The 84,788-nt window shown below is 54.0% G+C and carries 73 protein-coding genes and 2 tRNA genes (1 of these 75 cut by a window edge); 29 read left to right on the forward strand and 46 right to left on the reverse strand.

Features of this window, described 5'->3' with window-relative positions; translation table 11 throughout:
- From KF752_19530 to KF752_19540, 3 genes are all read left to right on the forward strand, one after another.
- Window positions 1-94 carry the 3' portion of a protein kinase gene (locus tag KF752_19530; GenBank protein MBX3423754.1) on the forward strand. It extends 1,415 nt beyond the left edge of the window, so 94 of the gene's 1,509 nt are visible here — the last part of the coding sequence; its start codon lies off the left edge, out of view; the stop codon is at window positions 92-94.
- Between the two features lie 307 nt (window positions 95-401).
- Window positions 402-474, forward strand: a tRNA-Lys gene (locus tag KF752_19535).
- 28 nt (window positions 475-502) lie between these two features.
- Window positions 503-676, forward strand: a complete 174-nt coding sequence (locus KF752_19540) for a hypothetical protein (GenBank protein MBX3423755.1) — start codon at window positions 503-505, stop codon at window positions 674-676.
- A 21-nt stretch (window positions 677-697) separates the two neighbouring features.
- Here KF752_19540 and ruvB read toward each other — a convergent pair whose 3' ends face one another.
- From ruvB to serC, 3 genes are all read right to left on the reverse strand, one after another.
- Window positions 698-1,642 (reverse strand): Holliday junction branch migration DNA helicase RuvB, encoded by a 945-nt coding sequence (gene ruvB, locus KF752_19545; GenBank protein ID MBX3423756.1) that lies wholly within the window; start codon window positions 1,640-1,642, stop codon window positions 698-700.
- A 158-nt stretch (window positions 1,643-1,800) separates the two neighbouring features.
- The gene (serA, locus tag KF752_19550; GenBank protein MBX3423757.1) at window positions 1,801-3,429 is read right to left on the reverse strand and encodes a phosphoglycerate dehydrogenase; all 1,629 of its coding nucleotides are present in this window, start codon (window positions 3,427-3,429) and stop codon (window positions 1,801-1,803) included.
- A 102-nt stretch (window positions 3,430-3,531) separates the two neighbouring features.
- A complete protein-coding gene (gene serC / locus KF752_19555) occupies window positions 3,532-4,641 on the reverse strand; it encodes a 3-phosphoserine/phosphohydroxythreonine transaminase (protein MBX3423758.1) in 1,110 nt (369 codons plus the stop codon).
- Window positions 4,642-4,818: 177 nt separating this feature from the next.
- Between serC and gltX the strand changes: the two genes are divergently transcribed.
- Window positions 4,819-6,396, forward strand: coding sequence for a glutamate--tRNA ligase (gene gltX / locus KF752_19560; protein ID MBX3423759.1), 1,578 nt, complete (start codon window positions 4,819-4,821; stop codon window positions 6,394-6,396).
- A gap of 104 nt (window positions 6,397-6,500) precedes the next feature.
- Here gltX and clpX read toward each other — a convergent pair whose 3' ends face one another.
- The 3 genes from clpX to KF752_19575 form a co-directional block, all read right to left on the reverse strand.
- Window positions 6,501-7,790, reverse strand: a complete 1,290-nt coding sequence (gene clpX, locus KF752_19565) for an ATP-dependent Clp protease ATP-binding subunit ClpX (GenBank protein MBX3423760.1) — start codon at window positions 7,788-7,790, stop codon at window positions 6,501-6,503.
- A 23-nt stretch (window positions 7,791-7,813) separates the two neighbouring features.
- Window positions 7,814-8,020, reverse strand: coding sequence for a hypothetical protein (locus tag KF752_19570; GenBank protein ID MBX3423761.1), 207 nt, complete (start codon window positions 8,018-8,020; stop codon window positions 7,814-7,816).
- Window positions 8,021-8,205: 185 nt separating this feature from the next.
- On the reverse strand, window positions 8,206-8,445 hold the full coding sequence (locus KF752_19575) for a hypothetical protein (GenBank protein MBX3423762.1): 240 nt from the start codon (window positions 8,443-8,445) through the stop codon (window positions 8,206-8,208).
- A 557-nt stretch (window positions 8,446-9,002) separates the two neighbouring features.
- Here KF752_19575 and KF752_19580 point away from each other — a divergent pair.
- From KF752_19580 to KF752_19600, 5 genes are all read left to right on the forward strand, one after another.
- Entirely contained in the window at window positions 9,003-10,583 is a 1,581-nt protein-coding gene (locus KF752_19580; GenBank protein MBX3423763.1) for an MFS transporter, read from the forward strand.
- Between the two features lie 64 nt (window positions 10,584-10,647).
- A complete protein-coding gene (solA, locus tag KF752_19585; protein MBX3423764.1) occupies window positions 10,648-11,784 on the forward strand; it encodes an N-methyl-L-tryptophan oxidase in 1,137 nt (378 codons plus the stop codon).
- Between the two features lie 1,290 nt (window positions 11,785-13,074).
- Window positions 13,075-15,876: a PAS domain S-box protein gene (locus KF752_19590; protein MBX3423765.1), complete on the forward strand. Its 2,802-nt coding sequence runs from the start codon at window positions 13,075-13,077 to the stop codon at window positions 15,874-15,876.
- A gap of 11 nt (window positions 15,877-15,887) precedes the next feature.
- Complete coding sequence (locus KF752_19595; GenBank protein MBX3423766.1) at window positions 15,888-16,553, forward strand: response regulator transcription factor; 666 nt, start codon at window positions 15,888-15,890, stop codon at window positions 16,551-16,553.
- A 65-nt stretch (window positions 16,554-16,618) separates the two neighbouring features.
- Window positions 16,619-19,366 (forward strand): bifunctional acetate--CoA ligase family protein/GNAT family N-acetyltransferase, encoded by a 2,748-nt coding sequence (locus tag KF752_19600; protein ID MBX3423767.1) that lies wholly within the window; start codon window positions 16,619-16,621, stop codon window positions 19,364-19,366.
- 240 nt (window positions 19,367-19,606) lie between these two features.
- Here the strand turns inward: KF752_19600 and KF752_19605 are convergent, their stop codons facing one another.
- The 5 genes from KF752_19605 to KF752_19625 all read right to left on the reverse strand — a co-directional run bounded on the left by KF752_19605 (window position 19,607) and on the right by KF752_19625 (window position 23,941).
- Complete coding sequence (locus tag KF752_19605; protein ID MBX3423768.1) at window positions 19,607-19,936, reverse strand: hypothetical protein; 330 nt, start codon at window positions 19,934-19,936, stop codon at window positions 19,607-19,609.
- A gap of 105 nt (window positions 19,937-20,041) precedes the next feature.
- The gene (locus KF752_19610) at window positions 20,042-21,019 is read right to left on the reverse strand and encodes a PAC2 family protein (protein ID MBX3423769.1); all 978 of its coding nucleotides are present in this window, start codon (window positions 21,017-21,019) and stop codon (window positions 20,042-20,044) included.
- Between the two features lie 350 nt (window positions 21,020-21,369).
- Window positions 21,370-21,828 (reverse strand): Hsp20/alpha crystallin family protein, encoded by a 459-nt coding sequence (locus KF752_19615; GenBank protein ID MBX3423770.1) that lies wholly within the window; start codon window positions 21,826-21,828, stop codon window positions 21,370-21,372.
- A gap of 510 nt (window positions 21,829-22,338) precedes the next feature.
- Window positions 22,339-22,623: a hypothetical protein gene (locus KF752_19620; protein MBX3423771.1), complete on the reverse strand. Its 285-nt coding sequence runs from the start codon at window positions 22,621-22,623 to the stop codon at window positions 22,339-22,341.
- 181 nt (window positions 22,624-22,804) lie between these two features.
- The gene (locus KF752_19625) at window positions 22,805-23,941 is read right to left on the reverse strand and encodes a hypothetical protein (GenBank protein MBX3423772.1); all 1,137 of its coding nucleotides are present in this window, start codon (window positions 23,939-23,941) and stop codon (window positions 22,805-22,807) included.
- A gap of 468 nt (window positions 23,942-24,409) precedes the next feature.
- On the opposite strand from KF752_19625, the gene KF752_19630 reads away from it, so the two are divergent.
- Entirely contained in the window at window positions 24,410-24,733 is a 324-nt protein-coding gene (locus KF752_19630; protein ID MBX3423773.1) for a hypothetical protein, read from the forward strand.
- Between the two features lie 296 nt (window positions 24,734-25,029).
- Window positions 25,030-25,683 (forward strand): BON domain-containing protein, encoded by a 654-nt coding sequence (locus tag KF752_19635; protein ID MBX3423774.1) that lies wholly within the window; start codon window positions 25,030-25,032, stop codon window positions 25,681-25,683.
- Window positions 25,684-26,056: 373 nt separating this feature from the next.
- Here KF752_19635 and KF752_19640 read toward each other — a convergent pair whose 3' ends face one another.
- Window positions 26,057-26,755 carry a hypothetical protein gene (locus tag KF752_19640; GenBank protein ID MBX3423775.1) on the reverse strand — a complete coding sequence of 233 codons (699 nt, stop codon included), beginning with the start codon at window positions 26,753-26,755 and terminating at the stop codon, window positions 26,057-26,059.
- 666 nt (window positions 26,756-27,421) lie between these two features.
- On the opposite strand from KF752_19640, the gene groL reads away from it, so the two are divergent.
- The gene (groL, locus tag KF752_19645) at window positions 27,422-29,047 is read left to right on the forward strand and encodes a chaperonin GroEL (protein MBX3423776.1); all 1,626 of its coding nucleotides are present in this window, start codon (window positions 27,422-27,424) and stop codon (window positions 29,045-29,047) included.
- Between the two features lie 544 nt (window positions 29,048-29,591).
- Complete coding sequence (glgP, locus tag KF752_19650) at window positions 29,592-31,268, forward strand: alpha-glucan family phosphorylase (GenBank protein ID MBX3423777.1); 1,677 nt, start codon at window positions 29,592-29,594, stop codon at window positions 31,266-31,268.
- 129 nt (window positions 31,269-31,397) lie between these two features.
- Here glgP and KF752_19655 read toward each other — a convergent pair whose 3' ends face one another.
- A complete protein-coding gene (locus KF752_19655; GenBank protein MBX3423778.1) occupies window positions 31,398-32,030 on the reverse strand; it encodes a hypothetical protein in 633 nt (210 codons plus the stop codon).
- A 639-nt stretch (window positions 32,031-32,669) separates the two neighbouring features.
- Here KF752_19655 and KF752_19660 point away from each other — a divergent pair.
- The 9 genes from KF752_19660 to KF752_19700 all read left to right on the forward strand — a co-directional run bounded on the left by KF752_19660 (window position 32,670) and on the right by KF752_19700 (window position 39,635).
- Window positions 32,670-34,028, forward strand: coding sequence for an NAD(P)/FAD-dependent oxidoreductase (locus KF752_19660; GenBank protein MBX3423779.1), 1,359 nt, complete (start codon window positions 32,670-32,672; stop codon window positions 34,026-34,028).
- 137 nt (window positions 34,029-34,165) lie between these two features.
- On the forward strand, window positions 34,166-34,462 hold the full coding sequence (locus KF752_19665; protein MBX3423780.1) for a hypothetical protein: 297 nt from the start codon (window positions 34,166-34,168) through the stop codon (window positions 34,460-34,462).
- 467 nt (window positions 34,463-34,929) lie between these two features.
- Window positions 34,930-35,397 (forward strand): hypothetical protein, encoded by a 468-nt coding sequence (locus KF752_19670; GenBank protein MBX3423781.1) that lies wholly within the window; start codon window positions 34,930-34,932, stop codon window positions 35,395-35,397.
- Between the two features lie 11 nt (window positions 35,398-35,408).
- The gene (locus KF752_19675) at window positions 35,409-35,681 is read left to right on the forward strand and encodes a DUF2156 domain-containing protein (protein MBX3423782.1); all 273 of its coding nucleotides are present in this window, start codon (window positions 35,409-35,411) and stop codon (window positions 35,679-35,681) included.
- A gap of 30 nt (window positions 35,682-35,711) precedes the next feature.
- Window positions 35,712-35,909, forward strand: a complete 198-nt coding sequence (locus tag KF752_19680) for a DUF2156 domain-containing protein (protein MBX3423783.1) — start codon at window positions 35,712-35,714, stop codon at window positions 35,907-35,909.
- Window positions 35,909-36,187, forward strand: coding sequence for a DUF2156 domain-containing protein (locus tag KF752_19685; GenBank protein ID MBX3423784.1), 279 nt, complete (start codon window positions 35,909-35,911; stop codon window positions 36,185-36,187). Before KF752_19680 ends, KF752_19685 begins: the two co-directional genes overlap by 1 nt.
- 334 nt (window positions 36,188-36,521) lie before the next feature.
- A complete protein-coding gene (locus KF752_19690) occupies window positions 36,522-37,334 on the forward strand; it encodes a hypothetical protein (protein MBX3423785.1) in 813 nt (270 codons plus the stop codon).
- 114 nt (window positions 37,335-37,448) lie between these two features.
- The gene (pelA, locus tag KF752_19695) at window positions 37,449-38,708 is read left to right on the forward strand and encodes a pectate lyase (protein MBX3423786.1); all 1,260 of its coding nucleotides are present in this window, start codon (window positions 37,449-37,451) and stop codon (window positions 38,706-38,708) included.
- Window positions 38,709-38,981: 273 nt separating this feature from the next.
- Window positions 38,982-39,635, forward strand: coding sequence for a tetratricopeptide repeat protein (locus tag KF752_19700; protein MBX3423787.1), 654 nt, complete (start codon window positions 38,982-38,984; stop codon window positions 39,633-39,635).
- A 101-nt stretch (window positions 39,636-39,736) separates the two neighbouring features.
- On the opposite strand, the gene KF752_19705 is transcribed toward KF752_19700, so the two are convergent.
- From KF752_19705 to KF752_19750, 10 genes are all read right to left on the reverse strand, one after another.
- Window positions 39,737-42,223 carry a hypothetical protein gene (locus KF752_19705; GenBank protein ID MBX3423788.1) on the reverse strand — a complete coding sequence of 829 codons (2,487 nt, stop codon included), beginning with the start codon at window positions 42,221-42,223 and terminating at the stop codon, window positions 39,737-39,739.
- 132 nt (window positions 42,224-42,355) lie between these two features.
- Window positions 42,356-42,754 carry an ATP synthase F1 subunit epsilon gene (gene atpC, locus KF752_19710; protein ID MBX3423789.1) on the reverse strand — a complete coding sequence of 133 codons (399 nt, stop codon included), beginning with the start codon at window positions 42,752-42,754 and terminating at the stop codon, window positions 42,356-42,358.
- A gap of 65 nt (window positions 42,755-42,819) precedes the next feature.
- Window positions 42,820-44,265, reverse strand: coding sequence for a F0F1 ATP synthase subunit beta (gene atpD, locus KF752_19715; GenBank protein MBX3423790.1), 1,446 nt, complete (start codon window positions 44,263-44,265; stop codon window positions 42,820-42,822).
- Between the two features lie 78 nt (window positions 44,266-44,343).
- Entirely contained in the window at window positions 44,344-45,222 is an 879-nt protein-coding gene (gene atpG, locus KF752_19720; protein MBX3423791.1) for an ATP synthase F1 subunit gamma, read from the reverse strand.
- The gene (gene atpA, locus KF752_19725; protein ID MBX3423792.1) at window positions 45,215-46,729 is read right to left on the reverse strand and encodes a F0F1 ATP synthase subunit alpha; all 1,515 of its coding nucleotides are present in this window, start codon (window positions 46,727-46,729) and stop codon (window positions 45,215-45,217) included. Before atpA ends, atpG begins: the two co-directional genes overlap by 8 nt.
- Before the next feature lie 53 nt (window positions 46,730-46,782).
- Window positions 46,783-47,406 carry an ATP synthase F1 subunit delta gene (atpH, locus tag KF752_19730; protein MBX3423793.1) on the reverse strand — a complete coding sequence of 208 codons (624 nt, stop codon included), beginning with the start codon at window positions 47,404-47,406 and terminating at the stop codon, window positions 46,783-46,785.
- A gap of 84 nt (window positions 47,407-47,490) precedes the next feature.
- A complete protein-coding gene (gene atpF, locus KF752_19735) occupies window positions 47,491-48,198 on the reverse strand; it encodes a F0F1 ATP synthase subunit B (protein MBX3423794.1) in 708 nt (235 codons plus the stop codon).
- Window positions 48,199-48,365: 167 nt separating this feature from the next.
- Window positions 48,366-48,620, reverse strand: a complete 255-nt coding sequence (gene atpE / locus KF752_19740) for an ATP synthase F0 subunit C (GenBank protein MBX3423795.1) — start codon at window positions 48,618-48,620, stop codon at window positions 48,366-48,368.
- Window positions 48,621-48,771: 151 nt separating this feature from the next.
- Window positions 48,772-50,118, reverse strand: coding sequence for a F0F1 ATP synthase subunit A (gene atpB / locus KF752_19745; protein ID MBX3423796.1), 1,347 nt, complete (start codon window positions 50,116-50,118; stop codon window positions 48,772-48,774).
- 480 nt (window positions 50,119-50,598) lie between these two features.
- Window positions 50,599-50,820, reverse strand: coding sequence for a hypothetical protein (locus KF752_19750; GenBank protein MBX3423797.1), 222 nt, complete (start codon window positions 50,818-50,820; stop codon window positions 50,599-50,601).
- 743 nt (window positions 50,821-51,563) lie between these two features.
- On the opposite strand from KF752_19750, the gene KF752_19755 reads away from it, so the two are divergent.
- Window positions 51,564-52,817: a DUF4912 domain-containing protein gene (locus KF752_19755; GenBank protein MBX3423798.1), complete on the forward strand. Its 1,254-nt coding sequence runs from the start codon at window positions 51,564-51,566 to the stop codon at window positions 52,815-52,817.
- Between the two features lie 101 nt (window positions 52,818-52,918).
- The gene (gene larE, locus KF752_19760; protein MBX3423799.1) at window positions 52,919-53,767 is read left to right on the forward strand and encodes an ATP-dependent sacrificial sulfur transferase LarE; all 849 of its coding nucleotides are present in this window, start codon (window positions 52,919-52,921) and stop codon (window positions 53,765-53,767) included.
- Here the strand turns inward: larE and KF752_19765 are convergent.
- The 12 genes from KF752_19765 to KF752_19820 all read right to left on the reverse strand — a co-directional run bounded on the left by KF752_19765 (window position 53,764) and on the right by KF752_19820 (window position 69,884).
- Entirely contained in the window at window positions 53,764-55,113 is a 1,350-nt protein-coding gene (locus tag KF752_19765; protein ID MBX3423800.1) for a polysaccharide biosynthesis/export family protein, read from the reverse strand. The genes larE and KF752_19765 overlap by 4 nt on opposite strands.
- Window positions 55,114-55,182: 69 nt before the next feature.
- Window positions 55,183-56,349, reverse strand: a complete 1,167-nt coding sequence (locus KF752_19770; protein MBX3423801.1) for a hypothetical protein — start codon at window positions 56,347-56,349, stop codon at window positions 55,183-55,185.
- A 796-nt stretch (window positions 56,350-57,145) separates the two neighbouring features.
- Complete coding sequence (locus KF752_19775) at window positions 57,146-58,051, reverse strand: sugar phosphate isomerase/epimerase (protein MBX3423802.1); 906 nt, start codon at window positions 58,049-58,051, stop codon at window positions 57,146-57,148.
- 233 nt (window positions 58,052-58,284) lie between these two features.
- Window positions 58,285-58,845 (reverse strand): response regulator, encoded by a 561-nt coding sequence (locus KF752_19780; protein MBX3423803.1) that lies wholly within the window; start codon window positions 58,843-58,845, stop codon window positions 58,285-58,287.
- A gap of 214 nt (window positions 58,846-59,059) precedes the next feature.
- Window positions 59,060-60,403 carry a HAMP domain-containing histidine kinase gene (locus tag KF752_19785; GenBank protein ID MBX3423804.1) on the reverse strand — a complete coding sequence of 448 codons (1,344 nt, stop codon included), beginning with the start codon at window positions 60,401-60,403 and terminating at the stop codon, window positions 59,060-59,062.
- A gap of 10 nt (window positions 60,404-60,413) precedes the next feature.
- On the reverse strand, window positions 60,414-61,145 hold the full coding sequence (locus tag KF752_19790) for a PIG-L family deacetylase (protein MBX3423805.1): 732 nt from the start codon (window positions 61,143-61,145) through the stop codon (window positions 60,414-60,416).
- Window positions 61,142-62,395 carry a precorrin-6y C5,15-methyltransferase (decarboxylating) subunit CbiE gene (cbiE, locus tag KF752_19795; GenBank protein ID MBX3423806.1) on the reverse strand — a complete coding sequence of 418 codons (1,254 nt, stop codon included), beginning with the start codon at window positions 62,393-62,395 and terminating at the stop codon, window positions 61,142-61,144. The genes KF752_19790 and cbiE overlap by 4 nt, the downstream gene beginning before the upstream one ends.
- A 231-nt stretch (window positions 62,396-62,626) precedes the next feature.
- The gene (locus KF752_19800) at window positions 62,627-62,959 is read right to left on the reverse strand and encodes an iron-sulfur cluster assembly accessory protein (GenBank protein ID MBX3423807.1); all 333 of its coding nucleotides are present in this window, start codon (window positions 62,957-62,959) and stop codon (window positions 62,627-62,629) included.
- 209 nt (window positions 62,960-63,168) lie between these two features.
- On the reverse strand, window positions 63,169-65,316 hold the full coding sequence (locus KF752_19805) for an HlyD family efflux transporter periplasmic adaptor subunit (GenBank protein MBX3423808.1): 2,148 nt from the start codon (window positions 65,314-65,316) through the stop codon (window positions 63,169-63,171).
- Between the two features lie 15 nt (window positions 65,317-65,331).
- Window positions 65,332-66,846, reverse strand: a complete 1,515-nt coding sequence (locus KF752_19810; GenBank protein MBX3423809.1) for an HlyD family efflux transporter periplasmic adaptor subunit — start codon at window positions 66,844-66,846, stop codon at window positions 65,332-65,334.
- A 46-nt stretch (window positions 66,847-66,892) separates the two neighbouring features.
- Window positions 66,893-67,738, reverse strand: coding sequence for an efflux RND transporter periplasmic adaptor subunit (locus KF752_19815; GenBank protein MBX3423810.1), 846 nt, complete (start codon window positions 67,736-67,738; stop codon window positions 66,893-66,895).
- A 172-nt stretch (window positions 67,739-67,910) separates the two neighbouring features.
- Entirely contained in the window at window positions 67,911-69,884 is a 1,974-nt protein-coding gene (locus KF752_19820; protein MBX3423811.1) for a TolC family protein, read from the reverse strand.
- Between the two features lie 428 nt (window positions 69,885-70,312).
- Between KF752_19820 and KF752_19825 the strand changes: the two genes are divergently transcribed.
- Entirely contained in the window at window positions 70,313-72,814 is a 2,502-nt protein-coding gene (locus KF752_19825) for a diguanylate cyclase (GenBank protein ID MBX3423812.1), read from the forward strand.
- On the opposite strand, the gene KF752_19830 is transcribed toward KF752_19825, so the two are convergent.
- The 7 genes from KF752_19830 to KF752_19860 all read right to left on the reverse strand — a co-directional run bounded on the left by KF752_19830 (window position 72,804) and on the right by KF752_19860 (window position 77,080).
- Complete coding sequence (locus KF752_19830; protein MBX3423813.1) at window positions 72,804-73,808, reverse strand: SMP-30/gluconolactonase/LRE family protein; 1,005 nt, start codon at window positions 73,806-73,808, stop codon at window positions 72,804-72,806. The two genes, KF752_19825 and KF752_19830, sit on opposite strands and share 11 nt — an antisense overlap.
- Before the next feature lie 121 nt (window positions 73,809-73,929).
- Window positions 73,930-74,011: transfer RNA gene (locus KF752_19835), tRNA-Leu, on the reverse strand.
- Window positions 74,012-74,146: 135 nt separating this feature from the next.
- Complete coding sequence (rplI, locus tag KF752_19840; GenBank protein MBX3423814.1) at window positions 74,147-74,665, reverse strand: 50S ribosomal protein L9; 519 nt, start codon at window positions 74,663-74,665, stop codon at window positions 74,147-74,149.
- Between the two features lie 121 nt (window positions 74,666-74,786).
- Window positions 74,787-75,230, reverse strand: a complete 444-nt coding sequence (locus tag KF752_19845; GenBank protein ID MBX3423815.1) for a single-stranded DNA-binding protein — start codon at window positions 75,228-75,230, stop codon at window positions 74,787-74,789.
- A gap of 36 nt (window positions 75,231-75,266) precedes the next feature.
- Window positions 75,267-75,677 (reverse strand): 30S ribosomal protein S6, encoded by a 411-nt coding sequence (gene rpsF, locus KF752_19850; GenBank protein MBX3423816.1) that lies wholly within the window; start codon window positions 75,675-75,677, stop codon window positions 75,267-75,269.
- A gap of 91 nt (window positions 75,678-75,768) precedes the next feature.
- A complete protein-coding gene (pth, locus tag KF752_19855) occupies window positions 75,769-76,344 on the reverse strand; it encodes an aminoacyl-tRNA hydrolase (GenBank protein ID MBX3423817.1) in 576 nt (191 codons plus the stop codon).
- A 100-nt stretch (window positions 76,345-76,444) separates the two neighbouring features.
- A complete protein-coding gene (locus tag KF752_19860; GenBank protein ID MBX3423818.1) occupies window positions 76,445-77,080 on the reverse strand; it encodes a 50S ribosomal protein L25 in 636 nt (211 codons plus the stop codon).
- A 270-nt stretch (window positions 77,081-77,350) separates the two neighbouring features.
- Here KF752_19860 and KF752_19865 point away from each other — a divergent pair, with 270 nt between their 5' ends.
- Together KF752_19865 and KF752_19870 are read left to right on the forward strand one after the other, a co-directional pair.
- Window positions 77,351-77,680: a co-chaperone GroES gene (locus KF752_19865; GenBank protein ID MBX3423819.1), complete on the forward strand. Its 330-nt coding sequence runs from the start codon at window positions 77,351-77,353 to the stop codon at window positions 77,678-77,680.
- Between the two features lie 149 nt (window positions 77,681-77,829).
- A complete protein-coding gene (locus KF752_19870; GenBank protein ID MBX3423820.1) occupies window positions 77,830-78,942 on the forward strand; it encodes a hypothetical protein in 1,113 nt (370 codons plus the stop codon).
- Window positions 78,943-79,195: 253 nt separating this feature from the next.
- Here the strand turns inward: KF752_19870 and KF752_19875 are convergent, their stop codons facing one another.
- The 4 genes from KF752_19875 to KF752_19890 all read right to left on the reverse strand — a co-directional run bounded on the left by KF752_19875 (window position 79,196) and on the right by KF752_19890 (window position 82,628).
- Window positions 79,196-80,164, reverse strand: coding sequence for a ribose-phosphate pyrophosphokinase (locus KF752_19875; GenBank protein ID MBX3423821.1), 969 nt, complete (start codon window positions 80,162-80,164; stop codon window positions 79,196-79,198).
- Window positions 80,157-80,861 (reverse strand): NTP transferase domain-containing protein, encoded by a 705-nt coding sequence (locus KF752_19880; GenBank protein MBX3423822.1) that lies wholly within the window; start codon window positions 80,859-80,861, stop codon window positions 80,157-80,159. Before KF752_19880 ends, KF752_19875 begins: the two co-directional genes overlap by 8 nt.
- Before the next feature lie 363 nt (window positions 80,862-81,224).
- Window positions 81,225-82,139: an SMP-30/gluconolactonase/LRE family protein gene (locus KF752_19885; protein ID MBX3423823.1), complete on the reverse strand. Its 915-nt coding sequence runs from the start codon at window positions 82,137-82,139 to the stop codon at window positions 81,225-81,227.
- A 237-nt stretch (window positions 82,140-82,376) separates the two neighbouring features.
- Window positions 82,377-82,628 carry a hypothetical protein gene (locus tag KF752_19890; protein MBX3423824.1) on the reverse strand — a complete coding sequence of 84 codons (252 nt, stop codon included), beginning with the start codon at window positions 82,626-82,628 and terminating at the stop codon, window positions 82,377-82,379.
- A 176-nt stretch (window positions 82,629-82,804) separates the two neighbouring features.
- On the opposite strand from KF752_19890, the gene KF752_19895 reads away from it, so the two are divergent.
- Together KF752_19895 and KF752_19900 are read left to right on the forward strand one after the other, a co-directional pair.
- Entirely contained in the window at window positions 82,805-83,593 is a 789-nt protein-coding gene (locus tag KF752_19895) for a hypothetical protein (protein MBX3423825.1), read from the forward strand.
- A gap of 828 nt (window positions 83,594-84,421) precedes the next feature.
- Window positions 84,422-84,739 (forward strand): hypothetical protein, encoded by a 318-nt coding sequence (locus tag KF752_19900; protein MBX3423826.1) that lies wholly within the window; start codon window positions 84,422-84,424, stop codon window positions 84,737-84,739.
- The last annotated feature ends 49 nt before the right edge of the window (window positions 84,740-84,788 follow it).

Consider the following 84,788-nt stretch of genomic DNA (forward strand, 5'->3'; position numbering starts at 1 on the left):
GTTGGCGGTGCCTTTGAAAGTTCGCGAACTGCGCACCGCACTGCTGCGGTTACTCCGCCAATCTGCAACCGACAGCCCGGCTGCCGAAGCTTAATCCTGTTGCAGCGGGTTGCCATTTGAACCAGCCTGGCACTTTGAACAACTGGCTTGCGGACGGACCGGGGAACCCTTTTCCAATCCGGTTGCGTCTGGTAAATTGTTGCCTCAATGAGGACAGATATGCCCTAGGCAATCCATGGCGATTGGGCTCAGGTGGTCTGTCTCTCGGTACTTATGATCCCGTATCCGCTATGCTGCAGTTGGGCAGATACTGCAAGTCCAGTAAGCTTTGGGCGGTGCAAGATTTGATTGGGCCTGCGGAGTCCATGGTACTAGCAAGTGCAGAACGTTCAGGCACGTGAGAGGGTGTAGCTCAGTCGGTAGAGCATCGGACTTTTAATCCGTGGGTCCGGGGTTCGAGTCCCCGCACCCTCACTGCCTTGCTTCGGCGATCGTTTACGGCATGTTGATCCTACTGAATGTCGAACTACAGCGCGGGATCATCGGCCCCAAACAGTTTTCGCTCCTGGTGGTCATGGCCATCATCACCACGGTGGCGGCAAGTCCAATCATCGCCTGGATTCGCCCCCGTTCCGATCAAGCGGAATTCTACTATTTAGCGGTTGCCTGGGCCTGAAGACAATACGGCTAAGCAGTGTTAGCGAAACAGCGGCAAGTGATCGGAACTCTCGTTGGGCGGGGCGATCTTTAGATGCTCGAAAGCGTTGGCTGTTGCATAACGGCCGCGCGATGAACGTATAATCAATTCGCTGCGCAGCAAGAAGGGTTCGACTTCATCAACCAACGTGTCGGACGAGACATTCATCGTATGCGCGATGGCTTCGATGCCAGCGGGACCACCTGAGAACACTCGGATCAGCGTCTCTAAGTAACGTCGATCCTGGCGATCGAGGCCCAACACGTCAATACCGGTCATTTCCAGGGCTCGCTGAGCGATATCCAACGTGGCGCGACCGTCGGCTTTGGACATGGCATAGTCGCGCACCCACAACAGGCGATTATTGGCAATACGTGGCGTACCGCGACTGCGGCGAGCGATCTCAACGGCTGCCGCTTGGTCTAGTTCAACCACCAGCTTTTCTGCACTTCGCAACAGAATCTGCTCCAATTCGGCACACGAATAAAACCCCAAGTGCTGGCGAATTTGAAAGCGATCGCGCAGTGGTCCGCTGAGCATCCCAGCACGCGTGGTGGCGCCAATGAGTGTGAATGGTTTGAGCTGCAAGTTCAAAGTGCGAGCGCTGACACCTTCGCCTAATACGATGTCGATGCGAAAGTCTTCCATGGCCGTATACAAATATTCCTCGACGGCCTTGGGTAGTCGATGAATTTCGTCCACAAACAGGACGGAGCGATCTTCCAGGTTTGTTAAGTAAGGAATGATGTCCTTGGGAGCCTTGAGCGCGGGTCCGCTGGCCATCTGCACGCTGACGCCCATCTCGCGGGGAATGCAGGTAGCGAAGGTGGTCTTGCCCAATCCCGGTGGCCCGTCAAACAGAATGTGCCCTAACGGTTGATCGCGTTTGCGAGCCGCATCGATGGCGATGTGCAATACCTCGATAACCTCGCGCTGGCCAATCATGTCGGCGATGCGCTTGGGGCGCAGCGCGAAATCCTGCTCATGTTCAGGACCGCTAGGGCTGATAATCGACTCTCGTGTCACTTGAGACAACGCTCCTTCCAGGCCGCCCTGCTGACTGCCTCTACCCCCGACGGCCTCAGACTAGCCTGCAATGACTGCTATTGCAACCAGCTGGGCAACGAACCGGCTGGCGGCAGGGTCAGGCTGTGCACCGTTTCCACGCCATCAACCTGCAGCATCTCAGCCACAGCGGCTGACGACGGCTGGCTATCCAGATTCAATACGCCAATTGCGCTTCCGCCGGCGAGGTCGCTGTCGCGCCCGACCGACATTTGCGCGATGTTGATCGAATGTTTGCCGAAGATGTTGCCTACCTTGCCAATGATACCCGGTACGTCGCGATGCGTAAAAATCAACATCTGGCCGTCGATATAGGCCTCCAATCGGTACTCGCCCAGCATGACGAGACGCGGCATGTCATGGCCAAATACAGTTCCCGCAGCACTGACACTGCGCTGGCCACCGCTTACTACGGCACTGATCGACGAACTGAAGGCGCTCGTCTCGCGGCTCAGTTGAATGCTCAGTTCGATGCCACGCTCTCTGAGCAACATTTCAGCGTTGATGATGTTGACATCCTCAAGCGCTCGCTCCAGCAATCCAACGCAAAACGCGTTCGTAAGTAATTTGGTGTCGCGATCGGCTACTTCGCCGCGATAGGTTAGTTGGCATGCAGAAACATTGCCGCCGTGCCATTGTCCGAGCAAGATGCCCAGGCGATAGGCGACATTCAAGTGGCTGCGGAGCGCTGCCAACGTCTGGGGGTCCAACGCGGAAACGTTGACCGAATGACGAATCTCACCGGACTTGAAAAAGTTGATGAGCAGATGAATGCCTTCAACGGCGACTTGTGTCTGAGCTTCTTCGGTACTGGCGCCCAAGTGGGGAGTGCATACCACGTTGGGCAGACCAAACAGCGGACTGTTCGTGCAGGGCTCCTCTTCAAACACATCCAAGGCCACCCCAGCGATCTGACCGCTCTTCAAACCTTCAACCAGTGCCGCTTCTTCATAGATACCACCGCGAGCGCAGTTGATCAGTCGGACGCCGGGCTTAAGCTGAGCAAGGTTACCGGAGTTGACTAAGTGTTTGGTCTCCGGTGTCAGCGGCGTGTGCACCGTGATGTAGTCGCACATGGGCAACATTTCCGCGACCGTTGCAACTCGATGAATCCCCAGCTTGCTGGCCATTTCCTCGGTTAGAAAGGGGTCAAAGGCCAGCACGCGCATATCGAACGCTCGGGCACGCAGCGCGACTTCGCGTCCAATTCTTCCAAAACCGATAACACCCAGTGTCTTATCGGCAAGTTGTGCGCCCATAAAGCTCTTGCGATCCCACACGCCGTCGCACAGTTTTTGATGGGCTTGCGGAATGCTCCGCGACAGCGCCATCATCAGCGCAAACGCGTGTTCAGCGGTGGACAATGTATTTCCGGCAGGCGTGTTCATGACTACGATGCCATGTCGGGTTGCCGCGTTTTTGTCGATATTGTCGGTGCCAACCCCCGCCCGTACGATGGCCTTGAGGCGCTTATTGCCCTCCAGCGACTCGGCAGTGATTTTGACTCCCGAGCGGATGATCACGCCATCGAATTCATTCAAGGCCGAGCGCAGCGCGTCCCCCTTGAGCCCGGTACGCACCTCGAATTCGCAATGCGGCTCGGCTTGCAGCAGCTCGATACCCTCCTGTGCGATAGAATCTAGAACGCCGATGCGGAATTTTCCCATTTCGATTGAACGCTTTCTTGGAGTAAATCAAAAACTTGTGCGACCCAACCGGGCGGCAACTGCTAACGCACTTGGCCTGCGGCAAGGTCGGTAGATGCGAATTTAAGAATTCTTATTGGCAAAGTCGATCATGAAATCAGCCAGCGTTTGCACGCCTTCCTGGGGCATTGCATTGTAGATGCTGGCTCGGATTCCACCCACGCTACGATGTCCGGCCAGTCCGTCCATGCCTTGCTGTCGAGCCTGCGAGAGGAACTGCTTTTCGAGGTCGGGCCTGCCAAACCGGAAGGTCACGTTCATCAGCGAGCGATCCTGGCGACGTGCATGGCCTTGATAGAAATCGGAGTACTTGTCCAGTACATCGTACAGGATGGCTGCCTTGGTTCGATTCAGTTGCAGCATGTTGTCCAAGCCACCGATCGTCTCTTGCAGCCACTGGGCGACAAGTCCCAATACGTAGATCGCAAAGGTGGGCGGGGTGTTCCACATCGAATCGTTCTTGGCCTGTAACTTGTAATTCAGATACCCAGGTAGCTGATCTGAGGAACGCTCCAACAAATCCTTGCGAATGACCACCACGGTGACTCCAGCCGGTCCAGCATTCTTTTGGGCACAGGCGTACAGCACACCGTAACGACTGATGTCGTAAGGACGGTACATGAAGTCACTGGAGGAATCGCACACCAAAGGAACGCGGCCGGTATTCAAATCGTCCGGGAACTGAACGCCCTGAATCGTCTCGTTGCTGGTGATATGCAAATAGGCCGCAGCGGGATTGACAGCCAGCTCCGCTGCGCTGGGCAAGCGATCATAGTTGGACGACTTGGCGTCGTAGATAACCTCCGTCGGACCTTCTTTGCGCGCCTCATCTAGCGCGCTGGAGCCCCATGTGCCGGTCAGAACGTACTGGGCCGGGCCGGGCTGACCGCGCAGCAGGTTCATCGGTATCATCGAGAACTGAAGTCGGGCACCACCCTGCAGAAACAGAATGTCGTGTTGGTCGCCAATGCCCAACAATTGAGCCAACCGAGTCTTGGCCTGCTCGTGAACGGCGATAAACTCCTTGCTGCGATGGGAAATCTCCATCACCGACGCGCCAGCACCGGGCAAGCACAGCATCTCGTCGCGAATCCTCTCCAGGACCGGGACGGGCAGGACCGCTGGTCCGGCAGAAAAGTTCCATAAGCGCTCTTGTGCAACCTGTGTAGCCATTGAAAATTTCCCTTGTAAAACGCTGGTTCGGGCTCACAGCTCAGTATGCCGAACGGAGCCAGCCCTGCCAGAGAAGCTCGCCATTTTACGGCCAGCCCCGAAATCGGAAAAGAACCGCCAGCCACCTCCCGGCTTGTATCGCCCCAACTCCTCCTCCCCTTACCCAGAGCCGCAACGATGGCCATTAGAACGCGATTTGCCCCTAGTCCGACCGGTTATTTGCACATTGGCGGTGTTCGTACAGCGCTTTTTAACTGGTTGTTAGCTCGTCAGGCGGGAGGGCAATTTCTTTTAAGAATTGACGATACCGATGCGCAACGAAATGTCGCACAGGCGCTCAAGCCGATTTTGGATGGCTTCCGCTGGTTGGGCCTGGATTGGGACGAGGGGCCGACCGCCGACGGGACTGCATCGGACGGGCCGTACGCGCCCTATTTTCAGTCGCAACGCGGCCAGCAGCATCAGGCAGCCGTCAGCCGGTTGCTCGCGTCGGGCCATGCTTACCGTGACTTTGCTCGCCCTGAAGAATTGTCGCAGCAGCGCGAGGCGGCTCAGCAGGCGGGTGGAGCATTTGTCTACGATCGGCGTTGGATGGCCACCGACGAACGTCAGGCGGCAGCCTTTGAAGCCGAGGGACGCACCGCCGTGGTCAGGCTGAAAATGCCGCGCTCAGGTACCTGCGCGTTCAACGATTTGATTCGTGGTCCAGTTGAATTCCAGTGGTCTGAAGAGCAGGACCATGTCATCCAGCGCAATGACGGTACCTGTCTTTACCACTTAGCCAGCGTGGTGGACGACTATGACATGCAGATCAGTCACGTTGTGCGCGCGGTCGAGCATTTGAGCAACACGCCCCGACAGATTTTCATCGCTCAATCGCTCGGCTATCCGCTGCCGCAGTACGCACATCTGCCCTTCGTGGCTGAGCCAGGTGGCACGGCCAAGCTGAGCAAGCGCAAGCTGGCGTCCTACCTGAAGAACCAAGACTTTGCCGCCCTGTGCCATCAAGGTCAACGGATTGCGCAGCGAATCGGTTTGCCTGCCAACTTGGAAACATTCAATCCTGTCATCATCGACTTCTATCAAGCTACCGGTTTCTTGCCGGACGCGGTCATCAATTATTTGCTGCTGTTAGGCTGGTCGCTGGACGATAGTCGAGAAGATTTTACGCGAGATGCGATGATCCAGTTGTTCGACCTTAATCGAGTCAATCGGGCACCGGCCAGTTTTGACCCGCAAAAACTGGTTGCCTTCCAGTCGCGGTGGATGAATGCGCTATCGGTGGAAAGTAAAGTCCAGCGCTGCGTGCCCTTCTTGCAGGCCGCTGGACTTGTCAGTCAACCCATCACAGCCGATCAACAACTGCGCGTCACACAGGTCGTTGCAGCGGCTGGTGATCGAATCAAGATCGCCGGAGACGTTTTGGAATTTTCAGAATTCTTCGCGCCAGACGAACAATTGACTTTCAATCCCATAGATTTCGACAAACGTCTCCGCAAGGACGCCGCCGCCGTCGAGTACCTGCGAAGATTCCGACCGATACTGGAGCAAGTACATCCGTTTGATGCGGCGCATGCAGAGCAGAGCCTCAAAGACTTCATGGCTGCAGAAGGCCTTCAGTTCAAGCAGATCATTCACGCGCTGCGAGTTGCCACGACCGGCAAGGCCACCGGCTTTGGGCTATTTGAATCGCTGGAAATTCTCGGTCGTGCCAGTACCCTTGCCCGAATTGATAGGGCCTTAGCCGAGTTGTGAGCGGGTACTTGCTCCCGCCGTCCCCCAGAGGCTGCCCTGCCGAGCAGCGCTCGGAACGGGGCTGGGCAAGCCTCATCGTAGCAAATAGGTACGCGCCTAGCTGGCTAGGCGCTCTTCTTCTCGGTGGATGTTTCGGAAAAGACCTTGATCGACTCATCCAGCGGATCAATATCCACGACGAAACGTGTACCTTTAGCTTGATCGGGTAGATCAAACATCAGGTCGAGCATGATGCTCTCAACGATGCCGCGTAGGCCGCGAGCGCCAACGGACTTTTGCATAGCGCGCCTGGCGATGGCTCGCTGAGCGGCTTCGGTGAAGTGTAGATCACAATTCTCCATCTGGAACAGAGCTTGATACTGCTTGATCAGCGCATTCTTGGGTTCGCTGAGCACTTGGATCAAACCAGCTTCGTCTAGCGGACACAGAGAAGCTACCACGGGCAACCGTCCGACAAACTCGGGGATCATCCCGTACTCTAGAATATCATCGGAGGTGACTTGTGGCATGAGTTCGGCCGCCGTCAAATCGCTGCGATGCGTTTGACCACCGACACCAAAACCCAGCGTCTTTTTACCCAGCCGCTTGCGAACGATCTCTTCGACACCCACGAACGTTCCCCCGCAGATGAACAAGATGTTGGTCGTGTCCATTTGGATGTACTGCTGTTCGGGGTGCTTGCGACCGCCCTGAGGAGGCACATTGGCTACCGTGCCTTCCAGCATCTTCAGCAGCGATTGCTGCACGCCTTCGCCCGAGACGTCGCGAGTGATCGAGACGTTGTTGCTGGTCTTGCCAATCTTGTCCACCTCGTCGATATACAGAATTCCGCGTTGAGCAGCCTCGACATCGAAGTCGGCGGCATGCAGCAGCTTAAGAAGCAGATTCTCAACATCTTCTCCCACATACCCGGCCTCAGTCAGCGTCGTCGCATCGCCGATAGCGAAGGGTACGTTGAGCATCTTGGCCAGCGTGCGAGCCAACAACGTCTTGCCGCTGCCGGTTGGTCCGACTAGCAAGATGTTGGATTTTTCGATTTCGACGTTGCTGTCGTTCCAACCGCTCGACAAGCGCTTGTAGTGATTGTGAACGGCAACGGCCAGAACGCGTTTGGCCAGCGATTGGCCGATCACATACTGGTCAAGCTGTTCGACGATTTCTCGCGGCGATGGAATTTCACTAAAGAGTTTGCTGCTTGGACCGCGACGCTTGGTCTCCTGGTCCAGAATGGATTGACACAGCTCAATACATTCGCCGCAAATGTAAACGTCTCCGGGACCCTCAACCAACGGTCCTACTTCGCGATAGCTCTTGCGACAGAAAGAACAGAAAGCGTTCTTCTTGTTAGCGCTGCCACCACGACGACCGGCAACGACATCCTTACCCGAAGGCATACACGACTCCTTTGCTCGAATTTCTACACAATCCATTGCTCGGCGGCCGGCACGTACTGCTCCGGCAACCTGTGCACCGATTGCGATTGGGAAAATTGTTTAAGCCGCAAATTGCTTTGCAGCCACCGAAACACGTAATGTCGCTCGATGGCCCCATGCCTCAGTCGTTGATCGTTGGCGATCATCGATTGCTGCCGGGTCCGGGCATCCGTGTCCTCGGGTTCGAGCAAAAGTTCTAAACCTGCGCTGGGCGGGTGTTGGCAACCGTCAGGGACGGGTTGCTGATACCTTGCCAGCCAAGGTTCCTTGCGGTGCTAAGGAAGCTCAGTCTCCCAGACCAACCTTAGCTTCGCCGTAGGCGAGCCAACGCCGTCACAACTCTCGTGATCCGTCTAAACATTATAGTCCAGTCAGATTACGAGCTGTCACGCTTTCTTCCAAGCACCGCCTGTATATTTCGGAGTTCTTCAGCGCTGATGTCACCTGTCCCTCGCATTTCTTGAAACTCAGCAGCCAAGTCGGTTTGGCTCGTGTCACCTGTAGTGATCGAACGGCGTACCAGCACAATGAGGCGAATTCCGAAATACGCGAGGACGAAAACCAAACCGAACCCGAGTGCGGCGCGTACCGACAGTGCGTTCAGAAAATCCCTCATGTTCTACCGCCACTACGCTCTCCAGTAGCTACCGTCGCCAGACGGTGGTAAGCACTCGCACTTGCAGCAATCGTCGCCAGGGGGCGGTCGCCAGCTCCAGCCACTTGGTAATGACTGGTAATTGCTGTCAGTACCCTCTCGCAACTGGCCGATGGTTGGATTCAGTCCAGCATGTTCGTCATCATGATATGCCTGTGGGGAAGTCTAAGTCCAGTAACGGCAAGGCTATTTTTTCAATTTGGCGGTTGGCACAGTCCCATGAACGCTAGAACGTCCGCTATTCGTGCCCGAGAGTGGAATTCAGCCCAGGTCCATTGTCTGCTGAGCCGAACGTCAATAGATGCCAAACGCTGGCGGGCGTGGCTTCGCGCAGGACCGCGAAGCTGGGCGAACTTTAGCGGCCGCCAGCTAGTTTGTCTGAAATGTAAGCTAAGGTGGCCAGCGGACTGTTTTGGGCTGTTGGCTTCCTGGTTATACTGTGCCAGCTATTGAGGTCGGCTAAAGGCCACCCCGCTTCCAAAATCGTGACTCTAAGGCTCTCTCAAGGAACATTAAACATGGTTACAGGTAACAGGAACGATACCGCCATCTTCTGGGGATGCTTCATCGCGCTGGTGACGACGGCATTTGGCTTTATCGCCCGGATGTTCTTGATCAACACTTGGGCCACTGAGTTCAATCTCGATCCGGCTGAATCTGGCCGGCTGGCGGGTATCGGCGTCTGGCCGTTCGCGGTCTCCATCATTGGCTTCTCGCTGGTCATCGATCGCATCGGTTACAAGACATCGATGATCATCGCTTTCCTGGGGCATGTTACTTGGGCCGCGATGGGGGTCAGCGCTTACTTTATCTCTCAAGATGGTAATAAGGAGCTTGCCTATCAACTTCTGTACTGGGGATCGCTGATACTTGGGTTGGCCAACGGGACGGTCGAATCCTTTATCAACCCGGTAGTGGCCACGCTATTTAGTCGCGAGAAAACGAAGTGGCTCAACATCCTTCACGCTGGATGGCCAGGCGGGTTGGTCGTGGCCGGTATGGTGACTATTTTTATCGATACCTTGCCGTGGGGGATCAAAGTTGGCATCTTGGCGATACCCGCCTTGGTCTACTTCCTAATGCTAATCCGCTTAGATTTCCCCATTCAAGAACGCGAGGCGGCTGGGGTCAGCTACCGAGAGATGCTGTCCGAGTTCGGCGTGCTGGGTGCCGCCGTCGTCGGATTCCTGGTGACTTTGCAATTGATGGACTTTTTTGCACCGATCGACGACACCAAAAGGCTGGTTTTTGTTGGCATTGGAGTGGCCATCGTGCTGGCATTCGGAGCTTATACACGAGCGCTCGGTCGCCCGCTGATGTTTTTCCTTGTGTTGATCATGATGCCTCTGGCCACGACGGAGATCGGAACCGACGGCTGGATCACTGGAATTATGGAAGGGGTTGCCGAAGGTAAGTTCCATCCGGGGTGGGTACTGATCTACACCTCGGTCATCATGATGATCTTGCGGTTTTTTGCTGGACCGATCGTGCACAGCTTGTCGCCACTAGGCCTGCTGGCCGTGAGTGCGGCACTGGCCATCGTGGGGCTGGTAACGCTGTCGGCAACCTCCGGCATGATGATCTTTGCCGCTGCGACGCTGTATGGCATCGGCAAGACATTCTTCTGGCCAACCATGTTGGGTGTAGTTGCCGAACAGACTCCCAAAGGTGGTGCCCTAACGCTCAATGCCATTAGCGGGATCGGCATGTTGGCCGTGGGCACGCTCGGCTTTCCCTACATCGGTTCTCTGCAGGCTGACAAGCAGATTGCGGCGGTTGCTCAATCACCGGTCGCTCAAGAGATCACGGGTCTGGTCAGTGGCGACACGATTACCGCCATCGAAAAGAAGAGCATTTATGAAATTATCAACTACGATGCGATCGACGACACAGCGTTGCAAACCGCCATTGACAGCCTGCCAGAAGATCGGCGTGAAACTGCGCAAACAGAAATAAAGAAAGCGCGTGACCTCAGCAACCAAAAGGCACTGGGAGCCATGGCATTGTTTCCAGCAATCATGTTAGCCGCGTATGTTATCCTGATTCTGTACTTCAAGTCCCGAGGTGGATACCAGGTACAGCATTTGAGCGATCATTAAAGTTCAGTTGGCCAATCTTCGGATCCCGACTGCTAGATAGAGCCTCATGCGAAGGGAGTCGCCGATGACTGCCTGCTACGATTGCGTAGTCATTGGATTAGGTGGAGTCGGCAGCGCGGTAGTCTACCAGCTTGCGCTCGGTGGCTACCGCGTGTTGGGTGTTGACCAATATGCTCCGCCCCACATGCATGGTAGTTCGCACGGTCAGACTCGGATTATCCGCAAGGCGTACTTCGAGCACCCCGACTACGTACCGCTGCTCATACGGGCCTATGAGCTCTGGCGTCAACTGGAAGGCGACGTCGGCAAGCAACTCTATTGGCCAACCGGCTTGCTGCAGGTTGGTCCGGCCGATGGCAGTGTCTTATCAGGCGTCCGCCGCAGCGCCAGCACGCATCAATTGCCCATCCAGGAAATGACAATGCGCGAGGCCATTGCGCGCTTTCCCGGAGTGCGAGGCCCAGACGATTGGCAAGCAATTCTTGAGCTAGATGCGGGGTTCTTAGAAGTCGAAGCGTGTGTGTCTGCTCACCTGGAACTGGCTCGGCGCTCGGGAGCTGAACTTCTGCCAAATACACACGTTGTTGCTTGGCAGGTGAATAAACATAGTCAGGGCGTAACCGTTCAGACCGTCGGGCAACGCTATCAAGCGCAGCGTTTAGTCATTGCCGCCGGACCGTGGGCCGATAACTGCCTGGGCTGCTATCGGCTACCGTTGCGCGTACTGCGGAAGTATGTATACTGGTTCAAGGTTCCACAATCCTATCATTTCAGTTGCGGCTTTCCCTGCTTCTTCTACGACACTCCAGAGGGCTACTTTTACGGCTTTCCGGATCACGGTGGACAAGGATTTAAAGTAGCCCGGCACAGTGGTGGCACCCCAGTCCAAACCGTTCAGGGAGCCAATCATCCCGTCGATGTCCACGATCGACAAGCGGTTGAATCATTCCTGCAACGTTACATGCCGGATGTCACCCGGCAACTGGCTCAGTGGCAAGGTTGTTACTACACCATGACACCCGATGAGCACTTCATTGTCGACACCTTGCCCGAAGCCCCCAGCGTGGTAATCGTCGCGGGCCTGTCCGGGCACGGCTTTAAATTCACGTCGGTCCTCGGCGAAATCGCCGCACAATTAGTCACCGATCGCACCCCGACGCTCAACACAAGCTTTCTTGGCCTACAGCGACTGCTTTCGTAATGCGCCCGCCGCGTAGGCTGGATCGCCGTTCTGTCAGCCGCCACGGCTCTTCCCACATTTCATTCCCTTGTACATGCAATAGAGCGTAACGAAATCTATCGGCTTCGAGCCCGGAGTGGGGAGGGAAATGGAATGCATCATCCTGAAATGCAAATGTTTCACAATCCCTTCGACAATAAGTCACCATGCGCCTTGATGGCCCTTTCGATCGCCTCAAGGTCCTCGCCAAGCATAATATGCTCATAGTGTGTCGTCGTACCCAGTGACTGTGCTGTGGTCACATCACGTGGTGACTACTTTTCTGGCATCGGGACCAAATTGATGATGAGCCGAGCTTACGGCAGGTTGTAAGTACTGATCCCCTTGCTCCAGGTCTCGACCGGCATCCTGTACTTCGCCCTTGCCCCAGGATACCTTAGCCTTGTGGAAGTGCCATTGACTCAGGGCATGAGCCGACTTCGCCAGTGCTGAATCCAGCTACTCTGCGGAACCGATCTTGCCAGCACACAGGTCTTTGGCGACTTCAGCCAGGTCATGACCTGGCGGCTTTCTACTGCTCGCTGTTATTGAGCATGGCGTGACCTGTTGCTAGGTTGAGCCACGAGACAGCCTTGTCGATTTCGTCGGCCGCCGACTTCACTTCAACCCGACGGTAGTAATATCGAATGTTGTCAAACCACCTCACCGGCTCGTGCGGGAGTGGAACAAACCACTCTACTTCGATAACGATCCGTCCGGCTGATGCTGCGGGCTTTTCACCTTTTTGCTGAAGACTGGCGGTTGTTGCTTACCCGGTGCAGGCTTGGTTGCGCCCTGTGCCAACAGTGGGCTTGCGGCCATCAAGCCATCAGGGTTAGCAGGGTATGTCTCACGTTTGTTGCTACTTATATAACGGAGAAATAATGGAGTGATTTGGCTCGAAACCGAGCGATTCGATTTTGCTTGAGGCAGTATTAATTTGGAACTCAGCATTGAGCGACGTCTTACCCAATACAGCTCGTCCGATTCCAGCCATTTCACTTGTCCAATCGGTTAAAGGTCGGGAGTTCAGGGCTGAATTTAATGCTCACATGGTGGAATCCGCCATACTGGTGGATTCCACCATTTCGCACGTTGGAAATCACTACGGCGCTGGAGCGCCACTTTCCGCTAAAAATCAAAACTGCTAGCATGAATCCATGTAACCCTATAGCGTTCTTGGATTCAAGCTCCACCGAATGATTATCGGTGTACGGTGGAGAAGCTGATTATTGACGGTTAGAATTGGTGAAGCCGTAGGAGCTTCTTTCTATGCTGCCAGAAGAGCCATCGCGATTGTCTCCACATCAAAATGAACGCGCGGATTCAAGAGCGCGCGTTCCCGCCGGTGCAAAGCAGAGCGGTGGGGAATCTTTCGCGACCTCGATTTCCGTCGATTTATTATCCGAGTCAGTCTCGCGTCTCGATGAAGGCATTTTGATCACTGGCGATGATGTGGACTGGCCGCAGCCCACAATTCTCTTTGCCAATGATGCAATGTGCCGACTGACCGGATACGCGGCAGAGGAATTGGTCGGCGAGACTCCCCAGCGATTGCATGGGGAGTTCGTGGAGCGAGCAACAATCGAACGGATAACGGCTGAATTGCATGCCGGACTCGCGGCGTTGGCTAGGTTGGTCATCCTACGCAAAGACCAAACGCTCGTCGTTGTTGAGCTGTTCGTTTCGCCACTGTTTGACAGCCAGGGTCGCCGGACGAATTTTCTGGCCATCTTCCGGGACCTGACCCATGAGAAACAGTCAGAGGAAGCGATTCGCGCCAGCGAAACCCGTTATCGCATGGCAATTGAGCTGACTGGACTGCTGCCCTGGACCACCAATCAGGATGGAGAAGTGGTCGAAGATAGCCCAATTTGGAGAAAGTTTACCGGCTTGAGTTTCGCGGAATTTCAAGGCATGGGATGGAGCAAGGCGATCCATCCTGACGATGTTGGGGCGACACTTAATTCTTGGCGCAAGGCAATTGTTGAGCAGACTCCCTTTGAAACCGAATTCCGCTTGCGCCGATTCGATGGAACGTATCGAACCTTCATGTGTCGAGCGGTTCCATTGATTGAGCAGGGAGGTCGCGTCCAGAAATGGTTTGGCACCAATACCGATATCACCGAACGCAGACAGGGGGAAGCACGGATTGCTGCGGACCTGGACGCGATGACGCGACTACATCAACTCGGTACGCTCTCGGCCGGTGATGGTAATTTGTCGGCAGTCCTTGAGGGAATTGTCGAAACGGCGATTGCCCTTGCTAAATCCGATTTTGGAGACATCCAGTTGTTAGATCCTGCGACCGGCCGCCTGAGAATAGTGGCTCAATGTGGGTTTCCGCAGTGGTGGCTCGATTTCTGGAATGAGGTTCCCGAGGGGACTGGGGCTTGCGGCGCTGCCTTACAAGGAGGCCAGCCAGTCATCGTCGAAGACGTCGAGCAAAGTCCGATTTTTGTTGGCACAGAAGCACTTGAGACCATGCGGCGTGTTAATGTCCGAGCCGTGATATCGACACCGCTGATCAGCCGAAAGGGAAAATTGCTGGGCATCTTTTCCACGCATTTTCGGGTTCCGCACCAACCTGCCGAATTGGATTTGCTGTTATTTGACTTGTTGGCGCGTCAAGCGGCTGACATTATCGAGCGTCAAACAACCGAGATGGAATTGCGTCACGCCTATGAGCGACAGAAGAAGGTTCTGGCGGTAGAGACGGTCGGGGTGATGTTTTGGGATTTAATCACGTCAAGAATGACAGACGCCAACCAGACCTTTTTGAACATGATGGGCTACAGCCGGGAAGATTTAGAGTCCGGCGAGTTGACCTGGCAAAAACTCACACCTCCCGAATACGTGGAGGCGAGCCTGGCGGAGATTCGAAAATTTGCCGCGACCGGCCGGGTGGGGCCCTATGAGAAAGAGTATTTTCGAAAAGACGGTTCAAGGAAACTGCTATTGTTTGCCGGCAGTGCTCTGGGCGAAAACCAGTGCGTAGAATTCTGCATTGATATTTCCGATCGCAAGCGCGCTGAGCAGATCGCACATGATCGAGAAGAGCGGTTGGCAGCCGTCATTAACACCACCTCCGACGCGATCATTACGATCGATCACCACGGTAACATTGTCTCGGCGAACCCTGCTACTGAGCGACTCTTTGGTTACGGGACAGCTGAACTTGTCGGTCGCAACGTCCGAATCTTGATGCCGAATCCCTATTGCGACGAACACGATTCCTACATCAAGAGTTATCTGGAAACTGGCAAAGCCCGCATTATCGGTATCGGTCGCGAGGTCATTGGCAAACGGAAAGATGGTTCCACCTTTCCGATCGACCTGAACGTCAGCGAGATTCCTCATCTCCGCCTCTTCACGGGAATTATCCGCGACATTAGCGAGCGCAAAAACCTGCAGCGGGATGTTTTGGGAATTGCTGAGGATGAACAGCGTCGGATCGGGCAGGACTTGCATGACGGTGTGCAGCAGGAACTGGCAGGTATTGGCCTATTAGCTCAGACGCTGCTAAGCAATCTCCAACGCGAATTGGACCGCCATTCCAATCCCAGCGTTGAACAATGCTGCCAGCTGACCCAAAAAATTTTGGCGGGTCTGACACGAACGCATCAGGACGTCAGGACCATTTCTCGGGGTTTAATTCCTATCCAGCTCGGTTCCAGTGGATTGATGGATGCGTTGCGCGAGTTGGCCTTGCGCACCGATGGTCTGAAACAGATTAAGTGCGCGTTCAAATGCGACCGACCGGTTAACATCAACGACAGTACCACAGCCACGCATCTATTTCGCATCGCCCAGGAGGCTGTGACAAATTCGATGAGGCACTCCCAAGCGCAACATATACTCATCGAACTCCAGGAAACCGATGAAGGGAATTTCTTACTCAAAGTTGCGGATGATGGTATCGGCTTCGATTCCCTCGCGGCAGCAGATGGTTTGGGACTAAGGAGTATGAGATACCGAGCTGGATTGATTGGTGCCCACCTGATGATCACCCCGGGGGACAGTGGTGGAACACTGGTAACTTGTAAAGTCTATCGAGAAAGTACCACAAAATGACAAGTCACTTGATGAAGCGAAACGTAACCCGTACTGCAAGAATTTTGATTGTCGATGATCATCCCATGATGCGGGATGGGTTGTCGGCACAAATTTCCAACGAGCCGGACCTGGAAGTCTGTGGTGAAGCAGACGATATCGAGCTGGCATTCAAACTGGCCAATGAACTCTCGCCAGATCTGATAATCATCGATATCTCGCTAAAGACCGGCCATGGAATCGATCTGGTCAAACGTCTTCGCGAACGAAACTCGACGACAAAAATGCTGATCAACTCCATGTATGACGAAGCCGTGTACGCCGAGCGGGCTTTGCAAGCCGGTGCTATGGGCTATCTCAACAAACAGACCGCACGCGAGACATTGATTACCGCCATTCGTACTGTTCTCGATGGCAAAACCTATCTGAGTCCCGCGATGACCGACCGAATTCTAAAGAGCAGGGTCGGAGGTATGATTTCACCCGGCAAGTCACCGATTGAAAGCCTGTCCAACCGAGAATTGGAGGTTTTAACCTTGATCGGCCAGGGCAATCGGACTGGTGCCATTGCTGAGAAACTATTTCTTAGCGTACACACGATTGACACGTATCGAGAGAAGCTGAAGATCAAGCTGAATGTGGCTAATTCGGCGGAACTCAATCGCTACGCCGCGCAATGGGTGCTCGAAAACGGATAAGTCAGGCTTTGAATGTGGGAAGCTAGAAGCCTTATTTCTGTTCGAGGTTCAATACCCATAATGACATGAGCGTTCTCAATCTTGAACACCTGCTGGCACCGAACTCTGTGGCTTTGATCGGAGCCTCCAATAGGGAGGGTAAACTTGGCTTTGTCGTGCTGCAAAATTTATTGCAAGCAGGTTTTCGCGGACCGATCTGGCCGGTCAACCCAAAATACCCTTCAATTGGCTCACAACAATGCTGGCCAAGCATAGCCGCGATGCCAGCGGCACCGGAGCTGGCGATAATTGCTACGCCAGCTCCCACGATTCCGACCTTGATTCGCGAGTTGGGTGAGATAGGAACACGTGCGGCGGTCGTCCTCAGCGCAGGTACCCAACAACCGTTCACGGCGGTCGGTACCATTTCTCAAGGGTGCTCTGGACAGGTGGATGCTGAATTCTCGGAAAACTTGAACCAGACGGAGCAAACGACAACGATCGACCAGATGATACTGAGAGCCGCCCGACCTTTCGGACTGCGAATCCTTGGGCCCAACTGTGTCGGTTTGATCGTTCCCCATCTTGGACTCAATGCCAGTTTCGCCCACACCGATTCCTTGCTAGGTCGATTGGCACTGATTTCACAGTCGGGGGCCTTATGCACGACACTGCTCGATTGGGCTAGGTCGCGAGGAATCGGATTCTCACATTTCGTTTCCTTGGGCAACGCGCTGGACGTGGATTTTGGTGACCTCTTGAATTACTTGAGCAATGATCAAAAAACCAATGGAATTTTGCTGTACATTGAGTCGATTGACGAAGCCAGAAAGTTTATGTCCGCAGCGCGGGCAGCCTCGCGCAACAAACCGGTGGTGGTACTCAAGGCCGGACGATTCACAGAGGGCGCCCGGGCAGCGTTCTCGCATACCGGCGCATTAATTGGCAATGATGACGTGTTTGACAGCGCCATTCGGCGAGCGGGAATGGTGCGTGTGAACTCGATCGAAGCTTTACTGGCCGCGACCGAAACACTGGCACGGGCGCGGCCAATTGCCGGTAACCGATTTGCCATTCTGACCAATGGTGGCGGGCCGGGAGTGCTGGCAACCGATGCACTCATTTCGCGCGGTGGCAAGCTGGCTGAGTTGGAAGCTTCCACGATTGAAGCTCTGGACCGCATCCTGCCGGCCAATTGGTCGAAAACGAATCCGGTAGACATCATTGGCGATGCCGATTCCGAGCGTTACGTAGCAGCGCTGCGAATTCTACTCAATGATTCCAATTGCGACGCGATTATGGTCATGCTGGTTCCGGTTGCGGTTATCGATAATCAGTCGGTGGCTCGCAGTGTCGTGACAGAAATCAAACACACGCATACGCCAATCCTGACCTGCTGGCTTGGTGCAGATTCCGTGAATGGGGCGCGGCGACATTTTGAACAACAGGAAGTTCCCACCTATGAGACTCCCGAGGCGGCAATCGAAGCCTTCATGTTAATGGTCGACTACCAAGCCAACCAACAAGCATTGATGCAAACTCCCCCATCAGTGCCCGCAGAGTTTAGTTGTGATCAGGGACGAGTTCGCCAGATACTCTCGGGAGTTTTGGGAGAATGCCGACAAGCCTTAACGGAAGCCGAAGTCAACGAAGTCTTGAAAGCCTATCACGTTCCTGTGGTCGAAACGAAAGTCGCCGCCACGGTGGAAGAAGCAGTCGAGCTTGCGGACCAGACCGGATTTCCGGTAGCGTTAAAAATCTTGTCACCCGATATCACGCACAAGAGTGATGTAGGAGGCGTGCAGTTAAACATTGGGTCGAGAAGTCAACTCATGGAGACTGCCCAGGCCATGCGGAATCGCATTCAGCGACTACATCCTACCGCGCATTTGGCTGGTTTTACGGTACAGCCGATGGTGCATCGTCCGCAAGCACAGGAGTTGATCGTCGGTTCCATGACCGACCGAGTTTTTGGGCCTACCTTATTATTTGGACAGGGAGGAAAGGCTGTCGAGGTTGTCAACGATAAATCGGTCGCATTGCCACCGCTTAATTTGGTTCTGGCCGCTGACTTGATTCGTCGAACTCGAGTCTACCGATCGCTCCAGGGCTATCGAGATGTCCCCGCAGCCAATCTGGAAGCTATCCAACTGGTTGTGCTCAAAATATCGCAGTTGATTTGTGATTTTCCAGAAATCGAGGAATTGGATATCAATCCGCTGTTAGCCGATTCCTCAGGAGTAGTTGCCCTCGATGCCCGAATTCGCGTAGGTCCCGCTGATAAGGCAGAGGATAGGCTGGCGATTCGCCCTTATCCAAGTCAGGAAGAGCAATGGATCACGTTGAGCGAAGGAAAGCAGGCGCTGCTCCGACCGATCAGGCCGGAAGACGAAGCGGCGCATCACGATTTTCTCGATCGGCTTACGGCTGAAGATCGCTACTTCCGCTTTTTTCGGGCCGTGGCCGACTTGGACCATTCAACATTGGCCCGATTCACCCAGATCGATTACGACCGCGAGATGGCCTTTATCGCTGTTGGAACAAATGAACTTGGAAAGCCAGAGACCTGGGGAGTCGCCCGAGCTGTCTCCGATGCCGACCACCGCGAGGCTGAATTCGCGATTGTGGTTCGTTCGGACTTGCACAGTCACGGTATCGGCCATCAACTGCTGAACAAGCTACTAGGGCATTGCAAACAGCGCGGCATTCAACGTATCGTTGGGCAAACGATGTCCAACAATCATGCCATGCTGGAATTGGCACGCAGTTTTGGGTTCCAAATTCTCAGAACTGATGACAGAAAGATACTCAAGTTCCAATTGGACTTGGCTTAAAGTCTTTGGGCCACATTCGATTAACCAATGAAGCACTAAGCCAGTCCCTCAAAGAGCGCCAAACTCCACCCAGTTTGGGCGAAACAACATGATCAGACCGAGCACCAGAATCACGACGCCATTGATTGGCTTTAGCCCGCTTCCCTCCTTTTACTGTAATTTACGGTGGGAGAACGTGGCTACAACCACAGTGAGCACTAGCGCGTCGTCGAGCATGTAGGCCGCGATATAGATCGCCAGCTAACGGTAATTTTGCCAGGCAGGCAGATCCTGAATCGTCAGGATTTGCGTGTACAAGGCAGGCAAACCAGCCGCACACAGCAGCTCGATCAAGTTAACAATGACGGCCAGCACAACGGTCCCACTTACGGCCACGGACAAATGTGTTGCGTTCACGATCTGTCGGACATGCCGATCGAGGCCGGTCTTTTTTCTTCTGAGATCGAAAGTGAGATGCCTTGCTTGAAGGCCAAATAATCTTTCACACGATCCCGATGAATAATGCCAATAAGCCGAGCGCCATTTGGACGGGGTCGAACAATATTCACCAGCAAAAACCAATTCAACCAAGATTCTGCACTCTGTAGCGAGCAGGCAGAACGTCCCGTTCTCCAAACATCCCGTTTATACCGAAGAGATCTGGACAAAGCCACAAGAACAGTCCGGGGCATTGAGTCATGCTGAATTCTTGAACAGATCGAGAAAGCGATCTTCATATTCCTGATACAGCCCCAATCGGTCGAGTTCGTGCTTTAGCTCGTAGGCTTTGGAACGGTCCTTTTGCGCATTCGAAAAGAGGCGCTCGACGAGCTTTCGGGCTTTCTCGTCGATGAGTCGATCCGAGTGTTCCAGTCCAAGCTCTTGCTGGGGCTCAAATTCGGAAGCTGCTTCTGAATCAGGCGGTTTTGGGGAGTGCATCATTCGCTCGACGTCCGCCAGGAGTTCACCCAATCTCCCGTCCATGGCGCACACCTGATCGGTCAATTCCGTGGTGTCGATGTCGATGTCGGCAATCATGGAGAAAACTTTTAATACCGCCAACGAAGCTTTGGGAAACGGAAGATGATTAAAAATATGCGGAATTTCGCCCAGCAAGCAAGTGCCTCGCAATTCTTGTTCAGCGGCTGCGGCAAGAAGGATTCCGTTGAGACCTCCAATCTGGCAATCGTCCAGGATTTTCACCTTCAATCGTTTCAACTCATCCAGGCTGGCTTCATCGACGGCCGCTCCGAAGACGCGGGAATTATGAGAGGGGTGCATTTGAGTTGCCATCGCAGCAAACGTGAACACGCGTTGAATTCCCATTTCACGCGCAACGTCTATCAATCGTTTGCAATACGCGTACCTGCCGTTAGGGGGTTGCGCTTCGCCAATGAACACAATGATCTCCATTCGTTTGTCGGGGTGTTTGCTCGCGAACAAACGACTGCGAGGTAATCGTCCCGCCTTAATCAGTCCGCTTTTAACTTCCACATGTTCGACATCAAAAAACTCATGTTGTGACAACTCAGCAAACAATTCCATCTGCAGTTTAGCCACCAAATAGTAACCCGCACTGACAGCCACTTGCCCCATGCCAGGCCATACCGCAACCAGCCAAGGTTTGTTGAAGCTGTTTTCTTCGTGCGGAAGTTCTTGTGAATGCGTTTTCATACAGCTTTGGTCGGAACAAAGAAAAAGGTACAGTCCAGTTTCTCGGGGGAGCTCAAGGCTCCCTGCGAGTCATAGAGCATCAACAGGTAACTTGCTTCCCCGCTCCCTGTCTCCTTAGGAGCCCGCCTGAATCCGTAAGCTCCAATTGCTGCGGTTACTATTCACTCGATAGTTGGCTAATCGCCTCCTGTGAACCCGGCCTTTAAAATACTACCATTTTTCAAATGGTCAATCTGCAGCCCCAGGGGCCAAGTACCATGGCCGGCCAAGTGCTCTACTGCTATGTTGCGGCATCTTTATGGCCGGCCATGGACTGTGTTCGTTAGTCTTGGAATCGACTCGAGTTCCGATTAAGTTGTTACCGTAATATGCCTTGATTTCGACTCCGGTGATTTGGGTAACTTAATTCGCAATACGCCATCTCGATAATTGGCTTCAACATTATTGTCCGATACCTCGCAGGGCAACACAACAGACCGCGAAAATCGACCCACACGTCGTTCAGCACGATGAAAGGTCTGGCCGGTTTCTTCTTCCTCGACTTTGCGCTCTCCGCTGATCGTCAATTGATTTCGGTTGACTTGGATATCAATTTCCTTTGCGTTGACGCCAGGCAAGTCCAGTCGCAAATTAATCGCATCCGCTGTCTCACTCATATCGAGCGCAGGTGCGAGCATTTGTATGCCCCAACCGTCACCTTCATCATTCCAGAAGCGTTCAATGAAATTCTCCACCTCGCGAAAGGGTGAAATTGATCGCCGCTGAGGTGCAGTCAGGCCACTTTTGGTTCTACTCAATAGTCCAGACATGCTAGTCTCCTACTTTCTTTCAAAGGACTCGTGTTCATTTATGGCACCGACTATGGTTACCACTCTTTAGAAACGATTGTTGGGTATCGGCCTAAGTTGACGAATCGCGGAGGCCGTGAAATTCAGATGGTGAAAACCACTAAGTTCGTTGGCGTTACCAATGGTCATTCATCCGGGGACCGAGGAATCAAGCATTATGAAGTGCCAACGCTTGCAGCAGATGGATAAACGCGCACTCAATACTAAGGGCTGAGCTGATGGTTCGAGATAACCCACTGTGGAAGAGTTTACCATGCATCAATCAGGGAGCCGAGCGAGTCATCGAGTTTTGCGAATGTGTGAAAATAATCGCAGTGCGCCGCAGGATTTCAGGTGGTCGCTCATGATGCAAACTGCTCGCAGGGATTGAATCTGCGACCTGCGTGTACAAGACATGGCGAACATAGGAGAGACTAGTTGAAGTTTTCGAGTTTGGCCGTGAATTGTTGTGGGGAAGCGGGTCAGCATCGCCTATCGCGAATCTACTTCGACTCGATTGTCAAGGACCAGTCCGTCCCGCAGCAAGTCACGAACGAGCGTTTGGGCGATTTGCTTCATGTAGAAGCTCGGAACTTGCCCCTTCAAAATCAACACTTGCCCCTGCACCTCGCACGTTACCTGACGTACAAAATAGTAGCGGGAACCTTGTAACTTCAAGGCAGCGAGCCGTTGGACAGCTCGAAACCGCTGCCAGTCACGACTCAGTTCGGTTCTGTGTGATTGTTGGGCAATCCTTTCAAGCTCGATCGTTGGCATGGCTTCGCAACCCTAAAATTGAAGCTGTTATCGATGCAATCGTACCCAAGAGCGTTTGGAGAATTCCATCCAAGTTCTTTAATTCGTAGTCATTATCTGGTTCGCAGCTGCGCGGCAAATCGGGTAGTAATTGAATTCGCTATGGTGGAATCCACTACGCCCAAGCAGCGTTTGCGCTATATCAGTATCGCATCACGGCCGCTGCAGCGTGTTGCGTCGACGGCATTTCATTGCCTGCGACTGCATACACTTTGCCGCCGTGTAACAGAGTTTGAACGGCCACTATTTCCGTCAAGTCATCGTCACCGGGCTGCCTTGATCCATGAACCGCGACAATGCGGCCGTGCATATCACAAGTCCCCCACTGATATTGCTTGGGCGCGATAAAAAGAGTCTCAATGCGGCCGTAGAAAGCGGCCAACAACAACTGCCCAAGCTCATCGGAGGCGAGTCCTGTGCCAGCCAGATTATTGAATTTCTCGACTGCCAGTTGCCGCTCTTGGATCAGAAGTGGTTTGACAAGTGGCCACACTTTCTGATGTATTTGTTCAGCACTTAACCGATCACAGTTGCCCCTCAGTTCCGGCACGGCGATGTGGGGGTACCGGCTTACTTGGCGAAATTGAGCCAGCAAGTAGTCGACGCCCGCCAGTACCAGCGGAGCGGATTCGTCACGTAAGATCGGTTGCAATGCATTGTCGATCATCCGAAAAAAGTGGATAAGCTCTTCTTTGTGAGTATCCTTCTTGCCGCCCTGCCCATGAAAGACAGAGGTCTCCTTTCCTTTTCCAGCTTTCATTGCGAAGTGGGATTGCGATCCACCATCCACGCTGACCAAATTCAGCGACTCTTCCATTCGCTGGGGGAGATCCGCCACTACGATGTCTTTGATCTGATGCTCCCCAGCTTCGAAAAGTCGTACGCTGTGTTGACTGAGCACAAGAATTAAGTATCGGTTGCTTTCAATTAGCGGCAACAGCGACTTGACATGAAACACGGTGCCCACCACAACCAGTTCATCAAGCGAGATGGGCACACGAAACCGCCGCAGTCCTGACTGGTCAAGAAACAAGGCCAAGCCGCAACTCCGCTTGGCCCAGAATTCGTGATCCTCGGGAATGTCCCGTAGAGGCGCTAACATTTTGTGGGCTTCACTCTTCGCCAGCCAGCCATCCGACAACTCATCTTCTGCTTGTTTAACGAGATTCTTAAGTCGCACGATATCCTGCTCGTCGTTGGGTCCACTCAGGTGCGTAGGTGTCAGGATGGTGACGCATGGTTTCTGTGAAGTGTCGATCAGTTGGCGAAGATCAGTCATGCCGAAAGTGTCCATTCGATATTCCTTTCATATCATTTAGAGGTTCGAGGGTGGCACTCCGCAGCGACACAAGCCGTACCAAGCTTCGAATCGGGTAGCCCCCAAACATCCTTCATTTTAGAAAGTGAAAATGCAATGAATGTCGGTAGACTCTCCAATGGCCAGTGGCGGATTCCACCATATTTGTGGTGTACCGCGGCGAGTAGTTCGCAGGGCGACTAAAGGCACCAAGATCGGTTTCGGGTATCCATTGATACCATCGACTGGTGATTTTCACCAATTTAGTTTGGTCTGAGCGGTGATGGCCTCAGGTGGCGGTGTTGCACACAATGATCCCGCAAATTCGCCTTACACGGCTAACCACCGTTGATGGCGACAGCCCTATCCAAAAATCAAATTAGCGTTTCCCGGTGCCTCGCGGAAAACTGCCATGGATATTTCGAGGATTTTAGTCAGGAGGGGTCACTCATGACCGCGCATCGGAAGATCAACACACGGCAACTGAAATTGCTCTACCCCATCACGTTCATGGGAGGACCTTTTGACGGGCATATTCAGCAGTTCCGCGTCTCTCCACAATACTTACCGCAAGATCTGATGTGTCCGGTACGTCGCAGTGACAGTGGACTCCTAGCTGCGAAGGGCGAGAATCCACAATCTTTTATCTCAAGTATCGCACTCTATGAGCTATCCTTCCAAGGCGAACATTGGAATTATCAGTTCGTTGGTCTCATGCCGCCCACAGTTTATAGTGGCCGATATACCACAGCGAATGGAGATTTTCATTCCTGATCTTCAAATTGCATGTCAATGTCGGCCGCTGTTCGTGGTGCACTGGTGATTTTCACCATCTAACTATCGTTGAAAGAATGATTTCATCGACGATAGTCAGCTAGACAATTAACTAACGGAATTCAGGTTCTGTGGTTGGCTGCTGCATCAGTTAGCGGCTGGCTGTTCTGTTGAGCAGGCTTAGATATGCTTCGCGATTTCATGCTGACCGACTTGTAACAGTCCTGCAGGCAAGAGCAACGAGATTCCAACACGTGTACATCCTACCAAGCAAGGCCTTACAGAGGAGTCAAAGGATGAAGAGTGATAGTGAATTGAAACGCGACGTCGAGAGTGAACTGCAATGGGAGCCAAGTGTCGATGAGGCTCATATCGGAATAAGCGCTAAAGACGGTATTGTGACGTTGACTGGACATGTGCCTTCGTTCGGAGAAAAATTCGCAGCCGAAAGAGCTGCCAAGCGAGTGTTTGGCGTAAAGGCGGTTGCCGACGAACTGGACGTGCGGCTACCAGGCAGTGCTATGCGAACGGATGAAGACATTGCCCGAGCATGCGTTAGCGCTCTGAAGAACTCCTACTCTATTCCCGATGACCACATCAAGATCGTGGTGAACAACGGTCGGGTGACGCTTGATGGAGAAGTGGAATGGAAATATCAACGCGATGCAGCATACGATGCCGTACGCTACATTTCTGGCGTTATCGCCGTAATCAACAAGCTTACAATCAAGGCCCACGCCTCTCCGAAAGATGTGAAGAACAAGATCGTGGCAGCCTTCCACCGCAGCGCTGACGTCGACGCTCGAAGGATCGATGTTGAAACGCACGATGGCAAGGTCACTCTTCGTGGCGACGTGCGTTCATGGGCGGAATTTGAGGTGGCTCAACACGCGGCCTGGGCAGCTCCCGGGGTAACCGCAGTCGACAATAAGATGAAAATCAATCCCTAGTATTGATAGCCTGCGTCCGATCTCGCTGGTCTTGCGACCGTTCGGACCACGCCTCGGAGGCTGGGATCTGTATGACTTTTCGCTGACTGTCAGGGCGTCGTTCCTTCTAGTAAACTCAGCGTTAATTGGGGGGCAGGAATGGCGCTTGTTTCTTGGACCGCTAGGCCCGAAATGGCCATTTCCAAACTATCAACTCCACTTGGGAACCCCTTGCGACAGCCACAGCAGCCACGGCACTGCTCCATCAAGTAGAAAATGCGAGCACAAGAAGAGCATGTGCCTTTCCATGTCGCTTCGGCCGGAGGATGGTCGAACGATGGTGCGCGTGCCGAAATACGGAACTCCAGTATGAGACACAGTCCGCGTCGCTAGATCAATTTACTTGATTTCGAAATCGTCGAAAACAACCCAAACTGGCCAACGCGAGCGTCACCAACAAACTGCTGGCTGGCTCAGGAACGCTCTCCAATAGGACGTTGTCCAGACCAGGGTAAGAGGTAGTATTTGCTCCAGAAGCATAGGGGCGAAAGATGATCCAGGGAAGTGTATTAGCACCGGCGGGTGCGGTAAAGTTAGCAGTCACGAATTCCCAAGCATCCGCGCCTGTCGTTGGGGCCAGCGTAACTAGGTGCACCGCCCCAGTCAGCGAGTTCGAACTGTTGAGCAAAATTTCATAGGAGCCGGGATTGTTGAGATCAAATCGCTTCGCCTGCCGAATATACGCACTAATAGAGTATTCAACGTTCGATTGAAGACTTTGGGCGAGAAGTTGCCCGAACGATTCTGTCAAAGACGTCGAACCGGCCCCTGCTACCCATCCCAGGCCGTCTTGCGCCGCAACTCCGTTGAAATTCCCGAATATGCCGGGAGGCAATCCGAACGAACCGTCGGTACTGTACAGGTCAGGCGAAGTGAAATCAGTAGCCTGCCAACCGGGCGGCATGACGCCCTGTGCGCCGGCTGCATAACCGCTTTGTGCTTCAAAACTAGCATTCTGTAGAAGACCTGCCAATACTTGCGAAGTCAGGGAACTGCAGATGATCAGTGCTAGGCACTTGTACCTCGTGTTCATGTCAATCCTCAAAGAGCTTGGGTGCGCATACTTCCCCCTAGCAATTTCTGTTAAGGGGCGCGTGGCGAAAATCTGTGGCTGCACAACGCGACAACGTTCGGGGAACAAACAGCGACGGACCGATTGTCGTTGATCCCAGCGGATACTAATTTCTACGTGCACGGGATCGATTACAACTTCGGTGACTGGCAATATTTTGTTGGTTGGGAGAAAGCGTGACATCGCGGTAAGTCGCATTTTGTAATGGCGGATTCCGCCAAGATGCTACGGGTCGAAATTGCCTACATGCAATGACCGGCTAGCGGAAATCACTACCTGAAAAATCGAAGTGGTCTCGATTGGTTGCATGATCGCGAATGGAAACAATCGTGTGATTAGCGCAAAGCAACTCTTCCCACGACACCAAGTCTATCGCGCAGTCCGCACATCTACCAAGGGAGCCGGGTTATGTTGTATTCAAGACATTCCTTCCGGCCATCTTGCCTTCTCCTGAGGTTGACTTTAAGTCGCGTCATTTTAGGTGTCGCTGTGTCCGTGAATCCTGGGCTACCTCAGACAGCGGACGAGGCAGGTGAGATATTGCAGTTGTTCAATGTTCGAGAAAACACTTTCTTAGTTCAGACCCAGAACCTTGATTCTTAGTCTGAAGGGAGCGGATCACTACCTATGTCCAGCAAACACCTGTTATTCAGGGAGGCAGCACGCGAAAAAATCATGCGCGGAGTTAATGCATTGACCGATGCGATCCGAGTGACGCTCGGGCCAAAGTCAAAGTCGGTGTTAATCGCAAAAGAATGGGGGCGACCGATTGTCTGTAACGACGGAGTGACAATCGCCAAGGAGTTACAATTGGCGGATCGCGACGAAAACCTTGGCGCCCAGATGCTTAGAGAAGCAGCCGAGAAAACTGGTGACACCGTCGGTGATGGAACGAGCACTGCCACAATCTTGGCTCACGCAATTTACACCGAGGGCGTGCGCAATGTCACGGCAGGTGCCAGTGCCATCGATCTCAAACGTGGTCTGGATCGCGGTCTAGGGGCCGCAGTGACTGCGATTAAAGCCCTGTCCCACCCTGTCGTAAGCCGCAAGGAAAAGGCGCAGGTGGCGACGATCTCCGCACACAACAATGCGACACTGGGCGAACTGGTCGCGGATGCTATGGAAAAGGTGGGTGGCGAGGGCGTCGTCTCCGTTGAAGAGGCCAAGGGAATTGAAACGATGTTGGAAGTCGTGGAGGGAATGAAGTTCGACCGTGGATACTTGTCTCCCTATTTTGTTACCGATACTGAGAAAATGGAGGCTGTACTGGAAGATCCGGCCGTGCTGCTTTACGAAAAGAAGGTCAGCCAAATCAAAGATGTTATCCCGTTGTTAGAGCAGATGGCACAAACACGCAAACCGCTGGTCATCGTTGCCGACGATATCGACGGCGAAGCGCTGGCCACACTGGTCGTGAACAAGATTCGCGGAAACCTTGCTTGCGTTGCGGTAAAGGCTCCCGGCTATGGTGACCGCCGCAAAGCTATGTTGGAAGACTTGGCAATTCTCACCGGCGGCAAGTTCATTGCTGAAGAACTTGGCTTGAAGTTGGAGAACGTCAAACTTGAAGACCTTGGTAGAGCACAAAGAGTCGTCAGTTGTCGGGACTCGACGACGGTTATCGGCGGCGCTGGCAATCGGAAGGACATTTACGATCGATGTCAAGAGATTCGCAAGCAGATCGAAGTGACGACTTCCGATTATGACCGCGAACAACTTCAAGAGCGGTTGGCCAAGTTGGCCGGAGGCGTGGCAGTCATCAAAGTGGGGGCCCCTTCAGAAGCGGAGATGAAAAGCCGCAAGGAGGCGTTGGAGGATGCCATCAGCTCTACTAGGGCCGCGATTAGCGAAGGCGTTGTACCGGGCTGTGGACTCACGCTTCTACGAGCAATCCAAGCGGTCCAGCACGAAGAAACAGCTTGCGATGGCGATGAGCGTACCGGTCTAAGAATTCTCAAACGCGCGCTCGAAGCTCCCACCCGACAAATCGCCGAAAACTCCGGCGTCGACGGCGGAGTCGTCGTAGCTCAAATGCGCGCCGGCACAGGCAATTACGGCTTAGATGCGGCGCAAGATCAATATGTCGATCTAGTTGAAGCTGGCATCATCGATCCAACAAAGGTCGTGCGTACTGCACTTGAGAACGCCGTTTCGGTAGCAAGCGTACTGTTGTTGACCGAAGCGACAATGACCGAAGTCCCTGAAACGGATGCTATTGCACGGAAGAATGAAGCGATCGACGGATTGTAGCTAGCAAACACCAAGTTCTGCTTTCGAATCCGAGCTTATGACATGGTGGAATCCTCGATGAAAATTTGGACAATCATCTGATGCATTCGGAGAGTCTTTCATTGCAGAATATAGCGCGCGCCGACGCACAGGTGTGTTGCCGATGACATAGTGGTTCCAGCGGTCATCGAATTCAATGTAGTTAGGATCTGTGATTGACCTTACAACTTCTCTCGCCGACGGTAGGATAATGAAACTCCATAACGTCCACTATCTGCTATTGCTACCACTTACCATTTTCGGTCTAGTCGGTTGTATGGAAAAGGCTGCTTCAACCCAGCAAACTGAGGCTGTTTGCAGCGTTATCACATCGCAACCCAATCAACCACTACGAATCTCAAGCAATACCGGAGCCACGGCTACCGTCAATTCGACGAATCAGGACGGCTAATCGTTCTCAAGATCAGCTCCGCAGGCAACGCCCCAACTGCACGATTCGATGTGCGGCGTTGCAAGCCAATGGGACAAGGAACTCGAGGGCTGATGTGTTCAGGGAGCGGTTTCAATGACTAATGGCTGCCGAATCGCTTACTTTTCCATGGAAATTGGACTCCAACCGGACATTCCGACCTATGCCGGCGGCCTGGGTGTACTGGCCGGCGACACCGTGCGTGCGGCTGCCGACTTGCAAGTTCCCATGGTTGCCGTGACGTTGTTGCATCGCCAGGGATATTTCTTTCAGCGCTTTGATCCATCCGGCTGGCAAGTCGAAGAACCGGTGCGCTGGGCGATTGACGACCTATTACAACGTAGCGAACGAATAATTCCGGTGGTGATTGAAGGTCGTCAGGTAAAAATACGCGTCTGGAAATTTGATGTCGTAGGTGTGAGTGGCTTTATCGTTCCGGTCTATCTCCTAGATACAGATGTGGAGGAGAACGACGAGCAAGATCGGAAGATTACGAACTGGCTATATGGTGGTGATGACTTTTATCGGTTATGCCAGGAAGTGGTTCTAGGGATTGGCGGCGTTCGGGTATTGCGAGCCCACGGGCATAACTTGATCGAACGATTTCACATGAACGAAGGACATGCAGCTTTGTTGACAATCGAATTGTTGCGTGAGCAGCGCGAGCGGGCCGGTGGGAAGATGCTTGAGCTGTCGGACATGGAAGCGGTTCGCCAACGATGCGTGTTCACGACACATACACCGGTTTCTGCTGGTCATGACCAGTTCTCGCTCGATCTGGTCGACCGAGTGCTCGGCAGCCGCGAAGCTTGCGAACTGCACGATCCGGTCTGCCATAACGGCCGCCTGAATATGACATATTTGGGGCTAACGATGAGTCGTTACGTGAATGGCGTCGCCAAGATGCACGGTGAAACCACCCAGCACATGTTTGCTGAATACAAGATCGACTCCATCACGAACGGCGTTCATGCGGCTACTTGGACTAGTGATGCGTTTGCACGACTGTTCGACCATCACATCCCAGGCTGGCGTTCCGATAGTTCGAGCCTCCGTTCTGCTGTGGCTATTTCGTGCACTGAAGTCTGGGGAAGTCATCGGCAATCAAAGATGGAATTGATGGAAGTAATCAATCGCGATACCAATGCTGGCTTCGACGTCGATCATTTCACAATCGGATTTGCTCGCCGCGCAACGGGATACAAGAGACCGGACTTGATTTTCGAGGATGTGCAGCGACTTCGCGAAATCGTCAAGCGTTGCGGCCCCATTCAAATCGTGTTTGCCGGTAAGGCCCACCCCAAGGACGACCTTGGCAAGCGGTTAATCCAAAACATCATTCGTCAGGCGGAGCAACTGAAGGGGCACATTGCAGTCTCGTACTTGCCTAATTACGACATGCGTTTAGCAAAATCACTGGTAGCCGGTTCGGATTTGTGGCTCAATACGCCGCAGCCGCCCTTGGAAGCTTCCGGAACTAGCGGTATGAAGGCTGCGCTCAATGGCGTACCGTCTCTGAGTGTACTAGATGGATGGTGGATTGAAGGCTGTATCGAAGGGGTTACGGGGTGGGCCATTGATGATGGTCAAGCATATTTGCGATCGCAGGTAGCCTGTTCGCTGTACGACAAACTTGAGCAAACGATTATCCCCATGTATTACAACGATCGGGGGCGGTTCATCGACGTGATGCGTCACACAATTGCACTGAATGGTTCATTTTTCAACACGCATCGCATGATTCAGCAGTATGCACAGAAAGCCTATTTGTGATGGCCTGCCCACAAGCTCTATTACGCGTTCTTGAGCAGGTCCGGGAAACGGACTTGGTATTGCTCTGGCCGTTCGAGATTGAGCAAGCCTTCGAGCTGCCCTTTTGTGCCAGTTCAAAAATCTGCTCGATCAGCCCGCTATCGGCGTTGTCGGTTGACTTGTCTCGTCAACTTGTGCCCGGGTCTGCGACTTTTCCGGTTCTCTAACGCCTGCTTCCAGAATCTCCAATTCTTCGCGACCGACTTGCAGATTTGCTTTGGCGGCAGCTTGATTAGCAGTTGCTTGGTCTAACTCATCGCCCGATATGGCTTGGGTTTGGCGCAAAATAGACAAGCCAACGAACTCGCGTTCCGCCAGCTCAGACTGTGCTTCAGCGACAACTACTCGGTTGCGAGCGGCCGCAATTTCTTGCTTGCGAGGTCCTTCTTCGGTCAGGCTTAATGGGGCCACCAGTTGTCGGTAACGGGCTTCAAACTGGTCGATCTCTTCAGGACGAAAGCCTGCCTGCATTTTCCTCCATTCGGACTCACGGGCCGCCAGCTCGGCTGCGGCTTGCTGGAATCGTTCTCGCAAATCAAACGGCTCGAACTCGACCAACGGTGTTGCCTGGACGACTGTGTCTCCTTCTTTGACCAACATTTGGCCTACGTGACCTCCCAATCGCGAACCTACGTGAATCTGGTCAGCTTCCAGCATCCCAGATACAAACTCGGACGGCGTTCGGAACTGGCTATACAGAATGCGGCCAATCAATAAAGCCATGGCAAGAGCGATTAAACCAAGTTGCTTCCACATAAACCAGCCAATTGTGTGAGACTCGTTTTCATTGCACGAGTTGGTTCGATTCAGGGCCGGCCAAAAATTCTCGGACAGCCTCTGTTACATTCCACTTTGGTTGTTGCTCCTCTTGCAACAAGCGATGAGAGCCTAGAATCACAACAGGCGGACTTCCACTGAGCTTGAATGTACTGTGGCAGCCCATTTCGAGCACATCGGACAGAAATACGATTTCGTTGGGCAGAGAAGTCGTTAGGTGAAGGATGTTCATTTAGTGGGACTACCAGCATCCGCCAGTGAAAACGGGACTTTTCGTCACAACGGGACATGTTGGTGCGCGCTCCAAGAGTAGGTTTACCAATACAATAACTTTTAGGAGGTTGAGCAATCGAGCATCGCTCTACAATTTTCGCAAGTGAGATTATTCCACACGCGATTTCCACGCGAACTTCCGGAAGTGTCGTGAAAAACTGGAGCCCAACTGGCATAGCTGTTGCCGCTGGATGAGATTGAGAGGCATTGCTTCAATCACGTTTGGGAGGCTTGCGGCGGCAATCAAACCTAGGCAGTGCGCGTCCTGAGCTTGAACGGACGAACCAATTTCCGAAAAATGAAAGAGTGATAATGCACCATGAAAATTGTTTGGCAGAGACATCAGGAAGAAAACCGATTGTTGTAATCATCGGTGGCGGTTTTGGGGGACTTCAAGCGGCCAGAAGCCTGCGCCGGGCAACTGCTCGGGTAATCTTGGTGGATCGACACAACTACCATCTGTTTCAGCCCTTGCTTTATCAGGTGGCTACGGGGGGACTGTCGCCAGCCAATATTGCTTCTCCGCTCAGGTATATCCTTCGTAAGCAAAAGAATTGCGAAGTATTTCTCGGCGAAGTCGTCGATGTTGATTTCAAGAATCAACGCATCCACCTGATTGACGGCCAACTCGAATATGATGAACTGATTGTCGCCGCAGGGGCTACTCACAGCTACTTTGGGCGAGACGAATGGAGTCGCCTTGCACCAGGGCTGAAAACAATCTCAGATGCCATTGAAATCCGGCGGAGAGTTTTTATTGCCTTCGAAGCAGCCGAACGTGAGCCTAATCCTGATATTCGCCAGGCTCAGCTCACTTTTGTGATCGTTGGTGCTGGGCCTACCGGCGTGGAACTGGCCGGTACGTTGTCCGAGATTGCAAGGCATACGCTCAGAAGTGATTTCCGACATATCCAGCCGGAGGAAGCCCGCATCCTGCTGATTGAAAACGCCGGACAGGTGCTCTCTAGTTTTCCTCCCGAATTGCAGAGAAAGGCGGAGGATAGTATCCGCAAACTCGGAATCCAGATCCTGACGAATACCAAAGTCACGGAGATTACGAAGGACTCTGTGCGATTAGCTGCAGAAGGAGGTGAGACAATCATTGCCGCCCGAACAGTTCTATGGGCTGCGGGCGTTGCCGGCAATTCCTTGGGGCGAATCATTGCAGGACATTGCAACATCGAGACGGACCGAGCTGGTCGCGTTCCTGTGAAATCCGGCTTAACTCTCGCCAGCTATTCCAACGTCTATATCATCGGCGACTTGGCGCTGTGCCTGGACGATTGTGGAAAGCCGCTACCGGGGCTGGCACCTGTGGCTATGCAGCAAGGATCGTACGTTGCCAAAGCCTTAATCGAAAAATGGCATGGTAGGTCGGCCAACGTGGGCTTTCAATATCGCTCACCGGGCATCATGGCAACGATCGGCCGATCTGCGGCGGTTGCCCAGCTGGGTAACCGCCAGTTCTCTGGACAAGTTGCCTGGTTGTTATGGTTGGTAGCGCATCTGTTGCAGATCGTACAGTTTGAGAATCGTCTGCTGGTGTTTTTGCAATGGGCTTGGAACTACTTTACCTTGAGCAGAAGTTCGCGGATCATTACAGGTGATGATCCCGTCGAATTGGTCGCACCCATGGATGGAACTCGGTTGACAGACTCAAATTCTCATTGAGTTTCATTAACGCAATGGCAACGTTGGCTAGACGTGTTTCACGTATGAGCGCCCTCGTTTCTGGTCAAGTCATTGTGCTACTATCGGCAGGCTGCGGATTGCAGTGGCCTTCGGAATGGCATTCTGGCTGCTATATCATGAGCTCGCTACCATTCGTTGTGCCGATCTTGTCCAGTGTTCCACTGGGGATTGTGTTGTTGGCGCTGGCAAGTGCTTATTTTCTGTTTTGTGCTTTTGGTCAACTGTCGGCTCACGTGTTCGGAATCAACTTTCAACCTCCACCGCTGGGCGTTGGCTGGATGCAGACTGTAATAGTTGTTTGTGATTCCGTGTTGGCTTCAGCGGCACTCTATGTTTTGTTGCCTCCCTATGTTGCCTCGGTTTTCTTCAGTTCTCCGCGATTTACTTGCTGGCAGTCTTTGTGGCAATGTTGAGCCATGTGCCAGGCGGGCTGGGAGTACTTGAATGGTACTCGTAACGATGCTGCCCGATTTAAGCCATGGCCTGTCACATCTCTGTTGGCCCACCGCATGATCTACTATCTGTCGCCCCTGATATGCGCTTTGACCCATGGCGCATGGGCCACACTTTGTGAACAGGGGCAACAGGTGAGTGGATAGATCGCTAACGCCGGAAAGGTGGCGAAACTTATCAGCCCCGAATCATTACGGGCGGCGTTTTTGTACCGAAGTTGATTTTGCTGATGTCCGGCGCGCTCACCGCAGCGGAAGGCAGAATGCAGCTTCTTCGACGGGCATTACCCCTTCCGATCGTGGAGTTGTCGCTTTTTGGGGAGCGTTGCGGAGGCATATTGCTACTGCTGGCGCGGGCACTGCACAGGCGCATTGATTCGGCCTGGATAGTTGCAGTTGGGTTAATTGTACTAGGAATTCTAGTATCCTTGACCAAAGGATTTGATTTCGAGGAGGCGATTGCTCTGTCGGTTCTGCTTGCCGCACTTCTCGCCAACCGCAAGCATTTTTTTCGAGAGTGGCGTTTATTTCCCTCACCTTTGAACTTGAGCTGGATGTTGGCAATCTCCATGGCGATTGGACTGATCATCTGGGTCATCTCATTGGCTTATCGCCATATCGAATATCAACACGAGCTGTGGTGGAGTTTTGCCTGGCACCACGATGCACCGCGATCCATGCGCTCGCTGATAGGTGCCTCGATTGTTGTCGCTCCGCCGTTGGACTCTGGAGTGTTACCTCGATCTCAAAGACCCGAACTCGGTAACGCACAAGAATTTGCAGAGGTGTCGAGAATTGTGGCCCAAACAGCGTCTACAAGTGCGCAATTGGCTCTGTTGGGTGACAGACGGTTTATATTCAGTCATGATCGACTGGCGGTGGTGATGTTCGGCTGATCCGACAGAAGTTGGGTGGCACTGGGCGATCCCCTCGGGCAGAGAGTTCGGCGGACGATGCAGCCTGGAATTTTCGCGAAGCCTGTTATGCGGTCAGCGTGTGGCCAGTGTTCTATCAAGTGGAAGAATCATCGCTAGGGCGGTATGTGGAGATGGGACTCAAGCTGGTGAAGATCGGTGAGGAAGCCAAGGTTCCGCTGTCGACGTTTTCGTTGAATGAAAGCGATAAGAAAAACTTTCGACGCACGCAGAAAAAAAATGGCGGATGCGGGCATACGTTTTGAAGTCGTGCCAGCAGCAGAAGTACCCCCACTATTACCGGCTCTCAAGGATATTTCCGACGTTGGTTAGGCAGTAAATCGCATGCGGAAAAGAGATTCTCATGGGGCTGTTTCTCTGTGCCCTACCTATTGAAATACGACATGGCAATTGTCCGAAGCCGTGAAAATGAGCCAGTTGCATTTGCCAACTTGTGGCAAGGTAGGCGAAACATGAGTTATCCGTTGACTTGATGCGGTATTTGCCCGGTGCTCCAAACGGCGTGATGGAGTTCTTATTCATTGAGACCATGCTCCTGGGAACAGAGCAAGGATACGAGTGGTTCAGTTTGGGCATGGCTTCATTGGCGGGTATTTCCACACATCGGCTGGCGCCCTTGTGGAACCGGCTGTCACATGCGATGGTTCTCCACGGAGAGCGTTTTGCAATTTCCAGGGTTTGCGAGACTACAAGGACAAGTTCAATCCGCGATGGTCAGCCAAGTATCTTGCTTGTCCAGGTGGATTGGTGACTCCGCAGGTATTGACGGATATCGACGCTGATTTTCGGAGGACTCCATAGCTCATTGCACCGCTAAAGACATTGGCAAAGCAAGCTAGATTGATTGGCGTCGATAGACGAGCAAGACGGATTCTACATTTTGGACTAGTAACGGTAGGCAATTAGCGGCAATGCTAGCTTGTGGCTGAAACTTTTACGAATGATCTGGACCGGGCTGAAGAAATTCGCTAAATGGCCAACAAGAGTAGCTGTGTGGATTCAGGGTGGGCGTCGCGCGGCCGGGCTTCGGTAAGCGGTACTTTGTCGCGAGATTCTGTCGTCAAGCAAACAGTTGAGGCGCCGAGATGTTGTTCGCGTTTTGCCAGAGCCGTCAATTTCAGCGTAAGAATCTGCGGTGGTCGCTGCAGCTTGGTCTTCGGACCGCCTGGGCGTGTCTCTTGATTGGTGCGATGTCGGCATCTGTCGTATTCGGACAGCAGTTGGTTCTGCCTGAATTTCCCGCCGCACAGCCGATGAACCCGACAACGATGAACCCGGCTAGGATGAACCAAGCCGTGATGCCACCCGGCGCTGGTGTGTCACCTGTTCAGGAGCTTCGACAACACAGTGCGGGGCAGCCGACTCCCGGTCTGCCTACATCGCAACTGCGCGATGCTCAACAGTTTACCTCTGGCTTGCCTTTTGTAACGCCCGCTCAAGGTCGCTATCCAACGTCACCATACATGGGGCCGCGGTCGATGCCTATTTATCAAAATGTAGGCCATCAGCGCCCGACACCGGGGATGCCTGTGTCACAGAGTCAGCTGCAAGGTCAACGCGCTCAATTACCGCAATATCAAACCACTGCCTATCAAGCGCCGAATTTCTCCAACAATCCGACACCGGGTATCTATCCTACATCCGCTCAGCAGTGTCAGGTACTGCCTCCACCTTCGCTGCCTGCGGATGGTCGAGTTCCAGGAGCCTACGTGCCTCCGACGTATACACCTAATTGGAACCCAAGCATGTACTCGCCCAACAATTCAGGGTACAGCCCGATCTTCACGATGGGCCAGGAGAATTACAATGTCGTTCTGGGGCGAGGCATCGTTGGTCAGCCGACAGTCTACGTTCCTGGTCAGTATGTGCGCAATTTTCTGCGTTACATATTTCCCTAAAGGCGCATGAGCGGTCGCCCGCTCATGCGCGATCGTTCCAGATGCTGGCCAGGAAGTTGGTGTGCCTTCCCAAGCCGCACCAATCGCACTCAAAGTTTAGTTTGGTACTTTCACATGCTCTGGGCCATAACGACTTGTTTACAGCGGCTTGCACGTCACGCCCTGCGTAGCCGCGGGCGATTCCATGTTCAGTTCGGTACGGTGGCTAGTGTCTGGTTGGTATCAATTCTGATGGCCACTGGCTGCGGAATCTATTCGCGGGTTTTGGCCGAAGGGCCGAGTACGTCGCTGGCTCCAATAGACCTATCCGAGTTTCGTAGCGGAATTCAGCATTGGCGCAGAATCCGTGACGAAAGTCGGTTTATCACTCCCCTGCCCGATCAGCCATCGTATGCTGAGCAACAAGTCGCGGAAATCCTTGCCAATATCTTGCTGTTTCAGCGGAGCAACGGTGGCTGGCCCAAAGATTACGACATGACGGCCATCTTGACCGATCAGCAACGCCAAGCTGTGCGGGCTACTCGTGACAAGCAAGATACCTCATTCGACAACGGCAATATTCATTCGCAGGTCCACTATCTGGCGCGGGCGTACACGCAGATGCCCGACCCCCTGTGGCGTGAGGCTTGCGAGCGCGGTTTGGATTTCATTCTCCAGGCACAGTACGACAATGGTGGATTCCCGCAACGATTTCCCCATCCGCAGAATTATCAAGCTCACATTACATTTAACGACGGTGTAATGATTGGGAATCTACAGGTACTGCAGTTAGCGGCCCAGGGAGACGCTCCGTTTGCCTGGTTGGACGACCATCGCCGCCGCAGCGCGGCTGACGCGGTTCGGCGGGGCATTGAGTGCATTTTGAAGTGTCAGGTTCGCGTCGATGGTACTCTCACTGGTTGGTGCCAGCAACACGATCGATATTCGTATGAGGCTCAGCCGGCACGCACCTTTGAATTGGCGTCACTGTGCCCCCAGGACACCACCCAGATCGCACGCTTTTTGATGCAACAGGCCGAGCCCAGCGACGCCATGGTCGCGGCAGTAGATGCGGCTGTACATTGGTTGCAGTTGGTAAAAATTGAAGGTATTGAGGTCGCTAAAGTTCCAACAGAGACAGTGTCTTTCGAGCGACACGATGCGGATTTTGATTTAGTTGTGCTGGCTAACCCAGACGCCAAACCGATCTGGGCACGACACTACGAGATCGGCACGAACCGCCCTATCTTTGCGGGGCGCGATGCGATCAAACGTTACGCGCTGGCGGAAATTGAACGCGAAAGGCGCACCGGCTCCGCCTGGTATGGTCGGTGGCCAGCGGAGCTGCTGAAGACGGAATACAAAGCGTGGCGCCAACAATGGCCATCCCATTGATCCATTGGATTAGCAATTATAGCCAATTCAAGTTTCAAACGCTGTTTCGGTCAATGGCTAGCATCGAAATCGACCTTGAAGCGCGGTAGCTCACTCGGCTACAGTTGGGCGGCCAATGTGCGCGAGCCGTGGGGTCAGCATGTCTGCTGCCTTTTGAATCGCTCGCCCTTTCACAAGGATACGGACGTGAAAACCGCTGTGCTTGCCACCAGATGTGGGTTGACAATCTGCTTGATCGGCCTGCCTGTGCTGTGTGGCTGCGGATTCAACAGCATGGGGCAGAATACGATGGGCACGAGGTTGTACCAACAAGGTCGGTATGCCGAAGCGCTTCAGCATTTTCAAGCGGCACAGGCCTCGGATCCAACGAATTCAGATGCGTATTACAACTTGGCATCGACTTATCACAAGCTGGGGGTAGCTCAAAAAGATGCCAAGCTAATCGAGCAGGCCGAGTCGCTGTACCATCAGTGTTTGGACCTCCAACCGAATCACGTTGATTGTCATCGCGGCTTGGCGGTCATGTTAGCAGAGTCGTCGCGACCGGATGCCGCCATGCGACTCCTGAAGAATTGGTCGGCTCGGAATCCCAACATGCCTGACCCAAAGATCGAGTTAGCTCGACTGCATCAAGAATTCGGGCAAGTCAAAGTCGCCGAGCAATATTTGGACGAAGCCTTGGCGATGAACCCCAACGATGCTCGTGTGTGGGCGCACAAGGGGCAACTGCGCGAGTCATCTGGTGACATGAGCCAAGCGCTTTACAACTATCAGCAAAGCTTGTCGATTAACAACATGCAGCCCGAGCTGTATCAACGAGTCGCCTCGTTGAATGTCAAGTTAGCGCAACAAGGCATCGCCGGAGCTGGTACCTGGACCGCGCAAACTCCTCCACCGTCAACCGGCGGCGCGTCTCCACGGTACTAGAAGGCCACAGCTTGCTGGTGGATACGGTCAAGCCAAGTGGCAATGTTCGCTCATGCCAGACTTTAACAAAACTGGCCGGTGGTTTAGTTTGCGAGGCAACATTACTGTCTTGCCAACACCAATTCGTGCTGACCGGCCGGCAGTGCGACTTGGAGGAAGAGTTCATTCGGGATGGCCACTGGCAATTCAACGGTCTGACAACGAATGATCCATTGTCCATCGTTGAATTGGCGAATGAGCAGGGTACCAGTTTGCGATTGCCGGACTTGAACTTGAAGTCTTGAGCTGTCTAGCCATTGCCAAGTTATGGGTGTTGCCGTATCGAACGCCTGGTTGGTGGGCAATGCTTCCGTTGGAATGTATTCGCACAACGGACGAGTTGCTGGAATGTCGCGCCAGACGAAGCCCGACGAGTCCTTTCTTACAAGTCGTTGATGAATCCCTAGTTCAGCCAGCACCGCATCGACTTCGGGTTGATCGATCGACAGATCATCGTGAAGCGTCAACCATCTGCACAGTTTGGCCAGGGCTTGCGGTTGCAATGGTCCGCTGGCATGCAGAGCAGCCATTCCATCCCGAAGAGCCAGTTTGCCAATCAGGAATGTATTCTGTAATGCGAGTTGTGCGTCCATGTCGCTGGATGTCTCAGCGTTCAAGAAATCATTGATGTTGGCGCGAGCAGTATTCGACCAGCGGGCGAGTCGCGTGTGATGAACGCTGGCCGAATTCGACAAGTCGACCGGTGGCGTGGTTGCGACCCAGCGGCGACTACATACGGACAACTCAGCTAGAGTCAGCCCCACCACCAGCCACTTCCAGCGCTCTGACACAGTCCAACTCGCGGTTGCTGTGCCCCAACCTCCCCACCGTCTGGCGATGGTGGCTACACATCGCTCAGCCGCAGTTCCAGGTACTGTCGCTGTGACTGCCGTCAGCAGTACCAGCGGCCATAAGAATGAGAGCCACAAGTTGTTTACTACTGGCTGCAGTTTGGCGCTGCCCAGCATTCGATCGAAGGACGAATCGAGCTGGCTCTGCAACCAAGCATGCCACTGAGCGCCTGAGAAGTAAACGCACAAAAGCATTACTAGCCCAACGACGCTCAGCACTACTGTCAGCCGTAAGGCCAGATACGACTTCAACCAATCCTCATTTCGGTGGCAAATCCGGTCCAACTGACACGCGCCGACAACGCTCAGGCCGGCGCTAGTCCAGACAAACCATTTGGCCGGATAACGAAAATGGTCGTAGCCCGGCAAGATGCCGGTCATCCAACCGTAAAGGCTGAATGACGAATCGTGGGGAAGCTTGGCCGCCCAACCGGAGAACCCAGCCATGTTCAAAACATCGCGCAACAACCACAGCGGTGAATAGTTACCTAGGGCGGCAAGCAGTGCCACTGCGGCCATCCAGGCCAGAAATCGTTCGGCTGGCTGGGCAGGTTTTCGTCCAGTTGATATCCAGCTCAATACCAAGAAAAAGGGCATCAAACCCATGTACAGCGATGGGATCCACATGCGGCCCTCGCTGCCGATGCAATCGACCCACCGCGAATGATCGGGCTGATAGTGGCCGCCGAATGTGGGCCAAATCAACGACGGCAAACTCCAAGGAGAGAGACTGAAGTTGTAGTTGTCTTGCTGCAGCGCCGGTAAAGACCCTGCCAGTATCGAAGCAACGTGAGGGTTCAGCGAATCGGTCACGCTGATGACTGCATCTGCTCGAACACTTACGTCCAGCCATTGACAGGCATAATATGCTTGTAGGCATGTCAAAAGCAAGATTGCTGCTGTACATATCGAGTTTAGTATCCCCCGGGCTGTCATCGGGTGTGTCAGCGATACGCTTGCCGACACAAGCGACTGCGACAAGTGTTGGTCGCCTGCGGCGTCACTCGATTTGAATGTGACGATCATCTTCAGCAAACTGGCAATTAACGCGATTAATATCAGGTGGTAAGCCGATTGCGGATCGCCGGCCAGCAGCATTAAGCTGGCGAACTGCGCCACGCTGACCAAACACCCAGCCATCGCGACAATTTGGATCCGCAAGCGCCGCGGGTGTGAAGTTACCAGCCATGCCACGATTGGCGTTAGTCCCCAGCCGATCCAGGCTGTACTGCACAGGTAAATCAGGTTGCTATGCTGAAACAAGACTGGACAGCTAAGGGTGAAGGCCAAGGCGGCCAGCCAACTCGCAGCGACGGAAACTTGCAACGTCCTGGCGAGTCGCAGTATTCCGCAGACCGACACTATAAAATGCACGAGCACGAATAGGCCAAACCGTTGCGATAGACCAAATCCAGGAATCAACCACACGAGTCGCAACGGATAATACAGTTGCCAAGTCGGCTGACCCGCAACAGATGTTCCAAGTCCTTCAGCGGCATTCCATTTTGGAAAATACTCGCCGCGCTGATAACACTGATCCAGCCAGTGATACTGCGGGTAATAAAAGTGATACCCATCCCGAAAGGCCGGTACGTGCGACTGCGCCCAGAAGGGACAGAGAACCCAAGCAAATGCGGCAACCAAGACTGGCCAAACCCATCGTTGATGCCAATGGCAACTGAATGCTTTTACCAACATGGTGTTGCTATGGGGCGGAGCGAGGTGTTTGCTGCTGCTCCTGCTGCAATGCTACCCATATCGTGTCCCGATGGGCCGAGAGACAAACCCGTAGGAGTCAAGTGTTAGTAGCAACCTCCCGCGAACAGGTGCCTACCGCGTAGCACCGGTGACGCGCTGTAGCGCTCGAGCCCGTTGCATGGCGCGACGGCGCGCAGTCACTTGGTCGGGTTGATCTTGTGGCATCGTGATGGCGGCATCGTTGGCTGCAGCCGCCATCTGTGAATTGATTTGGCTCACAGGAGTAACTCGCTCCGTGAGAATCGAAACCACGTTATTGCTGACCTGCACGAGGCCTTCTTCGACAAAGTATTGTTCGGTCGCCGCAGCGCCGTGAATCCTCAGCACGCCGTAACCCAATCGTCCAACCAGTGGGCTATGACCTTTCAGAATCCCCAATTCGCCGTCATACAACGGAACGGTAACCGAAGTTGCGCGGACATCAACTTCGGTCTTTTCGGGCGTGACTATGACGCACTGTAGTTCACTCATGACCTGGCTCCAGGGAATGTTTAGCGATCGGCAGGCGACAATTTCGCAGATGCCAGAATTGTCGCTTACTTACTGGCCATCTTCTTGGCTTGTTCTTCGGCCTGCTCGATAGCACCCACGTACATGAAGGCTTGTTCGGGCAAATGATCCCACTTGCCATCGCAAATTTCTTCAAAGCTGCGGATCGTATCCGAGATGGTGGTGATTTCGCCGGGACGGCCGATGAATTTTTCTGCGACCAAGAACGGTTGCGACAGGAACCGCTCGATCCGCCGAGCTCGATGCACAACCATCTTGTCGTCTTCACTCAGTTCGTCGACACCTAGAATGGCGATAATATCCTGCAGTTCGCGGTAGCGCTGCAGTGTGGTTTGCACGCGGCGTGCAATCGCATAATGCCGCTCGCCAACGTACTGGGGATCCAGGATACGGCTATTCGAAGCCAGCGGATCGATGGCCGGATAGATGCCCTTTTCGGAGATGGCGCGTTCCAGATAAATGAAGGCATCCAACTGACCGAAGGCGGTGGCAGGCGCTGGATCGGTAGGGTCGTCTGCCGGCACGTAGACGGCTTGCACCGACGTGATCGCCCCTTTCTTGGTCGAGGTAATGCGCTCTTGCAAAGCGCCCATCTCGGTAGCCAGCGTGGGTTGATAACCCACTGCAGAGGGCATGCGGCCCAATAGCGCGGATACTTCAGAGCCGGCTTGCGAGAAGCGGAAGATGTTATCAACGAACAACAGCGTGTCGGTTCCCGTCGTGTCGCGGAAGTATTCGGCCATCGTCAATGCGGCCAAGGCAACTCGCAGACGCGACCCTGGTGGTTCATTCATCTGACCAAACAACATGCAGGTCTGCTCGATCACATGGCGACCGGTGGTGCCGATTTCAGTTTCTTGCATTTCCAGCCACAGGTCGGTACCTTCACGAGTCCGCTCGCCGACACCTGCAAATACCGACGATCCTCCGTGCGAGCTGGCGATACGAGCGATCAACTCGGTCAAGATCACTGTCTTGCCCAGCCCGGCACCGCCGAACAGACCGGCCTTACCACCGCGAACAAAGGGCGTCAGCAGGTCGATGACTTTGATCCCTGTCTCGAACACTTCCGTGTTGGTAGATAGCTGGTCAACGGTGGGAGCGGCTCGGTGGATGGGCCAATAGTCCTCAGCCGGGCACGGGCCGCGCTGATCCACCGGCTCACCCAACACATTGAACACGCGGCCCAGAGTCGCCTTGCCGACTGGTACGCTGATCGGCTTGCCGGTATCCACGCAGTCCAATCCACGTCGCAGACCGTCGGTGCTCCCCAGAGCCACACAGCGGACGCGATTCCCGCCCAAGTGCTGCTGAATCTCGCCCGTCAAGTTGATTTTCACGCCCTTTTCGTCGGACGAAACTTTCACAGCGTTGTAGATTGGCGGAAGTTGACCTTCGGGGAACTCTGCGTCAAACGTCGAACCGATCACCTGCGTGATACGGCCGACTCCGGTCTTGGTAGCTGTCGCCATTGCGAATCCTCGATTGCACTAAAAAATTATTTGAGTTGATTGTGTTGTTAAAATTCAGTTGTCAACGGCCGCGGACGATCAATTCTCCAAGGCTTCAACCCCGCCGATGATTTCCATGATTTCCTGAGTGATTTTGGCTTGTCGAGCGCGGTTGTAGGTCATCGACAGTTGGCGGATGATCTCGCCGGCGTTTTCGGTTGCGCTCTTCATCGCCACCATTCGCGCGATTTGCTCGCTGACCGCTGCATCCAGAAAACACTTGAACAGCTTCACGCGAAAGCTAGCTGGAACAACGTCGTCCAGGATTGAACTGGCCGAAGGCAGAAATTCGTAGTTGGCTTTCATTCCCGTCGCTCCCCCGGCTTCTACCTGTGGCTGGGCAAACGGCAATAGCGTCTCGGAAACCGCAATTTGCTTGGCGCTGCTGACAAATCGGGTGTACACCACATCCAGGCGGTCCATTTGTCCGTTAATAAACTGGTCCATCAAGCGATCAGCGATCGGTGCAACGTCCTCGAATTTGGGTTCGTCATCGAATTTCGTGTACTCGTGGTTCAGCTTCAGTCCGCGAAACTTCATGGCGGTAATACCGCGCTTGCCGCTGACCTCCAGGCTCTGCTGAACTGCCTGTTCATCCAGGGCTGTTCGCGACTGATTCGCGGTGCGAATTACCGAGCCGTTATAACCTCCACACAAGCCGCGATTGCTGGTCAACATCAGCACGGTTGCGCGGCGAACGGCGGGGCGTTCGGCCAACAGCGGATGTGACACTTCCAGGCCCGCACCCGCCAGGTCACGAACAATCTGCGTAATTCGCTCGGTGTAGTCGTTGGCTGCCGCCGCTCGGTCCATCGCTTTCTTGAAGCGAGCCGTAGCGATCAACTCCATCGTTCGCGTGATCTTGCGGATGTTGCGAACGGACTTGCGTCGCTTGTCCAGTGCACGGGTATTAGCCATTGGCCTTGTAGCCCCTCTTGAACTCGGCGATGGCCGCCTTGATTCCCTCTTCGATTTCCGAGGTCAGGTCCTTGCTTTCCTCCAACTTGCTCAGCAGTTCCGCTTTGCGATCATGCATGAACTGCAATAAGCGCACTTCAAAGTCGGCGATCTTGCTGACCGGAACGTCATCCATGTGACCACGCGTAGCAGCATAAATACTGATTACTTGGTCCAATACGTTCATCGGCTTGTACTGAGACTGCTTAAGCAGTTCGACCATTCGGTAACCGCGGTCCAGACGCGACTGCGTCACCGGGTCCAAATCCGTTCCCAATTGGGCGAAGGCCTCCAGTTCGCGGAACGAAGCCAAGTCCAACCGCAAGCCACCGGCCACCTTCTTCATAGCCTTGATCTGAGCGGCACCACCTACGCGCGACACCGAGATACCGACATTCATCGCCGGTCGAATCCCTTTGAAGAATAGGTCGGGCTGCAAATAGATCTGGCCATCGGTGATCGAAATCACATTGGTTGGAATGTATGCCGACACTTCCCCTTCTTGGGTTTCGATAATCGGCAAGCTGGTCAGTGAGCCACCGCCCAGGGCGGCGGAAAGCTTCGCGGAACGTTCCAGCAAGCGGCTGTGGCAGTAGAACACGTCACCCGGATAGGCTTCGCGTCCGGGTGGCCGTCGCATCAGCAACGAAAGCTGACGATATGCGGTCGCCTGCTTGCTCAAGTCGTCATAAACGACCAATGCGTGCTGGCCATTAAACATAAAGTATTCGGCCATCGCAGTGCCCGAATAGGGGGCAATGTATTGTAGCGGAGCAGGTGTGCTGGCCCCGGACACGACCACGGTGGTGTAGTCCATAGCGCCGTGCTTGCGTAGAGCCTCGATCACTAGCGCGACTGATGAGTCCTTCTGGCCGATGGCCACGTAGAAGCACTTCACGCCAGTGCCCTTTTGATTGATGATCGTGTCAATGGCGACAGCGGTCTTACCCGTCTTACGGTCACCAATGATCAGTTCGCGCTGGCCACGTCCGATGGGCGTCATGGCGTCAACGGCCTTGATCCCGGTTTGTAAAGGCTCGCACACCGGCTGCCGTTCGGCCACGCCAGTAGCAATCAACTCCACGGGACGTTGTTCCGAGGATTCTACTGGGCCGCGACCGTCCAGTGGATTGCCCAGGGGATCAAGCACGCGACCGACCACACCGGGGCCGACAGGGACGCTCAACAGTTTGCCGAGTGCCTTGACTTCGTCGCCTTCGTTGATCGTCAGGTAATCACCCAGAATGATGATCCCGACCGAGTTCTCTTCCAGGTTAAAAGCCAAACCGATGACGCCGGAAGGGAACTGAACCATCTCACCAGCCATCACGCCGGACAGTCCGTAGACCCGAGCGATACCGTCGCTGACTTCCAGCACGGTACCTACTTCGCGAACGTCCATTTGACTTTCGAATGTCTCGATCTCTTTTTGAATGACCGAGGCGATTTCATCCGAATTGAACTTCATGCCGAACCTCTACGACCAGATATGATTGTTTGAAATATTTGCTTAGAAAATGATTACGAGGAAAGCAGCGCGGCGTATTGGTCGCGGATCGCTTTCTGAATACCTTGGGACACCGCCGACTGGATAGCAGCCATCTTGCCCATTACGCTGCCATCGAACACTTGATCTCCAACGCGAACTTGGATGCCGCCCAGTAAGTTCGGATCGAGTCGCTCGTCCAGGACAACTTCCTTGCCCAGCGACTGACTCAGACGTTGCTGAATCTGCCTTTGCTGCGACTCGGTTAGTGCAAATGCAGAAGTGACCACTACACGGATGCGACCTAACTGCTGATCGCGCATCTGCTTGGCGCACACTTGAATGGCTCGCAGTGAACCAATTCTGCCACGACGACACAGAACCTTGAAAAAATTCAGCAGCAGCTGATCCACGCGACCGCCGAAAATTCGCTCGATCAGCAGCTCTTTGTCAGCCTGGTTAACGCGTGGCGAAGCCAGGAGGCTCTCCAAGCCCGGGTGAGGGGTCAAGCATTGGTCGACTACCGCACCCAGTTGCTCGACGATTACGTCGACTGAGGAACCGGCGGCTCCCAGAATTGCCTTGGCGTACAAATTGCCAACCTGTTGGTCATCGCTGTCCAGAGCGGTTGGATGCAAGCTAGGATCGGTTTGACTCATGGGCCTGCCGGTTTGTGGCGAAACAATATTTGTGGCGAAACAATAGTGGAGTGTACAGTTGCAAGTCGGTAGGGGCTTCGCCTGCTAATTCTTGCTAGGCAGCTTGGACAACATCTCTTGGATCAGCGACTGGTGATCGGCAGCCTTGACTTCGCGACCAATAATCCGCCCGGCCAGCGACATGGCTATATCGGTCGAGCGTTGAGCCAATTCGCCCAGAGCAATCGTCTTGGCAGACTCAATCTCGGCAACCGCTCGTTCGCGATGTCGAGCCGCTTCCTCCTGTGCCGAGGAGATCAGACGCTGTCCAGTGGCCTCGGCGTCCTTGCGAGCATCGGACAGCATCTGCTGGGCCTCTGAGCTGGCCAAAGACAGCTTGGCTTCGTACTCGCGCAGCTTAGCCATCGCATCTTGGGATGCCTTTTCAGCATTGGCCAAATGGTTGGCGATCGACTTCTCACGCCGATCCAGACCTTCGGAAATTGGCTTCCACGCAAACGCCGATAGCACAGCCAGCAAGCACCCGAAGACGATTAGCGAAGCGATGGCCATCTCGGAACGCCACTCAGAGGGGTCTTCCGCCTGATCGGTCATGTTGACGTGCGTCGGATCGTGATCATCATGCCCGGCAGCCTGTCCGCTACCGTGGCCATGATCGCCGCTGTGACCATGATCGCCTGCGTGGCTCTGTTTGTTGGCCACTGCCGAAGATGGCTGTGCCGCGTCAGCATTGCCAACATCTGCCGTGTTTGGGGCGGCTGACGGGCTACTGGTCGCAGATTCGTCAGCCATTGCAGCGCAGCTTAGGCTTGTTAGCCAAACAAGAACACCACACTGGAAAACTCGACGAAACACACTCAACATGCTCAGCACCTTCAACGGAAAGTCAGTTCATCCAAATACGAATGGCCCAAGGCGATCAACAGCCACTGGGCTGTCGTCAGCCTGCTGTCGTCAGCCTATTGTGCAAACGGGTTCTGAGTCGAGCAGACCCACACGGCGTAAAACGCCAGACCTTCGATCAACGCGGCGGCGATGATCATGTTGGTTTGGATAGTGCCGGAAGCCTCGGGCTGGCGGCCCATGGATTCAACAGCACCTTTGGCCAACAGACCGATACCAATGCCAGCGCCGACTACGGCCAGTCCTGCGCCAACTGCACCGGGCATACCTACGGATGTAATGCCGTCTTGCGCCGAAGCCGGAACAGCCATGAGAGCGACCATACCGACGGCACGCATCGTTGTCATCAAGAATTTCTTCACCGAACAATCTCCTGTACAGGTTCTCTGAAAAAGGTTTGATTTTGAACTGATTAAACTGACTGGTTTACGGCGGGGTGTTCTCTGAGGCTCCCATACCCGGCTAGTGGTGATGGGTGGCGCTGGAGATAAACAAGGCCGACAAAAAGGTGAAAATGTAGGCCTGCAAGCAGGCCACGAATAGCTCCAGCATGCTCAACAAAGTTGACGCCAAAATGGAGATTCCGGCCGCCAGTCCCCACGAACCGCCGCTCATCGCGACCGCATGGGCTCCGAAGCCAATTCCCATAAATCCCAGCAATACTAGGTGGCCCGCGACCATGTTGGCCAGCAATCGCACCGCCAACACACCATGTTTGATAAACAGCGACAGCCCTTCAATCGCATATACCAAAGGAACGATGAAGATCGCTAGATAGAGGGGCAGACCCAATGAGGGCGCAAGGTTTTTCAAGTAGCCCAGGACCCCGAATTTGCGAATGCCTTGCACGAGGCCAACGCCGAAGACTACCAGAGCCATGGCACCGGTCAGTGCAAAGGTGCTTGTAGGCGCTCCGATCCACGGGATCATGCCCATCAGATTGCAGCCGAGCACAAAAAAGAAAGCGGTCCACAGCAGCGGCATGTACTTATCGGCATCGTGCTCGCCCATGGCCGGAACAACAACCTTATCGCGTACGAACAGCACGGTTGATTCCAGCAGGTTTGCCAGCCGTCCCTTGGGTGCCGCTCCACTCGAGATTTTGCCAGCCAGCCAGCGAAAGGCCAGAAACAACAAAATAGCAACTACCACCTCGACGACCATGTAACGAGTAATTCCAAAGCCGGATTGAACTTGGTAGGCGTTGCGGAGTGTGGCAAATGGCTGCGGAATGAAAATCTTCCCACTGAGCGCCTTGTTGTAGCCGTCCAGTTGCTGTTTGGACCAGCTTAAATTCGGCTGCTGGACGTACTCACCGGCCACTTCGCCGTGCTGATATTTCTTGACTAAAGCTTGCCACTGCCGGTGGGATTGTTCGTCACGGATCACTTCATACATCCACTTCAGTGGATAATTGGCATTTTGAGGCAGTTGCAGGTACGACTCGACAACATCAGCCGACTCAAGACCAACTTGATTCTTTGCCCACTTTCCAGATGCCAGTCGGAGACTTTCCATCTCGTCGAGCAAGTACTGCTCTAGTGGGCGGCCGTGCCGCGCGGCTTTGGCGTGTTGCCAATGCTTCCACTGATCCACCAGTCCATCCAACTGGACAGGCTGTTTGACGATGGCTTTCAATTCGTCAACCAGTTTGGCCGCTTCCCAATCTTGATAACCAGCATCGTTGCGGATGACCCACGCTCCATAGGCATCATAGAACTCACGCGAAGATTGGTAGTTCTTCTTCCACAGCGCGCGAGGAACTTCGAAGTAGAAGCTGTCCTTGATGTGCAGAATTGGTGAAGCCATAGCGCCGTTATCGGTATCAAGGGTAGGCTCGACTGCTGGCGCTCGCTCCGTTCACCCTTTGGGCAGCGCTAACCGGTCGAATTCCATGTCTTGGATTGAGACTGTCGGATTTGGAGCCAAGATTCTAATAGCAGCGTAACGAAATAACAGGTCAACAAGGCGCCAGTGAAACATTTTCTTTCTGCGCCTGGCCATAGATAGATCGTGAGTAGCGCAACTAGTGAAATCGGGAAACGCCACGCGATATCGACTAGATGTCCAACACGGCCCGTAAAAATGCAAATTCTAAAGGTTGCAGCGGGGAGGACGGCCAGCAGGTTAATCGCCGCAGCCGCAATTGACGGCCAGTAACACTCAACAATACTGCGACCATTTGACGCAAGTAATCCTCCGATAGTGGCGGACAAAAATGCCGCTAACGACAACAGGCAAGTCTCTAGGAACCAATGTTTTGCGCGAGTGCTTGCCGATACCACAGGTTCAATTCTCCGGATCGCGCAATGAGTTCTCGCGCTCCTTGGCGCCGTCTTGGCCATTCTCCGAGGGATCGGTGGTGGCTGCGTCCTCCCATTCCAGCGGTTTGCCCCGCGCCGGCGGCGTGAGCTTGCGAGCCAAGACAATTAGACCCGTTGTGCCCATCAAGAATCCCACCGCGAAACCGATGACTGCGAACTGCTGCGTGCCCAGTCGCCTATCCAGCATGGATCCGAGAATTCCAGGTATCACCATAACCAGAGTCACTGCCAGGGTGCGCGAGATCCATTGAGAGGCGTTTACCCACTGGGTCTCAGCCTCGGCGTGGTTTTTGTTGGGGGCCCGTTTGTCCATGTCAGTCGGCGGTCTGTCTAGGTCTCCAATACAACCCGAATAACCGATTTTTTGAGACAGCTTAGGAACTAAGGCTCCAGACTACTGACCGGCGTCTCATGTCTCCTTAAACCGTGTCGAGGCCGGCTAGTGGACGGGAAAGTTCCATTGGTCTCGCCGGTAGGCGATTCACCGAACTTTTGTAAGGCATTAATCTAGCAAAATTCGGATTCTCTTACATACTAGGCAAATGGGAGTTCTTGCGGCTGCAATGGAGCATCAGTTGGTCCGCAACGAACGCCAAACGGGGGGGCGCAGGTCTGTAGGAAAACAGAACTGACGGAGGTTTGCTGGTTCGAAAAAGCAGATACAGAGATTGCGTAATCTCGGTGACTATACCACCAAGGGAAATGAAATTGATTGCCAACCGTAAAACAAAGCGACCTGCTAAGCCGGTGGCAGCATCCCGCTCCAAGGGACCGGGAGTTGGAGCAGCCATAGCCAAAAAGAAAACCAAATCTGCGGCACGGCGCCAGAAGAGCAAGCCATCAGCTCCAATTTCTATGGTTCGAGGGACCTCAGGGGCGAAATCCACGAAACCAGAAGCGCGAAAGAAGTCTGGTGCCGGTACTACGAAGTTGGCAGCCAAGTCAAAACAACCCGCGTCAAAACATGGCGGCCAAAAGGTTACCGCTCGGCCAGCTGCTAAGCCAGTGGCCAAACAGGCACCCAAGAAGGTACCTGCCAAGCCTGGAAAGATCGCAGCTAAGGCGCCCAATGTAATCGCCAAGTCACAGCCTGCCGCTGACCGATCGAAGTCGCCCGCCAGCGGACAGCGACCTGGTTCACCTGTGCAAGTCAAGAAGGCGGGACTACAGGTAAAAAGGGATGGGGCGGTAGTAAAGCAGACCTCAAGCGCCAAGGTGCCTGCCAAGATTGCCTCACCACAGCCGACCGGTACTAGTCCGAAGGTACTCAAGAAGATCCGTCAGATGCAATTGCAGCGTGAAGCCTCCAAGGATATTGGCTATCGGCCGCGGATGGTGCAACCGCCTGGCGCAAACGATCCGGTTTGGGAAAAGGAGCCGACAGTCGATCGAATTGGCTTGTTTGTGCGCGATCCGTATTGGCTGCATGTGGCCTGGGACATCACTCGAGGAGCCGTCGATCGCGCGCAAGCGGCCTTGGCCGAGCAATGGCATAGTGCCAGACCAGTTATTCGGCTGATGAGGTTGGATGAGTCGGGTGTCAGTTCGACGGCGGAGACGATCCAAGCCGAGATTGAAATCAATGGCGGTGTTCGCAACTGGTACATTCCTTGGACCGGAGAGGTCGCCAGTTTTCGAGTGCAGGTTGGCTATGTAGCTGGGAATCGGCGGTTCCACATGATTGCAGTTAGCAACGTAGTGCGGACGGTGGCTGCCAATTCAGCCGAAGCCGTCGATCAGCACTGGACCAATCTTGGAGCCGAAGGAGAGAAGATCTATGCCCAGAGCGGAGGTTACAACTCTGAATTGGATACTGGCGAAATGAAGTATATGCTCGAACAGCGGCTCAACCGAAGTTTGGGAGCACCAGCGCTTGCAAAACTGGCGATCGCAGCCGATGGGCCGTATCGACAACGAGCGGGATTTCATTTCGATATGGAAGTCGAGTTAGTGTTTTTTGGTGCGACTGCGCCCGACAGTTACTTGACGATCAATGACGAGCCGGTGACATTAAGGCCCGATGGTACTTTTGTGGTGCGCTTACCGTTCCCCGATCGCCGTCAAGTTATCCCCGCTGTGGCTGTGGCGCGTGACGGCAGTCACCATCGCACGATCGTGGTTGCCGTTGAACGCAATACGAAGACGATGGAGCCGATGGAGCAAGAGCAAGACACGGGAGACTAACCGAATTTGGCCGGTTGCGATTGCCAGGGGTGGCAGTGCGCCCGATACAATCGCACTCCGTGTAGTGAGCCTGGATGTCTGGCAAGGATCGGCTGTTTGCTATGTCGCCTATTAATCTACCTCAGGCACTAACGGTCCCCGACGAACTGGCTGGGCAATTAATCAGTTGGTTTGATCCGGCCCAGCGATTCGTGATCGCTCTGAGCGGCGGAGTCGACAGCGCGGTCGTGGCTGCTGCTGCGGTGCACGCCAAAGTGGCCGTGGTGGTCGTGACGGCTCGTGGGCCAAGTGTGAGCCGCACCGATCTGACAGATGCCGAGAGGTTAGCCGCCGCACTGGGAGTCGAGCATCAGTGGTTGGAAACGCAAGAGCATCTCAGCCCTGACTATCGTCGTAATGATGCCAAACGCTGTTACCATTGCAAGTCGCATTTGTTCGCAGCCATTGAGCGAAAGTTTGCCGACTCGGCCATCATCCTAACCGGCACCAATCGTGATGATCTTGGCGATTATCGCCCAGGTTTAGAAGCCGCCCGTCAAGCCCATGTGCGTTCGCCACTTGCAGAGCTGGGGTTAGGAAAGAACGAAGTTCGCCTGTTGGCCGAATACTGGCAGTTGGATGTGGCGGACAAACCGGCCAGCCCATGCCTGGCTTCACGCATCGCATACGGAGTTGAGGTGACTCCCGAGAGACTGCGTAGAATCGAGCTAGCTGAGATGTATCTGAAAGAATTGATTGGCGTGAATGACTGTCGCGTGCGGTTGCACGCAGGAGAATTGGCCCGTATCGAAGTTGCGACCAGCCAGCTGGCTAAACTGGTCGAAGTCCGCGCTCAACTTGTCAAGCGGCTGCAAGAATGGGGGTTTCGATATGTGACGATCGACTGGAACGGCCTGCGCACGGGAAGTCTCAACGATGTTTTGCCACTGGAGATCAGAAGTCCGGTTTAATTGTTGAACTGAAAGACAGCCGCATTGAACCCGGACCCCACCTGAGCCAACGGGAAGATGCCGTAAATGCCTTGCCGGAATACTTGATCAACAAAGTCGTCAAAGCGCGCGATGGGGGTTAGCGGCACGAGGATTAGGTCGTTGTCACGTAGCCAAATTTCGTCGGCAGGTGTAGGAACTTTACCAAGATGCATGCCTTTTAAGTCAACTCGCGTGGACAGCAATCGCCAATCCTCGGCGCGTCTAAAGATCACGATTTCGCGAGCGTTACCACGAACATTAATTCCACCTGCTTGAGCCAGCGCAGCCGTGACAGACGTGGGACCATTGATCTGATAGCGATTGGGCTGAGCCACTGCACCGTAAACAAATACAAAATGTGGTGCCTCGGTTTCCAATATGGGCTCAACATACAGGCCGGGTTGTAATTGTCTATATCGCAAGTTGATTTCGCGCTTGACCTCATCCAAAGTCAGGCCATGAACGCACACGGCGCCAATTTTGATCAACCGTACCGTTCCATCAGGGTGTATGGTTTCTGTAATGGTTCGTCCTCCAGAAATCCCTTGTCGGGCGTCAATCGCCTCCAAAATGTCATCCAATTGTGAATTGGTTTTGATTGGCAACACATCGATGCCCGGTTCCTTGACGAATTCCTGATAAGCTAACTCCAGATTGCGCCTCAACTGGCTAATGGTCAGCCCAGCCGCACGAATACGACCAATTTGTTTAAGGTGTAAGTAGCCGTCAGGTTGTATGGCGATTCCCCGGCCTTGTATGACATCGCCTGTTTGAATGGCTGAATCGGTGATCGACGTGATTTGCAGTTCATCGCCGATCAGCAGCACATAAGATTCGATAGGCATTTCGCGAGACTTGGCGAATATGAATTGCAGCCGATCGCCTACACGTACGCGATAGTCGATTGTGGCCTGCAATCGCACTGGCCCTTGGTATTCGCCATGACCCAGCGGCTGAAAATTATAAGGATGTAAGTCACGCCAAGTTTGATGCGAACCACAGTTGTCTGCACAGTCGACAGCTTGGATACATGGTTGACAGCGTCCTAATGCAACTTGGGGCTGCATCGGTGGATTGCAGGCCGAGTAGTGGCAGTGACCTGCATTATCCAACTTCGGCCCGGCCGTCAGGCCCGTGTGCAGCGGTTGGTGAGGGCCTACAATTTCCACGGACAATGCTGATTGACGATCTAACACACTGGCTCCCGAGACATCCTGTGCGCTGCACCGCTGAGCAAGCGTTGCTGCCTGGATGGCTAAGCATATCCAGAGTATCTGCCGGGGATGAATGGAATATCCGAGCGTATTGGATTGACTGTCTATCATGTTTGTTGTCGTGCGGAAATTGCGCTGACGAATTGCAATTCTGGAAATGAAGTGAGCCGGACTCAAGCATTAACGCATCGTCGAGCGTAAATTGGGGGCAGCGGCGCTCATGGGTGGAACACCAACCTGGGGGCCTGAATTCATCGGGCTAATCGCGACGAAGGTCCGATTGTCTAACATTTCTAAAGCGGGCAATGCCTGTTGAGGATGCGGTGAAATTGGCATTGCTGCCAATGTGCGCAGCGCCCAGTCTTGTACTTTGCGATCACCTAAGCGGCGACTGGCTTCTGCCAGATTCGCCAGTGCAAATCGATCCGGTTTGGTGTCGACCGCAGTGATCAACACGGCCTGTGCGTCGATGGGGCGGTCCATTTGCAGCAACACATAGCCGAGTTGATTCGCCGCAATTGTATTGGACGGACTAATCGCCACAGAGGCTCGATAATACACGACGGCTAAGTTACGCAATGAGGCAGCACGATGGTCTTGAGCCATATCTGCTTCCGCTTGATAAGTACGCCCAAGCAAGTAGTAGATGTCACTAAACCAAGGGTGTTGTTGCGCCGCTTCGACCAGTCGAGCGTAGGCAAATTGATGATAATGTTGAATTAGCGTCAAGGGAGCTACGTTCGTAGTACTAGCCTGTTTGACGGCGAGAGTTTCATGCGAGTCAATGATCTCTTTCAGGACGGCTGACTCAGTATTTTGAGAGTAGCGGACGAAATCGTTGGCTTCGCGAAGTGCAGTTTGTGCCAAGGCGATAGTCGGCTCGCTGCTGAACTGATTGGCGATCAAATCCAAATGTCGAGCCAACGCGATCAGCGCCTGGTTGGCTTCTTCACGCGCCGAATAAAACACGCCGCGCCGCGCTAGTTGTTCGCAACGCTGCAGATGTTGTGTCAGCTGGTCACCAATGGCATTCCAGCCAGATGCAGCCGCAATCGGGTAGACACTCTGCGGTGACTGATTCGTGCTTCCCACCTCGCTCCGCGAAACACGAGATGCAAGTTCGACTCGGGCTTTGGTAGCTGCAGCGACGGGAATAGCGTTGCCGGTATTTCTAGGTTGAGCCAATTTCGGCTGGGGTTCGACATCGATCCACAGCTCGCCGGGTGGAGTCGAGCGATCGTTACGATTCTGGTTGGTATCGTCAAGGTTTCCCGGGTTCGTCCGCTGATCAGCGTTGCGGTTGTCGCTTTGGGACTGTGAGACTTGGCTCTTGCTGTGGCCTGTCATACCGAGCTCTGTCCCATACAGCTGGGGTGCGTCAGATAAGGATCGGGCCATTTCTCGCGACAGCGGATCGACGTCAGCAAGATTCGAACCAGTGTGCCGCGAATCAGTTTGAATCAGGTCTTGATGGGGCAAGCTCCTGTCGCGTGGAATGGGTACTACTGTTGCTGCAGTTCGGCTTTCCCGCTTCACCCAGGTAAGGCCGGAATTGGAGGTTGCTTGGTCCGGTACGTTAGCACCCGATGCAGCGATTCTCGGCGGTTCTTGCCCGGCAATCAATGGTGGATTTATGTATCCATTGACGGACCGGTCAGCCCCAGGGATTCGTGGAACGGGGGCTGACTGAATCTGTTCGACGGGCGAATCTTCGATTGGTTTAGGTGCTAGGCTGCCCGCCATGGGCTCAGTTCGCCGCGGCGGCTGTTCGATGTAGCGAGGGTCATGATCCGCCCCTACCCTGTCCGTCTGGCAGGCAGCACAAATAACGATGACCCCAAGCGATATGTTCAGTCGAAAGTGTTTCATCACAGACAACGGCGTTCCACAAAGGCGTTACGGCCGCAGCCCGACGTATTCCAGTGAGACAAATGCAAGCACTGGAACGATGGCTGCGGCAAGGATCGCTGCGGCGTCCTTAGATAGGACGCTCTGTGGATGGACAATCGGTTATGACGATTGGTGGCGTTGCATCGAATGGTCCCAAGGCTACGATTCTGAGAGTTCGAGGCCACTTAGGACCGGCACAACCGGTTGTATTTAACAGTCATTGACTGCAAATTCGGCTGCCTACAATCGCTGGTTACTCGCGATAGTTGCTGGAAGCCGCAGCCGCTGCGATCGCTTCAGGCTTTCGCGACTGCGTCGGCAATCCCGTCGCGGCGAATAGATCGTTCAGCGAGTCCTGTACCTGGGTAATGAAAGCATCTCGTGTAGCAGCGGGGTTTACTGGAGCGCCGAAAACAGCCACCGGCAATTCCTTGCCTTTTAGCTCTCCAATCCATGTCGCATTGTCTATAACGCCAGTCGAACCTGGCAACACGCGATCTTCTGTCGTGGCCGCAGCTCTGTCGACACCTTCCTTGCAGTCCGCCAGGTACACCAAGGCAACTCGGTCAACCCCAATATCCTTCAAATGGGAAACGTTGCCGCCGGCCAAGTGCCAATTCCAACTATCCAGTACGATTCCCACGTTCTTCGAGTTGCACGCGCGCACCAACGCCACGAATCCCTGGATATCGCGGACGAACTTAAACTGTTTCTCCTCGGGACTGCCAATCGCATCCAGCCGCAACGCCAGCCGTGTTTCATGCGCGGCTAAGACTTCTGCGATCCTGTCGATTCGCTTGCGAATCACCTCAAAATACTCAGGATATGGCAAGCGGTTCGTAGCCGAAGGAACTTCCACAACAGCGGCATGAGCCTGACAACGTCCGGCGATGTCTGCCACTTCAGCCAACATCTTCAGGCTGCTCTCAAAAGCTGCATCATCCTGATCCAAACCAATGGGGGCCTGGTAACTAGCAACACGCAGCTTGGAACTGACCAAGAATCGACTGGCGTTCTCGAACGAGCTTCGCTGGCAGCGTTTATGCATATCCACCATATCTACATTGATGCCGCTAAATCCAAAGGTCATTGCTAGTTCAATGATTTCTGATTGTCGGCCGGTGATTTCAAGCAAATTGGTGTCAAGCGTCTTATACACTGTCGAGATTCCTTCAAACTGTTGTCTAACGTTGGTTTAAGCCCACGAGGCGTCCCGTTTTAGAGGGTTTTATTCCGGCATTGGCGGTCGCATTTCGATGTTTGTGGCGTTTTCTGTGCCTTTCCAGTGCTCTGCCGCGATGTCCTGGGAGTGGCCCTCGACGGGGTCATTACAAGGCGACACAGTATGCCACAAGCTAGGGTCGAGCGACAGGGGGAGGGGAAAAATTGCGACTAGGGGGCGCGCTTGCGGAGTTTGCGCTGCAGAGAGCGACGATGGATACCCAGGCGACGAGCGGCCTCTGAGATGTTGCCGCCACAATCGGACAGGATGCGATGAATGTGCTCCCATTCCGCTTGAGCCAGGGTAGGAACAGGAATATCGTCCTCGGCCTCGGGCAGGTCCACTTCCTGATCGGCCCGTGCAAAGGCGTTTAGTATGTCATCGGCATCTGCTGGCTTAGGCAGGAAATTGGTGGCTCCTAAACGTATTGCATCTATGGCAGTCGAGATTGAACCAAAGCCGGACAAGATCAAGAACTTGGTGTTAGGAGAGATTTCTTTGAGCGCCTGCAACAGTACCAGACCGGGCTTGCCCGGCATGCGCAAATCCAGCACCGCCAACGCTGCAGGTTGTTTCCCAAATACGGCTACCGCCTCGTCGTAATTGCCTGCAACGCTGACCTCAAAGCCACGCTCCTGAAAGGCAACAGCCAGTCGATCCCTGAGAACAAAATTGTCGTCCACCAAGCAAATGCTCTTGGCAGAAAATTCAGTTGGTGTTGGTTGAGCCATGTTCAAAATCTCGAACGGACTGTTTACGCGAATCGCACGTCGCTGGGCACTCGATCGTAGGAATCAGTTTTCACTTGATTCATAAGAATGACGAAAATTCTTAGCGGAGGGTTCGAAAGCCAGGTTCGTCCGGACGACGGTGAACCGCCTAACCGAACCCCATTATCCTCGATTACACTGGGTTTGCTAGCATATGTCGTGCTCAGGGCGTATTTTAGGAGCCGACTATACTAGTGACAGGAAGTCGCACCTGGGCTTGCGTGCCCTGCCCACGCTGGCTCACAAAATCAAGCGAACCGCCTAATCTGCGAATGACGTTCAACGACAGATAGACGCCTAAGCCCATACCTTTTCCAGGCTCCTTGGTGGTGAAGAACGGTTCGCCTAATCGTTGCTGGACCGCGTCGGACATCCCTTCGCCTTGATCAATGACGTCGATACACCAAACACTGTTCCGAACGGCGGCTTGAACCTGGACATCGGTTCCTTCCGGACTAGCATCCAGGGCATTTTGCACCAGATTTCGTATGGCTTGTGCGGCAGCTTGAACCGGCAACAGGCTGGGAGTGTGCTCTGCGCCTGATTGAATGCTGACGTTCACTCGGCTCATGTCGCGAATCCCCAGTAGAGATTCATCCATGAATTCATCGATGTAAATCGATCGCAAACGCTCTCCAGCCGCATCACCGGTGGCGGCTGTCATACGGTCCAGAATAATGCGACATCGATCCAGTTCGGTACGGATGAGTTGAACATCGTTCAAGATTGGCTCCGAGGCGGATTGCCGCTCCAAACGGCGCATGAGCTCTTTGGCGACTACCGCAATCGTGCTCAGCGGTGAAGCTAACTCGTGAGCCGCTCCGCCAGCCAAGGTAGCCAATGATTCCAATTGGCGATTGCGGGATTTTGCCTCTTCAGCTTCCTTAATGGCCTGTTCACGTTGTCGCAACTGGCCGGTCAATATAGTGATGAAGTACGTTATGATTCCGCTGCAGGCCACAAACGAAATCAAGTACCCGAGCTTGGAGATCGACCAGCGGGCTGGAACCTCGGAAGAGGACATCGGCGAGCCGAGCAAGTCGATAGGTTGGACACGGATTGCAAGAAGCATAACAACACACAGTACTGTGCAGCTCCACAGCATCCAAGCCCACGCGGGCGTGACAATGGCGGCTGCTATTGCCACGTTCACAAAGTAAAACAACCAAAATGGATTCGTCGTACCTGCGGTTAAATACAGCAGGCCGGTCAAGTCCAGAATGTCGATCAGCATGAGAGCCGAAATAATCTGGCCGTTAGGCAGTCGGTCTGCCAAATGCAAGCCTGTGCGGTGCATGCGTACCAACCACAGCCAGTATGCGACATTGGTAATCGCCGTGATAGCGATCAGCGTTACAATCTGCTGGGCAGGCAAATCAACTTTCAGACCGTACCCAGCCACAACCAGCGTGAGCAGTTGACCAACGACCGCCAACCACCGCAGGTGCAAGAACCAGATTGCCGTGTCCAGCGTTGGATGAGCGTAAACGTGTGGGTGAATCAGTGGTGGAAGTCGCATCAGTGGCCTGTCAGCGATCGGGAACAACGGCAGCGACCAAATCCTGACAACCGATCGCGCGCGGAGAATAAAAAACTTCGCCTGCTGCAAAGCCGGCTGCCGCGCCTGCCGACCGCGCCAAGGCTTCTACGCGTTTTAGGACGCTGTGTCGCTCTGGTGGAAACTGCGTTTGATAACAGGAGATTGCCTGCAGTTTGAGTTCCAATTGTTCGGAGATATCAACCGTTAAACAGTTGCTATGCTCGACAGTTCCCAAGTGCTCGAAGCCTAAATGAATGTAGAGTTGCGAAGTAATGGTATGCGCAGCCAGCTGTGGAAAATGCTGATCCCATTTACTCAATCGTGAATAAAAAACGGCTGCATCCGTAATGAGCATCGCTTGATAATGGTCAGGCGAGGCGAGAGGGGTTTTTTGCCCAAGACCTATTACCAATCTTGGTCGCATTTTCCGAAATTCTGTGGCCAGCAGTACGCGCGCCTCGAAACTGTCGAACAGGCGCCGGTTAGGTAGTGGCAGGATAACGCGATGAACGCCCATCACCTCGGCTGCCGCCTGAGCTTCGGCGCGTCGTACATCGGGATGTTCACAACGTGGCGTTGGTTCGCCATCGGTCAGGTCCACAATGGCCACCCGGTAGCCCAGGCGCGTCAGCTTGGCCAACGTGCCTCCGCATGCAATCTCGATGTCGTCCGGATGAGCGCCGACGGCCACGACATCGAACTCAGCGGATTGTCGCGTCATGGCTTGCAAGCCGTCAGCAGAAACGTCGGGCTCACGGCCTCGAAACGTAGCGTATCCATCTGCACTTGGCTACGCGCTAAATTGATCATCAAAATATCAGGCACCTGCCCCAACGCACATATCGCAGCTTCTGCAGAACTCAAACTATCGAGACTGCTGACATGCACTACCAATCGCCCCGTGTTGCGCAGCCGAGTCCAAGCAGCTTCAATCAGTCCAGTCACGGCGCGGCCCGTGCCTCCGATGAAAATTGCGTTTGGGTCAGGCAAATCGGCCCATGCACTGGGCGCTTCCCCCAGTACGGGCGTCAGGTTCATTGTGCCGAAGGTGCGCGAGTTTTCCACCAGCAAGTTGTAATCTTCGGGGTCCATTTCGATGGCAAAGACCTGTCCGGCTGAGGCCAGTTGCGCCGCTTCGATGGCCACGGATCCACTGCCCGCACCGACATCCCACACGACACTACTGATGCCCAAGTCCATTTGCGATAAGGCAATCGAACGTACTTCGGCTTGCGTTAACAACCCTCGCTTGGGGCGACTTTGCAGAAAGCATTCGTCGGGGTTACCGAAAAGTCGCTTGCCTTGCAACTTCGTTGGACGATCGGGTACATCGGGCTGGCGGACCAGCACCATCACGTTTAAGTCTGAAAATTTTTGCCGTGCAATATCTACCAAGCTACCACGGGTTACGCGTTCGTCAGGTGAACCCAGGTTCTCGCAGACGTAGGCGGTAAAATAATCGACGTGCTGATCGATTAATGCTCGAGCAACATGCGCTGGTGTTGCCTGCGGAGTCGTAAACAGACCTACCTTTTGGGCCATCCGAATGCGACTCACGGCATGCGATAGACTTTGGGAGGCCAAATTCGTCAAATAGGCTTCATCCCAGCTTTCCTTGACTCGAGCAAACGCCAATTGCATGCTGCTGACGTGCGGTACCACCTCGAATCGTTCTTTACCCAGTCGGTCACATAGGTAACGCGCAACTCCGTAGAACAGTGGATCGCCACTCGCCAGCAGCACCAGCGGACCTGACTTGGCTTGAGCGACGCTTTCAACCGCGGCTTCTAGATCGGCCGGAAGCGGTACCGTAGCGTAGTTTCCGGGGGCAAGCTTGGACAGTAAGTTCGCTGGCCCCAGCACGGTTCCGGCGGTTCGGATTAACTCCAACGCTTGACGAGTCAGGCCTTCGAATCCATCATCGCCGATGCCGATGATGGTGATCTTATTGGACGGTTGCTGCTGTTGCATGACGAAATACGACCGTTAAACGCAGCGTCGCAGAGAGCGGGCCACGGAAAGAAATGGGAACGAACCATGCGAGGCTATGATACCGAATGCTTCGCGTCGTAACAGATACCGTTGCTGCCGGAACCCCTATCCGGAAAACAAAAACGACCGAGCTCTATCGAGGACTCGGTCGCATGAATATTCTGAGCGGAACTAAAATCGGCAGTCCCCTAATTCAGGAGGATTCTGCGATTAGGCGGAGAATGAACTGCCACAACCGCAAGTCTTCACCGCGTTGGGATTGTCGAATGTAAAGCCTTGCTTCTCCAAGCTTTGATGCCAGTCGATGGTTACCCCGTCCAGATACAGCGCACTTTTTTTGTCGACGACCACAGCCACACCGTGTATGTCATAGCGACTATCCCCGGTCGAGTCAAATTTGTCGTCAAAAGTTAACGCATAATTGAAGCCGCTGCATCCGCCTCCGGAAATTCCCACGCGAAAAAACATGTCTTCGCCAAGTTGGTGTTCTTCTCGGAATTTTTTGACCTGCACGGCAGCAGCTTCGGTTAAATTGATTGCCATGTCTATCGATCCTTACTGTCTGTCTAATTCTGGTAGAGTGTCATTACGTGGTCCAAAGGGTCAGGTTTCTGTGTTCGATTGGGCAGGGACCAAGACCTGAATCGCCTTGCTAACCACCACTATTTATACGCTGCCCGGCTGGATTTTGACAAGTCTTTGTGTCAAAAATCGCGTCAAGTATTCCTTGAAACTGCTATTGATTGCCCAAACTACCCTTGTTCGAGCAATTGGTAGCTCCGTTTGAGCGTCATCCAGCGGTTCTCTCCCCAATTGTAAATCGCTGACATAAGACTGGCGGATTTTCCCGGGATCCTAATCCAAACCATCTGTCCGGGTCGCAAACCACTGCCGGATGGCAACTTGATCTTCACCGAAAATCTGGGCGACAGCATGCGCAGCTGCGACTGCTGCTTGGCGTCCTGCGTGAATTCAACGGGTATGGGGCCAGAGTAACTGGCAGCTAGCAAGGGCTCGGTAAGGTAATCGCTGCCCTTGGGATCCACTTTTTCTACGATGCCCATGGTGTTGACACCATTTGTCGTGCTGACTGACAGCGGCTTGCCAATCGCTTGCTGTAGTCTTGGAACATGGCGTTGGTCCACAGAGATCACAGCCTCCAGCTCCTGAGATGGGGCGATAAGACACACCGTTTGACCAATTGAAATGGCGTGCCCAAGGATGTGCTGGATCGGTATCGCTACAATCGTGCCCCGGATAGGAGCGCGAATTAGCAATCGCTGCACGCGAGATTCCAGTTGTTCAAGTTGTGTCAGCAGAGATTCCAGTCGAGCCATTTCGGATTGCAACATCGCCAGGGCACCACGAGCTTGTTTGAGGCGTATGGACTCGCGAGTCATCTGAACCTCGATACGCTTTACCGCCAGTTCCAATTCCAAGTCGGGGTTTTTGAGAATAGCGATTACCTCGTCGGGCTCCACCATACTGCCGCTGGCGGCGCAGATTTCGTGTAGGATTCCCTGGGCCTCTGCATTGACCAGCATGGTCCCGTGATGCGCTACAACGCCTGGCGCTGTTGGTTGAATGGGCGAAGGTGCCAAAATGAAGATCAGACTAACCGCCGTGATAGCTCCGCTGAACCAGAGCCACTCATAGCTCGAATTGTTCTCAGCGCCAGGTGACATTGCAGCCTGAAGTCGCCGCATCTTCAGCTGCATTAAGCGCGGATACAAGACGGTTGCGTATCCCCCCCACAACACCAAAATAACTCCAATGGTCTCCCACAGCAGAATCGCGGAGGCTGCTAGCGTGGTCAGCACTAAAAAGCGATAGACCGAACATGCGCCTCCGTACAGCGCAATAAGCGGGTTTGGCCATGTGATCTGCCATGATCTCCAGGGCAGCAGTACCTTCTTCCATAGTGAGGCGTAGGCGATCTGTGCTTGTGACCACAGGTTGGGCAGATTGAGCAGATCTGAGATAATGAAGTAGCCATCGAATTTCATCAGCGGGTTAGCGTTGAATGCCACGGTACTGACAGTTCCTAAAGTGGCCACTGCACAGCAAAAGTATCTTAATGACTCATTCGATGTGTATATGGCTATAAAAGCGGCGAGTGAGGCAGCCGCCAATTCGCCCAGAATTCCCGCCGAACAGCAGGCGATCCGGTGCCAACGGTTCGTAATCGACCACAGATCGGTAATATCCACATAGGGGATGGGGGCGAAAAAAATAATACTCAATCCGCCCGAGCGAATAGGGCAGTTAAATCGCACCGCTACCGCCGCGTGTCCCAATTCGTGAACGGCCTTCAGAACCAACCAGGCGACTAGCCACCACAATTGACCGTCCGAGACGAACAGCGATTGTGTGGCAGTCGAGAACAGTTCCCAGTGAGCGGCCACGCACATGAGGGCAACCAAGTACGATACTAGAATCCCCACGCACAATACCGGAGTGAGGAACGGTGCAACAATGGATGCCCATTTCTCCAATCGCTGCCCGTTGACCAACGGAATTCGGGAATACAGTAGTCCAATCATCCAGCGCCGCGGTGGTGGTTGAGTGGACGTTTGGTCGCTGTTCGTCAACCCACAACGAGTAAGCCACCGAGTCAGTTCAATCACTTCGGCTTCGGTGACATCCAGGCTGTCAGTCGCGTTCCTTGAGTCTTGTGCAGCATTAGATGTCGCGGCTTGATTCACTTCCCTGGCGATATCACCGGAAGTAACGCCGGCCCGCAGACGGCTGGCAATTGCGTACTCGCGGGCGCCCAGTCTAAACAGCCGGCCGCTGATAGGTTCAAGGACCGAGTACCATAGCTTGCCAGACGGCTGATGGACCCTAAACGTCAGATCGCGTCGCAATTCTAACACGTTTGCCGATGGAGGAGCCTGCATCCGGTCGTCCCACCTTTACCAAGCGAATTTTTTCATGAACCAAATATAAGGTCTATGGAAGGCCAGCCATCCTAGGCTCTTCCATCCAGCGGAAAGTCGCACAGTGCCACGCATCCCGGGACGCAGAGCCTGGTCTTGATTCTCTACTTCGGTTTCGGCAAAGAATACCACTCGATTTGCTTCCACATGTCCTCGTGGATCAATCCGCCGGACCTTGCCGGTCCAACTTTGGCCATGAGCGGAATCGACGCGAAGCAAGACCGGAGTATGAACGTCAATTTGTCCAAGATCCTCTGTGGATAGCAGGATTTGGATGCGCATATGTTCCAAGGGAGCAATTTCAAACAGTGTGTCAGTCTGTTGAACTGTCGCTCCGGAAGTTGGAACCCAGTCGCCCGCCACCACGACACCGTCAATCGGCGAGCGAATTTCGAGCTGCGCCAATCGCGACTGCAGATCTTCGATCTGAAGGGAAATCCGTTGTTGTTCCAGGTCAGCCAAACGAACTTCACCGCCATTGCGAGCGGCCATGGCGGTATCGCGTTTCTTGATTGCTTGCTGCAGGTCAGCCTCGGCACGAGACAGTTCCCATCGTAACGGTTCATCGTCAATCTGGGCCAATAGCATGCCGGTCTGGACAATGTCACCCGGTCGGACGGTCGCACTCATGACACGCCCAGCCACCGGACTTGTGAGGAATCTGCGAAACGCGGGTTCGACGATGCAATCTCGCCGAGGTGAGAATGGAACTGGGATCGCCAGGCACAACACGGCTATGCACAACAGAGACAGCCAATATTTTCGAGCTGCATAAATCCTCTTAGCTCTGCCAAGCCACTGTTCAGCAGTCTGGCCTGTCTGGCACAGATGCCACAGGCCGATCCAAGCCGAAAGCTCGAGGCGCAGCGAATTCAAGAGTTGTGTGAACTCCGCAGCTTGACTATGCACAGTACGGTCGAAACTCAGCACTAAGCCCAATTTTAAGGATTTGCTGGAAACTCCAAAGCTAATCACGGATTGCGTCGCTAGTTCTTGACGCAAACATTGAAGGACGATTGACGATTGCTCGGACTCAATAGCAAATCCGAATCCCTGCAAGGTCGCTGCCGCCTCGCGAACGGCGGCGACGAGGTTATTCGAAAACGCACCTTCTGCAGACTCGTCGGAACGAGTGCTGTGGATTGCCAGACGATTATTCTCCAGAAATCCAGCAATTAACTCGGCACCAGTTATGTATTCGATATGAGCAAGAACCGCTGCGAGTGCTGGCTGAGAACCGTTGGGTGGAAAGCGATTGAAGTCCAGTAATCGCTGAGGAACCGAATGGGCCTCGGCACTCGACTCGTGGAACTGCGCCGCAGCCTGGGTGCGTGGGTGGGCCTGCTGGGGGCAGTGAACCTCTTCCGGTATGGCGCCTGTTGAAGGCACGAAATTGGCCAGTGGGGGGGCTCCGCCGAGTTCATCGCACGCAACGCTGGTTGGCAAAACGCGCGCTGAAAAACTGGCGGTAGGCAGGAAAGGAGTTTGCATCTGGCAGCCACGATATTGATTGAAATGGTCTGACCACGATACGAGATCAGGCTCGGTTGTTTCCAGTACCGCTCAATACCAGCGTGCAGCTTGAGCCCATGACTTGACGGGACGGGTTGGCGATCAGCGCTCGAACTTCGATCAGTCCACTTTCCGCATCCGCCACCGGCGCAACATACTCCAGTTCGGCTTGGTCCATGGCTTGGCCATCAACCTCGATCGTCAATGCAGGACCGGTTGGTAGACTGCGAGCCTCCGCCAGCGTTAAATAAAAGACAGCCCGCAGGCGCGAGGTATCGACAATTTCCAGTATCTCTGGAGTGTTGGGAGCGACGTACTCTCCAACTTCCTTGTACAACTTGACAACAGTACCATCCCAAGGGGCGACAATCGTTCGTTGCTGAAGCTGGTTTTCCAGCCGCTTGATCTGCAGCTCTTCTATCGACTTCTCTTCCAATTCGGCCGTCAATCTTCCTTGGGAAATTTCTAATTCAACTCGAGCCCGTTCCAATTCAGTCTGAGACGTATAGCTGTGGCTGCGGCCCGACTCCACAGCGACTAGCTTACGGCGATTCAATTCAAAGTCCGCCTGGGCGGCGTGAAGCTTTCCCCGGTTCTTGGCATGAGCTTGAGCAATCATGATCATCAGTTCTTGTTGGTCGCAATCCAGGCTTGCCAGAGGTTGGCCTTTGGGGACAAACTGACCGGGTTGCACCAGCAATTCCTTAACCAACCCGCTTTCGGCACAGGCGACCTTGCAGACTTTCCAAGGCCCGAGTACGCCCTGAGGTCCTGCACTATTGGGGCGGCTTAAGGGAGCCTGGGCGAAAAGCGCTGGTGTGCTCAGCAACGGCAACATGATCGTTGCAATCATCCGGATCGTTGTGTGCATGGTGAATCCACCTCATCTGGATAGTCAAAACGGCTACCAGCCTGAGCCCTTCTGCGATGAAAGAGACTGTCGCTGGAAGACGCTAGCACGTAATTGGCGCTCAGGTGAGATGTGCCGAGCCCAAGCAAATCGAATCCGGGTGTCCACACAGAATGTGTAGCGATAATGACGCTTAGTTCGAATGAACTGCATCTGCGGCTGTTAAACATGGCAGCAGCGAGCCGGTTACAAGTTGTAATCGAGCGTGGGCGAGCATGTAGTCCTGCTCGGCGCGAATCCAGTTGTTCTCTGATGAAATCAGTTGAATATGTGCATTCAACAACTGATCGAGCTGCAAACTGGTGGTCCGTGCTCCGCCCAGAAAAGCATCGCGCCAAATCGCGTCCAAGTATTGGACTTCCGCCTCCGTTGCCAACGTCGAGCGGACGGCGGAGTCAAGTTGTTGATATGCCGACTGAACCATGGCTACGGCCCCCTCGACATCCGCTGACACGCTCAACAGGATGTTATCGAGCTGCAACAGCGATTTTCGAAGCTCCATGCGTCGTTCGTGGAGAATGGACTGCGCCGCTATGTTGCGTCGTGGACGCTGGTAAGCCACGCCTGCATGGTAACTGGGAGTCTTGGTGAATTGATCGCCAAGGGACTCGATCACGTCATAGTCACCGCTGAGTCCGCGTAGGTATCCTTCCATGACGAGATTCAACGTGGGCTTCAATTCATTTTCCGCTACATGCAAACGTGTGCGTACGGATCGGACGGCTTGTCGGGCTTCTTGAATTTTGGGCTGTTGCTCAAGAGCTTGTAATCTTTCGTGTTGTAGATCGATGTTTGACGGGCAGGTGACAACAGGGGCTATGGGGACGATGTAGTCAGCACTACAAAGTAAGTCTGGAGCCGCTACTGCCGCTTTCAGATTGGCTTGCGCAATTGTCCAGCGAGCCTGAGCCTGTGCCAATGCAGCGGTCTGCTTGTGGATCGCAGCTTCGGCGCGAAGAACCTGACTCCTCAAGCTATCAATTTCGCTTCGGCCCTGAAGTTGTTGATATAGTAGCTGTAGATTCTCGATTCCGCGCTCGATTTGCAGCATTTCTCCCTGGGCTGCATATAAATCCCAGTACGCGGTGGTCAGCTGAAACGTGTGATCTTGTAGAGCCAGGGAGGCTTGATACTTGCCTTGATTGGCGGTAATGGTAGCAACCACAAAGCTGGCGCGATTGTAGGTCAAGCCCCGCCCACGCATCAACGGTTGCGTATAGCGCAATACCATGCGTGAATCAGCTTGCTCACGCGGGTCGAAGAAACGTGAGTTGTTATCCTTGGTCAGGAATTCTTGAAAGAACTCCGTCCTTCCGCCATGTTGGTTTTTATTGCGTATTCCCGCTCGATTCTCCCACAAGCTCTCGTTCAAACGCGGGGGCCCTCCGGTGGTCAATGTGTTTCCCACTGGATCGGATGTATCGCGGAAAATTGAATCCACGAAAGAGTTGACGTCAAATTCTCCTAATTCTTTGGCCGCTCGCGCATCGAGTATTTGAGGCTCAAGCAGTATCGCTTGGATGTTGGGCGAATGAGAGACGGCTTGCCAAACCAGTTCAGCTAGATCGGTAACCCGGCCGTTTTCTGCGCGATTCAAAGCCAAGCTGGCGTGCCACCAGGGCTGTCTAAGCTGTGATTCCGGTGGGCAAAGCGCCGCCTCCGAGAGTGTGTCTCCCAGCGACTGAGTTGTTCCCACGTCTGACGCTAATGAATCCCCAAGTTTGATCGATGGACTGGCAACCACGGTGAAATCAAAAGACTCAGGGACAAGCGGAATGGTTTCGCCGTCAAAATTGGCGCCCGCCGGTGGTGAAAGGAGAACTGAATTGTCTACGCCAAGCTCTGAGGTCTGGGGCGGAATTCCAGTTGCCTGAGCTTCTGACTTTGACAGTTGTGTAACCTTGGTGAACAATCCCGTATCGGCTACGACCACGCCTAGCGTCGCCCAAGATGCCACTAGGCCACGGAATAATGGCAGCCAGCGGCGGCTGGCGCAACGCCGGCCTGCGCAACATGCAATTCTCCAGTGAGTGTTGATCTTCACGGCAAGTGAACTGGCTCGATAGGCGTTGACGTATATGTGGCCAATTGCTAGCAATTTCACCATATTTTGAGTTCACAGAGACTCACTTTCGTACTCGGCACCGTGAACTTGGACGCATCAGCGGTCAGCTTCCGGCCAGCATAAACCGGCTCAGTTGCTGCCGATGCAGTCGGCAAAAGCCGCATCACCATCAAGGTCGACAATTCTGGCAGGTAGCCCTCCCTGACTCTCTGACGCACACGGAAGCTGGGACTTTGAAATGCTTCGCGACCATTACAATCGGCAGAGTCGTCGTAGGTTTCAATGTTGGTTACCGTTCGGCGTTCGGCAGCGGCAAGTTCTGACCACTTTGGGAAGTTTGGACGCAACTGTGAGCAAGAGTTTTTAGCTCATTGTGCGTCATCCACCTGCGGCTCGTTGTATCGCTGGGCATGCACCCTGAGACGGAAAAGGCCAGTTGATTACAGACCTGCAGTGGAATAAGGTTCAGAATGCAACGCTTTGGTATAACAACCAGGCTGACGATGCTGCTGGCACTGCTTTCCACAGTTCCCATCGTGGTGGTGGTTTATCAGAAGGCCTCTGATCAGGCCAATCTGCAAGAAAAACGCCGCTTGTTGGCTTGCCAACAACTGGCCATCAGTTGTGCTCGCGACATGGAGCGTCGCAGCTACGGTGATATTCGAAATGCGTTGAGCCTTTTTTGCGAGCAGCTCAGCGATGTCTCGCGAATTCGACTGATTCGATTTGACGGCTTGATTATCCACGAATCAACCAAGCCTGGTCAGGAGCCAGAAGCAGCGGGCAGCCTGGGCAAAAATACCATTCAAATTCCCGTTTTACGCGACTCCAGAGCGTGGGGGCACTTGGAGGCCAGTTTCAAGCACGACTGGTCCAATTCCAAATTGTGGACAGTTTTCAAGTCCTTCATACTAGCCATTATCCTGAATTCATTCAGTTTTTCGCTCTTGTTGCGAAGATCGCTGGCGGTGATGGACTCTAGCAAGGCCGTGCCGCGCCGCGTGCGCAACACGCTAGACACGATTGCTGGTGGCGTGGTGATCACGGATCCGGATAGCCGCATCATGATGGCCAACGAAGCTTTTGTTTTGACCACAGGACGCAATCGCGAAGACCTTGTGGGCAGCTCATTGGAGTCGATTCCTTTCCGAGCAAATTCCAGTTTGTTGCCATGGGACCGGGCCATGCAGTCGCTCGAGCGCTGTGCTGGTGTGACCGTCGAGTTGAGTTTGCAAGGCCGCGGTCAAATGACGTTTGTGGTTAACGCCAATCCAATCATTGATTCCAACGACAAACTTGCCGGAGCGATGATCAGCTTCGAAGACGTAACAACCCTGGAAGCCCAAAAACAGAATCTCATTGAGGCGATGAGCGAGCTGGAGAAATCCAAAGAGCAGATTCAGATTCAAAATGCGCGGCTTAACGAGTTGGCATCCAAGGATGCACTCACTGGGTGTTTCAACCGGCGCATGTTGATGGAACGGCTGGAAGCCGGCTGGCAAGACTACCTCAAGCACGACACGTCCGTCAACGTTGTATTGTTGGACGTCGACCATTTTAAGAAGCTCAACGATAACTACGGACATTCCGTAGGTGACGAAGTGCTTAAAGATGTAGCCAGAGTGATTCAAGAATCGGTCGGAGATCAAGGCTTTGTTGGACGATACGGTGGCGAAGAGTTTTGTGTGATCCTGACGGAGATGTCGGCCGAAGCTGCCCTCGAAATTGCCGAGGGAGTGCGACGAGCCATTCAGCACAATTTAGCTGAGCCGTATCGCGTCACCTCAAGTTTTGGAGTCTCCAGTTGTCGGCTCGGTGCACCTACACCTCACATCATGATGGAGCAGTCCGACCAGGCTTTGTACGCCGCCAAACAAGGTGGACGTAATCAAGTCAAGCTGTGGAGTCCAGAAATGGCCGATGACGCTCAGCCTGACGCGCCTAAGGCTCCCATCATCAATGTGCCGCTGACGAACCAGCCAATCTCCTATCAGGCCATTGCCTCATTGCACACAGCCTTGGCCTATCGTGATGCGGACACAGCCCTTCACAGCCAACGGGTTTCGGAGTTGAGTGTTGCGCTTGGCCGAGGTCTAATGCCAGTGAACGAATTGTACATCTTGGAAATCGCAGGTTTATTGCATGACATCGGCAAAATCGGAGTTCCAGATTCAATACTGCTCAAGCCCAGTCGTCTGGATGCGGACGAGTGGAAAGTCATGGAGGCTCACGCTCAAATCGGTGTCGAGATCCTGGGTTCCGCCTTCCAGTGCAAGCCATTGGTGGACATCATTCGTTACCATCATGTGCGGTATGATGGTATCGGGACACCACCGGGCGGGCCGGTTGGTCAAGATATACCGCTGGGCGCCAGAATTATCTCCATCGCCGACGCCTACGATGCCATGGTTTCCAATCGTGTCTACCGCAAGGGGCAACTTCCTCAAGAGGCCTTTGCAGAACTTACGCGCTGCGCTGGCTCTCAGTTCGATCCAATGTTAGTCGAACGGTTCGTCTCCATGCAGGTTGGGTGGAGACCGGACAGCCGTTATGGAAACTTCGATGTTCAGGACAGCCAGGCCATCACGATTGGCCACCTGACGGAACGAACCATTTCGGCCTACGAAGCTCGCGATGTCAAAACCTTGGCCGAATCTTTGGATCGACTGCGCACCGTTGGGCGACAATTGGACATGCCCGCCATCACCCACCTAGCGCTAGAACTCAGCAAGTCTATCGCCGGCCGTGACGTTGATTGGGACATCGTCGTTCCAGTTTTACAAGACTTAGTCGAAATGTGCTTGATGATTCAAAGAGCCCACGTCCGAGAGGTGGCTTCCCGACCACACACAACACTCAATTGTCCTCAACGCGACTTCTACTACCATGCACTCCAGTGGGACGCCGAGGTGCTGAACAATAGCAGTCATGCCGGTTCTACCAGTGCCTCACTTCCAAAGCCTAGCGCGTAATCGGTCTGGCCAGCGTGCGGATGCGGCACAGATACGAGTCGACGGTGAGATATAGCCAGCCGTCAGGATTGAGTGTGCAATTGCTGGTGCGTTGCTCTGTTACCAGCCGACCAACGAGCTGGCCCTTGGGACTGATGACGTATATGCCGCCAGGTCCGCTAGCCCACAAATAGCCTTGACTGTCGGCCTCCAGTCCATCGGGCAGCCCGGGTTCTTTGCCGACGCGGTCGGTAACGTTGAGCAGTTCTTTCGAGTCTCCCAGCGTGCCATCGGGGCGGACTTCGAATCGCGTCCAATTGGCCTGCTGGGGATTCGATTGCGCTACATACAGAAACTTCTCGTCTGGAGAGAGCGCAATGCCGTTGGGACGTGCGATGCTGGGGGTCAGCAATGTCAACTCGCCATTGGGCTTGAGCCGATACACTCCGCAGAAGTCCAACTCACGGCGTGAATCTGCGAACTGTTCTGGCAGGCCATAGGGCGGGTCGGTGAAGTAGATGTCACCGTTCTTCATCAGCACCGCATCATTGGGACTATTGAGCCGCCGGCCTTGATAGCGGTCGGCCAATGTCATTTTGCCTCCGTTGTCAGTCAGGACACTGACGCGCCGATCTCCGTGCTCGCACATGCACAAGCGACCCTGGCCATCTAGAAACAAACCGTTGCTGCCGGGCTCAAGCCCATAGTACGTGACTCCCGTAAAGCCCGATGGCGTCATGAATACGCTGACTTCACGACCAGCCGGCGCTCCGGGCTGATACTTGTAAATCGTATTGCGGGGGATATCGGAAAACAACAGATGCCCATTGGAGTCGCCAATCCAGACCGGGCCCTCGGTCCAGGTAAACCCGCGGGCTAGCACTTCAATCTTAGCATCTGGAGCTACCAAACGATCAAACTCTGGCGTTAATCGCTCCAGCCTGCCCAGCGTTTGCTGTGCGCGAGCCTGAGGACATAACAAAATAATCGCCAACGAACACCAGATGCGATTCATGAGGTGACTCCCAGAGTATTGACGTCGACCAAGCCCCTTGCACTGTTTGCGAATTCAGCCACTAGCCGCCCAGCACACGGCTCGATAAACGATTCGACATTGAATCAAAGAAAAAAGAAAGTAGGGCTGACAGGAGTCGAACCTGCACACCTTGCGGTACTAGAACCTAAATCTAGCGCGTCTGCCAGTTTCGCCACAGCCCCAAAAATTTCTTCCGTTCGAGATTCTTCAGGTAGCAGTTTGGATATTCTAATCCACGGATGCTTCATCCACGCTCTGGCAAGCGTAGCTACTAGTCCAGTAGTGCGTCCACGCTCTGTCGAGCGTAGCTACGTTGGCTAATTTGCCGACGGCACTACCCACACCTTCAAGTCCGCTTCAATTTCATGATGCAAGTGAATCTTGACGGTGTACAAGCCCAGTTCCTTGAGTGGTCCCTGCAGTCGAATTTGGTCGTCGGTGATAACCAAATCCAACGCTCGCAGCGCGGCAACAATTTCCACAGCTCCAACGCTGCCATACAAATGGCCTTCGTCATTTGCATTGGCCTCGATGGTTACTGACTGTTGAGCAATTCGATCGGCCAGCGACTGCAATCTGCCCAGTCGCGCCCTTTCGATCTCCTTCAACTTGGCCTTGTGCTTCTCAACCATCCGCTTGTGATGCTCGGTCGCCACAATGGCCAAGCCTTGAGGCAGCAGATAGTTGTTGGCAAAGCCCGGCCGAACCTGGACCACTTCACCTTGACGTCCAACATGGTCGACATTGTGTACTAACAGCAATTCAATGCCGCCATGATCGCCTTTGGGTAAACGCTTAAACGCTTGTCGTCGGGCTCGCAGATTCGCAGAAGACATAATTCAAGACTCGCTGTGTCTAATCTAACTTAAAACTGATGTTTACCAAATTCGCTGCCGTGTGTTGTGTTGCCGGATGGGACATCCGTCCATCCATACACAATCGTTACTTGACTACGGCCTAAAACGGAATGTCATCAACCACCGGTTCTGGCTCGTGAACTGCCGAGCCGGGGCCAAAATCGTCGCGATGCGACTGCTGTTGCATGGGAGCCGATCGCGATTCACCACCGGACTGCCTGGCACCTAACATCTGCATGCGCTCGCAGACGACTCGCAGCTTATAATGTTTCTGGCCATCCTTTTCCCAAGTATCCAGCTTCAAGCGGCCTTCAATGAACACCGCAGAGCCCTTGCTCAGGTACTCGCCAGCGACTTCGGCGGTCTTTCCCCAAAATGTCACATCGACAAACGTTGTTTCATCGACCCACTCCCCAGCTTGATTCTTACGACGATCGTTGACAGCCAAACCAACTTCCGTGACGGCCGTTCCTGAAGGCGTATACCGAAGCTGTATATCGCGGGTTAAATTGCCCATCAATATGACGCGATTGTAACTGGCCATGGTTATCCTCCTGTCAATGGGACTGGATAAACGAGCTTAAACTTCACCGTCTTCGTCATCGACGCTACTTTGGGCCAGGATTTCCTCATTCAGAGCCGCACCCACCGGCGCGTCGGACTTGCCCAACGTGTGGGCGACCAATGTCTCTACTAACCTCGGATCGACCTTGATTACCAAGTGCCGAAGGATATTCTCATCCAACTTGCACAGGCGATTGAAGGCGGTGACCTTGGAGGTTTCCATGTTGAAATAGGAAATCCAATACGTGCCCTTGCCATGTCCTTCAACGGGATAAGCCAATTTGCGCTCTTCCCACAGACGGCTGGCAAGAATCTCACCACCTAAGTCTTCAATCGACTTGTGCAGCTTGGCGGCCACGCCACCCGGGTCGCGATTGAATTTGTTGCTGTCAAACAAAAAGAAACAGTCGTAGCACTGAGTAGTCAACTTGGTGAACTCCCAATCAATTCAAACTAAATGGTCGAATGTTTACGGTTGGTGTTTGCCGGAACGAATCGTCTTGCGACCTCAATCGTCCTCAGCTATTAAAATGGTTCATGCAGTACTGCAAATCGTGTTGGCACCAAGCTTCGATGGCCGAACAGGCTCGCTCAACGCTGTGGGCAATCACCGGTCGCTCATCGTCGCGAAATCGACTGAGCACATAATCAGCGCCATCCCAGTGGTCGGGAACAGCCCCAATACCGATCCTCAGCCGAGGTATTTGTAGACTTCCAAGCTGCTGGAGGATGTCTGCCAACCCCTTCTGCCCACCGGCAGACCCTTGAGGTCGAACTCGAACCTTTCCTACCGGAAGACTCAAGTCGTCGCAAATAACCAACAAGTCGCTGTGAATGTCCGTCTTGTAAAATTGTGCAAATCGGCGCACGCACCGACCGCTGTGATTCATGTAAGTCTGAGGCCATACCAATAGTAGTTTGTCTGACCCCAGAGCAATCGAACTCGTCTTACCATCTCCATTGACACGCGGTGGAGGGGCAGCCAGCTTGCGGCACAGCGCGTCTAGCACATCAAAGCCAATATTGTGGCGTGTCCCCACGTACTTGGCTCCTGGATTACCCAGGCCTACCACCAATTTCTGCGTTAGCGTCATTCTCCCTTAATTCACCAGCCACAGCAAGTAATCGCATTCAGCCACTGCATTGCGTTCGACTAAGTCACTGTGCACGATTAAGTCACAGCAGCCGAAGCCGCTACTTGGCCTCTGCCTCTTTGCCCTTTTCCGCCTTTTCCTTGCGGATCAGCTCAGGCTCAACCGCACCTGCCGCAGCCAGGTCATCCGCATTTTCACTTGGCTTGACGATTTGCACCACGACGCGCGAGCTGCCGGTAACCATGCTGGCTCCCTCAGGCAGTGTAACCTCGCCTGCGTGAATCGACTTGCCCAGATGCAATCCGCTAACACTGACCGTAATAAACTCAGGGATATTGGCCGCTGGGCAGCGGATAGTTAACTCGTGTGTCTGGAACACCAATTGTCCACCTTCGCCTATGCCAGGAGCCTCCCCGTGCAGGTGTACAGGCAACGTGACCTCGACCGCTTCGGTCGCTGAAACTCGGTGAAGATCCACGTGCACAACGCTGGTGCCGTAGGTGTCCCACTGAACCTGTCGCAGTACCGCCATGTCAGCGATATCTCCGGTCAGTGTCAAAAGCTTTGTACCATGCTTGATCACGCCCTGAAGCGCATCTGCGCGAACGGATAGATTGACATTTTCTTCCCCGTGGCCGTACAAAATCGCAGGAACTTGGCCTTGGGCGCGCAATCGCTTGGATGCGTTGGAACCAATCGCAGTACGCTTGGCAACGGTAATTGTTTCGCTACTCATCGACTTACTCAGAAATTGTCAGTTAAAAACGGCTATTCGACGTCAAAACGGTCCTTGGGCGCGGCCACATGCCGTCGACCAACGGCACAGCCGTCGGCCAGGCACATGCCAGCGAACCGTCAGTATCCCAAATCGCCAGACTCTTTCAAGTGCAAACAATGATCCCACATCCCGTCCTGGTTCTCCTGGCCAGGTTCCCTTGCTCAGAATGCAGCAGTCAATTATTTTTGCTGCTACTTCCAATCCACTTTTCCCATCCAGGCCAATATTATGGCGAAGTCGAAAACCAACACGCTCCAGTTCATTGAACCCATCGGCTCACGAGTCCTGGTGCTGAAGGACGAGCCCAAACGGGAGACAAAGGGGGGGATCGCCCTGCCCGACGCCGCAGAAATACCCACCATCACCGGCCGGATCGTCACCATCAGTCGCCTCGTCGAGCACGACGAAGACCTGCCTCTGCGTCAATACGACAAAATCCTGTTTCACCCCAAAAACGCCATCCCCGTGGACTTCGAGCCCGACAACCAACTCTATGTGGTACCTGTCGAGGATATCGTCGCTGTCTTTCGAAAGGACAAACCCACTAGCCAAGAATGAGTACCGCTGGTCCAAGTGTCTGATTACCTGGCAGTTATTCGATTTGGATTTTGGCCGATGCGTTCATTGCCAACGCATCATTGATTAACACAGTTGCCGTAGAATCGTACCTCTGCTTAGTACGGGCTGTATTGCTGGGAGGGTAAGCTATGCGATGGGTATTCCTAGCGTTCATGTTGGCGACGGCAAGCGACATTGCTCTCGCTCAGGATGCGACATCCGGTCCAGCAACGGCCCCTTGGGCTATCCAGCGCATTGAAGCACTTGGCGGCAAGATTACCTCCGGTGGAAACGGCCAGCCCATCACGCGACTCTACCTCGGCCAGACCGCTACGGACGATGCTGATTTGAAATGGATTGGCGATCTTGCTCAGCTAATCGAACTGAGCCTGGCAGACACCAGGATCACCGATGCCGGATTGTCGCATGTCGCTCGGCTTCAGAAACTTGAAGCACTCCATTTGGCCGACACCGCTGTATCGGATCGGGGGCTCGAAGCGATTCGGGGCCTGGTCCAGTTGCAATTGTTGGGCCTCAAGGGCACCCAAGTTACCGACGCTGGGCTCGACTACATACAAGGGTATAGCGCCCTCAGGTGGCTCGGTCTGCGCAATACCCGAATCACCGATGAGGGGCTGATTCGTCTGCAAGAACTCCGTCAATTGCCAGGGCTGTCTCTAAGTTACTGCCAAGTTACAAGTAAGGGATTGATGTATATCCAGCGGCTGGTCAAGCTGCAGCGACTTGTGCTTGATCACACGCTGGTCACGGATGATGGTCTTACCTATCTCCGGGACATGAAACAGCTCCATACGCTGGATTTAAGCCACACGCAAGTTGGGGACTCTGGGATCAAGCAGTTAGCGGAGCTGGGCCAACTGCGCATGGTCGAATTAAGTGGTACCAAGGTAACCGATTCGGGCTTGGTCCACCTGGCCAAGTTGCCTGCTCTTCGAGATGCGACTATCAACGCACCCGCTCCGATAGTTTTCGGTGCAACGCCCCCGGCAGGTTTGCCACAGCTGCCTGGGTTGGCCTTGAATGAATGTCGGGTTAGCGACGCTGGGTTAGCCCACCTACGATCCTTGCCTGGCCTCCAACGCTTGGAGTTGAGCAAAACGCAAATTACCGATGACGGCTTAAATTTCCTGCACGAATTAGCGGGGCTGCGATGGCTGGACGTCCGCGCAACTCAGGTAACCGAGCAGGGGATTTCATCACTTCAGCAGGCACTGCCACACCTGAAAATCCTCGCTCGCTAAGATTCTTGAAAACGCATGAGCAGGCCTGGCTCATCGCGGGAATCATGCATTGACTGTTGGGGCGGTCAGCCCATGAGAATACACCAGTCGCCAGCTTCCGACGACGGTAGCTCACTGGCATGCCACCGGCATCAGTGCATAAGACACATTGAGCGCCGCAATGTTACAAGCCTCCTAGTCAAGTTACATGCCCCCTAGTCAACGCCCGGGCCCAAGCAATCCAGGTTTTGTCGACGGCCACTGGATCGTCCGCTTAAGTGCCACTGTCCTGCGCTGGCGGGCGGAATAGTTCGCTAATGGATTTATGATGGTGGATGCGGCGAATGGCTTCAGCTAACAAAGGTGCCACAGAGACGACTTGCGTGCACTCGAGTTTCTTCTCGGGCGGAAGTGGAATGGAGTTGGTGATGCATAGCGACTTGATGGGAGCCGCTCGCAAACGCTCGATGGCGTTGCCGCATAAAACACCGTGAGTGGCGGCGATATGGATTTCTCGTGCCCCCGCTTTGTGTACCAATTCGGCGGCCCCGCAGATTGATCCCGCCGTGCTGATCATGTCGTCGAATATCACGCAGACTTTGCCTTCGACGGGTCCGCCAATAATATTCTTTTGAGTCGTGGCTATTGCGCTGTCGCGACGCTTGTCCACAATGGCCAGGCGGCCACCGAGCCGCTTGGAATGCCCAATCGCGCGCTTGATGCTGCCTTCGTCAGGACTCACCACTACTAAGTCTTCCGCAGCAAATCCCATCTGCTCGATGAATCCATTGAGCACCGGAGCGGCGTACAAGTGATCGACGGGAACATCAAAGAAGCCTTGAATCTGCGGAGCGTGCAAATCCATCGTCAGCACGCGATCGGCACCGGCGCGAGTGATCATGTTGGCGACTAACTTGGCCGTGATAGGCACTCGGCCTTCATCCTTGCGGTCTTGTCGGGCATAGCCATAGTAGGGGATGACCGCAGTTACCCGCGCAGCACTGGCGCGCTTGCAACTATCGATCATGATCAACAGCTCCAACAGCGTATCGTTGACCGGTGGGCAGGTGGGCTGAATCAAGAATACGTCGCGGCCGCGCACGTCATCGTTGACTTTGCAATAATTCTCCCCATCAGGGAATTTGCCTAAGGACACCGATCCCAACTGCAGGTGCAGTGCTTCACAAATGTCATGGGCCAACTGCGGGTTGGCTTGTCCACTCAGGATTTTTAACTCACGCATGTTGATAGCCCATTTCGCGCATCTTTTCCTCCACCAATTGCAGCTCGTCGATCGTGTTGATGCTCAGCGATTCGCAGGATTTCAGTACCGTGCGCGCATCAACGTTTTTGCCCGACCTCAGCAGAATTCCGGGACAATCTGTCAAGTAGTACTCGCCCTGGGAGTTTGAATTGTCCAATTGTGCCAGGGCCCACAGCAAGTCCGGTCCGTGGAACAAGTAAGTGCTCATGTTGACTTCATTGACCGCTAATTCGGCTGGAGAGGCGTCCTTGTGTTCGACAATTCCACAGAATTTTCCATCAGAATTGCGGACAATCCTTCCCAAGCCCGCGGGATCGTCTTTCAGTAGCGTTCCCAGCAAACAGGAGTACTGGCCGCTGCGGAACAGTGACAACAGCTCTCGAATGGAATCGGCCTGAATCAGTGGCGAATCGCCAGCTACGACCAGTACTGGGCCGTTGTGATTTCCCAACAGCTGGCGGCACTGATCGACTGCGTGGCCTGTGCCAAGCTGCTGCTGCTGCACTGCGAACTGTACGCCGCTCCGACCGCCCAGCTCCTGACGTACGTCGTCGGCGCGATAGCCGATGACCACAATTTGGCGACCGATGCCAGCCTGCTCCAGAGCATCCAATACCCAGTGAATCATGGGACGCTGCAAGGCGGGAAACAGCACTTTCGGCAAATCGCTCTTCATCCGCGTACCGCGGCCGGCAGCCAATACCACGGCAATAGGTTGATCATTCACAGATGGCGTACTCCTGGCCAGATAATGTCGTTGTGAGTAATGTCGTTGTGAGGCAAGCTGGCTCCACAGTATATCGCAAGGTCAAACCTTCCAAAGGGTGACGCAGCGGAAAAAGGCTGCTCTGCCCATGAGCGATCCTGGTGTCTGAATTCTGGTTCGGTGAATGGACCAGATTCGCCGAATGGTTCCATTGGTCCAATCAGTGCCACTTCACATCGCGCAAGGCGCACAACAAGCGCACATGCCCAACAAATAGCCGTAGAGATTCCAGAATTCTTTAGCCCATGGCGGAGCGCGATTGAAACGTTGCTATTACTGCGGTAGGCGATTGCCAGGGAATCCTGCGACATGCATGGGAACGGCGTAAATCCCGCGGCGAGCAGTGGCTATTAAGGTTTTACCCTGTTTGCCGCCGAACGTGCAATTGGCTGGTCGCTCGGGAAACGGAAGTGAACCGAGCAGTGTGCCGTGGGGGTCGACTACAGCGATCGAGGAGCTGTCTGGCTGGGTAACGTAGACGTTGCCCTGACGATCGACGGTAATCCCATCACCGCCGTGTGGCAACGCAATCAATTCCCGTTTCGCTCCAAGTTTACCTGGTTCCTGCACCGGATAGGCCAGCAGTTTGCGACTTCCCATCTCGGCGACGTACAACGTCGCACCGTCGGGCGACAGCGCGATTCCGTTGGGCAGGTCCAATCCTTCTGCACAGCGCCGCGCCGTGCCATCGGCAGCTACGTAATAAACCGCCATCGTACCCTGGGGTAACGATCGGGATACGAACACTGGATCGGTAAAGTAGATTCCGCCCTTTGCATCCAGAAACAAATCGTTGGGCTGGTTGAATGGATTAGCGTTGTATTGAGCCACGATGGGAGTCACGCTACCATCCCCCGAATCAATCGCGACAATCCGTCCCGTCCCACCTTGGCAAGCAATCAGTTTCCCGCTGCCGGAAATCGCCAGGCCATTGCACATGCCACTCATTTGCAGCAGCAGGTCAACTTTTCCCTCGACATCGCGGCGGTAGACCCGCTGCCCCACGATATCTGAGAAATAAAGTTCACCATCGTCACCGGCCACTGGCCCTTCAGTAAACAGAAACCCATCGGCCCATTTCTCAACCGGGCCAGTGGGCCCAACGCCAGCGATAGCCTCCCCCTCTGCGGCAATAGCTCCTCGGACAAACGACAGCCACAACAACATGGTTATGGTAGTTAATCTCATGAATTCATCCCTCGGGGACCTCGTATGGCGGCAAGTTATCAACTCAATCTTAATCATAAGAAGCCTGGGCTGCGCCCACGGCCAGCGCGCGATTAGGAGCTGCGCGGAAATAAATTACCGAACTTACTTTCAGCGGGAGTGCATTAGCACCCGGGCATTAGCACCCGGTTTTCTCAGCAACCGGACGCTATCGCGTTCCGGCTAATTAGGCAACTTATTTCCGGACGAGTCCTTAGGTTATTGTCCGTCAAGGACTTGCTCAAGGATGTCGGTATTGCAGGCTGCTAATTTCATGCGACCGACGATGCTCTCGTACTTCTTCAGCCCGCGTTCAAGCAGCGGCATAGCTTCCACAGCCTTTGCAGAAAGACTCACGTCGCACATGCCGATGGTCGACCAGCGAAAGCCATATCGCGCTGGGCTAGCTAGGCGGCTCAACAGCGCGCGCTGCTCCTGGCCAATAACCGAACCGCCTCTCCACCAAGTCATTATTTCATTATTCCAGACTACCGCATTGTTGCAAATTGACAGCTGCCTAGCGTGTCGTAAAATCTCAGCGCTGCGGCATCCGCGCTGACTTTCTGAATATCGGAGTTCTGACTCGCTAGCTGCGTATACTAATCGTTATCCGACTAAAGCACCAACCGCTTTTTCGAAATCAGATCATGGATGCCAACTTGCGAAACTCGGTCGATGAAGTACACCGTCACATCGTCGACTGCGCAAACACGATCGTCAACACATTAGTTCAGGACCACAGGCTGTCCGCCGGCACCGCGAATGAATTGATGCTGTACGCGTCGCAGTTGTACAAGCTACTTCCAGACGCCTCAAGGCCATCGTGGCTCACGACGCTGCTTCAGCAGTTCCAAGGGGAACAACTGGCAAGTAACCACAACCATAATTACTCAACCGAATTCGCCTCGTTCCTTCTTTCCAACATGCGTCATGTTGAAGCACCAATCCTATCGCCTGATGAAGCCAACTATGACTTCGACTTAGTGTTCGACGAAGTTCGGGACGCGCAGGACATCGCGGCGACATTTGACAGCCTTGTTGCAAAATTGGAGCAGATTATCGCGGCAGATTTGATCGACAGTCGTGTCGTCCAACAAGCGCTAGAACGTTTGATGGCGTTGCTCAAACGCAACAAGCACGGGTCGCTCACGTCCATTTTGGTATCTTTGCATTACGGCCGATTTGCACTCAAGGCGTTTGGAGGGGCTCTGGCAGCAAACAAGTATCTAAAACCAATGGTGGAGGCATTCAAAGAAGAGTTTGCCATCGCCGAAAGTAAGGTGCAGGCGGCCGAAGCAACGCTTAAAGAAGAAGCTATCCGCCGGTTGACCAACGAAGATCGGTTAATGGCATACATCGAACAAAGCGGAGGGGACACTACCGTAATTGCTGGCTATCTTGGTCACGACGATTCAGGCGCCGACGACGCGGAGTAACTCCAACTGAACATCGTCGGATAACAAAGGCATGAACGCGGAGCCGCCGACAGCGCGTTTTCCAATGGAGCATCAACCGCGGCGGCCCGGTTATGCCAGCCGTTATGCCCAAAACATGAAAAGCGTTTTCATGTGCGTTTCGTTTCAACTCGAAGGAGAGCTTCATGATGTTCCGCTGTAACACGATTCTTTTTCTCTCGGCAACAGTAATTGCCTCGTTACTCTACTGTGATTCTGCTGACGCGCAGATACTCCGGTGCCGCCGCGCAGCGTCGGCCTGCTGCCCATCGCAACCTACCACGGGATGCACAAACGCATGTCACACGCATTCGTACCCAATGGCAACAGACCATACGCATGGTTGCTCGCCTTGCGGTTCACCGTGTGCGACGCCGGTGCGTTACAGCTGCCACTGTCATGGTGGTGACTGCAGTCGCTCAAACTGTAACCGCGCATGTGTCGAACGTAACGCCCCTCACTGCCTCATTCCGTGCACGAATGACCCGAGCGGTACGGCATGCTTGACCTGCTTAGGCGTCGTGGCTGCCACGTGCTGCGAACTGAATTGCACACCGGTCTATTGCCACTGCCACTAAACGCTCTGGCATAACAATGCGATGCACCGAAGTCGCGGATTGGCCGCTTCCTGATGGTGAGTTTACTTGCCGCGACGTCGGTGATCGCGGGCGTTCGTCGCGACAACATGGGGATGATCGTCATCTGCACCGTTGATGATTTCGAGCACGCCGCATAACGAACATCAATATTTCGTCATCTCGCACGAATAATGACTACGGCCTGTCCTTTGAAACTACGGCGAGCCTCACAATGTCGAACGACAAAAGCAATCTAGTAAACGTAATTGCGGGCACGTTTTTTGGAGCGCTTGCCGGTGGAGGTATTGGACTTGGCGCTTGCATGTTCCTGTTCGATGACCCTCCATTCTTCACCGGCGATACGATCTTGATTGGGGCGATTGTCTGCGGCGTATTGGGTTTCTTTCTGGGTGCTGGTTTCATTGAATGGCTGAAAGAAAACTGGTGGGGATTCTGGTGCACCCCTTTCAAGCTGTCATTAGCGAGAACTGGGGTTGGAGAGATTGCCGCAACACTGTCAAAATGCCCAGAGTGTTGCAGGTTGGGATGAATGCTCGGTGATTTAGATTTAAAAGAGCAGAATCCAGCGGCAGCGTGTC

The sequence above is a fragment of the Pirellulaceae bacterium genome (assembly GCA_019636385.1).
GTDB lineage: Bacteria > Planctomycetota > Planctomycetia > Pirellulales > Pirellulaceae > Aureliella.

Coding starts and splice junctions, on each gene's coding strand:
- KF752_19540 (MBX3423755.1), top strand. CDS start 503: ATGTTGATCCTACTGAATGTCGAACTACAGCGCGGGATCATCGGCCCC.
- ruvB (MBX3423756.1), bottom strand. CDS start 1,642: ATGATTGGCCAGCGCGAGGTTATCGAGGTATTGCACATCGCCATCGAT.
- serA (MBX3423757.1), bottom strand. CDS start 3,429: ATGGGAAAATTCCGCATCGGCGTTCTAGATTCTATCGCACAGGAGGGT.
- serC (MBX3423758.1), bottom strand. CDS start 4,641: ATGGCTACACAGGTTGCACAAGAGCGCTTATGGAACTTTTCTGCCGGA.
- gltX (MBX3423759.1), top strand. CDS start 4,819: ATGGCCATTAGAACGCGATTTGCCCCTAGTCCGACCGGTTATTTGCAC.
- clpX (MBX3423760.1), bottom strand. CDS start 7,790: ATGCCTTCGGGTAAGGATGTCGTTGCCGGTCGTCGTGGTGGCAGCGCT.
- KF752_19575 (MBX3423762.1), bottom strand. CDS start 8,445: ATGAGGGATTTTCTGAACGCACTGTCGGTACGCGCCGCACTCGGGTTC.
- KF752_19580 (MBX3423763.1), top strand. CDS start 9,003: ATGGTTACAGGTAACAGGAACGATACCGCCATCTTCTGGGGATGCTTC.
- solA (MBX3423764.1), top strand. CDS start 10,648: ATGACTGCCTGCTACGATTGCGTAGTCATTGGATTAGGTGGAGTCGGC.
- KF752_19590 (MBX3423765.1), top strand. CDS start 13,075: ATGCTGCCAGAAGAGCCATCGCGATTGTCTCCACATCAAAATGAACGC.
- KF752_19595 (MBX3423766.1), top strand. CDS start 15,888: ATGAAGCGAAACGTAACCCGTACTGCAAGAATTTTGATTGTCGATGAT.
- KF752_19600 (MBX3423767.1), top strand. CDS start 16,619: ATGAGCGTTCTCAATCTTGAACACCTGCTGGCACCGAACTCTGTGGCT.
- KF752_19610 (MBX3423769.1), bottom strand. CDS start 21,019: ATGAAAACGCATTCACAAGAACTTCCGCACGAAGAAAACAGCTTCAAC.
- KF752_19615 (MBX3423770.1), bottom strand. CDS start 21,828: ATGTCTGGACTATTGAGTAGAACCAAAAGTGGCCTGACTGCACCTCAG.
- KF752_19620 (MBX3423771.1), bottom strand. CDS start 22,623: ATGCCAACGATCGAGCTTGAAAGGATTGCCCAACAATCACACAGAACC.
- KF752_19625 (MBX3423772.1), bottom strand. CDS start 23,941: ATGACTGATCTTCGCCAACTGATCGACACTTCACAGAAACCATGCGTC.
- KF752_19630 (MBX3423773.1), top strand. CDS start 24,410: ATGACCGCGCATCGGAAGATCAACACACGGCAACTGAAATTGCTCTAC.
- KF752_19635 (MBX3423774.1), top strand. CDS start 25,030: ATGAAGAGTGATAGTGAATTGAAACGCGACGTCGAGAGTGAACTGCAA.
- KF752_19640 (MBX3423775.1), bottom strand. CDS start 26,755: ATGAACACGAGGTACAAGTGCCTAGCACTGATCATCTGCAGTTCCCTG.
- groL (MBX3423776.1), top strand. CDS start 27,422: ATGTCCAGCAAACACCTGTTATTCAGGGAGGCAGCACGCGAAAAAATC.
- glgP (MBX3423777.1), top strand. CDS start 29,592: ATGACTAATGGCTGCCGAATCGCTTACTTTTCCATGGAAATTGGACTC.
- KF752_19655 (MBX3423778.1), bottom strand. CDS start 32,030: ATGGCTTTATTGATTGGCCGCATTCTGTATAGCCAGTTCCGAACGCCG.
- KF752_19660 (MBX3423779.1), top strand. CDS start 32,670: ATGCACCATGAAAATTGTTTGGCAGAGACATCAGGAAGAAAACCGATT.
- KF752_19665 (MBX3423780.1), top strand. CDS start 34,166: ATGAGCTCGCTACCATTCGTTGTGCCGATCTTGTCCAGTGTTCCACTG.
- KF752_19685 (MBX3423784.1), top strand. CDS start 35,909: ATGCGGTATTTGCCCGGTGCTCCAAACGGCGTGATGGAGTTCTTATTC.
- KF752_19690 (MBX3423785.1), top strand. CDS start 36,522: ATGTTGTTCGCGTTTTGCCAGAGCCGTCAATTTCAGCGTAAGAATCTG.
- pelA (MBX3423786.1), top strand. CDS start 37,449: ATGCTCTGGGCCATAACGACTTGTTTACAGCGGCTTGCACGTCACGCC.
- KF752_19700 (MBX3423787.1), top strand. CDS start 38,982: ATGGGGCAGAATACGATGGGCACGAGGTTGTACCAACAAGGTCGGTAT.
- KF752_19705 (MBX3423788.1), bottom strand. CDS start 42,223: ATGTTGGTAAAAGCATTCAGTTGCCATTGGCATCAACGATGGGTTTGG.
- atpC (MBX3423789.1), bottom strand. CDS start 42,754: ATGAGTGAACTACAGTGCGTCATAGTCACGCCCGAAAAGACCGAAGTT.
- atpD (MBX3423790.1), bottom strand. CDS start 44,265: ATGGCGACAGCTACCAAGACCGGAGTCGGCCGTATCACGCAGGTGATC.
- atpG (MBX3423791.1), bottom strand. CDS start 45,222: ATGGCTAATACCCGTGCACTGGACAAGCGACGCAAGTCCGTTCGCAAC.
- atpA (MBX3423792.1), bottom strand. CDS start 46,729: ATGAAGTTCAATTCGGATGAAATCGCCTCGGTCATTCAAAAAGAGATC.
- atpH (MBX3423793.1), bottom strand. CDS start 47,406: ATGAGTCAAACCGATCCTAGCTTGCATCCAACCGCTCTGGACAGCGAT.
- atpF (MBX3423794.1), bottom strand. CDS start 48,198: ATGGCTGACGAATCTGCGACCAGTAGCCCGTCAGCCGCCCCAAACACG.
- atpE (MBX3423795.1), bottom strand. CDS start 48,620: ATGGCTGTTCCGGCTTCGGCGCAAGACGGCATTACATCCGTAGGTATG.
- atpB (MBX3423796.1), bottom strand. CDS start 50,118: ATGGCTTCACCAATTCTGCACATCAAGGACAGCTTCTACTTCGAAGTT.
- KF752_19750 (MBX3423797.1), bottom strand. CDS start 50,820: ATGCTGGATAGGCGACTGGGCACGCAGCAGTTCGCAGTCATCGGTTTC.
- larE (MBX3423799.1), top strand. CDS start 52,919: ATGTCGCCTATTAATCTACCTCAGGCACTAACGGTCCCCGACGAACTG.
- KF752_19765 (MBX3423800.1), bottom strand. CDS start 55,113: ATGATAGACAGTCAATCCAATACGCTCGGATATTCCATTCATCCCCGG.
- KF752_19770 (MBX3423801.1), bottom strand. CDS start 56,349: ATGACAGGCCACAGCAAGAGCCAAGTCTCACAGTCCCAAAGCGACAAC.
- KF752_19780 (MBX3423803.1), bottom strand. CDS start 58,845: ATGGCTCAACCAACACCAACTGAATTTTCTGCCAAGAGCATTTGCTTG.
- KF752_19785 (MBX3423804.1), bottom strand. CDS start 60,403: ATGCGACTTCCACCACTGATTCACCCACACGTTTACGCTCATCCAACG.
- KF752_19790 (MBX3423805.1), bottom strand. CDS start 61,145: ATGACGCGACAATCCGCTGAGTTCGATGTCGTGGCCGTCGGCGCTCAT.
- cbiE (MBX3423806.1), bottom strand. CDS start 62,395: ATGCAACAGCAGCAACCGTCCAATAAGATCACCATCATCGGCATCGGC.
- KF752_19800 (MBX3423807.1), bottom strand. CDS start 62,959: ATGGCAATCAATTTAACCGAAGCTGCTGCCGTGCAGGTCAAAAAATTC.
- KF752_19805 (MBX3423808.1), bottom strand. CDS start 65,316: ATGCAGGCTCCTCCATCGGCAAACGTGTTAGAATTGCGACGCGATCTG.
- KF752_19810 (MBX3423809.1), bottom strand. CDS start 66,846: ATGCAAACTCCTTTCCTGCCTACCGCCAGTTTTTCAGCGCGCGTTTTG.
- KF752_19815 (MBX3423810.1), bottom strand. CDS start 67,738: ATGCACACAACGATCCGGATGATTGCAACGATCATGTTGCCGTTGCTG.
- KF752_19820 (MBX3423811.1), bottom strand. CDS start 69,884: ATGGTGAAATTGCTAGCAATTGGCCACATATACGTCAACGCCTATCGA.
- KF752_19825 (MBX3423812.1), top strand. CDS start 70,313: ATGCAACGCTTTGGTATAACAACCAGGCTGACGATGCTGCTGGCACTG.
- KF752_19830 (MBX3423813.1), bottom strand. CDS start 73,808: ATGAATCGCATCTGGTGTTCGTTGGCGATTATTTTGTTATGTCCTCAG.
- rplI (MBX3423814.1), bottom strand. CDS start 74,665: ATGTCTTCTGCGAATCTGCGAGCCCGACGACAAGCGTTTAAGCGTTTA.
- KF752_19845 (MBX3423815.1), bottom strand. CDS start 75,230: ATGGCCAGTTACAATCGCGTCATATTGATGGGCAATTTAACCCGCGAT.
- pth (MBX3423817.1), bottom strand. CDS start 76,344: ATGACGCTAACGCAGAAATTGGTGGTAGGCCTGGGTAATCCAGGAGCC.
- KF752_19860 (MBX3423818.1), bottom strand. CDS start 77,080: ATGAGTAGCGAAACAATTACCGTTGCCAAGCGTACTGCGATTGGTTCC.
- KF752_19865 (MBX3423819.1), top strand. CDS start 77,351: ATGGCGAAGTCGAAAACCAACACGCTCCAGTTCATTGAACCCATCGGC.
- KF752_19870 (MBX3423820.1), top strand. CDS start 77,830: ATGCGATGGGTATTCCTAGCGTTCATGTTGGCGACGGCAAGCGACATT.
- KF752_19875 (MBX3423821.1), bottom strand. CDS start 80,164: ATGCGTGAGTTAAAAATCCTGAGTGGACAAGCCAACCCGCAGTTGGCC.
- KF752_19880 (MBX3423822.1), bottom strand. CDS start 80,861: ATGAAGAGCGATTTGCCGAAAGTGCTGTTTCCCGCCTTGCAGCGTCCC.
- KF752_19885 (MBX3423823.1), bottom strand. CDS start 82,139: ATGAGATTAACTACCATAACCATGTTGTTGTGGCTGTCGTTTGTCCGA.
- KF752_19890 (MBX3423824.1), bottom strand. CDS start 82,628: ATGACTTGGTGGAGAGGCGGTTCGGTTATTGGCCAGGAGCAGCGCGCG.
- KF752_19895 (MBX3423825.1), top strand. CDS start 82,805: ATGGATGCCAACTTGCGAAACTCGGTCGATGAAGTACACCGTCACATC.
- KF752_19900 (MBX3423826.1), top strand. CDS start 84,422: ATGTCGAACGACAAAAGCAATCTAGTAAACGTAATTGCGGGCACGTTT.